The 114,130-nt window shown below is 65.6% G+C and carries 101 protein-coding genes (2 of these 101 only partly in view); 52 read left to right on the forward strand and 49 right to left on the reverse strand.

All coding sequences use genetic code 11. The annotated features are described in order from the left end of the window. Positions 1–528 carry the 3' portion of a flavin reductase family protein gene (locus SFA35_RS14465; protein WP_320571227.1) on the forward strand. 9 nt of this gene lie to the left of the window's left edge, so 528 of the gene's 537 nt are visible here — the last part of the coding sequence; its start codon lies off the left edge, out of view; its stop codon occupies positions 526–528. A 56-nt stretch (positions 529–584) separates the two neighbouring features. Here the strand turns inward: SFA35_RS14465 and SFA35_RS14470 are convergent, their stop codons facing one another. From SFA35_RS14470 to SFA35_RS14480, 3 genes are all read right to left on the reverse strand, one after another. Next, the gene (locus SFA35_RS14470; protein ID WP_320571228.1) at positions 585–1,784 is read right to left on the reverse strand and encodes a sel1 repeat family protein; all 1,200 of its coding nucleotides are present in this window, start codon (positions 1,782–1,784) and stop codon (positions 585–587) included. A 670-nt stretch (positions 1,785–2,454) separates the two neighbouring features. Next, positions 2,455–3,741, reverse strand: coding sequence for a sel1 repeat family protein (locus tag SFA35_RS14475; protein WP_320571229.1), 1,287 nt, complete (start codon positions 3,739–3,741; stop codon positions 2,455–2,457). Further along, positions 3,741–5,492, reverse strand: a complete 1,752-nt coding sequence (locus tag SFA35_RS14480) for a phospholipase (protein ID WP_320571230.1) — start codon at positions 5,490–5,492, stop codon at positions 3,741–3,743. The genes SFA35_RS14475 and SFA35_RS14480 overlap by 1 nt, the downstream gene beginning before the upstream one ends. Positions 5,493–5,989: 497 nt before the next feature. On the opposite strand from SFA35_RS14480, the gene SFA35_RS14485 reads away from it, so the two are divergent. Together SFA35_RS14485 and SFA35_RS14490 are read left to right on the forward strand one after the other, a co-directional pair. Beyond that, a complete protein-coding gene (locus SFA35_RS14485; RefSeq protein ID WP_320571231.1) occupies positions 5,990–7,180 on the forward strand; it encodes an MFS transporter in 1,191 nt (396 codons plus the stop codon). A gap of 87 nt (positions 7,181–7,267) precedes the next feature. Further along, the gene (locus SFA35_RS14490; protein WP_320571232.1) at positions 7,268–8,047 is read left to right on the forward strand and encodes a substrate-binding periplasmic protein; all 780 of its coding nucleotides are present in this window, start codon (positions 7,268–7,270) and stop codon (positions 8,045–8,047) included. Between the two features lie 12 nt (positions 8,048–8,059). Here SFA35_RS14490 and SFA35_RS14495 read toward each other — a convergent pair whose 3' ends face one another. From SFA35_RS14495 to SFA35_RS14505, 3 genes are all read right to left on the reverse strand, one after another. After that, positions 8,060–9,094: a glycoside hydrolase family 5 protein gene (locus tag SFA35_RS14495; RefSeq protein ID WP_320571233.1), complete on the reverse strand. Its 1,035-nt coding sequence runs from the start codon at positions 9,092–9,094 to the stop codon at positions 8,060–8,062. Between the two features lie 80 nt (positions 9,095–9,174). After that, the gene (locus SFA35_RS14500; RefSeq protein WP_320571234.1) at positions 9,175–9,468 is read right to left on the reverse strand and encodes a hypothetical protein; all 294 of its coding nucleotides are present in this window, start codon (positions 9,466–9,468) and stop codon (positions 9,175–9,177) included. 113 nt (positions 9,469–9,581) lie between these two features. Continuing rightward, positions 9,582–10,304, reverse strand: coding sequence for a dienelactone hydrolase family protein (locus tag SFA35_RS14505; RefSeq protein WP_320571235.1), 723 nt, complete (start codon positions 10,302–10,304; stop codon positions 9,582–9,584). A gap of 187 nt (positions 10,305–10,491) precedes the next feature. Between SFA35_RS14505 and SFA35_RS14510 the strand changes: the two genes are divergently transcribed. From SFA35_RS14510 to SFA35_RS14530, 5 genes are all read left to right on the forward strand, one after another. Continuing rightward, the gene (locus tag SFA35_RS14510; RefSeq protein WP_320571236.1) at positions 10,492–11,223 is read left to right on the forward strand and encodes a GntR family transcriptional regulator; all 732 of its coding nucleotides are present in this window, start codon (positions 10,492–10,494) and stop codon (positions 11,221–11,223) included. Positions 11,224–11,286: 63 nt separating this feature from the next. Beyond that, positions 11,287–12,384, forward strand: coding sequence for an N-acetylglucosamine-6-phosphate deacetylase (gene nagA, locus SFA35_RS14515; RefSeq protein WP_320571237.1), 1,098 nt, complete (start codon positions 11,287–11,289; stop codon positions 12,382–12,384). 13 nt (positions 12,385–12,397) lie between these two features. Then, the gene (locus tag SFA35_RS14520) at positions 12,398–13,408 is read left to right on the forward strand and encodes an SIS domain-containing protein (RefSeq protein WP_320579043.1); all 1,011 of its coding nucleotides are present in this window, start codon (positions 12,398–12,400) and stop codon (positions 13,406–13,408) included. A 57-nt stretch (positions 13,409–13,465) separates the two neighbouring features. Then, on the forward strand, positions 13,466–15,997 hold the full coding sequence (gene ptsP, locus SFA35_RS14525; protein WP_320571238.1) for a phosphoenolpyruvate--protein phosphotransferase: 2,532 nt from the start codon (positions 13,466–13,468) through the stop codon (positions 15,995–15,997). Between the two features lie 68 nt (positions 15,998–16,065). Then, positions 16,066–17,694 (forward strand): PTS transporter subunit EIIC, encoded by a 1,629-nt coding sequence (locus SFA35_RS14530; protein WP_414058547.1) that lies wholly within the window; start codon positions 16,066–16,068, stop codon positions 17,692–17,694. Here the strand turns inward: SFA35_RS14530 and SFA35_RS14535 are convergent. After that, positions 17,691–18,629: an AraC family transcriptional regulator gene (locus tag SFA35_RS14535; protein WP_320571240.1), complete on the reverse strand. Its 939-nt coding sequence runs from the start codon at positions 18,627–18,629 to the stop codon at positions 17,691–17,693. The two genes, SFA35_RS14530 and SFA35_RS14535, sit on opposite strands and share 4 nt — an antisense overlap. A 13-nt stretch (positions 18,630–18,642) precedes the next feature. After that, a complete protein-coding gene (locus tag SFA35_RS14540; RefSeq protein WP_320571241.1) occupies positions 18,643–19,482 on the reverse strand; it encodes an oxidoreductase in 840 nt (279 codons plus the stop codon). Between the two features lie 267 nt (positions 19,483–19,749). On the opposite strand from SFA35_RS14540, the gene SFA35_RS14545 reads away from it, so the two are divergent. From SFA35_RS14545 to SFA35_RS14575, 7 genes are all read left to right on the forward strand, one after another. Next, positions 19,750–21,063 (forward strand): FAD-binding oxidoreductase, encoded by a 1,314-nt coding sequence (locus tag SFA35_RS14545; protein WP_320571242.1) that lies wholly within the window; start codon positions 19,750–19,752, stop codon positions 21,061–21,063. After that, a complete protein-coding gene (locus SFA35_RS14550; RefSeq protein ID WP_320571243.1) occupies positions 21,060–21,968 on the forward strand; it encodes an ABC transporter permease in 909 nt (302 codons plus the stop codon). The genes SFA35_RS14545 and SFA35_RS14550 overlap by 4 nt, the downstream gene beginning before the upstream one ends. After that, the gene (locus tag SFA35_RS14555; RefSeq protein ID WP_320571244.1) at positions 21,965–22,786 is read left to right on the forward strand and encodes an ABC transporter permease; all 822 of its coding nucleotides are present in this window, start codon (positions 21,965–21,967) and stop codon (positions 22,784–22,786) included. The genes SFA35_RS14550 and SFA35_RS14555 overlap by 4 nt, the downstream gene beginning before the upstream one ends. Positions 22,787–22,879: 93 nt before the next feature. Continuing rightward, complete coding sequence (locus tag SFA35_RS14560; RefSeq protein WP_320571245.1) at positions 22,880–23,956, forward strand: ABC transporter substrate-binding protein; 1,077 nt, start codon at positions 22,880–22,882, stop codon at positions 23,954–23,956. Positions 23,957–23,979: 23 nt separating this feature from the next. Further along, on the forward strand, positions 23,980–25,077 hold the full coding sequence (locus SFA35_RS14565) for an ABC transporter ATP-binding protein (RefSeq protein WP_320571246.1): 1,098 nt from the start codon (positions 23,980–23,982) through the stop codon (positions 25,075–25,077). 14 nt (positions 25,078–25,091) lie between these two features. Then, entirely contained in the window at positions 25,092–26,615 is a 1,524-nt protein-coding gene (locus SFA35_RS14570; RefSeq protein WP_320571247.1) for an aldehyde dehydrogenase family protein, read from the forward strand. 52 nt (positions 26,616–26,667) lie between these two features. Continuing rightward, on the forward strand, positions 26,668–27,465 hold the full coding sequence (locus SFA35_RS14575) for an IclR family transcriptional regulator (protein WP_320571248.1): 798 nt from the start codon (positions 26,668–26,670) through the stop codon (positions 27,463–27,465). A gap of 410 nt (positions 27,466–27,875) precedes the next feature. On the opposite strand, the gene SFA35_RS14580 is transcribed toward SFA35_RS14575, so the two are convergent. Further along, positions 27,876–28,520, reverse strand: a complete 645-nt coding sequence (locus SFA35_RS14580) for a glutathione S-transferase (RefSeq protein WP_320571249.1) — start codon at positions 28,518–28,520, stop codon at positions 27,876–27,878. 92 nt (positions 28,521–28,612) lie between these two features. Between SFA35_RS14580 and SFA35_RS14585 the strand changes: the two genes are divergently transcribed. Together SFA35_RS14585 and SFA35_RS14590 are read left to right on the forward strand one after the other, a co-directional pair. Further along, positions 28,613–29,176, forward strand: coding sequence for a TetR/AcrR family transcriptional regulator (locus tag SFA35_RS14585; RefSeq protein ID WP_320579045.1), 564 nt, complete (start codon positions 28,613–28,615; stop codon positions 29,174–29,176). A gap of 1,791 nt (positions 29,177–30,967) precedes the next feature. Beyond that, positions 30,968–31,519, forward strand: coding sequence for a TetR/AcrR family transcriptional regulator (locus SFA35_RS14590; RefSeq protein ID WP_320571250.1), 552 nt, complete (start codon positions 30,968–30,970; stop codon positions 31,517–31,519). Between the two features lie 25 nt (positions 31,520–31,544). On the opposite strand, the gene SFA35_RS14595 is transcribed toward SFA35_RS14590, so the two are convergent. The 5 genes from SFA35_RS14595 to SFA35_RS14615 all read right to left on the reverse strand — a co-directional run bounded on the left by SFA35_RS14595 (position 31,545) and on the right by SFA35_RS14615 (position 38,397). Continuing rightward, positions 31,545–33,020: an efflux transporter outer membrane subunit gene (locus SFA35_RS14595; protein WP_320571251.1), complete on the reverse strand. Its 1,476-nt coding sequence runs from the start codon at positions 33,018–33,020 to the stop codon at positions 31,545–31,547. Between the two features lie 7 nt (positions 33,021–33,027). Next, positions 33,028–36,162 (reverse strand): multidrug efflux RND transporter permease subunit, encoded by a 3,135-nt coding sequence (locus SFA35_RS14600; RefSeq protein WP_320571252.1) that lies wholly within the window; start codon positions 36,160–36,162, stop codon positions 33,028–33,030. Between the two features lie 4 nt (positions 36,163–36,166). Continuing rightward, complete coding sequence (locus SFA35_RS14605) at positions 36,167–37,324, reverse strand: efflux RND transporter periplasmic adaptor subunit (protein WP_320571253.1); 1,158 nt, start codon at positions 37,322–37,324, stop codon at positions 36,167–36,169. Between the two features lie 112 nt (positions 37,325–37,436). Next, entirely contained in the window at positions 37,437–37,721 is a 285-nt protein-coding gene (locus tag SFA35_RS14610; RefSeq protein ID WP_320571254.1) for a LysR family transcriptional regulator, read from the reverse strand. A 127-nt stretch (positions 37,722–37,848) separates the two neighbouring features. Continuing rightward, the gene (locus SFA35_RS14615) at positions 37,849–38,397 is read right to left on the reverse strand and encodes a glutathione peroxidase (protein ID WP_320571255.1); all 549 of its coding nucleotides are present in this window, start codon (positions 38,395–38,397) and stop codon (positions 37,849–37,851) included. A 186-nt stretch (positions 38,398–38,583) separates the two neighbouring features. Between SFA35_RS14615 and SFA35_RS14620 the strand changes: the two genes are divergently transcribed. After that, positions 38,584–38,946, forward strand: coding sequence for a hypothetical protein (locus tag SFA35_RS14620; RefSeq protein WP_320571256.1), 363 nt, complete (start codon positions 38,584–38,586; stop codon positions 38,944–38,946). 81 nt (positions 38,947–39,027) lie between these two features. Here SFA35_RS14620 and SFA35_RS14625 read toward each other — a convergent pair whose 3' ends face one another. The 6 genes from SFA35_RS14625 to SFA35_RS14650 form a co-directional block, all read right to left on the reverse strand. Next, positions 39,028–40,269: a D-amino acid dehydrogenase gene (locus tag SFA35_RS14625; RefSeq protein WP_320571257.1), complete on the reverse strand. Its 1,242-nt coding sequence runs from the start codon at positions 40,267–40,269 to the stop codon at positions 39,028–39,030. Beyond that, positions 40,269–41,702: an amidase gene (locus SFA35_RS14630; protein WP_320571258.1), complete on the reverse strand. Its 1,434-nt coding sequence runs from the start codon at positions 41,700–41,702 to the stop codon at positions 40,269–40,271. Before SFA35_RS14630 ends, SFA35_RS14625 begins: the two co-directional genes overlap by 1 nt. A gap of 4 nt (positions 41,703–41,706) precedes the next feature. Beyond that, positions 41,707–42,390 (reverse strand): amino acid ABC transporter permease, encoded by a 684-nt coding sequence (locus SFA35_RS14635; protein WP_320571259.1) that lies wholly within the window; start codon positions 42,388–42,390, stop codon positions 41,707–41,709. Continuing rightward, on the reverse strand, positions 42,387–43,043 hold the full coding sequence (locus SFA35_RS14640) for an amino acid ABC transporter permease (RefSeq protein ID WP_320571260.1): 657 nt from the start codon (positions 43,041–43,043) through the stop codon (positions 42,387–42,389). Before SFA35_RS14640 ends, SFA35_RS14635 begins: the two co-directional genes overlap by 4 nt. Continuing rightward, a complete protein-coding gene (locus SFA35_RS14645; RefSeq protein ID WP_320571261.1) occupies positions 43,040–43,822 on the reverse strand; it encodes an amino acid ABC transporter ATP-binding protein in 783 nt (260 codons plus the stop codon). Before SFA35_RS14645 ends, SFA35_RS14640 begins: the two co-directional genes overlap by 4 nt. Positions 43,823–43,892: 70 nt before the next feature. Further along, positions 43,893–44,762: an ABC transporter substrate-binding protein gene (locus SFA35_RS14650; protein WP_320571262.1), complete on the reverse strand. Its 870-nt coding sequence runs from the start codon at positions 44,760–44,762 to the stop codon at positions 43,893–43,895. A gap of 110 nt (positions 44,763–44,872) precedes the next feature. On the opposite strand from SFA35_RS14650, the gene SFA35_RS14655 reads away from it, so the two are divergent. Beyond that, on the forward strand, positions 44,873–45,925 hold the full coding sequence (locus tag SFA35_RS14655; protein ID WP_320571263.1) for a GlxA family transcriptional regulator: 1,053 nt from the start codon (positions 44,873–44,875) through the stop codon (positions 45,923–45,925). 50 nt (positions 45,926–45,975) lie between these two features. Here the strand turns inward: SFA35_RS14655 and SFA35_RS14660 are convergent, their stop codons facing one another. Genes SFA35_RS14660 through SFA35_RS14675 form a run of 4 tightly spaced genes read right to left on the reverse strand, consistent with a single transcriptional unit; the run spans position 45,976 to position 50,975 of the window. Further along, the gene (locus SFA35_RS14660; protein WP_320571264.1) at positions 45,976–48,351 is read right to left on the reverse strand and encodes a hypothetical protein; all 2,376 of its coding nucleotides are present in this window, start codon (positions 48,349–48,351) and stop codon (positions 45,976–45,978) included. A gap of 46 nt (positions 48,352–48,397) precedes the next feature. Next, on the reverse strand, positions 48,398–49,147 hold the full coding sequence (locus tag SFA35_RS14665) for an ABC transporter permease (RefSeq protein WP_320571265.1): 750 nt from the start codon (positions 49,145–49,147) through the stop codon (positions 48,398–48,400). 8 nt (positions 49,148–49,155) lie between these two features. Continuing rightward, on the reverse strand, positions 49,156–50,148 hold the full coding sequence (locus tag SFA35_RS14670) for an ABC transporter substrate-binding protein (RefSeq protein WP_320571266.1): 993 nt from the start codon (positions 50,146–50,148) through the stop codon (positions 49,156–49,158). A 20-nt stretch (positions 50,149–50,168) separates the two neighbouring features. Continuing rightward, complete coding sequence (locus SFA35_RS14675; protein ID WP_320571267.1) at positions 50,169–50,975, reverse strand: ABC transporter ATP-binding protein; 807 nt, start codon at positions 50,973–50,975, stop codon at positions 50,169–50,171. 114 nt (positions 50,976–51,089) lie between these two features. On the opposite strand from SFA35_RS14675, the gene SFA35_RS14680 reads away from it, so the two are divergent. Together SFA35_RS14680 and SFA35_RS14685 are read left to right on the forward strand one after the other, a co-directional pair. Next, positions 51,090–51,824, forward strand: a complete 735-nt coding sequence (locus SFA35_RS14680; protein WP_320579047.1) for a GntR family transcriptional regulator — start codon at positions 51,090–51,092, stop codon at positions 51,822–51,824. A 144-nt stretch (positions 51,825–51,968) separates the two neighbouring features. Next, positions 51,969–52,193, forward strand: coding sequence for a hypothetical protein (locus tag SFA35_RS14685; RefSeq protein WP_320571268.1), 225 nt, complete (start codon positions 51,969–51,971; stop codon positions 52,191–52,193). A 472-nt stretch (positions 52,194–52,665) separates the two neighbouring features. Here SFA35_RS14685 and SFA35_RS14690 read toward each other — a convergent pair whose 3' ends face one another. The 3 genes from SFA35_RS14690 to SFA35_RS14700 all read right to left on the reverse strand — a co-directional run bounded on the left by SFA35_RS14690 (position 52,666) and on the right by SFA35_RS14700 (position 54,686). Beyond that, entirely contained in the window at positions 52,666–53,067 is a 402-nt protein-coding gene (locus SFA35_RS14690) for a biopolymer transporter ExbD (protein ID WP_320571269.1), read from the reverse strand. 1 nt (position 53,068) lies between these two features. Continuing rightward, complete coding sequence (locus SFA35_RS14695) at positions 53,069–53,791, reverse strand: MotA/TolQ/ExbB proton channel family protein (RefSeq protein WP_320571270.1); 723 nt, start codon at positions 53,789–53,791, stop codon at positions 53,069–53,071. A gap of 85 nt (positions 53,792–53,876) precedes the next feature. Next, entirely contained in the window at positions 53,877–54,686 is an 810-nt protein-coding gene (locus SFA35_RS14700) for an energy transducer TonB (protein WP_320571271.1), read from the reverse strand. Between the two features lie 390 nt (positions 54,687–55,076). On the opposite strand from SFA35_RS14700, the gene SFA35_RS14705 reads away from it, so the two are divergent. After that, positions 55,077–55,547 carry a tail fiber domain-containing protein gene (locus SFA35_RS14705; RefSeq protein ID WP_320571272.1) on the forward strand — a complete coding sequence of 157 codons (471 nt, stop codon included), beginning with the start codon at positions 55,077–55,079 and terminating at the stop codon, positions 55,545–55,547. A 39-nt stretch (positions 55,548–55,586) separates the two neighbouring features. On the opposite strand, the gene SFA35_RS14710 is transcribed toward SFA35_RS14705, so the two are convergent. Further along, positions 55,587–56,636, reverse strand: coding sequence for a dienelactone hydrolase (locus SFA35_RS14710; RefSeq protein WP_320571273.1), 1,050 nt, complete (start codon positions 56,634–56,636; stop codon positions 55,587–55,589). A 179-nt stretch (positions 56,637–56,815) separates the two neighbouring features. Beyond that, entirely contained in the window at positions 56,816–57,427 is a 612-nt protein-coding gene (locus tag SFA35_RS14715) for an FMN-dependent NADH-azoreductase (protein ID WP_320571274.1), read from the reverse strand. Positions 57,428–57,588: 161 nt separating this feature from the next. On the opposite strand from SFA35_RS14715, the gene SFA35_RS14720 reads away from it, so the two are divergent. Both SFA35_RS14720 and SFA35_RS14725 read left to right on the forward strand, forming a co-directional pair. Continuing rightward, entirely contained in the window at positions 57,589–58,497 is a 909-nt protein-coding gene (locus tag SFA35_RS14720; RefSeq protein ID WP_320571275.1) for a LysR substrate-binding domain-containing protein, read from the forward strand. Positions 58,498–58,505: 8 nt separating this feature from the next. Further along, positions 58,506–58,853, forward strand: a complete 348-nt coding sequence (locus tag SFA35_RS14725; protein WP_320579049.1) for an MmcQ/YjbR family DNA-binding protein — start codon at positions 58,506–58,508, stop codon at positions 58,851–58,853. A 13-nt stretch (positions 58,854–58,866) separates the two neighbouring features. Here the strand turns inward: SFA35_RS14725 and SFA35_RS14730 are convergent, their stop codons facing one another. Continuing rightward, positions 58,867–59,697 (reverse strand): undecaprenyl-diphosphate phosphatase, encoded by an 831-nt coding sequence (locus tag SFA35_RS14730; RefSeq protein WP_320571276.1) that lies wholly within the window; start codon positions 59,695–59,697, stop codon positions 58,867–58,869. Positions 59,698–60,128: 431 nt separating this feature from the next. Here SFA35_RS14730 and SFA35_RS14735 point away from each other — a divergent pair, with 431 nt between their 5' ends. Beyond that, the gene (locus SFA35_RS14735) at positions 60,129–60,395 is read left to right on the forward strand and encodes a hypothetical protein (RefSeq protein ID WP_320571277.1); all 267 of its coding nucleotides are present in this window, start codon (positions 60,129–60,131) and stop codon (positions 60,393–60,395) included. A 35-nt stretch (positions 60,396–60,430) separates the two neighbouring features. On the opposite strand, the gene SFA35_RS14740 is transcribed toward SFA35_RS14735, so the two are convergent. From SFA35_RS14740 to cobW, 4 genes are read right to left on the reverse strand one after another with little or no spacing between them, the layout of a single operon-like run. After that, positions 60,431–61,219 (reverse strand): vWA domain-containing protein, encoded by a 789-nt coding sequence (locus SFA35_RS14740; protein WP_320571278.1) that lies wholly within the window; start codon positions 61,217–61,219, stop codon positions 60,431–60,433. Continuing rightward, a complete protein-coding gene (locus tag SFA35_RS14745; protein WP_320571279.1) occupies positions 61,144–62,151 on the reverse strand; it encodes an ATP-binding protein in 1,008 nt (335 codons plus the stop codon). Before SFA35_RS14745 ends, SFA35_RS14740 begins: the two co-directional genes overlap by 76 nt. Before the next feature lies 1 nt (position 62,152). Next, positions 62,153–65,902 carry a cobaltochelatase subunit CobN gene (cobN, locus tag SFA35_RS14750; protein WP_320571280.1) on the reverse strand — a complete coding sequence of 1,250 codons (3,750 nt, stop codon included), beginning with the start codon at positions 65,900–65,902 and terminating at the stop codon, positions 62,153–62,155. A gap of 3 nt (positions 65,903–65,905) precedes the next feature. Further along, entirely contained in the window at positions 65,906–66,970 is a 1,065-nt protein-coding gene (gene cobW, locus SFA35_RS14755) for a cobalamin biosynthesis protein CobW (RefSeq protein WP_320571281.1), read from the reverse strand. 144 nt (positions 66,971–67,114) lie between these two features. Here cobW and SFA35_RS14760 point away from each other — a divergent pair, with 144 nt between their 5' ends. Together SFA35_RS14760 and cobM are read left to right on the forward strand one after the other, a co-directional pair. After that, positions 67,115–67,525, forward strand: coding sequence for a cobalamin biosynthesis protein (locus tag SFA35_RS14760; protein ID WP_320571282.1), 411 nt, complete (start codon positions 67,115–67,117; stop codon positions 67,523–67,525). A gap of 13 nt (positions 67,526–67,538) precedes the next feature. After that, positions 67,539–68,285 carry a precorrin-4 C(11)-methyltransferase gene (gene cobM / locus SFA35_RS14765; protein WP_320571283.1) on the forward strand — a complete coding sequence of 249 codons (747 nt, stop codon included), beginning with the start codon at positions 67,539–67,541 and terminating at the stop codon, positions 68,283–68,285. A 75-nt stretch (positions 68,286–68,360) separates the two neighbouring features. On the opposite strand, the gene nfuA is transcribed toward cobM, so the two are convergent. Continuing rightward, complete coding sequence (nfuA, locus tag SFA35_RS14770) at positions 68,361–68,945, reverse strand: Fe-S biogenesis protein NfuA (protein ID WP_320571284.1); 585 nt, start codon at positions 68,943–68,945, stop codon at positions 68,361–68,363. 57 nt (positions 68,946–69,002) lie between these two features. Next, positions 69,003–70,058 carry an acyltransferase gene (locus SFA35_RS14775; protein WP_320571285.1) on the reverse strand — a complete coding sequence of 352 codons (1,056 nt, stop codon included), beginning with the start codon at positions 70,056–70,058 and terminating at the stop codon, positions 69,003–69,005. Between the two features lie 232 nt (positions 70,059–70,290). Here SFA35_RS14775 and metH point away from each other — a divergent pair, with 232 nt between their 5' ends. From metH to SFA35_RS14790, 3 genes are all read left to right on the forward strand, one after another. Beyond that, positions 70,291–73,983: a methionine synthase gene (gene metH / locus SFA35_RS14780; protein WP_320571286.1), complete on the forward strand. Its 3,693-nt coding sequence runs from the start codon at positions 70,291–70,293 to the stop codon at positions 73,981–73,983. Between the two features lie 505 nt (positions 73,984–74,488). Beyond that, a complete protein-coding gene (locus SFA35_RS14785; RefSeq protein ID WP_320571287.1) occupies positions 74,489–76,141 on the forward strand; it encodes a nitrite/sulfite reductase in 1,653 nt (550 codons plus the stop codon). Further along, on the forward strand, positions 76,125–76,619 hold the full coding sequence (locus SFA35_RS14790) for a DUF934 domain-containing protein (RefSeq protein ID WP_320571288.1): 495 nt from the start codon (positions 76,125–76,127) through the stop codon (positions 76,617–76,619). Before SFA35_RS14785 ends, SFA35_RS14790 begins: the two co-directional genes overlap by 17 nt. A gap of 70 nt (positions 76,620–76,689) precedes the next feature. On the opposite strand, the gene SFA35_RS14795 is transcribed toward SFA35_RS14790, so the two are convergent. Continuing rightward, on the reverse strand, positions 76,690–81,186 hold the full coding sequence (locus SFA35_RS14795) for a dermonecrotic toxin domain-containing protein (RefSeq protein ID WP_320571289.1): 4,497 nt from the start codon (positions 81,184–81,186) through the stop codon (positions 76,690–76,692). An 89-nt stretch (positions 81,187–81,275) separates the two neighbouring features. Beyond that, positions 81,276–82,298, reverse strand: coding sequence for a protease SohB (gene sohB / locus SFA35_RS14800; RefSeq protein WP_320571290.1), 1,023 nt, complete (start codon positions 82,296–82,298; stop codon positions 81,276–81,278). 244 nt (positions 82,299–82,542) lie between these two features. On the opposite strand from sohB, the gene SFA35_RS14805 reads away from it, so the two are divergent. The 9 genes from SFA35_RS14805 to SFA35_RS14845 all read left to right on the forward strand — a co-directional run bounded on the left by SFA35_RS14805 (position 82,543) and on the right by SFA35_RS14845 (position 91,019). Next, complete coding sequence (locus SFA35_RS14805; protein WP_320571291.1) at positions 82,543–83,241, forward strand: histidine phosphatase family protein; 699 nt, start codon at positions 82,543–82,545, stop codon at positions 83,239–83,241. Positions 83,242–83,292: 51 nt separating this feature from the next. Then, positions 83,293–83,610, forward strand: a complete 318-nt coding sequence (locus SFA35_RS14810; RefSeq protein WP_320571292.1) for an SCP2 sterol-binding domain-containing protein — start codon at positions 83,293–83,295, stop codon at positions 83,608–83,610. A 174-nt stretch (positions 83,611–83,784) separates the two neighbouring features. Then, complete coding sequence (gene efeU, locus SFA35_RS14815) at positions 83,785–84,627, forward strand: iron uptake transporter permease EfeU (protein ID WP_320571293.1); 843 nt, start codon at positions 83,785–83,787, stop codon at positions 84,625–84,627. A gap of 7 nt (positions 84,628–84,634) precedes the next feature. Beyond that, positions 84,635–85,831 carry an iron uptake system protein EfeO gene (gene efeO / locus SFA35_RS14820; protein ID WP_320571294.1) on the forward strand — a complete coding sequence of 399 codons (1,197 nt, stop codon included), beginning with the start codon at positions 84,635–84,637 and terminating at the stop codon, positions 85,829–85,831. A gap of 19 nt (positions 85,832–85,850) precedes the next feature. Further along, on the forward strand, positions 85,851–87,161 hold the full coding sequence (gene efeB / locus SFA35_RS14825) for an iron uptake transporter deferrochelatase/peroxidase subunit (protein ID WP_320571295.1): 1,311 nt from the start codon (positions 85,851–85,853) through the stop codon (positions 87,159–87,161). A gap of 26 nt (positions 87,162–87,187) precedes the next feature. After that, positions 87,188–88,015 (forward strand): iron uptake system protein EfeO, encoded by an 828-nt coding sequence (gene efeO / locus SFA35_RS14830; RefSeq protein WP_320571296.1) that lies wholly within the window; start codon positions 87,188–87,190, stop codon positions 88,013–88,015. A gap of 221 nt (positions 88,016–88,236) precedes the next feature. Next, positions 88,237–89,304 (forward strand): phosphotransferase family protein, encoded by a 1,068-nt coding sequence (locus SFA35_RS14835; protein ID WP_320571297.1) that lies wholly within the window; start codon positions 88,237–88,239, stop codon positions 89,302–89,304. 23 nt (positions 89,305–89,327) lie between these two features. Beyond that, the gene (locus SFA35_RS14840) at positions 89,328–90,095 is read left to right on the forward strand and encodes an SDR family oxidoreductase (protein WP_320571298.1); all 768 of its coding nucleotides are present in this window, start codon (positions 89,328–89,330) and stop codon (positions 90,093–90,095) included. Between the two features lie 144 nt (positions 90,096–90,239). Then, a complete protein-coding gene (locus tag SFA35_RS14845; protein ID WP_320571299.1) occupies positions 90,240–91,019 on the forward strand; it encodes a TSUP family transporter in 780 nt (259 codons plus the stop codon). On the opposite strand, the gene nudC is transcribed toward SFA35_RS14845, so the two are convergent. From nudC to SFA35_RS14860, 3 genes are all read right to left on the reverse strand, one after another. Further along, positions 90,969–91,817 (reverse strand): NAD(+) diphosphatase, encoded by an 849-nt coding sequence (gene nudC, locus SFA35_RS14850; protein WP_320571300.1) that lies wholly within the window; start codon positions 91,815–91,817, stop codon positions 90,969–90,971. The two genes, SFA35_RS14845 and nudC, sit on opposite strands and share 51 nt — an antisense overlap. Positions 91,818–91,834: 17 nt before the next feature. Then, the gene (locus SFA35_RS14855) at positions 91,835–92,647 is read right to left on the reverse strand and encodes a crotonase/enoyl-CoA hydratase family protein (RefSeq protein ID WP_320571301.1); all 813 of its coding nucleotides are present in this window, start codon (positions 92,645–92,647) and stop codon (positions 91,835–91,837) included. A gap of 106 nt (positions 92,648–92,753) precedes the next feature. After that, positions 92,754–93,686, reverse strand: coding sequence for a LysR family transcriptional regulator (locus SFA35_RS14860; protein WP_320571302.1), 933 nt, complete (start codon positions 93,684–93,686; stop codon positions 92,754–92,756). 106 nt (positions 93,687–93,792) lie between these two features. On the opposite strand from SFA35_RS14860, the gene araD1 reads away from it, so the two are divergent. The 9 genes from araD1 (at position 93,793) to SFA35_RS14905 (ending at position 103,581) form a co-directional block, all read left to right on the forward strand. Beyond that, complete coding sequence (gene araD1 / locus SFA35_RS14865) at positions 93,793–94,788, forward strand: AraD1 family protein (protein ID WP_320571303.1); 996 nt, start codon at positions 93,793–93,795, stop codon at positions 94,786–94,788. 92 nt (positions 94,789–94,880) lie between these two features. Then, positions 94,881–96,170: an MFS transporter gene (locus tag SFA35_RS14870; protein ID WP_320579051.1), complete on the forward strand. Its 1,290-nt coding sequence runs from the start codon at positions 94,881–94,883 to the stop codon at positions 96,168–96,170. A 36-nt stretch (positions 96,171–96,206) separates the two neighbouring features. Next, positions 96,207–97,763: an altronate dehydratase family protein gene (locus SFA35_RS14875; RefSeq protein ID WP_320579053.1), complete on the forward strand. Its 1,557-nt coding sequence runs from the start codon at positions 96,207–96,209 to the stop codon at positions 97,761–97,763. Positions 97,764–98,028: 265 nt separating this feature from the next. Further along, positions 98,029–99,462, forward strand: coding sequence for a DHA2 family efflux MFS transporter permease subunit (locus SFA35_RS14880; protein WP_320571304.1), 1,434 nt, complete (start codon positions 98,029–98,031; stop codon positions 99,460–99,462). 251 nt (positions 99,463–99,713) lie between these two features. Next, positions 99,714–100,019 (forward strand): DUF3649 domain-containing protein, encoded by a 306-nt coding sequence (locus tag SFA35_RS14885; RefSeq protein WP_320571305.1) that lies wholly within the window; start codon positions 99,714–99,716, stop codon positions 100,017–100,019. After that, complete coding sequence (locus SFA35_RS14890) at positions 100,016–101,545, forward strand: PepSY-associated TM helix domain-containing protein (RefSeq protein ID WP_320571306.1); 1,530 nt, start codon at positions 100,016–100,018, stop codon at positions 101,543–101,545. The genes SFA35_RS14885 and SFA35_RS14890 overlap by 4 nt, the downstream gene beginning before the upstream one ends. Further along, a complete protein-coding gene (locus SFA35_RS14895; RefSeq protein WP_320571307.1) occupies positions 101,542–101,880 on the forward strand; it encodes a DUF3325 domain-containing protein in 339 nt (112 codons plus the stop codon). The genes SFA35_RS14890 and SFA35_RS14895 overlap by 4 nt, the downstream gene beginning before the upstream one ends. A 214-nt stretch (positions 101,881–102,094) precedes the next feature. After that, positions 102,095–102,727 carry a glycoside hydrolase family 19 protein gene (locus SFA35_RS14900; RefSeq protein ID WP_320571308.1) on the forward strand — a complete coding sequence of 211 codons (633 nt, stop codon included), beginning with the start codon at positions 102,095–102,097 and terminating at the stop codon, positions 102,725–102,727. A 107-nt stretch (positions 102,728–102,834) separates the two neighbouring features. Continuing rightward, positions 102,835–103,581 (forward strand): class II aldolase/adducin family protein, encoded by a 747-nt coding sequence (locus SFA35_RS14905; RefSeq protein WP_320571309.1) that lies wholly within the window; start codon positions 102,835–102,837, stop codon positions 103,579–103,581. 24 nt (positions 103,582–103,605) lie between these two features. Here SFA35_RS14905 and SFA35_RS14910 read toward each other — a convergent pair whose 3' ends face one another. Further along, positions 103,606–104,535, reverse strand: coding sequence for an AEC family transporter (locus SFA35_RS14910; RefSeq protein ID WP_320571310.1), 930 nt, complete (start codon positions 104,533–104,535; stop codon positions 103,606–103,608). Positions 104,536–104,710: 175 nt separating this feature from the next. Between SFA35_RS14910 and SFA35_RS14915 the strand changes: the two genes are divergently transcribed. Continuing rightward, a complete protein-coding gene (locus tag SFA35_RS14915) occupies positions 104,711–105,658 on the forward strand; it encodes a 2-hydroxyacid dehydrogenase (RefSeq protein ID WP_320571311.1) in 948 nt (315 codons plus the stop codon). Here SFA35_RS14915 and SFA35_RS14920 read toward each other — a convergent pair. The 6 genes from SFA35_RS14920 to SFA35_RS14945 all read right to left on the reverse strand — a co-directional run bounded on the left by SFA35_RS14920 (position 105,649) and on the right by SFA35_RS14945 (position 110,724). Then, complete coding sequence (locus tag SFA35_RS14920; RefSeq protein WP_320571312.1) at positions 105,649–106,368, reverse strand: FadR/GntR family transcriptional regulator; 720 nt, start codon at positions 106,366–106,368, stop codon at positions 105,649–105,651. The two genes, SFA35_RS14915 and SFA35_RS14920, sit on opposite strands and share 10 nt — an antisense overlap. Before the next feature lie 66 nt (positions 106,369–106,434). Further along, the gene (locus tag SFA35_RS14925) at positions 106,435–106,893 is read right to left on the reverse strand and encodes a RidA family protein (RefSeq protein ID WP_320571313.1); all 459 of its coding nucleotides are present in this window, start codon (positions 106,891–106,893) and stop codon (positions 106,435–106,437) included. Positions 106,894–106,909: 16 nt separating this feature from the next. Next, a complete protein-coding gene (locus SFA35_RS14930) occupies positions 106,910–107,695 on the reverse strand; it encodes an SDR family NAD(P)-dependent oxidoreductase (RefSeq protein WP_320571314.1) in 786 nt (261 codons plus the stop codon). Between the two features lie 61 nt (positions 107,696–107,756). Further along, positions 107,757–108,716, reverse strand: coding sequence for an ABC transporter substrate-binding protein (locus SFA35_RS14935; protein WP_320571315.1), 960 nt, complete (start codon positions 108,714–108,716; stop codon positions 107,757–107,759). A gap of 83 nt (positions 108,717–108,799) precedes the next feature. Further along, the gene (locus tag SFA35_RS14940; RefSeq protein ID WP_320571316.1) at positions 108,800–109,831 is read right to left on the reverse strand and encodes an ABC transporter permease; all 1,032 of its coding nucleotides are present in this window, start codon (positions 109,829–109,831) and stop codon (positions 108,800–108,802) included. Between the two features lie 77 nt (positions 109,832–109,908). Next, positions 109,909–110,724: an ATP-binding cassette domain-containing protein gene (locus SFA35_RS14945; RefSeq protein ID WP_320571317.1), complete on the reverse strand. Its 816-nt coding sequence runs from the start codon at positions 110,722–110,724 to the stop codon at positions 109,909–109,911. Positions 110,725–110,898: 174 nt separating this feature from the next. Between SFA35_RS14945 and SFA35_RS14950 the strand changes: the two genes are divergently transcribed. Both SFA35_RS14950 and SFA35_RS14955 read left to right on the forward strand, forming a co-directional pair. Beyond that, on the forward strand, positions 110,899–111,972 hold the full coding sequence (locus tag SFA35_RS14950; protein ID WP_320571318.1) for a LacI family DNA-binding transcriptional regulator: 1,074 nt from the start codon (positions 110,899–110,901) through the stop codon (positions 111,970–111,972). Positions 111,973–112,013: 41 nt separating this feature from the next. Further along, complete coding sequence (locus SFA35_RS14955; RefSeq protein ID WP_320571319.1) at positions 112,014–112,865, forward strand: amidohydrolase family protein; 852 nt, start codon at positions 112,014–112,016, stop codon at positions 112,863–112,865. On the opposite strand, the gene SFA35_RS14960 is transcribed toward SFA35_RS14955, so the two are convergent. Next, positions 112,853–113,323: an NADAR family protein gene (locus SFA35_RS14960; protein WP_320571320.1), complete on the reverse strand. Its 471-nt coding sequence runs from the start codon at positions 113,321–113,323 to the stop codon at positions 112,853–112,855. The two genes, SFA35_RS14955 and SFA35_RS14960, sit on opposite strands and share 13 nt — an antisense overlap. Positions 113,324–113,427: 104 nt before the next feature. Here SFA35_RS14960 and SFA35_RS14965 point away from each other — a divergent pair, with 104 nt between their 5' ends. Next, positions 113,428–114,130 carry the 5' portion of a threonine/serine dehydratase gene (locus tag SFA35_RS14965; RefSeq protein ID WP_320571321.1) on the forward strand. The gene runs 233 nt beyond the window's last position, so only the first 703 of its 936 coding nucleotides appear in the window; it begins with the start codon at positions 113,428–113,430; the stop codon falls past the right edge of the window.

A 114,130-nucleotide genomic window follows, 5' to 3' on the forward strand; every position in this document is an offset into this window, starting at 1 on the left:
CCTGACGTCAACGCCCCACCCACCCCGGTATTGGCCGACGCCTACCGCGACGGCATGCGCCTGCTGCCCGCCGGGGTCTGCCTGATCACCAGCCAGCATGCCGGCGAATGGGGCGGCATGATCGCCACCGCCGTGACCTCGGTCAGCGCCGAGCCACCGACCCTGCTGGTGTGCGTCAACCGCAGCGCCTCGCTGTTCGCCATGATCCAGGCCAGCGGCAGCTTCTGCGTCAACGTGCTGGCCACTGCGGCGCTGCCGCTGGTGGAGCAATTCAGCAGCTCGGCACGCCGCGCCGAACGCTTCCAGACCGGCACCTGGAGCACCCTGCCCAGCGGCGCACCGGCCTGCGGCGAAGCCCTGGTGGCCTTCGACTGCCGGGTGGCCAAGGTGGTCGACTGGCACAGCCACGGGATCTTTCTCGGTGAGGTGGGTGCGGTGTTGCAGCCAGCGGGTTCAACCGAGGGGGCGCCTTTGCTGTATATGGATCGGCGCTTTCATCATTTGCGGGAGTTGCTGGTGGTGGAGTGAGAGGGGCTTGGTGTTTTCTGGGAAAGGGCCGCGTATGGAAGTGGGCCCGATATCACTCAAGCCAGCAGCCCCCAATGCACCCGCTCCTCAGTAACCGTATGCTTATCGGAAAACGGCCAGGAGCGAACAAAGTAGCGCTCGGCGAAATGGGTGGGCATGATCTCGCCCTCTTTGACGTGGCGGATGACCTCGGAGTGAAGCATCCCGCGCGCTTCATGGGGCAGCCACATGGCTTTCCAGTACCCGGTCTGCGGGCAGACCTGTCCGCTGAAGCAACCTTTGACTGGAAACTTCGATTGGTCGAAGCCGGCAGCGCCGGGCATGGGTCTGCCGGTGGCGGGTTCGAGCATCTTCTCGTCGGCGAGCCGTTTGATCAGCTCTTCGCTGGGTTTCTCGGGTGGGATGTTGGCGAGGCGTTCTTCCAGCCATTGGAGTTTGCCGTCCCATTCAGGCAGGGGCGCTGGAGGGAGGGGGACGATTTCGTTGATTTCCGGGACTTTCGGATGGGCGTAGGAATAGCGCGCGAGAATGCGCCAGATAATGTTATAGCGGCGAGCACGCTCCTTGTCCTCTTTCTGGCCTAAATAGTTGAATCGATCTGTCTCAAGCGGACCACTAAAAGCACTTTCCAGATAGCCCGCCGACGTCTCATCCCCCCCTGCAACGCCAAGCTGAAATGCTGACAACGCGCCTGCATATTGTTTATCGAGTTTCATACCTATGCCTAGCCTTGCAGCCGCTCCTCCGTGACCCTGCTCGGCAGCACATCGATACATCGCATTAGCAACTATCGGCGCGATATCGACCGGCTCTAGTTTATTAGCAATGTACGATTGTCCTTGGGGGCTACCTTCATCCGCTGACTTGCGGAAATACCGTAAAGCCATCTCCGGATCTCGTACAAGTCCAGCCCCTCCTTGCTGTAAAAATACACCTATAAAGTAATAGCCAGTCGCAACTCCACTCGCGATCAACTCTTGGGAAAGCCGCAAGTGGTCGCTCCCCTTGAGTGTAAAAAAGCCGCGCATCGCCCCCGCTTGCAAGTTCATATTGGCTTTATGATGACCCTGCTCAGCGGCAATACGATATAGCCGCTCCACCTCTATATCCACCGACTTCACCTGCTTTAGCGCATTACCGTTTTGCAGCCATCGGGCGTATTTAAAAAGAATATCGACTTCCATGCTGGATTCAGGAATGACTTCGTAAACACAAGTGAATGCGAGATTATCTTTAAGGCTAGCGACGCGATCCATGACAAAATCCCCTTTACTATGACCAACATTATCACCATCGCACGCAACGACGGCAAAGCACACCACAGCTATTAGTGTCCTTATCAATCCCATGTCGCCACGTTGGCGTTTTCGTAAGAAAACTCGATCAAAGATGCACACGGCGCCTTCTTGCCCCTCATAAGCGTTTAATTTTCTCCAATGATTCGTTCCCACGCTCTGAATTTCTCTTCAACCTCATCCCCCGCCCCCTCCCCCCCCGCATGCAGCTTCCACAACCTGCGCCGCAACTCCGCCGTCACACTCACCCACTCATGCGCAATATTCAGCTAACTGTCTACTTGCATACTTCGGGTATTGATATTCACAGAGCCGTTAAACCTCGATCAGATCGATATCAGAGAAAAGACAGCTGCCTCTAATCAGCTCACATTTTTGAGCCAGCGACAATCACCGCTAGATCAGCTCGTCACCCCGTCAATATCGGCTACCTGGTTAGCATTAGTTTTCTGGCCACTGTCACAAGCAGCGATGAAGAGGCAAGCTGAAGCCACAGCGCCACGGGTGAATTTAAAACTCTGATCGCGTATCAGCACAAAGGCGTCGCTGTACTTGATACTTTTACTTTTATTATCGAGCACTCCCTCATGCCTGAATTTAAAGTTTGCTAATGAACGTCTCAGAATACTCGTCACCCCAACAACCCCCAATGCACCCGTTCTTCAGTAATCGTATGCTTATCGGAAAATGGCCAGGAGCGAACAAAGTAGCGCTCGGCGAAATGGGTGGGCATGATCTCGCCCTCTTTGACGTGGCGGATGACCTCGGAGTGAAGCATCCCGCGCGCTTCATGGGGCAGCCACATGGCTTTCCAGTACCCGGTCTGCGGGCAGACCTGTCCGCTGAAGCAACCTTTGACTGGAAACTTCGACTGGTCGAAGCCGGCAGCGCCGGGCATGGGTCTGCCGGTGGCGGGTTCGAGCTTCTTCTCGTCGGCGAGCCGTTTGATCAGTGCTTCGCTGGGTTTCTCCGGTGGGATGTTGGCGAGGCGTTCTTCCAGCCATTGGAGTTTGCCGTCCCATTCAGGCAGGGGCGCTGGAGGGAGCGGGACGATTTCGTTGATTTCGGGGACTTTAGGGTTCGCATAAGAGTACCTAGCGAGAATGCGCCAGATTTTCGTATACCGCTCAACCCGCTCTAGATCTTCTTTCTGGCCTAAATATTTGAGATCGTTGGTTTCGAGCGGCCCGCTGAATCCATTTTTAAGCAACCAGGCAGACAGCTCAGTGCCGGCGGCAACGCCCATCTGAAACGCAACCACTGCGTCGGCGTATTGTTTATGAATTGATAGCTTTATACCTAATGAGGTGGCAGCGTCGCCATGCCCCTGTTCCGCAGCACAACGATACATGTCATTGGCGATCAATGGGGCCATATTAACGGGGTCTAATTTATCCGCTATGTAATCCTGTCCCCGCGCACTGCCTTCGTCAGCGGACTTTCGAAAATAACGCAATGCCATCTCGGGATCACGTGCCAATCCGGCTGATCCTTGCTGCAAGAACATGCCGACGAAGTAATATCCAGTGGCGACACCCGCAGCGATCAGTTCCTGGGACAAGCGCAAGTGATCGCGTCCATGCAGTATGAAGTAGCCACGCATAGCGCCCGACTGCAGGTTCATATTGGCCTTGTAATGACGATGCTCGGCCGCAATGCGATACAATCGTTCGATCTCTGCATCGATCTTTTTATCCTGCTTTAGCAAGTTGTTTTTCTGTAGCCAGCGGGCATATTTGAACAGAAGATCAACCTCCGCATCAGGCTCAGGAATTTTTTCATGAGCACAAGTGAAAGCAAGGTTGATTTTCATTTCTGAAAGGCGATCCATAGTAAACTCTTTTTTATTATTCAGCGCATGGGTATTGCTGTCACATGCTGTGACAGCGAGGACAATCAGAAGGACGGATTTTTTCATCAATCCCAAGTCCAAACGGTTGCGTTATCATAGTGAAATTCCACCAATGACTCCGATGGAGCACTCCGCTCCTTCATAAGCTTATTATTCCTCTTCATAATCTCCTCCCAAGCTATGAACGTCTCTTCAATATCATCCCCCGCCCCCTCCTCCCCCGCATGCAGCTTCCACAATCTGCGCCGCAACTCCGTCGTCACACTTACCCACTCATGCGCAATATTCAGCTCACTGTCGACCTGCATACTTCGGGTGTTGATATTCGCGGAGCCGTGCGTCGTGAACACGTCATTGACGATCATCAACTTGGAATGGATATACACGGGCATCCATGGCTGCCCGGCAGGTGAATCCTTGGCTACCAGGGAACACACATGCACTTTCAGCCCGGGAACATCCTCCATCTCGATATGGCTGTTTTGTATTTCCTTGGTTTTCTTCGCCAGTTCTTCCGCGGACAACTGCTGTTTCCCAAGCTGCTCGATGCGCCGCAACTTGGTGAGTTCGGGGATGGTATCCGCCCGGCCCAGTGCTTCGAGCATCCGCTGAGTGTTTACGGTGCCTTTGCCAATGCCGTCATCAGTGGCGTTGGTGACCACGAACAAGTGCAGGGCGCCGTGCAGGCCCGGGTCCCGACCGGCCCGGGTCTGGTCCGCCGCGGCTTTCTTGATGGCCTCGGCAAGCGGAGGCCAGCGAAAGTACTGGTTTTCGATATAGATGAACTGGGTGGCATTGTTCACCGCTTGCAGGTACGCCTGCTCGATATCCCGGGCGCCCTCCTGTACCTGAGTGCGCAGCAACTGAGCCATCTGCAGCTTACCTGGAGCACACTTCAGTTGGCTGGCCAGGGCTTCCACCGGACGCTTCTGCAACAGGTCTTCGCCGGTTTCCTTTTTCCAGGCCTGGGCGAAGTTGTGGTGCAGATGCTCCAGTATCGGCCCGGTGATCTTGCTCGAGATATCCTGGCGCGGCGTAAAGCCGCGCGCCCCGCCGTTGGGTTCAGGCCAGTCATATGTACTGCGATTGAGCGCCGAGTGCGCATCGGTATCCCAGTACTCGTCGAGCATGTTGTGACCCATTACAAAGCCAACGGCGCGCTCGGGATCTTCATAATCGACCAGCACGCTTTTCTGATGGTGGGTGGCGGTGGACATCAATGTATTGAGCATGGCAGCGCTGATTTCGGTGTCATGTGCTTCACGCCCGACCTCCCAGCCGATCTTCAGTCGCTCCAGCGCGTTGAAACCACGACTGACGAACAACGGCGTATTGCCCCCAAGGCGGTAAGCGGCTTTGTCATCCTTTACGGCATGGTTGAAGAACCATAGGCGATCATATTCATGTTGCTGGCGGGTGCTGTTTTGCAGCGCTCGACCGAACAGGTTGGGGAATTTGCCCGGTAGATTGGCTTCTCCCGCGAAGCCCGCCGTGTTCAGGAACATCTCCCAGCCCAGCACCCGCACCCGAACGCCCGCGGCGGCTTTGCTGCGTAACAACTCGCCTATGCTCGGCGCCCGATAGTCGCGAATGAAGAACATCGACGGCTGGAATCCCCAGCAGATGATGTCCACACTCTTGGTGGCTGCGGCGATGGCCAGATGCACGGCCCTGAAGGTTTCCTCACCGTTGACCAGGGCCTGGTAAGTACATAGGGCGGGGTTGTATTCAGTGCGCTGGATGTACCAGGGTGCCGTGCAATACGCCACGTTGGTTTCGCTGAGGACGGCGGGTACGACGATGTCTTCTTGTCTCATGACTCCACTCCTTGCAGGTCTTTTCGCCTTGCGGTGCGGTGATGTACCGCACGCAGTGGTTGGCGGGTTCAGCTGTCTGAGCGGCTGGCATGTAAGCCTGGCGCTGGTGGGTTATATAGGGACGTGCGCAAGCCGACCCCGCCAGGCCAGTCCATACGCTAGTGAGTGTTTGCGGTAGCGCTTAGCCCGTGGCCAGGCGCGCTACAGGAGGTGTGGCGCGGTGGGATCGCAGCCGCAAGCAGGCGGGAATACTCATGTGAAGCTCCTTGTCGATTTTCTTGTAAGTCGCCCCATTCAATAGGCGATCGTCTTAAAGCCGGGGTGAAGCGAGGGGATGGAGTGTACGCTCGGCTGGCGCCAAAAATGTGTCGGGAGTTGTAACAGAGGGGGGTAATTTTTCTGATTTACATACACATTCATACCTTGCGGATCAGCGCCGCCCGCATCGAACACCCAGCCCTGCCGCCGGTCGAAGCTCCTGACCTCAAGGAGCGCCCATGACCCAAGCACCGAGCCACGCCCGCCGCGACACCTTGCTGATTGCCCTGGCCTTTCTGGTGGTGATGATCGGCACCACTCTGCCCACTCCTCTTTATTCGCTCTACGAGCAGCGCCTGGATTTCGGGCCGACCTGGCTGACGTTGATTTTTTCCATCTATGCCGGCGGGGTGATCGCCGCGCTGGTGATTGCCGGGGGTTGGTCCGACCAGCTCGGGAGGCGACCGATGATGTTCGCCGCCATCGCCATGTCGGCGATCAGCGCGGTGCTGTTTCTGAGTTGGCAATCGATTCCGGGGCTGTTCGCCGGGCGGCTGTTTTCAGGTTTCTCGGCGGGCATCATGACCGGCACTGGCACGGTGGCGGTGATCGAGCTGGCACCCAGGACCTGGCGCGGCGCCGCAACACTGCTGGCCACCGGCGCCAACATGCTCGGCCTGGGCCTAGGGCCGCTGTTGGCGGGGCTAGGCTCACAATACCTGCCGTGGCCGTTGCAGTTGCCCTATGCCGCACACCTGTTGCTGCTCGCCGTGGCAGCGCTGTGCGTCAGCATTGCCCGCGAGAGCGCTCAGCGCCCGCCGGCGCCCAGGCTGCGCGTGCAACGGCCCGGGATCCCTGTTCAGGTGCGCCCCGTGTTCGTGCCGGCCTGCATCGCCGGGCTGGCCGGTTTCAGCGTCGCCGGCTTGTTCACCTCGATGGTGCCGTCGATCATGGGCCAGCTCATGGCGCAGCACGCCGGCGCTGCCATCGGCGCGGTGATCTGCACATTCTTCATTGCCTCCACTGCCGGCCAGGCCTTGATGAAATGGCTGCCGCCGCAGCAGCACATGAACCTTGGCTGCGCCGCGCTGATGCTCGGTATGCTCGCCTTTGGCGCCAGCATCGCCAGCCAGCAAGTGACCTTGCTACTGGTCGGTGCAGTGGTTTCCGGGCTCGGCCAGGGCGTCGCCTTTCGAGCCGGCATGGCTGCGGTCAGCGCCGCGACGCCGACCGAGCAAAAGGCAGCCGTGACCTCGGCGCTGTTCATCGTGTTTTACATATCCATGTCGGTACCGGTGATCGCCGTCGGCGTCAGCGTGCCCGGTTTCGGCCTGAGCCACGTCGGCGAATTCTTCGCCGGCCTGGTCGCCCTGGTGGCGCTCGCGGCGCTGCTGAGCATGCGCCGGGTGCAGGCACGCAGGGCCGGTTGACCGGGCGGGCGCAGACAAAGCCGGGGGTTTGCTCCTATGCTGCACAGGTCTGCATCCGCACAGACAAAAACTTTCTGGAAGCTGCCAATGGGATGTCGGACCAACCAGTCACCTGTCAATACCAGAGGCTGGCGCCTGCCCGGCGCCGCTGCACTACTGCTCGTCCTGCTCACCGGGCACGCAGCTTCAGCGCCGCGGCTGCTGGAGCTGTACCTGCCCGAAGCGCCGCCGTTGACCATGCAAGGCCCGATGGGTGTGACCGGCATCGTCGGCGAGGTCACGGTCAAGGCCGCGCAACTGGCCGGCGTCGACCTCAAGCCAAAGAGCCTGCCCTGGGCGCGAGCCCAGCGCATCGTGCAAAAAGGCCAGGACCTGCTGATCATCCCGTTGTCGCGCACCCCCGACCGCGAAGACGCCTACACCTGGATTGCCCCGGTGATCAGCATGGATCGGGCCTTCTTCAGCCTCGACAAGCGCGTCGAGAGCTTCCAGCAAGCGCGCAGTACCTACGCCCGCATCGCCGTCGGCATGGGCAGCGCCCAGGAGCGCAAGCTGCGTGACGAAGGCTTCAGCGACGAGCAGATCCACCCGCTGAAAATCGGCGAGAACCCGGCGCAGCTGTTGCTGCTCGGCCGCGTCGACGCCTGGTTCAATGGCGTGCCCGAGAGCCAGTACATCTGGCGCCAGGTCTCGGCACAGCCGTTGCTGATGAGCCCGGCGCTGATGCGCTCGGACCTCTACCTGGCGTGTTCGAAAGACTGCCAGCCCGAGCTGGTCGAGCGCCTGCGCGCCGCCGTGCAGCAGCTGCGCAAAGACGGCACGCTGCAGCGCATCGTCGAGGCGTACCAGCTGCCAGCTGGGCAATAGGGCCGGCTTGAATCAAGGACACTGATTGGGCTTGTCGACCCACTTCGACAGCACCGCCCACTGCGGACGCGGCTTACCGTCGATGGGTTCGATGGCTACCGGGTCCTTGTCCCACCAGGGCCCGGCCGCCCAATAGGCCAGCGGCACGCACTGCTCGTGCAGGTAGGCCAGCAGGTTGTCCATGGCCATCAACCAGCGCGGGTCGTTGTCCGGCACGCCGAACTCACCGATCTGCCCATGCTTGTGGTTGGCCTTGAGCCATTCGATGAAAGGCTTGACGCGATTGACCCCCAGCATCGGATCGAAGTTGCCGCTGATAGGTTTCTTGTAGGCACCGCTGCTGCCTTCATCCAGATAGAGATGCGCGGAATACACCAGGTTGTCGGCCGGGTCTTTCAGGTCCAGCAGGTCGGCGTTGATGGTTGGAAACATCGCCGTGTTGGAAAACGAACGACCCTCAACGTAGATCGGCTTGCTTTTGTCGAAGCTGCGCACCCCGTCGATGCCCGCCTGGGCGTTGTCCCGCCAGTGCTGGTCGGCGTCGCCGTACGGTTCGTTCATCAGGTCATAGCCGTGGGTCGCCGGGTTGTGGCTCCAGCGCTTGGCCACCCGCTTCATCAAGTCTTCATAGGCTGAAGTCGGCACTTCATCGGTGCCGATGATTTTGCCGTAGTAACGACCGTAGTTGTGGATGTCGATGATCACACCCATGTTGCGCTCGGCCGCCTGGTCGAGGAATTCATCGATGCGCTCGGCGTAGGCGTCGGCGAAATCGCCCATCAGGGTCGGCTGCAGCCGCTCCCAGAGAATCGAGAAGCGGATCACGCGGATGCCGCCCTGCTGCCATTTATCCAGATAGAGCGCGTTGGGAAACACATAGTGCTTGCCCTCGATGCCCGGCAGGGCGCTGCCGCCCCAGCCGGCGGCGGCGACGTTGAGGTGCACCAGTGGCGCCCCGCCGCCGTCGCTCGGCGGTTGCGCGGCGTGGGCCAGCGACAGCGTCAAGCCCAGGGTGGCGGCGCTGAGTGCTCGTACAAGGTTGTTCATCAATGGCTGTTCCTGAGGGAGTCAGTGGCAGCCATGAGACGGCCAAGGGGCCTTGCGGTTCCCCGACGGCCGCTGGCGGTCTACAACTTGAACTGTGCGACCTGAGCGTCCAGGTCCCTGGCCAGTTGCGCGATGGTGGCGGCGCTGCGCGAAGCGGCGCTGATACCCTGGCTGCTGCTCTGGGCCATCTGCGCGCTGCTGTCGATGCGCAGGTCGAGCCGCCCGGCGGCGATCTGCCGGGCCGCTTCGACCGCCAGGTCCAGGCGTTGGCGAATGGACGAGGACAGCGTGACGCCAATCAGTACGCAGATGATCAGAATGATGATGCCGAAACCGGCGCCCAGTTTTTGCGCAATGCCAAGCCTTGCCAACATCAGGTCGTCCTCCTTATGCCGCGCCAAAGGCACGGCAACCCAGGTTGAACGGTGAGTCTAGTTGGCCTGGCGGCAAAGGCCGCCGCCCTCGGACCGCAGGCAGGTACAGGGCCTCAGCCCCACAAAGTGCGGCCGAAAAAGGTCAGCGCGCGGTCCCAGGCCAACTGGGCCCAGACCGCGTCGTACTGGGTGCCGGCGATCCGCCCCGGGCCGACGGCGGTTTCGTTGGTGAAGGCATGGTGCGCCAGGTAGCGGTGGGATTCGAGGCGCACGCCCCCGGCGCTGAATTTCTCCTCCAGCTGGTCGACCGTGGCGATGGGAAAGAACTCGTCCTGGATCGCCCAGTGGGCCTGCACCGGTGCCTTGATGGCCGCCGGGTCCAGGTATTCCAGCGGCGGCATGCCGTAGAACACTACCCCGGCAGCGACTTCGGGGATGAAATTGAGCGCCAGCAAGGTCAGCGCGCCGCCCATGCAAAAGCCGGTGACGCCGACGTGGCGGGCGTGTTGCTTGAGGTAGAGCACGGCGCCGCGAATGTCCTGGTTGGCCGCATCGGCGAAGTCCAGGCCGCTCATCAGGTGGTGCGCCTCTTCTTCTTCCACGGTGGTGGCGCCGCGAAACAGGTCCGGCACCAGCACGAGGTAACCGGCGCTGGCCAGGCGGTCGGCAACCCCGAGAATCTGCGGGTTGAGCCCCCACCACTCCTGAATCACCACGATCGCTGGAGCCCCCTCGGGCCTGGCGGGCGTGGCCAGGTAGCCGTTGACCGACTTGCCGTCGGGGCGCTGGTAGGTGACGGTGCTGCCGGCGGGGGTATGGGGCTGGGCTTGGGTCATGGTGGATTCCTGATGGAGGGTTGGGCGTGATGACAGGCTAGCAGGCGCCCGGGTGTGCGTCCGAGGATTTGCGGGTGGCGGCCCTGACGCGCTTTGATACAGCCACTCGCTTGACGTGGTATTCAAGTGGTATTACTTTCAATCCGCATAACCAAACCAATAAAGCACCACTTGGACGGCCACCCCGATGAATTCGCTCATCAATCTGCGCCCCGACGAAACCCAGGCCACGCCGCTGTACCTGCAGCTGGCGCGCAATCTGGAGGCGGCCATCCACGCCGGCCAGTGGAAGGCCGACCAGGCGCTGCCCTCCGAGCGCAGCCTGAGCGAAGACCTCAAGGTGTCGCGGGTCACCGCCCGCAAGGCGCTCGAGGTGCTCGAGCAGCAAGGCCTGATCCGCCGCCACCAGGGCTCCGGCACCTTCATCACGCCACGTCTGGAGCAGCCACTGTCGCGCCTGTCCAGCTTCAGCGAGATGCTCCGGTCCAAGGGCTTCACCTCCGGCTCGCAGTGGCTGCGCCGGGAAATTGCCCTGCCCAGCCACGAAGAGTTGATCCGCCTGAGCCTGTCGCCCACCGAACAGGTCGCCCGGCTCGAACGCCTGCGCATGGCCGACGGCATTGTCATGGCGGTGGAGTTCAGCACCCTGCCCGCCGCCCTGCTGCCCGACCCCCAGGCCATTGGCGACTCGCTCTACGCCCACCTCGACGCCATCGGCCGGCCTGTGGTGCGGGCGCTGCAACATATTCGCGCGATCAATGCCAGCGCCGAGATGGCCGCTCTGGTGGGCATTGCAGCGGGCACCGCAATGCTGCGCATGACCCGTATCGGCTACCTGGCCGACAAGACCGCCATTGAACTGACCGACACCTACTGCCGCGACGACTACTACGACTTCGTCGCCGAACTGCGCCGCTGAAGGCGCCTGTCCACGATCCGCACCGCCCTGCGCCAGGCCGCCGGGCACCACCAGGGAGTCCGCATGTCCGATTTCAATATCTTCACGCCCCAAGGCTGGGTCCGCGGCCAGCTGCAGCACCACGCCGGTCGCGTGCTCAGCGTGCCCGAGACACCCTGCAACCCGGCTGACAACGACCTGCCCTATCTGCTGCCGGGCTTCATCGACCTGCACGTGCACGGCGGTGGCGGCAGCGACATCATGCAAGGCGCCGCCAGTTTCGCCACTATCGCCCGCACCCACCTGCGCTTCGGCACCACGGCGCTGCTGGCGACCACCATGACCGCCCCACCGGCGCAGATCCGCGAGGTGCTGGGCGCGCTCGGCGACTACTGCCAGCAGCGCCCCGCTGCCACGGCGCGGGTGCTGGGCGTGCACCTGGAAGGCCCCTACATCAACCCGGGCAAGCTCGGCGCGCAGCCCAACCATGCGCGCACGGCGCTGCTCGAGGAGCTCGACCAACTGCTGGCTCTGGCCCCGATCAAGGTGATCACCCTGGCCCCGGAAGTCGCCGGCCATGTCGAGCTGATCGAGCATCTGGTGCAACGCGGGGTCGGCGTGCAGATCGGCCACACCCTGGGCAGCTATGAAGACGGCGTGCAGGCCCTGGCCGCCGGCGCCACCAGCTTCACCCACCTGTACAACGCCATGAGCCCGCTGCACCACCGCGAGCCAGGCATCGTCGGCGCGGCGCTGGCCCACGCGCGCTATGCCGAGGTGATCCCGGACCTGCTGCACGTGCACCCCGGGGCAATTCGCGTGGCGCTGCGGGCGATCCCCTGCCTCTATTGCGTGACCGATTCGACCGCCGCCACCGGCATGCCGGACGGCCAATACAAGCTGGGCAGCCACACGGTGACCAAGTGCCTGGGCGGCGTGCGCCTGGCCGACGGCACCCTGGCCGGCAGCACCCTGACCATGGACCAGGCGCTGCGCAACCTGGTGCAGATCGGCCTGCCACTGGCCGAGGCGTCCCAGCGCCTGTCGCAATTCCCTGCCGACTACCTGGGGATCACCGAGCGTGGCCGCCTGCAACCCGGTAGCTGGGCGGATGCCGTCTACCTTGATCGCGACCTGAACGTCACCGCGGTGATGGTCGAAGGAGAATACCTTGAACCCTGAAACGCCCTCGAAAATGCTCGAAGAAGCCTTGGCGTCGGGGCTGCGCGTCGCCGACCAGCTCAGTCAGCTGGAGCCGCGCCTGGTGCGACTCGCCGAGCAGCTGCGCGAGCTTGACCCCGGCGTGCTGCTGACGGTGGCGCGTGGCAGCTCCGACCATGCTGCCAGTTATTTCGCCTACCTGGCCACGCAGATGACCGGCGTACCGGTGGCGTCCCTGCCGATGTCGGTGGTCACCCTGCACGCTTCGCCGCTCAAGGTTCGCGGCCAGGCGGCCGTGGCGTTTTCCCAGTCCGGACAGAGCCCGGACCTGGTCGAGACCCTGCAGCGGCTGGGCGAGCACGGTGCGTTGAATATCGCCCTGGTCAACGCCGAGGGTTCGCCCCTGGAGCGCGCCTGTCAGGTGGTGCTGCCGTTGTGCGCCGGGCCGGAACTCAGCGTGGCGGCGACCAAGAGCTTCATCTGCACCCTGAGTGCCAGCGCCAGGCTGCTCGCCCACTGGCAGTGCGACTCGGCACTGCTGGCCGCGGGCGAGCGTCTGCCCGACGACCTGCAACGGGCCGCGCAACAGGACTGGTCGCCCGCCGTGCAGGCCCTGCAAGGCAGCGAACGGTTGCTGGTGATCGGCCGCGGTCTGGGGTTTGCGGTGGCCCAGGAGGCGGCCTTGAAGTTCAAGGAGACCTCGGCCCTGCAGGCCGAGGCGTTCAGCGGCGCCGAAGTGCGCCATGGCCCCATGGCCCTGGTCGAGCAGGACTATCCCCTGCTGATCTTCGCCCTGCGCGGCGCCGAACAGGCCGGGCTGCTGGCGCTGGCCGCCGACATGCGCGAGCGCGGCGCCAAGGTGCTGCTGGCCGCGCCGGACGACATCGCCGAGCGTGACCTGACCCTGGTGCGCGCCGGCCACCCCAGCCTCGACCCGCTGCTGGCGATCCAGTCGTTCTACGTCATGGCCGCGAGCCTGGCCCGGGCCAGGGGGCTGGACCCCGATCAACCGCGGCACCTGAGCAAGGTGACGCGCACCCGCTGAATCACTCTTTCGCGGCTACCGGCGCCTCGGCCGGCGCGCGCCTACCAGGACGAAGTCATGCTCAACGAACCTATAACAAGCGTCATGACGGTCACCCGTACCATCACCCTCGATGCGCCTTTCAGCGGCCCCGTGCTGCCCATGAGCGAAGTCCCCGACCCGGTCTTCGCCAGTGGCGCCATGGGCGACGGCATTGCCATCGACCCCCTGAACGACGTGCTGCATGCTCCCTTCGCCGGCCAGGTGCTGAGCCTGGCGCGCACCGCCCACGCCATCACCCTGCGCGCCGACAACGGCAGCGAATGGTTGCTGCACGTCGGTATCGACAGCGTCGAGCTGGCGGGCGAAGGCTTCCAGGCGCTGGTGAGCGCCGGCCAGCGGGTCAGCTCGGGGCAACCGTTGCTGCGCATCGACCTGGACAAGGTCGCCCAACGCAGCCGCAGCCTGGTCAGCGCCTTCGTCCTGCTCAACGGCGAGCAGTACCAGCTGACGCCGGTGGCCGGGCTGTGCTCGGCGATGGTCGGCGATGCATTGCTGCAGGTACACCCCCGGGCCGCGTCCGAGGTTGTCGCAGACGCAGCCCCCGGACCCTCCCGCGAGGCTCGTGGCAGCGTGCGCGTGGCCCACCGGGGCGGCCTGCACGCGCGGCCGGCGGCGCGGGTGCGCGAGACCGCCAAGGCGTTTGCCAGCCGCAGCCAGGTGCATTTCGCCGGCGCCAGCGCGGCGGCCGAGAGCGTCACCGGACTGATGGGCCTGGGGGTCGGCCAGGAGGATGAAGTCGAAGTCAGCTGTTTGGGCCCCGACAGCGAGGCGGCTTTGCAGGCCTTGCTCGCCGCCCTGTCGACCCCCGCCCTTGATGAAGCGCCGACACGGCCAGCCCCGGTTAGCCACCGCGGCGCCAGTGACAGCGCAAACGGCGTGCTGGGCGGAGTGATGGCCGCGCCAGGCGTGGTCAGCGGCCCACTGTGCCGGCTCGATAGCTGGGAGTTGCCCAGCGACCCGGGCAACCATGTCACTGGCGAGCAGCACCTGCGCCTGGGCCAGGCGCTGGCCGGGGTGCACGACGCCCTCACCGCCGCGCTCGACCCACGCCAGGCCGAACAGAGCGCCATCCTCGGCGCGCATCTGGCCATGCTCGAAGACCCGGCCCTGCTGGATGCCGCCTACGCCGACATCCAGCAGGGCAGCAGCGCCGCGCATGCCTGGAGCCGCGCCGTGCTGGCGCAATGCACGGTGCTGGAGGCGCTCGACAACCCGCTGCTCGGCGAGCGCGCCAGTGACCTGCGCGACCTGCGCCAGCGGGTCCTGCAGCACCTGCTCGGCGACAGCCGCGCCCTGCACATCGCCCCCGGGGCCATCGTCGTTGCCGCCGAGCTGACGCCCTCGCAGCTGATCGAGCTGGCCGCGCGCGGCGTGGCCGGGGTCGCCATGGCCCAGGGCGGCGCTACCTCCCATGTCGCCATTCTGGCGCGCAGCAAGGGCCTGCCGTGCCTGGTGGCGATGGGCTCGGCGCTGCTCGAGGACAACGCTGCCGACACCGTGGTGCTGGATGCCGACGCCGGCCAGCTGGAGCTACGGCCCGGCCGACAACGCCTGGCCGAAGTCCACGCGCGCATGCAGCACCAGGCTGCGCAGCGCCGGCGCGACGACCAGCAGGGAAACCTGCCGGCCGTCACCCGTGACCGCCAGCACATCGAGGTCAGCGCCAACGTCGCCGGCGCCGAGGACACCCGCCAGGCCCAGGCGCATGGCGCCGACGGCGTCGGCCTGCTGCGCACCGAGCTGCTGTTCGTCGACCGCCGCACGGCGCCGAGCGAAGCCGAGCAGACCCAGGCCTGCCAGGCAGTACTGGATGCCATGGCCGACAAGCCGGTGGTGATCCGCACCCTCGACATCGGCGGCGACAAGCAACTCGAGTACCTGCCCCTGGCCGCCGAAGCCAACCCGGTGCTGGGCCTGCGCGGCATCCGCCTGGGCCAGCAGCGCCCGGAGCTGCTCGACCAGCAACTGCGCGCCCTGCTGCAGGTCAAGCCGTTGGCGCGCTGCCGCATCCTGTTGCCGATGGTCAGCGAAGTGGCCGAGCTGCTCGCCGTGCGCCTGCGCATCGACCAGTTGGCGCACGCGCTGGGCGTCGATGAGCGCCCGCAGCTGGGGGTGATGATCGAAGTGCCGGCGGCGGCCTTGCTGGCCGGGCAGCTGGCCGAGCATGCCGACTTTCTGTCGATCGGCACCAACGACCTGGCGCAGTACACCCTGGCCATGGACCGCGACCACGCCGGCCTGGCCGGCCGCGTCGACGCCCTGCACCCGGCGGTGCTGCGCCTGATCGCCATGACCTGCCAGGGCGCCGCGCTGCACGGCCGCAGCGTGGCCGTGTGCGGCGCTCTGGCCTCCGACCCGCTGGCCACCGCGGCACTGATCGGCCTGGGGGTCAATGAACTGTCGGTGAGCCCGGGGCAAGTCGGCCAGATCAAGGCCGCCGTGCGCCAACTGGATGCCGGGCAGTGCCGGGCACTGGCACGCCGGCTGCTCGAGCTGGGCAGCGCCGACGCCACGCGGGCCGCCTGCAGGGCGTTTCAACCCCAATGACAACAGCAAGGAGAAGCGCCGTGTACCAACACTTCATAGAGGGTTTGCAAAGGCTGGGGCGGGCGTTGATGCTGCCGGTGGCCATCCTGCCGATCGCCGGCCTGCTGTTGCGCCTGGGCGACACCGACCTGCTGAACATCGCCGTCATCCACGCCGCCGGCGGGGCTATCTTCAGCAACCTGCCGCTGATCTTCGCCATCGGCATCGCCGTCGGCTTTGCTCGCGACAACAACGGCACGGCGGGGCTGGCCGGGGCGATTGGCTACCTGGTGTTGACCTCGACCTTGAGCGTGCTCGACGCGCACATCAACATGGGCATGCTCGCCGGCATCATCGCCGGGCTGCTGGGTGGCGCGCTGTACAACCGTTTCAAGGACATCAGCCTGCCGCCCTACCTGGCCTTCTTTGGCGGGCGACGCTTCGTGGCCATCGTCACCGGGCTGTCAGCGCTGTTGCTCGGTCTGCTGTTCGGCCTGATCTGGCCGCCCATCCAGAACGGCATCAACGAACTTGGCCAACTGCTGCTGGAAAGCGGCAGCGTCGGCGCATTCTTCTTCGGCGTGCTCAACCGAGTGCTGATCATCACCGGCCTGCATCATATCCTCAACAACCTGGTGTGGTTCGTCTTCGGCACCTTCACCGACCCGAACACCGGGCAGGTGGTGACCGGCGACCTGGCGCGTTACTTCGCCGGCGACCCGCAGGCCGGCCAGTTCATGACCGGCATGTTCCCGATGATGGTCTTCGGCCTGCCGGCGGCCTGCCTGGCCATGTACCGCAACGCCCTGCCCGACCAGCGCAAGCTGATCGGCGGCGCCTTGCTGTCAATGGCGTTGACCTCGGCGCTGACCGGCGTCACCGAGCCCGTCGAGTTCGCCTTCATGTTTCTCGCGCCGCTGCTATACGCGGTGCACGCGCTACTCACCGGGCTGTCGATGGCCGTGGCCAACCTGCTCGACATCCATTTGGGCTTCACCTTCTCCGGTGGCGCGATCGACATGATCCTGGGCTGGGGCAAGTCGACCCATGGCTGGCGAATTCTGCCGCTGGGCCTGGCCTACGCGCTGATCTACTACGTCGCCTTCGACCAATGCATCAAGCGCTTCAACCTCAAGACCCCAGGCCGCGAGCGCGCCGTCAGCAGCGCAGTGGCAGTCGCCCAGAGTGACCGTGCCGCCGCCTACATCAAGGCGCTCGGCGGCGCGCAAAATCTGCTCGGCATCGATGCCTGCACCACCCGCCTGCGCTTGCAGCTGGCCGACCGCAGCGAGGTGGATGACAGCGCGCTGAAGGCCCTGGGCGCCATGGCCGTGGTGCGCCCCGGCAATGCCGGCAGCCTGCAGGTGGTGGTCGGAGCGATGGCCGACAGCCTGGCCGACGAGCTGCGTGATGCCTTGCCTGATGCCGCCCGCACAGTGAGCGCGCCACCGGTAGACGCCCCGGCGCCGGTCGCCAGCGACCAGGCGCAGCTGTGGCTGGAGGCGCTGGGCAAGGGCAACCTGGCCAGCGTCCAATGCGTTGCGCTGACCCGCCTGCGGCTGCACCTGAACAACGATCAGCCGTTGCCCGCCCACGCTCTGGAGCGCCTGGGCAGCCAGGGCATCAGCGCCATGGGCAACGGCGTCTGGCATGTCGTGGTGGGCCCGCAGGCCCAGGCGCTGAGCGATGGCCTGGGTGCCCTGCTCACCCGTCGCTAATGGGAGGAGACGTATACCGAATCGGGCAGAGGCGCCGGCAGGGCGTAGGCGCTCTTCATCCATTGCACCTCGGCCAGCGGGGTGCGGCCGAAGAAGCGCTTGAACTCGCGGCTGAACTGCGACGCACTTTCGTAGCCGACATTGAAGGCGGCCGAGGCGGCTGTCATGTCGTTGCGCAGCATCAGCAGACGCGCCTGGTGCAGCCGCGTGGACTTGAGGTACTGCATCGGCGAGGAGTCGGTGACGATGCGAAAGTGCAGGTGGAAATTGGGCACGCTCATGCTCGCCTCCTGCGCCAGCGCCTCGACGTCGAGGTGCTCGTGGTAGTGGCTGTGAATCTTGCGGATGGCGCGGCTGACCTTGCCGAAATGCCCCTGGCGGGCGAGCGCCGCGCGTAGCGACCCACCCTGTTCGCCGGCGATGATGCGGTAATAGATTTCGCGCACCAGCGCCGGGCCCAGTATCTGCGCCTCGACAGGATGGCTCAGGGCTTCGAGCAGGCGCAGCGTCGAGTCCTTCAACGCATCGTCCATGGGCGATGCATACATGCCGCGCGGCGCGGCCTGGGTCGGCCCGAAACGCTCTTCGATCTCCAGCAGCAGGTCGCCGGCCAGCTTGAAGTCCAGGCGCATGTAGATCGCCAGCATCGGCTGCGCCTCGCTGGCGTCGGTCTCCATGGTGAAAGGCACCGGCACCGACACCACCAGGCAATGCTGAGCGTCGTAGACGTACACCTCATCGCCCAGGTAACCGCGCTTGGTGCCTTGCACGAGAATGACGATGCCGGGGTCGTACAGCACCGGCGTGCGCGTCAGCGGCCGGTTGCTGCGCAGCAGGCGGATGTCCGGCAAGGGGCTCAGGTTATAGCCCTCCAGCGGCGCCAGGCGCGCGAGCAACTGCACCATGCGCCCGGTGCGCAGCTCTGTATCGCTCATCAGTGCCTCCTTTTCAGCCATCGGTGGAGCGGGTCAGGCTTTCCCAGCGGTCGATATCGGCCAGGGTCTGGGTGAGCTTGTCGCGCACCAGTTGCAAGGCGTCGCTGCCCAGCAGCAGATGCGCCGGCGGCGCGGGATGGTCGATCAACTGCAGCATGGCCAGCGCGGCCTTGTGCGGGTCGCCCAGCTGCTTGCCGCTCTTTTCCTCGCGCGCCCGGCGCACCGGGTCGAAGCTTTCGTCGTAGTCGGCGATGCTGCGCGGCGTGCGCTGCATGGAACGCCCGGCCCAGTCGGTGCGAAACGAACCCGGGGCCACCGCAGTGACCGCGATGCCGAACGGCTTGAGCTCCTTGCTCAGGGTATCGGAAAAGCCCTCGAGGGCGAACTTGCTCGCGCAATAGTAGGCGATGCCCGGCATGGTGATGCTGCCGCCCATGGAGGTGATGTTGATCACATGGCCCTGTCGGCGCTGGCGAAACCCGGGCACGAAAGCCTTGGTCACCGCCACGGCGCCGAACAGGTTGACGTCGAACTGGCGGCGCATGTCCGCCAGCGGCGACTCCTCGAAAATGCCTTCATGACCATAGCCGGCGTTGTTCACCAGCACATCCACCGGCCCGTGGGCGGCGAGCGTGGCGCTGACTACCGCGTCGATGCGCTCGAAATCGGTCACATCCAGCACCACAGCGTGGGCGCGGCCAGGGGCCTGGGCCTCGAAGTCGGCGCTGGCCGACGGGTTGCGCACGGTGCCGATGACCTTGTGGCCTGCGGCCAGGGCTGCGCTCGCCAAGGCCTGGCCGAAGCCGCTGGTGATGCCGGTGATGAACAGAGTCTTGCGCTGGATCTGGGTCATGGAGCCTTCCTCGTGATGGGCGTGGGTCCAGAGTACTCACAGCGGCCTAGGTGCCCTATGCCGAGAGCTCTATGAGGATTGCCTGTTCCTATCAAGGACTACCACAGACCGGCCTGCGACCTGCATGAGGACGGCCCATACGCAGGTTGCCTAAGCTCGGCGAAATACGACACCACCATCCCAGCCGCGACAGACCCCATTGCGCGAAAGCGGCTGCACAACTACAAATATAGATACGGTTATATCGTTTATCGATACAGGTGATTCGTGACCATCAGCCCTCCACGCTTCGAATGCCTCTGGCGCGAAGGCTTCGAGCCCGCGCCCACCGAGCCACCCCGGCTGCCCACGCGCGCCCGCTGTGTGATCATCGGCGCCGGCTACACCGGTCTGAATACCGCGCTGGAACTGGCGCGCAGCGCCAGTGGAGAAGGCATCGTGGTGATCGACAGCCTGCGCATCGGCGACGGCGCCTCCGGGCGCAACGGCGGGCAGGTGATCCCGGGGTTGAAACTGGACCCCGATCAACTGCTCGCCCGCCTGGGTGTGGAGGCTGGCGCTGCGCTGATCGAAGCGGTCGGCAGCGCTGCCGACTACACCTTCGCCCTGATCAACCGGCTGGGCATCGACTGCCAGGCGCGGCAGAGCGGCTGGCTGCAGGCGGCGCACACCGAGGGCACCTTGCGCGTGCTCGGCCAGCGCGCGCGGCAGTGGCAGCACCAGGGGGCCGACGTGCGCATGCTCGACCGCCAGCAGACCCAGGCGCTGCTCGGCACCTCGATCTACCACGGCGCCCTGCTGGACACCCGCGCCGGGCAGTTGCAGCCCTTTCAGTACGCCCTGGGGCTGGCGGCGGCCGCGCGCGTCGCTGGCGTGACCCTGGCCGAACGCACGGCGGCGCTGAGCCTGCGCGCCGATGCCGGCGGCTGGCTGCTGAGCACGTCGCGCGGCGACATCCACGCCGAGCAGGTGGTGATCGCCACCAATGCCTATTCGCCCGCCCTGCTGCCCGGCCTGCCGCAAACCTACGTGACCCTGTGGAGCCTGCAGGCCGCCACGGCCCCGCTGCCCGACAGCCTCGCCCCGCAGGTGCTGCCGGGCGACATCGCGGTGTCCGATACGTTTCGCGTGCTGCGCTATTTTCGTCGCAGCCACGACGGGCGTTTCCTGCTCGGCACTCGCGGGGCGTTCCGCGATGAACTCGGCGCCGGCGATGCGCGGCGGGTGCGCGAGGAAATGCTCAGCCTGTACCCGCAGCTGGCCAGCGTACAGCTGAGCCATTGCTGGTGCGGGCGGGTGGCGGTGCCGGCCTCGACCATCCCGTTTCTCAGCCAACCGGCGCCTGGCATCACCGTCGCCCTGGGCTACTACGGCCGCGGCGTGGCCATGGCCACGCGCATGGGGGCGTTCGTTGCCGACCTGGTCAACGGCCTGCCTGCCGCGCAAAGCGCCTACCCGGTGCTGCCCTGGAAGCCCTACCCGGCCGCGCCCCTGCACCGTACCGCCGCGCGGGTGACGGCCAATGTCATGCGCCTGCGCGACCTGCTGGAACGGCGCCTGCGCGCAGGAGCCCCGTCATGAGTCTGCTGCGCGTCGAAAACACCCACCCAGGGGCTGCAGTGGCCCCGTCCGGGCGCCGCGCGAGCAGGCGCTTCGACCTGTTTCTCAACCTGCCTGGCGGGCTGATCACCAGCACGCTGATCCTGTTCACCCTGGGCCTGCTGGTGTACCTCAGCTTGCGGGTCAACGATGGCCAGATCATCGGCAGCGCCTTTACCCTGGACAACCTGCACCGCGCCCTGGCCGACTCCCTGACCCGCACGGTGCTGCTGCGCTCGATTCTGCTGTCGGCGGTGGTGACCGTCGTCACTGTGGTGCTCGCCTATCCGGTGGCCTGGTACCTGGCTTTCCACGCCGGCAAGCGGCGCAACCTGCTGCTGTTTCTGATCAGCCTGCCGTTCTGGACCAGCTATCTGCTGCGGGTGTTCGCCTGGAAAATCGTGCTGGCCTACAACGGCGTGCTCAATTCCAGCCTGATGGCCAGCGGTATCACCGACACCCCGTTGACCGGCCTGCTCAATACACCCACGGCGGTGGTGGTGGTGTTGGCCCATGCCTACGCGGCGTTCGCCGTGCTGCCCATCTACATCTGCCTCAACGGCCTGGCGCGCAACCTGCTCGAAGCCGCCGCCGACCTTGGCGCGCGGCCCCGGCAGAGCTTTGCCCGGGTGGTGCTGCCGCTGTCGATGCCCGGTGTGCTGTCGGCGGCGCTGGTGGTGTTCGTGCCGACCGTGGGCGACTACGTGACCCCGGCGCTGGTGGGCGGACCCGCCAGCTCCATGATCGGCACGTTGATCCAGGCGCAGTTCGGCAAGGCCAACGACTGGACCGCCGGCGCCGCGCTGGCCGTAATCAGCATGCTGGCGATTGCCTTGGTGGTGTTGCTGACGAGGGCGCTGGTGCAGCGCTGGGTGCAACCGCGATGAATATGACTGTCGACACTGCACCTGTACGCCGCGGTCGCTGGCTGGGCCTGTACGTGCTGCTGTACCTGGCTTTCCTGTACCTGCCGACTTTGCTGATCCCGCTGTTTTCGTTCAACGACTCGATCGCCCCGGTGTTCCCGCTCAAGGGCTTCACGTTGCAGTGGTACGCCGGCCTGTTCGACAACCCGCGCCTGGGCGAGGCGACCCGCAACAGCCTGGTGGTGGCGTGTGCAGCCGCCGCCATCAGCACCCTGGTCGGCAGCCTGATCGCCTACGCCGACCTGCGCCGCAGCGGTCCGTTGAGCAACGCCATCTCGCTGCTGGCGCGTCTGCCGATCCTGCTGCCTGGGGTGGTGCTGGGCATTGCCCTGCTGATCGGCGTCAACCTGATCGGCCCTGGCCCCTCGCTGGGCGCCATCGTCGTAGGCCATGTGTGCTTCTGCCTGCCGACCGCGGTGGTGGTGATGCGCAGCCGCTTCGCCGCCTTCCCGCGCAGCCTCGAAGAGGCGGCCATGGATTTGGGCGCCGACGAGTGGACCACGCTGCGACGCATCGCCCTGCCCCTGGCCCTGCCGGGGCTGCTGTCGAGTTTCATGCTGGCGTTCATCACCTCGTTCGACGAGTTCATCGTGGCCTTTTTCCTGGTCGGCACCGAACCGACCCTGCCCATCTACATCTGGAGCCAGCTGCGTTTTCCCAAACAACTGCCCACGGTCATGGCCCTGGGCAGCCTGATTCTGCTGGTCTCGGTGCTGCTGGCCGGCGCGGCCGAGATCCTGCGCCGGCGCGGGACTGCGCCGCCTGGCAAAACTAACTGATCGCCCCTGGCCGTTGCCGGAACACCGCTTCACCTTCGCCGTTTCACCTGTTTTTCAACCGACAAACCATTTGCCGAATCATCTGGAGGTCATATGAAAATACGCACAATCGCAGCACGCTCGTGGATCGTGGGCCTGGCGGCGTTCGCCCTCAACGGCGCGGTGCTGCAAGGGGCGCTGGCCGACGACGGCGGCAACCTGAGCTATTTCACCTGGTCGGGCTACGAGCTGCCCGAATTTCATGCAGCGTTCGAGGCGGCCCATCCCAAGAAGGTCGACATCACCGTCTTCGGCGACGATGACGACGCCTTGTCCAAGGCCCGTGCGGGCTTTCACCCGGACCTCGCCCACCCCTGCTACGACAAGCTGGAGCGCTGGAAGCAGGCCGGTCTTATCCAACCTCTGGACAAGTCGCGGCTGAAGAACTTCGACCAGATATTCCCGGTGCTGCAGCAGCTGCCAGGCATCGTCGACGCCGACGGCAAAGTGTGGATGGTGCCGTGGGACTGGGGCAACACCTCGATCCTGTACCGCACCGACCTGGTGAAGAACCCCGAAGCCAGCTGGAAGATGCTGTTCGACAAGCAATACGCCGGGCGCATCGCAACCATCGACGCGGTGCACGACACGCCGCTGGTGGCGGCCCTGCTGGCCGGGGTCGACCCGTTCAGCAAGATGACCCCCGAGCAGCTGGACAAGGTCGGTGCGGTGTTGCGCCAGCAGCGCCCGCTGGTGACCACCTACACCACCGACATGACCTCCATGGAGCAATCGCTGGCCAGTGGTGAACTGGTGGCGGCCATGGCCTGGAATGCCTCGGCCACGGCGCTGAAGAAACAGAACGTGCCGGTGGCCTTCATGAAGCCCAAGGAAGGCATGCTGACCTGGGTCTGCGGCATGGTCATGCTCAAGGACGCCAAGCATGTCGACCTCGCCTACGACTTCATCAACGCGCGGCTGGCCGCGGATTCCGGCGAGAAACTGATCACCGAATACGGCTATGGCAGTGCCAGCCAGGCGGCGTTCGCTCGCGTGCCACCGGCCAAGCTCGAAGAGCTGCAGCTGCCGGGCGACCCGCAAACCATGCTCAAGGACACCGTGCTGACGCGGCCGATTCCGAGCAACGACGAACTGGCCAAGCTGTTCGAACGGGTCAAGGCCGGCGGTTGAACCGCCGCACAGGAGATGGATGCATGAGCTATCCCTATGTGGTCAGCCTCAAGGGTGTCAGCAAGCGCTACAGCGAAAAGGTGCTGAGCGTCGACGCCATCGACATGGACATCGCCCCGGGCGAGTTCATCAGCCTGCTCGGCCCTTCGGGATGCGGCAAGACCACCACGCTGCGGATGATCGCCGGCTTCGAGCAGCCGAGCGCCGGGCGCGTGTTGATCGACGGCCAGGACCTCACCGCCACGCCGCCTTATGGCCGCCCGGTGAACACGGTGTTCCAGGACTACGCGCTGTTTCCGCACCTCAATGTCAGCGACAACGTCGGTTTCGGCCTGAGCCTGAGCCGGGTGCCGGCGGCCGAGGCGCGCAAACGCATCGCCGCCATGCTCGAACTGGTGGGCCTGGCCGACAAGGCCCGGGCGCGCATCCATGAGCTGTCCGGCGGCCAGCAGCAACGGATCGCCATGGCCCGCGCGCTGGTCTGCCAGCCGCGCGTGCTGCTGCTCGACGAACCCTTGTCGGCCCTCGACGCGCACCTGCGCCAGCATATGCAGGTCGAGCTCAAGCGCTTGCAATCGAGCCTGGGCACCACCTTCGTGATGGTCACCCACGACCAGACCGAGGCGCTGTCGATTTCCGACCGCATCGCGGTGATGCACAAAGGGCGCATCGAACAGATCGCCAGCCCTGATGCCCTGTACGACTCACCGGAGTCGGCCTTCGTCGCCGGCTTCATCGGCGCCAGCAACCTGCTGCAAGGCCAGGTGCTGGACAGCAGCGCCGATCAGGCCACGGTGGGTATCGGCGCGCTGCAACTGCTGGCACGAACCCGCGAGCCGCTGGCCCGCGGCAGCCGCGTGACGGTGTCGCTGCGCCCCGAAGACTTGCGCCTGCAACCTTCGGCGGCCGGGGCCCCGGCCCACAGCACCGGGCGCATCCTGCAGCGCCTGTTCCATGGCCGCGCCCTGCGCCTGCAGATCAGCCTGCCGGGTATCGACAGCCTGACCCTGGACGTTTCCCGCGAGTCGGCCGCCGGCCAGGCGTTGTACCCGGGCGATGCCATCGCCCTGCATATCCAGCCCGGCGCCGCCTGCGCGTTCGCCGCCCCTGAACCTCTCTGACGGAGTCGCCTCCCATGTCCCACCTTGACCCAAGCCTGGCCCAGCTGGGGGCCACCGATTGGCAACAGCGCGCCGAGCGCCTGCACTACCGTGTCGACAACCTGATCGACGGGCAACGCTGCCCGGCCGTTTCCGGGGCCACTTTCGAGGTGCTCAACCCGGCGACCGGGCGCGCCCACACCCAGGCCCCGCGCAGCAGCGCCGACGACGTCGACCTGGCGGTAAAAGCCGCGCGGCGCGCCTTTCGCAGCGGCAGTTGGTCGCGCCTGGCACCGCGCGAGCGCATGGCCGTGCTCTACCGGTTTGCCGACCTCATCGAGGCGCACACCGAGCAGCTGGCCTTGCTCGACACCCTGGACGTCGGCAAGCCGATCAGCGACATGCTCAACGTCGACGTGCCCGGCGCAGTGCTGTCCTTCCGTTTTTTCGCCGAGACCATCGACAAACTCGAAGGCGCGGTGACCAGCACCACGCCCGAGGCGCTGCACTACATCCTGCGCCAGCCGCTCGGCGTGGTCGGGCTGATCGTGCCGTGGAACTACCCGCTACTGATGGCCGCCTGGAAGCTCGCGCCGGCTCTGGCCATGGGCAACGCGGTGGTGCTCAAGCCGGCCGAGCAGTCGCCGAGCAGCGCCGTGCTGCTGGCCGAACTGTTCGTCCAGGCCGGCGGGCCGCCGGGAATTTTCAACGTGGTCCAGGGGCTGGGCGCCGAGGCCGGTGCGGCGCTGGCCCTGCACATGGACGTCGACAAGATCGGTTTCACCGGCTCGGTGGAAATCGGCAAGTTGATGCTGGTGTATGCCGGGCAGTCGAACATGAAGCGGGTCACCACCGAGTGCGGCGGCAAGAGCCCGCAGATCATTCTCGAGGACGTCGCCGACTTCGACCGGGCGGTGACCTACGCCATCAACGGCATCTACGCCAACCAGGGCGAGGTGTGCAACGCCGGCTCGCGCATTCTCGTCCAGGAGTCGATCTACGAACGTTTCGTCGAGCGCTTCGCCGAGCTGGCGCCGAGCCTGTATGTACCTGGCAACCCGCTGGACCCGGCCACGCGCATGGGCTCGCTGGTGTCGTTCGAACAGCAGCAGCGGGTGCTCGGCTATGTCGAGCAGGCCCGCAGCGAAGGCGGTCGGCTGGTGTTCGGCGGCGATGTGCCGGCCGCACTGGCGCAGGGTGCCTACGTCAATCCGGCGCTATATGCCGACATCACGCCGAGCATGACCCTGGCCCGCGAAGAAGTGTTCGGCCCGGTGGCGGCCGCCATCAAGGTCAGGGACCTCGACCAGGCGCTGGCGATTGCCAACGATTCGATCTACGGGCTGGCCGCTTCGGTGTGGACCCGCGACATCGACCGCGCACTGACCTTTGCCCGCGACGTCGAAGCCGGTATCGTCTGGGTCAACTGCTTCGACCACGGCGACATGACCCAGCCCTGGGGCGGCTTCAAGCAATCGGGCAACGGCCGCGATCGCTGCCTCGAAGCCCTGACCCAGTACTCGCAGACCAAATCGGTGTGGGTGCACCTGGGCGGCTAGGCCTGCCCATGTGCATCGACCTCGACATTACCCTCACACGCTCAGAGACCCCATGACTTCACCTGACAAATCCCCGTTGTTCGCCAGCACCCTGGCGCGAGGCCTGGAAGTCATCAGCGCCTTCCGCGCCGGGCGCCCGAGCATGAACCTGCCGGAGCTGGCGGCCGCCACCCACATGACCAAGAGCGCCGCCCAGCGCTTCGCCTACACCCTGGAAACCCTCGGCTACCTGCGCAAGGACCCGCAGAGCAAGCGCTACCAGTTGACCCCGCGCGCGCTGTCGCTGGGCCTGGGCTTCCTGCAGACCGACAGCCTGATCGACCGCGCCACGCCCTACCTGCATCAACTCAACCGCGAGTGCCACGAGAGCTGCAATCTCTCCGAGCCCGACGCCAACGACATGATTTTCGTCGCCCGCTTTCCCAGCCACAACCAGGTGATGATCCCGATGCCGCTGGGCTTGAGCCTGCCGATGTATTGCACCGCTTCGGGGCGCGCCTGGCTGTCGCGGATCGCCCCGGACGCGGCGCGGCAGAAGCTTGAGCACATGCCGCGCCCGGCGCACACCCAGAGCACCCTGACCGAACTGGCGCCGTTGCTGGAGGCGGTGGCCCAGGCCGCCAAGGATGGCTACGCGATCACCGAGGGCGAGTATTTTCCCGGCGACATCAGCCTGGCGGCGCCGATCGTCGATGCGGCCGGTATCCCCCTGGGCGCCATCAACATCTCGGTGCCCGCCAGCCGCTGGCGCCTGGACGATGCCCGCACGCAACTGGCGCCACAACTGATCGAAACGGCGCGGGCGATTTCGGCGGCGGGTTTGAGCCAGCGCGCTGGCGGGTTTCGGTGAACGGCGGGTGATGGCGTTGGGCGCCTTGGTGTCTGGCGGTCTATCGTCGCACAGCAAAGGCGGTCATAAGTGATGCCATTGGACGCATTTAAATCGAAACAAGCGTATGAGCGCGCGAGGCCCTCGATAGGCCGCGCGGGCGGCCGGTGGTGGCCATATTGGACATTTCGCCAGGCGCCAGAAAGATCAAACCGGCCTTGCGGCCTCTCGGGGGCTTTGCCCCCTCCCACATCGAAAACGCGCATCCCACAATGTGGGAGGGTCGCAGACCCCGAGAGGCCGCAAGGCCGGTCTTGAGATTCAATCACGGTCACCACAGGCCGCGCAGGCGGCCGGTGGTGGCCATATTGGACATCTCGCCAGGCGCCAGAAAGATCAAGCCGGCCTTGCGGCCTCTTGGGGGCTTAGGCTCAACTCACCCGCTTCACGCTCGGCCGTTGCGCGACCTTCGTCTGCCACGCCAGCAGCGCCGTGCACTCCTGAGGAATCGCTACGCTGGCGAACCCGGCAAACAACAGCCCGGCGAACACCGTGATATCGGCCATGGAAAATTGCTCACCGGCAACATAGGGCTGCTCGCGCAAGACTCGGTCGAAGTAATGCATGCCCGCCACCGCCTTGTCCCGCTGGCGATTGCCCCACTCCACCCGCCCTGCCCACTCCGGGCTTTTGTACGGTTGCAAGCCGGCGCCAAGGCCTGGAGTACTGTGGTGAAAGTAGATCCCTACGGGGTCAGCCAGCTCCGATTCGGCGCGCTTGTGCATCATGTGGACGATGGCTTTTTCCTTGGGCGTACGTCCGGTCAGCTGCGGTTCCCCGTATTGGTTATCGAGGTATTCGGTGATGGCTGTGCACTCGCTGATATAGGTGCCGTCGTCCAGTTGCAACACGGGCACCGTGCCCAGCGGGTTGATGGCCAGAAAGGCCGGTTGCTTGTGCTCGGCGCCAGGCAGGTCGACCCTGATGAATTCGACCTGCTCGAACAGGCCCTTTTCGGCCAAGGCAATGCGCACGCGCAGTGGATTGGGGAAACCGGGGGTATCAAAGACCTTCATGGGTGAGCTCCGTAGCTATCTATCTAGTGGTAGATATACAATGCGCAGCGAACTCTTCCTTGTCAACGTCTATCTATCGATAGGCAGGTGAAATACAAATGGATACCCGAGAAACGATCATGGCGGTGGCCCGCAAAACCGTGCAGACCCGCGGCTACAGCGGCCTAAGCTTCCGTGAGCTGGCAAAGGAAGTCGGCATCAAGAGCGCCAGCATCCACTACCATTTCCCGACCAAGGGCGACCTGGGTGCGGCGCTCGCTCGGCGCTACACCGAGGATGGCGTGGCCTACCTGCAAAGCCTGCAGGCTGAAAGCGACGACCCCGCCCACTGGCTGGAGGGCTACGCCCAGATCTTTCGTCGCGCCCTGCTCGACGATAACCGCATGTGCCTGTGCGGGATCATGGCCGCCGAATACGACGACCTGCCGGTCGAAGTGCGCAATGAAGTCCAAGGCTTCAGCGACGTCAATGTGCGTTGGCTGGCCGCTGCGTTGGCGGTTGCTCGCCCACAGCTCGATGAGGCGCAGCGCCAACTCCAGGCACAGGCTATCTACGCGGCCATCGAGGGCGCGCAGTTGATTGCCCGAGGGCGCGGCGACATTGGCGTGTTCGACCAGACCATCGAGGCCTATCGTTCGGCGGGCTTGCTGCCTTAGCCGAACGGCGTGCAAAGCATCGGCTGGCGAGGGCATCAACTCGGTGGCGGTTGGTTCATCTGACGGCATCGCGGCTCATGGCCAATCGAACCTGGTGTTCGGTGTTGCTTCGCTCGCCAGCTTCGCCGGCTCCTACGCCACCGGTGGGGCGTTCCGGGTTGGCGTAGGAGATTCTATGGTTGCAAACAACGGTTCACCGCTCTTGATGTTCGACGACAGCCCGCCATGCACCCAGGCGGTCATAGGTAATGCCACTGGAACGGCACGTTCGAAGCAAATGTAGGAGCCGGCGTAGCTGGCGATAGGCCGCGCGGGCGGCCGGTGGTGGTCGTGATTGAATTTCAGGACAGACGTGGGAGGGGCAAAGCCCCGAGAGGCCGCCAGGCCGGTTTGATCTTCCTGGCGCCCGCCGAAATGTCCAATATGGCCACCACCGGCCGCCCGCGCGGCCTATCGCGGGCTTCGCGCGCTCCCACGTTTGTTTCGATTTTTATGCATTCAATGGCATCGCCTATGAGCGCTTTGGATCTTCGACGATAGACCGCCAAACACCAAGGCGGTCATAGGTGATGCATCTGGATGCATACGCCCGAAACAAATGTGGGAGCGCGCGAAGCCCGCGATAGGCCGCGCGGGCGGCCGGTAGTGGCCATGATTGAATCTCAGGACAGACGTGGGAGGGGCAAAGCCCCGAGAGGCCGCCAGGCCGGTTTGATCTTCCTGGCGCCCGCCGAAATGTCCAATATGGCCACCACCGGCCGCCCGCGCGGCCTATCGCGGGCTTCGCGCGCTCCCACGTTTGTTTCGATTTTTATGCATTCAATGGCATCGCCTATGAGCGCTTTGGATCTTCGACGATAGACCGCCAAACACCAAGGCGGTCATAGGTGATGCATCTGGATGCATACGCCCAAAACAAATGTGGGAGCGCGCGAAGCCCGCGATAGGCCGCGCGGGCGGCCGGTAGTGGCCATGATTGAATCTCAGGACAGACGTGGGAGGGGCAAAGCCCCGAGAGGCCGCCAGGCCGGTTTGATCTTCCTGGCGCCCGCCGAAATGTCCAATATGGCCACCACCGGCCGCCCGCGCGGCCTATCGCGGGCTTCGCGCGCTCCCACGTTTGTTTCGATTTTTATGCATTCAATGGCATCGCCTATGAGCGCTTTGGATCTTCGACGATAGACCGCCAAACACCAAGGCGGTCATAGGTGATGCATCTGCATGCATACGCCCGAAACAAATGTGGGAGCGCGCGAAGCCCGCGATAGGCCGCGCGGGCGGCCGGTAGTGGCCATGATTGAATCTCAGGACAGACGTGGGAGGGGCAAAGCCCCGAGAGGCCGCCAGGCCGGTTTGATCTTCCTGGCGCCCGCCGAAATGTCCAATATGGCCACCACCGGCCGCCCGCGCGGCCTATCGCGGGCTTCGCGCGCTCCCACGTTTGTTTCGATTTTTATGCATTCAATGGCATCACCGCGACCGCTCTTGATGTTCGACGACAGACCGCCATGCACCAAGGCGGTCCTGTAGGAACCGACAAAGCTGGCGAGGACGGCGACGCATTTCCCCTGTCAAGCCATAATCAAACCGGCCTGCGGCCTCTCGGGGGCTTCCGGAGCGCCGGACCGGCCCCCTCCCACGTCATCTGCGGTCGCCAAGGTTGGCAAAGCCGGCGAAGCTGGCGAGGGCAGCACCGCATCATTGAGCACCGTTCGACGTGCGCGACTGCTTTAGATTATGCCTATAATATTCATAGATGATTCTTGCCCACCTACGGCACAGGGAACAACTATGAAAGTCAACAAAGAGCAAGCGCTGCGCAACCGACAGAGCGTCATCGATGCCGCCGCGCGCCTGTACCGCCAGCATGGTGTGGCTGGCATCGGCCTGGCCGATCTGTGCCGTTCGGTCGGCTTGACCCATGGCAGCTTCTACTCGCAGTTTCCCGGCGGCAAAGAGGAGCTCACGGCGCTGGCCATCGAGCAGATGTTTCGCTGCACCACTGACCGCTGGCTGACGGCGCCGGACCTGGCCACCGTGATGCGTGGCTATATCGATGCCGAGCATTGCACCACCGCTGACCCCTGCCCGATACCGACCTTGGCGGCCGACGCATCGCGGCTCGGCGGCGAGATCGAAGCGGCGTTCAATCGCGGCATTCAGCGGATGCTCGGCATGCTGGCGCAACTGAGCACTGCCGACACGGCGGCAGGCCGCCAGGAGCAAGCCGCGCAAGCGCTGGCGATGGCTGCCGGCGCAGTGTTGATCGGCCGCGCGGGTGGCGACGCCGGCAGCGCCTTCATGCAACGGGTCAAGGCTGCCTGGCCCGAACCCGCGCAGTGAAGTCACGGCCCGGCGCAGGCCTGGGTCATAACCGCGCCGCGCTGCCCCCCGCATCCCAACCGCCGCCGATGGACCTGAACAGGCTCACCGCAGCTTGCGCCGTTTCAGCCTGGGTAGTGCTCAGGGCATCGCGGGCGAACAGCAGCTCGCGGTTGGCGTTGAGCACGTCGGTCAGCGGGATGGCGCCGGACTTGTAGGCCACTTCCGACAGGTCGCGGGCCCGCGACAACGACTGCACCTCGCCTGCCAGCTCGTCGCGTCGGGCCTGGGTCTGGGCCAGCGTCACCAGCGCATTCTCGACATCCTCGGCAGCCTTGAGCACTGCCTGGCGATACTGCGCCAGGGCCTCGGCATTGGCCCCCTTGGCCTGTTTGACCTCGGCATCGATCTTGCCGAAGTCGAACAGGCGCCAGCGCACCAGCCCGGCAATCGACGGCTGGAACGAGTCGCTGGTAAAGGTGTGCCGGCCGGTCACGCTGTCAAAGCCCAGCGCGCCGGACAACGACACCTTCGGGTAATAGTCGGCCAGCGCCTCGCCGATGCGGGCGTCGGCGGCTTGCAATTCACGCTCGGCGGCGATGATGTCCGGGCGCCGGCGCAAGACCTCGGTCGGCGTGATGCTGTCCTGCAGTGCCGGCACCGCCGGGATCAGCTGCGCGGTCCAGAGCGTAGCCGCCGAGGTGCCCGGTTGCTGGCCAACCAGCACATCGAGCCGGTTGAGCTGGGCCGCCAGGCCGATGCGCAGCGACGGTACGGTCGAGCGCGCCTGTTTGAGCAAGCCTTCGGCCTGGGCCACCTCGCGCTCGTCGACGTCGCCGAAGCGGCGACGCAGTTGCACCAGGTCGAGCAGGTGCTGGTCGGTGTCGATCTGATCGTTCGCGACCGCCAGGCGTGCCTGGTAGCCACGCACCTGGACGTAGGCGTCGACCACCTCGGCGACCACGCTGATGCGCGTGCCCAGGTGTTGCGCTTGCGCCGCCTGCTCTTCGGCACCGGCCGCCTCGCGACCGCGGCGCAGGCCGCCGGCCAGGTCCAGCTCCCAGCTGGCCACGGCGCCGGCGGTGAACTCTTTCTGGTTGCGCTGATAACCGGGCTGATTGCGCGCCAGCGCGCCGAACGGGCTTTGCAGGCTCTGCCGCTCGCGGGTCGCCGAGCCGTCGAAGTCCACGGTCGGGTACAACTGCGCGCCGGCGGCCTGGGCCACCGCGCGCGCCTGCTCGACCCGCGCCAGCGAGGCCGCGAGGTCGAGGTTCTGCTGCAAGGCCTGCTCGACCAGACGGCTCAACAGCGGGTCGTCGAAGCGCCGCCACCAGACCGCCAGGTCGGGCCCGGCCAGCGCAGTGCCGGGCGCCGCGTCGAGGTTGTGAAATGGCGCCAGCTGGGTGGTGGGCGGCTGGTAGTCCGGGCCGACGCTGCAGCCGGCCAGAAGCAGCGCCAAGGCCAGGCTGCTCAGCGCCGCGCGGGGGCGCAGGGCAGCCCGGTTGGTTGCAATCAGGTGCATCGCCATCTCAGCGCCTCCCATGAAAATACTTGCGAATGAAGATATAGAACGCCGGGGTGAACAGCAGGCCGAAGCCCGTCACCCCGAGCATGCCGAAGAACACCGCGGTGCCCAGCGACTGGCGCATCTCGGCACCGGCGCCGGTGGCCACGGTCAGGGGTGCGACGCCCAGTACGAAGGCCAGCGAGGTCATCAGGATCGGCCGCAGGCGGGTCCGCGCGGCGTGCACGGCGGCGTCCACCGCCGACACCCCTTCGTCCTGTTTCTGCTTGGCGAACTCGACGATGAGGATGGCGTTTTTCGCCGCCAGGCCGATGAGCACGATGAAGCCGATCTGCGCCAGGATGTCCACCGCCATGCCGCGCACCAGCAGGCCGCTGACCGCCGCGAGGATGCACATCGGCACGATCAGGATGATCGCCAGCGGCAGGCGCCAGCTCTCGTACTGCGCCACCAGCACGAGGAACACGAACAGCGCTGCGGCACCGAACACCAGCAGCGTTGGCGTACCCTTTTCCTGTTGCTGGTAGGCCAGTTCCGTCCACTCGAAGCCGATGCCTTGCTGCAGCACCTGCTGCGCCAGCGCCTCCATCTTCAGCAGCGCCGTGCCAGTGGCCACGCCAGGAGCGGCGGCGCCCTGCACTTCAGCCGAAGGATAAAGGTTGTAGCGTGGCACCCGGTACGGGATGGTGGTGCGCTGGATGTCGGCGACCGAACCGACCGGCACCATCAAGCCGGCGTCGTTGCGCACCTTGAGCCGGGTGATGTCCGCAGGCTCGCCGCGAAAGCGCGCGTCGGCCTGGGCAATGACCTGATAGGTGCGCCCCAGGTAGTTGAAGTCGTTGATGTACTGCGAGCCCAGGTACACCTGCAAGGTGGAGAAAATATCGGTCGGACGCAGTCCGACCTTCTCTGCCTTGACCCGGTCGATGTCGGCGAAGATCGACGGCGAGCCGGCGTTGAACAGGGTGAACATGCCGACGAACTGCGGATCCTGGCGTGCTGCCGCGACCAGCTTGTTGGCTGCCTCGGCGAGGGCCTTGGAGCCCAGCCCGGCGCGGTCCTCGAGCATCAGCTTGAAGCCCCCGGAGCTGCCCAGGCCTTGCACCGGAGGTGGTGCGATGCTCAATACGTAGGCATCCTTGATCACCGACAGGCGCTTGCGCAGGTCGGCCAGCACCGACTGCGCGGTGAGCCCCGGCATGTCGTGGCTGTACAGCGACGGCAGGCCGGTGAACACCGTGCCGGCGTTGGAGGCCACGGTCGAGGTGGTGGCGTCCAGGCCCACGAACGGCGCGATGTGCTCGATGCCAGGCGTCGCCAGGGCAATCTCGATGACCTGCTTGACGACCTTCTCGGTGCGATCGAGCGAGGCGCCCGGCGGCAACTGCACGATGGTGATCAGGTAGCCCTGGTCCTGCTCGGGAATGAACGCGGTGGGCGCTCGATGAAATTGCCAGCCGGTCAGGCCGATCAGCCCGACATACACCAGCATCACCAGCGCCAGCCCCTGGGCCAGGCGCCGGGTGAGATGGCCATAGCCATGCGAGAGCCTGTCGAAGCCGCGGTTGAAGCGGCCGAAGGAGGCGTCCAGCAGGCGCCGCGACCAGCCCCCGCGCCCGGCCTGGTGTGGCACGTGGGGCTTGAACAGCACGGCGCACAGCGCTGGACTCAAGGTCAGCGAGACCACGCAGGAAATGACCGTCGAGGCGGCGATGGTGATTGCGAACTGTTTGAAGAACAGCCCGGATATGCCGCTGAGAAACGCCGCTGGCACGAACACGGCGCACAGCGTCAGGGCGATCGACAACAGGGCGCCGCCGACTTCGTCCATGGTGAAGTGCGCCGCCTCTGCCGGGCTCATGCCGTTATGGATGTTGCGCTCGATGTTCTCCACCACGACGATCGCATCGTCCACCACGATACCCACCGCCAGCACCAGGCCGAACAGCGACAGGTTGTTGATGGAGATCCCGCACAGGTAGAGCACGCTGAACGCGCCAAGCAACGAGATGGGAATCGCCACCACCGGAATGATCGTCGCCCGCCAGTTCTGCAGGAACAGGAACACCACCAGGACGACCAGGACGATGGCCTCGACGATGGTGGTGATCACCTCGTGCACCGACTTGCCGATGAAGATGGTCGGGTCGTAGATGATCTTGTAGGCGACGCCGGCTGGGAATTGACTCTTGAGTTGCTCCATGCCGGCGAGCACGTCGTGCTCAACCGCCAGCGAGTTGGCCCCCGGCTGGGCATAGATCAACAGCACGGCGGCGTCCTGGCGGTCCATGAAGGCCGTGGAGCCGTAGTCCGCCGCGCCGACCTCGACGTGGCCGACGTCGCCCAGGCGGGTGACATGGCCTTGGCCATCGGACTTGAGCACGATCTGCTCGAACTCCCGGGGCGAGCTCAAGCGGCCCAACGCCTCGATGTTGATCTGGTAGCCCGCCGCACTGGCCGCTGGCGGCTGGTTGAGCACGCCGGCCGACACCTGCAGGTTCTGCTGGCGCAGCACCTGCAGCACCTCACTGGCGCTGAGGTCGCGGGCGGCGACCTTGTCCGGGTCCAGCCAGATGCGCATGGCGTACTCGCGCCCGCCCTGGAACTGCACGTCGCCGACGCCATTAATGCGCGCCAGCACATCCTTGATGTGCAGGGTGGCGTAGTTGGACAGGTACAGGGTGTCCTTGCTGCTGTCATCCGAATACAGGTGCACCGCGAGGAGAATGCTCGGCGTCGACTTGCGCACTTGCACGCCGAGCCGCTGGACATCGTCGGGCAGGCGCGGCAGCGCATTCTGCACGCGATTCTGGGTGAGGTTCTGGGCGACGTTGAGATCGGTGCCGATGCGGAACGTCACGGTGATGGTCAGCTTGCCGTCGCCGGTGGACTGGCTGCTCATGTAGAGCATGTCCTCGACGCCGTTGATCTGCTGCTCCAACGGCGTGGCCACGGTCTTGGCAATGGTGTCCGCCGAGGCCCCCGGGTAGCTGGTGACCACCTGCACCGTCGGCGGAACGATTTCCGGGTACTGCGCCACCGGAATGACGAACAGCGCGCCGAGGCCGATCAAGGTCAGAAAGCAGCTGACTACCACGGCAAAGCGTGGGCGGTCGATGAAGAAATGAGCGATGCGCATGGCGTTATTCCTTCGCCAGGTCGCGGTCGAGGCTGATCTGCCCCGGCTGGGGATTGACCTTGGAGCCCGGCGCGGCGAACGGCAGCCCGCCGATGACCACGCGATCATCGGCCGCCAGGCCCGAGGTGATCACCCGCAGCCCCTGGCGCAGGTCGCCAATCTGCACTTGCCGGGGCTTGACCACGTCGTCGGCGCCGACCGTCAGGACGATGAAGCGCGACTGATCGGGGAGCACCGCAGCATCCGGCACCAGCAACTTCGGCGCCGCCGGCGCCACGATCACCCGCACCCGGCCGAACTCGCCCGGGGTGAGCGCGCCATCGGCGTTGGCCACGGTGGCCCGTGCATGCAAGGTGCCGCTAGCGCGATCGAGCGCGTTGTCGATGAACTCCAGGCGCCCCTGGGCGCTGTAGTCTTCGCCGCCACCTGGGGCGATCTGCACCGCTTCGGCGCGCTCCACGCCGCCCTGGCGCTTGTAGCTCTGGTATTGCCGGTAGTCGCTTTCGCTCATGTCGAAATCGAGGTAGACCGGGTCCTGGGAAACGATGGTGGCCAGCAGTGTGGTGGGCGCCTGGGCGGCGCGGCTGCCGGAAACCAGGTTGCCCACCGAAACCTGGTGGTTGCCGATCAGGCCGGTGATGGGCGCGTAGATGCGGCAGTGATCAAGGTCGAATTGCGCATCGTGAATCAACGCCTTGGCGGCCGCGACCTCAGCTTGCGCGCCGAGCATGTCGGCCTTGCGCTGCTCCATGTTCTGTACCGAACCGGCATTGTTGCTGGCCAGGTCTGCGGCGCGTTTGGCTTCGCTTTTGGCATAGGCCAGGCGCGCCTCGGCCTGCTGCAGTTGCGCGGTGCCCTGGTCGAGGCGGATCTGGTACGGCTCCGGGTCGATGCTGAACAGCAGCGCGCCCTTTTTCACCCGTTGGCCGTCGGTGAAGTGGATCTCGGTCAGCGTGCCGCCGACCTGGGCGCGCAGCTCGACCCGGTCCACCGCCGAGAACTGCCCAAGAAACCCCAGCCGAGTGTCCAGTTGCTGCTGCAACGGTGCACTCACGGAGACTTCGGGCAACGGCGCCGCACCCTCGGCCATGGCCTGCGGCACCAGCGCCGGCAGACACAGCAGCCCCACCCCGGCAAACCAGCTTCTGTTGATTTCGCTCACGATATTCCCCTGAATATTCCAGCAACAAGAACCCGTTGGCCAGTACGGCCAGCCCCTATCAAATGTTGGTCATAATACTTCTACGCGAAGCGCGTCCCGGACGCGACTGCGCTCAGGCCGGGTAGGAGGCCGCCAACTCCTGCAATGCCGGCATGATCGACCGCGCCAACTGCCGCGCCCGAGGCGTCGGGCGCATCTGCGGCTTGACCCAGACGAACAGCGGATCGTCGAAGGTCTGGCGCAGCTTGCGCAAGGCATTGCTCACCGCCGGCTGACTCACCGCCAGGCGCGCCGCGCTGGAAGTGACGTTGCGCTCCTGCATCAGCACCGCGAATACCACCAGCAGGTTGACGTTGACCTGGTAAAGGTCATGCAGCGGGTCTCGGGCGGTAGGCATGGACCTGAACCTAGATAATATTATGGTCGTAATATTTAAGGAAGTGATGATACCTGTCAAGCATAAAAAAACCGACCTTGGCGCCGTTCGGGGCAGCAAGGCCGGTCAGACGTTCAACCTTAGCGGATCAGGCTGCCTGCAACGCCTGCTCGATCGCCGCCGTCAGGCGCGGGTCATCCGCCGCCACATCCGGGGCGAAGCGGCCGATGACCTGGCCGTCGCGGCCTATCAGGAACTTCTCGAAGTTCCACAGCACTTCGCTGGGGTCCTTGCTCTCGACGCCGTAGCCCTTGAGGCGTTCGCGGAACGGCCCGTCACCGGTGGCGGCAGGCTGGGCACCGGTCAGCTCGGTGTACAGCGGGTGCTTGTCGGCGCCCGCTACGGAGATTTTCGCGAACAGTGGGAAATGCACGTCGTACTGGGTCGAGCAGAACGACTGGATCTCGGCATCGCTGCCCGGCTCCTGTTCCTTGAAGTTGTTGGCCGGAAAGCCGAGCACTTCCAGGCCCTCGGCATGCTTGCTCTGGTAGAGCTTTTCGAGGCCTTCGTATTGCGGGGTCAGGCCACACTTGGAGGCCACATTGACCACCAGCAGGACCTTGCCCTTGAACTGGCCGAGCGTGGCCGAGGTGCCGTCGATCTGCTTGAGGGGGATGTCGTACAAAGAGTCGCTCATGTCTGTCTCCAGCAAAGTGATTGAGGGGTGCCGCGCCCTACCTTATCGCCTGCGCGCGGCAATTGCCTGCCGGATTTCACTCGGCTGCGATTTACCCAATCTTTACCGAACCTAGACAGCGCTTTACACGGCAAAGGCGTTTCATAGGTCCATGGCGAACCCAAACATCTCGCCTGAGGAGACACCATGATTTCCAAGATGACCCAAGCCTTGATCCTGTCCGGTTGCCTGGTCGCTGCAGGCGCAGCATCGGCCGACCAGCGCGACGTGATAGTGCCCGTCATCGCCGGGGCAGCCGTGGGTGCCGTGCTCGCCACTGTCATCAGCGATTCGGGCCACGACCACCACTACCGCCCGCAATACCAGCCACGCTATGCACCGCAGTACCAGCAAGTGGCCTATGTGCCGGTCGGCCCTGCCTACGGCTACCGCCACTACGCCCCACCACCTCCACCGCGGTTCTACGGTGGCCATGGCGGGTATGACCGGGGCTATGATCGTGGGTATGACCGCGGTTATGAGCATGGGCGCGGGGACGGTCGCTGGTAAGGGGGTGGCCGGCTCTGGACTCAGTCAGGGCCGCCACCGGCCGCGCGGGCGGCCGGTGGTGGCCATATTGGACCTCCCGTCTTATCCCCCTCCCCCCTTCCCCCCACCCGCAAAATCACCCTCCAGCAACCCCAGCAAACGCCGCGCGCTGCCGAACGCCAAGGTCAGCCCCAAGGCGCCGTGGCCGCCGTTGAAGTACAGATTGCGCGCGCCGAGTGCAGCCAGTATCGGCCTTCCGGTCGGCGTCGCCGGGCGCCAGCCTGTCCAGGGCTGGCAGTCGTGCAGGTCCCGGCCGGGACCGAACAAGGCCTCGGTCGACGCCTGCAGTTGGCGGATCCGCGCCTGCGGTATCGAGCTGTCCAGGGCCGCCAGTTCAACCATGCCGGCTACACGCAAGCGCTCCCCGATGCGCGCGAAGACCGTCTTGCGCCGCAGGTCGGTAATGCTCACGGTCGGCGCTGCGGGTCCTTCGCTGACCGGCACGGTGATGCTGTAGCCCTTGAGTGGATAGACCGGCAGACGCACCCCCAGTGGCGCCAACAGCGCGGTGCTGTGGGCACCCGCAGCAACGACCAGCGCATCGCAGGGCAGCGGCTCGCCACCGGTTACGCGGACCCTGCGCACTCGCTCGCCGCCTACGTCGAAGCCCTCCACCGCCTGGTGGTAGCGAAACTGCACGCCGCGCTGAGCCAGCAGGCTGGCCAGTTGCGTGCACAGTTTGAGGCCATCCACCGCGCATTCGCCGGGGGTGTGGATGGCTGCATGAAACTGCTTGCGATAGCCGCTCAGCGCCGGCTCGACGGCCAGCGTCTCGGCCACGCCGAGCACCTGCTGGCGCGAGCCGGCGCTGGCCTGCAACTGCAGTTGCGCCTCGCCAGCCTGCAGACTGCCGGCGTCTGGGTACAGCACCAGCTTGCCGGTGCGACTGAAGTCACAAGCGAGCGGATGTTGCGCGAGAAAAATTTCGAGGGCCGCGCGGCTTTCCTCGGCCAGGGTCAGCAGCTCCAGCGTGGTCTGGCGCGACACCGAGCGGCGGCAGGCGGCCAGAAAAGCTATGCACCAGCGCCACTGTTGCAGGCTCCATTGCGGCTTGAATTTGAGCGGGCCCTGGCGGTCCAGCAGCATCTTCGGCAAAGCGCCCAACAGGCCGGGATCGGCCAGCGGCTGCACGTAGCTGTAGCTCAACTGCGCGCCATTGCCGCCGACCGCGCCCCGCCCCGGGCCGCCGGCCTGGTCGACCACCGTGACCTGGTAGCCAGCCTCGTGCAGATACCAGGCACTGCTCAGGCCGACGATGCCTGCGCCGATGACGATGACCTGCATCAAGCCACCTCCGGACGCGGCAGATCCCAGCCCCGGGGGGTGCGCTGGTGCCAGTCGCTGGCCTGCTGCCAGGCCTGGCCAATGCGCAGGATCAGCGGTTCGGCAAAGGCTCGGCCGACGATTTGCACCGACACCGGCATGCCCTGCCCGTCGAAGCCTGCGGGCAAGGCCACCGAGCACAGGTCGAGCAGGTTGGCGAAACGCCCGAGCAGTGCCAGCGGCGTGCCGTACTCGTCGACCTCGGCCAGCGGCACACTGCCCACCGCGTTGGTCGGGAACACGCAAGCGTCGACGTTGAGCATGGCCTGGGCCATGGCCGCCCGGGCACTGCGCCGCTGGCGATGCAGATCGATGTAGTCGCGCGCATCGATGGCCCGGCCCGCCAGCACCCGGCGGCGAACATGCGGGTCGAACTGCAGGTCGTCGCGCTCGAACAGGCTGCCCAGGCTGGCGTAGCCCTCGGCGCTCATCAGCCCACCGGCCACGCGCATGCAGTGCTCCAGCGGCACCGGCAAAGGCTGCTCGACCAGTTGCAGACCCAGCGCCTCGAGGCCTTGCAGGGTGCGGTCATAGACCGCCAGAACGTCGTCGGCGATGTTCACCCGCTCGGTTTGCGGCAGCACCCACAGGCGCAGGCCGGCCACCGGCAGGCGCAGCCCGGCGGCGGCGCTGAATTGTGGCGCGCGCGCCGAGGCCGGGTCCAGCGGGTCGGCACCGAGCATCGCGTCGAGCATCCACGCGGCGTCCTCGACGGTGTGGGTCAACGGCCCGACGGTGTCCAGGGTCGGGCACAGCTCGATCAAGCCATGCCGGCTGATCAGCCCGCGCGTGGTCTTGAGCCCCACCAGCCCGCACAATCCGGCCGGGATGCGCACCGAGCCACCGGTGTCGGTGCCGAGCGCGGCGCTGGCCAGGCCGCAGGCGACGGCTACCGCCGAACCGCTGCTGGAGCCGCCGGGCGCACGATGCACCTCGCGATCCCAGGGGTTCCAGGGCGTGCCCATGACGGCGTTGGTGCCCCAGCCGCCGAAGGCGAATTCCACCGTGTGGGTCTTGCCCATGATTATCGCGCCGGCGCGTTGCAAGCGCCCGACGGCGGTGGCGGTGATCTGCGACCGGCGCGCGGGCAGCGCTCGCGAGCCGCCGGTGATGCGCTGCTGCTCGATCTCGAAAAGGTCCTTGATGGCCACGGGAATGCCGTGCAGCGGGCCCAGGTCGATGCCTGCCCGACGCTGCCGATCGGCCGCCTGCGCCGCCGCCAGGGCGCGCTCGTGGTAGGCCTCGACATAGGCGTTGAGCTGCGCATTGAAGCGCTCGATACGCGCCAGCTGCGCCGTCACCAGGCTTTCGCTGGTCAAGTCGCCGGCGCGCAGGGCCTGCTGCAGGCTGGCAATGCTGTGGGACGCCTGGGAGTCCAGTGAACGCATGGTCATGGGGTCAACCTCGAAGACTTCTGCGGCCGCGGGACAGGCGTTGCTCGAGCAACCGCGACAGCAAGGACAATGGAAAGGCGATGGCGAAATAGAACAGCCCCACCAGCAAGAAAATATGCATCGGCAAAAAGCTTTCCGAGGCGATGGCGCGCGCCGCCAGCATCAACTCGTTGGTGGCGATCAGCGCGCACAGCGAGCTGTCCTTGAGGATTGCCACGTAGGCGTTCAGCAGCGGTGGCAACAGCGCCCGCACCGCCTGCGGCAGGACCACCCAACGCAGCGTCTGCCACGGCGTCAGGCCGCTGGCCAGAGCCGCTTCACGCTGACCACGGTGAATGGCGTCGAGCCCGCCACGGAGGATCTCGGCGATATAGGCGCTGCCCTGCAGGCCCAGGCCCAGCGCTCCGGCGACAGCCCCGGAGAGAGTCAGGCCTGCGCTCGGCAAGGCGAAATACAGGGTCAGCAGCAGCGCCAGCAGCGGCACCGCACGCATCGCCTGGACGAAGCCCTGGGCCAGGCGACGCAGCGTGGCGAAAGGGCTCTTGAGCGCCCACACCAGCAACGCGCCAAGCACCAGCGCCAGGGCGAACGCGCTCAGGGAAACCTCGGCGGTGACCACGGCGCCCTGCAGCAACCGGGTGGTCCAGTCCGACCAATATTGCGGATATTGCTCGAAGAAATTGATCATCGACCCACTCCCAGACGTTTTTCCAGGCGCATGAAGCCCAACCCCACCGGCATGATCATCAGCGCGTAGAGCACCATCACCGCCAGGTAGATCAACGAGGTCTGGAAGGTCGAAGTGACCAGGTTGCGCGCCAGGAACATGATTTCCGGCACGGCGATGGCCGAGGCGATCGAGGTGTCCTTGATCAACTGCGTGACGTAATTGGCATAGGCCGGCAACGCGCAGCGCCAGGCCTGTGGCAGGAGGATGCAGGCGAGAATCTGGGTGCGGGTCAGGCCAACGGCCAGGCCCGCTTCGAACTGGCCGATGGGCAGGCCCTGCAAGGCGCCGCGAAAAATGTCGGCGAGCACCGCAGCGCCGACCAGGCTCAGGCCGATGATCGCCGCCAGCCATGCCGGCAGGTTGATACCGACATAGGACAGGCCGAAATAGATCAGGAACAAGTGAGCCAGCGCCGGCACATTGCGCATCCACTCGATGAAGCAGGCGATGGCTGCCAGTGGCCAACGGGCCTTGCTGAAGGTCAGCACGATGGCCAGCGCCACTGCGCCGATGCTGGCCAGGAGCAAGCTGCAGGCAGCGATCTGCAATGCGGTCAGCGCCCCTTTGAGCAGCACTGGCAACAGGCCAAGGAAAGCTTGCAGGCCACTCATGAGGCCTGCTCCCCGGCCATGCGCCCAAGAAAGCTGCGGGTGCGCTCGTGGCTGGGCTGATCGATCACCTGGGCCGAGGGCCCCTGCTCGACGATCAGCCCGCCGTCCATGAAGATCACCCGGTCGGCCACGTCGCGGGCGAAGCGCACCTCGTGGGTGACCATGATCATGCTGCGGCCCTCCTCGGCCAGTTCGCGGATCACCCCGAGCACCTCGCCGACCAGTTCCGGGTCCAGCGCCGAGGTGGGTTCGTCGAAGAGGATGACCTTGGGCTGCTGGGCCAACGCCCGGGCAATCGCCACGCGCTGTTGCTGGCCGCCGGAAAGTTGCTCGGGCCAGGCGTCGGCCTTGTGCCGCAGGTGGACCTTGTCGAGCATCGCCTCGGCGAGTTCATGCGCCTGCCTGCGCGGCATGCCGCGCGCCTTGATCGAGCCCAGGGCGACGTTGTCGCGCACGTTCAGGTGCGGCCACAGGTTGAAACTCTGGAACACCATGGCGATTTCCAGCCGCTGCGGCGCCAGTTCGCGATCGCTCATCAAGCGCGCCATGGCGCCACTGCGCACCTGGCCGATCAGCTCGTCGGCAAGCCAGACCTCGCCATCGCTGGGCTTTTCCAGGTAGTTGATGCAGCGCAGGCAGGTCGACTTGCCCGAGCCGCTGGGGCCGATCAGCGACAGCGTCTCGCCCGCTTCGAGTTGCAGGCTGATGCCCTTGAGCACCGACAGTTGGCCATAGTTCTTGTACAGGTCGTTTACGCGCAACAGGGCGGGCTGATTCATTGGCATCCCCTTGGAGAACATCGAATCGACGAGCCGAGGCAGCCTGGCAGCCTGCCCCGGCCGGGCTGGCTTACTGGCAGCCGGGCAATGCCCAGCCTGCCGGACGGTCGACGTCCAGCCGCGGGTCGGAACCCTGCGGCTTGAACCAGACGTCCTGGGTCAGGCCGTAGCGCGCGCCGATGTCACGCATCTGGCAGGTCTTCCACATGGCGTCGATCTGCTGGTTGACCGCAGCCAGCAGCTGCGGATTGTCCTTGTTGAAGCCGAACACCACCTGGCCCAGCCCGGTCAGCAAGGGGAAGTCGGGGTCGTTGTCGGTGAAGGCGCTGAAATGCAGGTGCCATTGCGGGTTGCGCGACAGGGCGTACTGCATCACCGGCGGATCACCGATCACCGCGTCGATCCGCCCGGCAATCAAGTCGCGCACGGCCGCATCCGAAGTGTCGTAAAGCGACACCTGCAAGCCATCGATCCTGCGCATCTCGGGAATGAAGGAAAAACCGGTGATGGTGCCGACCTTCTTGCCCTGCAGGTCCTTCAGGCTGTGCCAGTCGGTCTTGTCGGTCTGGGTAATGCCGTTCTTGAAATAGTGGATGGGGTCGCTGAGGTTCATGATCTTCGCGCGCTGCGCGGTCCAGCCCATGGTGCCGGCCATCACGTCCACGCGCCGGGCTTGCACCGAGGCGATGGTGCCGGACCACTCCATCAGCGCCGGTTTGACCTTGAGGCCCAGCTTGTCGGCGATCTGTTGCAGGATTTCACCGTCATAGCCGACCATCTTGCTATCTTGATAGCCGGTGCCGGGCATGTCGCCGCTGAAGGCGATGGTGAAGCTGCCGGGCTCGACGGTATCCACCGCGAACGCCGGTGCCGCGCCGAGCAAAGTCGCGAGCAAGACCGCGCACAGGTTGGCCCGGCGTTGGTTTCTGGTAATTTTCATGCGTTGCTCCTCGAACGATTTCTGGTCAACCGCGTGGTGTTTGGCAGGCCTTCATCCTAGGCCCGGGCCAGCACTGAACCGTTGGATGCTTTGCACGAATGATTGAAGATTTGCGACATTCTCGAGACGCCATCGGCGACCTTGTCAGCCAGCTCGACGGCGGCCAGGCACGCCGTCCCCCACCCCGGCGCAGCGCCAGCGAGCTGTCGGTGGGCATCGTGCTGTGGCCACGCTTTCCCCTGCTGTCGCTGTCCGGGCTGACTGATGCGTTGCGCCATGCCGCCGACACCGGCGACCAGAGCAGGCCGATCCGTTGCCAATGGAAGGTGCTCGGCACGCCGGGCCAGCGGGTGATTTCCAGCGGTGGCCTGGACGTGCCGATCGACAGCGAGCTGGCCGACCCGCAGCGCTTCGATTATGTGGTGGTGATCGGCGGGCTGTTGAGCTCGCTGGACGAGGTGCCGAAGAGTTATCCGGCGTTTCTGCAGCAAGCGGCCGCCGCCGGTGTGCCGCTGATCGGGCTGTGCACCGGCAGCTTCGTGCTGGCGCGGCACGGCCTCATGGCGGGCCGTACCGCCTGCGTGCATGCCTATCATGCCAACGACTGGCGACGCTTGTTCCCCAGCCTGCGCTTCGTCAGTCACAACGACTTCGTCATCGACCAGGACCGCATCACCTGCGCCGGCGGGGTATCGGTGATCGAACTGGCGATCCATCTGATCGAACTGCACTGTGGCCCGGACCGCGCCGGCAAGGTGGTGCACCAGATGACCGTGGCGAAAAGCGGCGGGCACAGCCTGATGGACCGGCGCAAGGCGCTGGGCTACGCCAGCTCGTCCAACCGGCGCCTGCATGAAGCGATCATGCTGATGGAGGCGCACATCGCCGAGCCTCTGGAGATCGACGAGATCGCCCGCCGCCTGGGTACCAGCAAACGCCAGCTGGAGCGCCTGTTCGTCTGCGAAATCAGCACCAGCCCGGCGCGCTTCTACCGCCAGGTGCGCCTGCGCTTCGGCCGCTGGCTGCTGGTCAGCTCGGACCGCCAGGTGGGAGAAATCGCCTATGAATGCGGCTTCGCCGATGCAGCGCACTTCATTCGCTCGTTCCAGAGCCAGTTCGGCATGTCGCCGGGCAAGCTGAGAGCGGCGCTGAGCTCGGGTTGAAACGCCCAACCAGCATGCCGGCCTGGCGAGGCCAGGCCGGCTCGATCAGCTCATTGCTCGAGCGAAACGAACAACGCCGAGGTCCACACCCGCGACTGGTCGCGCTGGCGCGCGCAGATGAACAACGGATGCTCGCGCTCGGCGCCCAGGTTCAGGTCGGCCAAGGCGATGCGCCCGGCAACCGCACGCGGTAACGGCGCCTCAGTCATGCGCTCGACCGCCACCTGCAATTCGGCGCCTGGCAGCGGCTGGACCAGCGCGCCCTGGGCCAGGAGATCTTCGCCGCTCAGTTGCAGGTCGGCCTGCGGCGCATGCACGAACGGCTGCGGCTGGCTTGGGTCGCCGACCTTGACGTAATTGTCGATGCGACTGCGCACCTGCAGACGCGCACCGGCCAACTGCGACAGCTCGATCTCGATACTGTCGGTATCGCCGTTGGTGTCGGTGCGAAACGCCAGGGTCGTGGCATCCTTGCGCCACAGGGTCTGCTCGGGATGGTCCAGACCCAGCCCGCGAAAGCCTTTGATCACGGCACCGGTGACCTGGATTTCGCCGGTCCAGTAAGCGCCACGGTAGCGGTCCTTGATCCGCGCACCGCCCAAGCGCACGCGGATGCGCTGGCTGGAATACCCGGCCTCTTCGTGCAGGTTGCGCGACCACAGCAACTGCTCGCCATCGTACAGGTCGATCTGCTCCCAGCCACTGTCGCCCAGCAGGCGGTAGTCCAGCTGACCGTCGGCACGGGCACTGACCACTTCACCCATCAATTGCTCGCCATGGCGCAGGCTGGCAAAGGTACGCTCGCCGGTGGTGGCGAAGGTGCGTCGAGCGCGCAAGGCCTGGCCGACGCTGGCGCGGTCGAAGGCGCTGGCCAGTACCCCGGTCAAGCCGCCGCGCGAGCCGAACACGGCCGTCGCCGGAACACCACCGCCGCAGCGGCCCTGGTGCTCGTCACTGTTGGCTGCGGCACCTACCCGGTAACCGCGCTGCAGGGCCTCGGCGTACACCCAATGGAACTGTCCCCACGCCGAGCCGACTTCCACCAAGCGTTCCAGTTCCGGGTGATGCCAGTCCAGGTTGCAGCGCCGGCCGCCGACGTGCGGCATCATCAGGTGCCCTTCCGGGTCCTTGGCATACGCCGCATACAGTTCATCCACCGGCCAGGCGCCGGGCTTGATGGTGCCGGCGGTAAACTCGTTCCACTCGAACGAGCGCACCAGCCGCCCTTGATTGTCGAAAGGGAACTCTGGCTTGCGGTCGTGCAGGAACACTACGTTGCGATCGCCGCCGGCGCAGGAATTGCCACACCACTCGGTGCCGGGGTAGCAGACGAAGCGCCCAGGCTCGTTGAGCTCGGCAATCAGGGCGACGGCCTGATCCCAGCGCTGCTCGGTGATGTTGAAATCATTGGCGGTGTAGCCGAGCACATCGAGCCCGGCGACGTCGCGGCCGTAGCTGAGGTTGTAGAGGGTGTCGTTGGTGCCTACCGTGTCGTCGGAATGCACGTGCAGGTCGGCATACAGGGGCCGCAGCCCGGCGCCCGGTTCGTCGAGGGTCACGTAGGCCGTGGCGGCCAGCACCCCGGGCTGCGCCACCTCGGCCTGCAGTTGCCACTCGCCGACGCCGTCCAGCACCAGCGCACTCATGCGCACGACCGCCCAGCCCTGCTCGGCGAGGGTAAACGGCAACGTACGCGCCTGCCCCTGCGGCCCTTGCAGGGTCAAGACGCCGGCCAGCGGCAACTGCCGACACGTGTTGCCCCAGGCGTCATCGGCGCGCACCAGCACGTCGAAGGCTTCGCCAGCGCTGAGCAGGCGCGGCGCGATCACCTGCAGACTGCTCGGCGCACCCGGCACGATATCGAGCAGCAGGTCGCCCGGCACCTCGGCAAATTTCGAGCTGCCCAGCGGGTCGATGAACAGGCGCAGGCGGAAATCCTTCTCGACGAAGCTCTGCACCCGCGTGCCGGCGCCGCCCTGACGGCGATCGCCAAGACGGATGATGATGCGGTCGCCCGGGTTCAGATAGCCGTCCACGATGTCGATAATCAGCGCCTTCTGGAACGGCCGTTCGTGGCCCTTCTGGTCGAAACGCACTTTGAGATACTGCACCGTTGCCTGGCTCTGCCCCGGCACCAGCGGGCCGGCCTGGTATTCGGCGCTGACGTAGTTGGCACCAGCCGGATTGGCCGTCTGGAACAGCGCCCAGTCGGAATAGAACTTGAAGGCCAGCTTGAGCCAGGCACCGTCGGCCAGGCCGCTGGCGCCGACCTCATAGACCAGGGTGATCTCATCCCACTGCCCGGCCACCAGGGTGTGCCGGTCGGCACTGAAACTGCCGAGGAACGGCCTCTGCTTGTTGCGCTCATAGAGGCCCTGCGGGGCGATGTAATGCCCGGCATCGCGCGGGTCGAAAGTCGTACTCAAGGGGCACCTCGGTGGGGTTGCGGGTGATCAAGCGAGAAAGGAAAAATCAATGCGCGCGCCAGGCCTGGTAATGCCGCTCGATGCGGCGAAACACCAGGCTCTCCATGAGCCAGGCAAGCAGGCCGATCATCACGATGCCGAGCAGCACCTGGCTGGCGTTGCCGATCTGGCCGCCCATGGACACCATCCAGCCGATGCCCTGGGAGGCGCCGATCATTTCCGCGGCCACCAGCGCTCGCCAGCCTTGGCTGAAGCCGATGCGCAGCGCAGCGGTGAGAAACGGCAGCGACGCCGGCAGATACACGTAAGCCAGCAGTTGCCAGCGGTTGGCGCCCAAGGTCCGTGCGGCGCGTACCTCACCGCCGCGGATACCCTGCACGCCTTCTTGCAGGGTCACGGCCATGGGGAATACCGCAGCGATGAAGATCACCAGCACAATGGAAACGAAACCCAGGCCGAAGATGATCAGGATCAACGGCGCCCAGGCGATCGGCGGAATCGCCATGAACAGGCTGTTGAGCGGCGCAATGAAGTCGCGAAACCGCCGCGACAGGCCGCCGCTGGCGCCAAGCAACACGGCCACCAGCACCGCCGCACAGAAACCGGCGAGTTCCTCCAGCAGGCTCGCGCGCACCTGTTTGAGCAGCGAGCCGTCGGCAAGCCAGCGCATGGCCTCGGCGCCGACCACCCAGGGTTGTGGCAACACATAGCTGGGGAAACGACTGGCCAGGGCGATCCATACCAGCAGCAGGAACGGCAGCGAGGCCCAGCCCCAATTGGGTTTGGCAAGATTCATCAACCGGCTCACCGCGAGGCTTTCTCCAGGTAGGACGTGTCGACCAACTCGGCCGGGGTCATGCTGGCTTGCATGAAGCCCAGGCTGTGCGAGTCGTTCATCAGGCGCTGGATGAACTGGATGTCGTTCGGGCCCAGCTCAGCCGACCAGCCCAGCCGGGTACGCGCCTGGGCAACGATCTGCTCGCCGCTGACGCTCTGGCCATTGGGCCCTAGAACCGGGTCCAGATGGAACGCGTCGGCAATGATGCGATTAGCCTCGGCTGGGTGCTGGTTGAGAAAATCAATCGCCTTGCGGTGCGCGCGCAGCAGCTTGACCACATCGTCCGGGCGCTCCTGCAGGGTTTTCGGCAACGCGATCACCACGTACCACGGGTACTTCGGCGCTGCCTGGTTGACGTCCAGCAGTACCTTGGCCGAACCACGCGCCAGTGCCTGGCTGATGAAGGGTTCCCAAGTGAACGCCGCGTCGACGATACCGCGCTCCAGCGCCGCGTTCATGTTGCCAGGCGGCATGTCGACGATGTCCAGGTCGTGCTCGGGGTCCAGCCCGGCCTGATCGCGTAGCACCAGGCCGCGCAACAGCACGTCCATGCCACTGCCTTTTTTCACCCCGGCCAGCTTCTTGCCCTTGAGCTGCTGCAGCTGGGTAATGGGGCTGTCCTGCCCGACGAGGACGGCGGCCTGGCCGTAGTTGACCTTGGCCAGAATGGTGCTCTTCAGCCCGCGCGAGTACCACTGGTACACCGGTGGCGTGCCAACGTAGGCCACGTCCAGCTCGCCAGCGGCCAGCGCCTGCTGAATCACCGGGCCGTCGCCAAGCGCCTTGAGGTCGACATCCAGGCCTTCCTCGCGATAGAAGCCTTGCTTGTCGGCGATCAGCGCCGGCGCATTGGCCATGGCAAATACATAGCCAATGCGCAGCGGGCGGTCGGCGGCCATGGCGGTGCTGGCAAACGCCAGCGCGCTGAGGGAAACGGCCAGCAGTGTGCGTCGAATCATGGAGTCATCTCGTGCAAGGTTCAGGCAGGTTCAAGGGAAAGCGACTGCGCCATGACCGTGGAGATGCGCTCCATCAGTTCGTTGCGATAGTCGAGAAATTGCGCCAGGCGCCGGGTAATGAGGTTGCTGCGCGGGCGTGGCAGGTCGATCGTCAATTCACTGTGAATACCGCCCGGTGCGATGTTGAGCACCACCACGCGGTCAGCGAGAAACACCGCCTCGTCGATGTCGTGGGTAATGAACAGCACGGTCTGGCCGAGCTCGGCCCAGATGCGCAGGGTCTCCTCGTTCATATGGTTGCGGCTGATCGCATCGAGTGCAGCGAACGGCTCGTCCATCAGCAGCACGGTGGGCTGCAAAGCCAGCGTGCGTGCCAGCGAGACCCGTTGCTGCATGCCGCCGGACAGCTGATGCACCAGACGGGAGGCAGCGTGCTCCAGGCCGACCATGCGCAAATACGCGCGCGCCCGATGCTGCTGCTCGGCATCGCTGCCGCGGCCGGCCATGCGCAGGCCGAAGCGCACGTTGTCCAGCGCGCTGAGCCAGGGGAACAGCTGCGGTGCCTGGAACACATAGCCCAACTCCGGCAGTTCGGGACGCACTGCCTGGCCATTGATCAATACCTGGCCGCTGTGCGCTGTCTGAAAGCCTGCCAGCAGGTTGAGCAAGGTGGTCTTGCCGCAGCCGGAAGGACCGAGCACGGCGACGAACTCGCCGGGCCGCGCGTGCAGGCTGAAGTCGTCGAACACGCGATGGCCATTGCCGTAGGCAAAACCGATGGAGTCTACGCTGAGCGCGGCGCGGGCAATGGAGGGGTTCACAGGCATGGCAAAGGCGTTCAGGTCGTTTACAATGAGATTGCCTGACATAATACGTATTAATACAAGCTGGCCCTAGACTGATTGTTCATATGGTTAGAATCCAGCGCATCGGGAAGTGGAATTCACGTGTCGATCCAACGCGAAAGCAGCACCTCGCTCTATGAACAGATCGCTCGGCAATTGCTCGAGGAGATTCAGCGCGGCGAGTTCGAACCCAGCGGCAAGTTGCCGTCCGAAGCCCAGCTGGGCGAGCGCTTCGGCGTCAGCCGGGTCACCGTGCGCCTGGCGGTGGGCAAGCTCAGCGCAGACGGCGTGGTCGAGCGCAAGCAGGGCAAAGGGACCTATGCAGCGCCGCGGCAGGTGCGTCATGGCCTGGACGCGCTGCGCAGTTTTCATGAGGCTTTGCTGCTGCAAGGGCTGCAGCCGAGCATGCGAGTGATCGAACATCGCCTGCAGGCGGTGCCCGAAGCATTGGCCGGTCTGTTCGCCGGGGCCCGGCAGTGTCTGTGTGTCGAGCGGTTGCACTATGTCGAGCAAGAGCCGATCGCGCTGGGTCGCAGCTACCTGCCGGCGCAGATGGCCGAGGTCGACTGGGGACAGGCCCAGGACGAGCCGATCTACTCGCTGCTGGCACGGGTAACCGGGGTGCCGGTGCGGCGCGCCGACCTGGCAATTCGCGCGCAACAGGCCGATGCCGCGCTAGCCCGGGCCCTGGGCATCAAGCGCGGTGCGGCGTTGCTGGTGATGGAGCGCACCTCGTGGACCGGTGACGAGCACTTCTGCGATCGCACCACGTTCTACATCCGCCCGGAGCGCTATGCGTTTGTATTGAGCGGAATGTTTACCACGCCTTGATCGAATCGCTTCGATCATCGCTCACGTCTCCCAGAACACCAGCGCGCCGGGGGCGCTACGGACAGATGCCGCTGTACGCCGAGCTTGCTCAGGCCCGTTGTTGACGGCAGACTTCGCGGCTTTGCCGACGGATAAGAGTTACCCATGACTGACGAAACTGCAGAAGCGATCAAGGCCCGCAAGCTGACCCAGCTCGAAGCGGTGCTCGAAGCCATGAGCAGCGAAACCCGCGAGCTGTCGCGCGCGTTCTACCACGGCTGGATTCTCTCGGCGGCCATGGAATTGTGGGATCGCGGCGTGTTCACCCAGGAGGAGCGCCTGGCCATCGAGGCGCGGGTCACCTTGATTGCCCAGGGGCCCGAGGAGTAACCGCTACCACCGAGGTGATGCCCTCGCCAGCTTTGTCGGCTCCTACAGGATCGCCTTGGCGCATGGCGGTGTGTCGTCGAACAGCGAAGGCGGTCGCGGTGATGCCACTGAATGCATATAAATCGAAACAGATGTAGGAGCGTGCGAAGCCCGCGATAGGCCGCGCGGGCGGCCGCTGGTGGCCATATTGGACATTTCGCCGGGCGCCCGAAGATCAAACCGGCCTGGCGGCCTCTCGGGGCTTTGCCCCTCCCACGGGCCTGTCATGAAAATCAATCACGGCCACTACCGGCCGCCCGCGCGGCCTATCGCGGGCTTCCGGAGCGCCGGACCGGCGCGCTCCCACGTTTGTTTCGGGCGTATGCATCCAGATGCATCACCTATGACCGCCTTGGTGCCTGGCGGTCTATCGTCGGAGATCAAGAGCGGTCAACCGTTGTTTGCAACCATAGAATCTCCCACGCCGGTTCGCCTACTTGGCGGTGATCACCGCCAACTTGGTGATACCGGCTTTCTCAATGGTGGCCATGGCCTTGGCCACCTGGCCGTAATTCACCCCATCGTCGGCCTGCAGTTGCACGCGCAATTCGGGGTCCTTGCTCCTCGCCCCGTCGAGGCGGCCACTGAGCTGCTCCAGATCGATCTTGTCCTTGTCGAAGAAGAACTGGCCCTTGTCGTCGATGCTGACCACCACCGGGTCCTTCTGCTCGACCGGCGCCACGGCGTCGGTCCTGGGCAGGTTGATCGGGATCGAGTTGGTCAGCAGCGGTGCGGTGACGATGAACACCACCAGCAGCACGAGCATCACGTCCACCAGCGGCGTGACGTTGATCTCGCTCAATACTTCATCGCTGTCCTGGGTCGAGAACGCCATGTCAGGAAGCCTCTTTCACGTTGCGAGGGGTGCCAGGCTGGGCACTTTTGTGCGCGGCCGGGTGGGTCAGCACGCGGAACTGACTCTTCTGCGCCAGGCTGTAGAAGTCATGGGCGAAGTCGTCGAGGTCGGCCGCGGTGAGCTTCAGCCGGCGCAGGAAGTAGTTGTAGACCAGCACCGCTGGCACAGCGACAGCGATCCCCACGCCGGTGGCGACCAGAGACGCACCAATGGGCCCGGCCACGGTTTCGAGGCTGGCGGAGCCGGCCGCGCTGATGCCTTTGAGCGCCGACATGATGCCCCAGACCGTCCCGAACAGGCCGATGAAGGGTGAAGTGCTGCCGATACTGGCGAGCACCGCCAGCCCGCTTTCCAGCGAGCGGCGTTCACGCACGATCTGCTGTCGCAGGGCGCGCTCCAGGCGGTCCTGATGATTGATGGCCTGGCTCAGGTCGCTGGCCGAACCTTCGTGGACCTGGATCGCGGCGTAGCCGGCGGCAGCGACACGGGCGGCGGCACCCGGGTTGGACTGGGTCAGCGGAGCGGCGGAATCGAGGCTGGAGGCAGCCCAGAACTGCTTGTGGAATTTGCGATCCTGCACCTTCAAGCGGGTGAACTGGCCAGCCTTGAGCAGGAACAGGCCCCAGGTGGCAACGGAGAACAGGATGAGCAGCCAGATGACGGTGGATTCAATCGAGGCAAAGGGCGAAGCGATGAGGTTCATGGCGTGGTCTCGCAAATAAGGTCGGGTGGTGACGGTGCTCCTTTGGTGGTGGTCGCCCGTGGTGAATCGGCACTGCGCATAACGGTTATTTGAGCTTGAAATCGATCGGCACGCTGACCCAGCCGGCCTGCGGCACATCACCCTGCTTGGCCGGGACGAAGCTCCAGCGCTTGACCGCGGCAACGGCGGCGTCGTCCAGCTGGCTGCGACCGCTGCTGGTCTGGATCTGGATCTCGCCGGGTTGGCCGCTGGGCAGCACGTGCACGCGCAGCAGCACGGTGCCTTCCCAACCACGGCGCATGGCCAGGTCCGGGTATTGAGGCGCCGGGTTTTTCAGGTAACCGGCACTGGCCGAGGGCGGCGTCACCGGCGCGGGCGCAGGCGGCGCCGGTGGTGCAGGTGCAGCCACCGGTGCCGGCGCAGGCGGGGTGGGCGCCGGTTGTTCGACGGCCTTGGCCACTGGTTTGGGTAACGGTTTAGGCACCGGCTTGGGCTTGACGATCTTCTTTGGCGCCGGCTTGGCCGCCAGTTCGTCTACCACCGGGGGCGGGGGTGGTGGCGGCTCGACCACCGGCGGTGCCGGAGCCGGCGGCGGGGGTTGCACAACGGGCGGCGCCGGTTGGGAGAATTCGATGGTCATCGGCGGAACCTGCGGGGGTACCACGGGCAGCACCGGGGTCGGGTTCTGGCTGACCCAGTAGATCACCGCACCGTGCAACACCAACGCCAATGCCCCCAGCAACACCCCTTCGCGGCGGCTGAGCAGCGGGCCGGGCGGCCGCTGCAGGCGCAAGGTGCCCAGGGGCTGGCGCAGCGCCTGGCCGAGGTCGACTAGCTCGCCGTCAGGTCGCCACAGCACCTGGGCGGCACTGGCGGCGGTCTGGACATTGCCCATTGATTACACTCCTGGATGTTTGTAGATCCTGCCTGGTGGCGGCAATCATCCCGGGAGTGGGTCATAACGCAAAAGAATATTTACTTCTGGCGTTATAACCGCCCCACCTATGCGCGATGGCTCTACACAGACATCCCGACCGCTCTGGCCCAGGCTCTGCTGGCACGTCTGCATTTAGATTGCGCATGCAGGCGGGGGCGAATTGGGATGCCCTGATGCCTCAGCCTGTTCAGGCAACAGCGGGCAAGCCTGGAAACATCCAGTCATCCTTCCTTCAAAACGTTTCAGACTCTCCCGCTAAAGCTGCGCTGGCCACTGAGGTTAGCTTGCCAGGGTTCGCCATCGGTTTGGCGGACGCCGCCAGTCAGGCGACCTCACAAGGAAATCTGGATGAACGTTCTTCCCTTCATCAGCGGTGCTATCGGCACCGCTTCCATCGTCTTCGCCGCCGCAGCCTTCGCCGAGGCGCCAGTGCCACTTGCCCCATTGGCCAACAACGGCGGGCCAGGTTTCTGCCCGCCGAATGCACCGAACTGCCCGGGCTTTGGCGACATTGGTGCCGAATGCTGTCCGTTCAGCGACGAGAGTCTGAAAACCAACGTGGTGCCGTTGAAATCAGCGACCGAACAGCTGCTGAAAATTCATGGCGTGACCTTCGAGTGGAAAGATGGCGCGCGCAAGGACATCGGCGTGGTGGCGCAGGACGTGGCCAAAGTCTATCCGCAGCTGACGCGTACCCAGGATGGGTTGATGCAGGTCGACTACAACAAGCTGGTCGCCCCGCTGATCGAGTCGGTGCGCGAGCTCAATGCGCGCATTGAAGCACTGGAAGCAGCCAAGCCGTCGGTCAACGCCAAGTAGTCCAGCGACAATGCCGATACCCGCCCTTCCCCGCCAATCCTACTGATTGGCGGTCTGCATGCCGGCGTGGCCATCGATGACCAGGGTATGGTCGAAGAAACGCCCGGCGTCGGTGATCAGACTACGGTGCACCGCTGCCCGGTCGACTTCACCCGGGTCATTGCACAGTCCCGGCACGGCCAGCTTCTGCGCGTCGGTGCACGGCGCCATGAAGACGAAATGGCCTCCGCCGGCGATCAGGCGCAGTTCCGGATGATTGGGCAGTTTGCGCGCCAGGGCGCCAGCGTTCTTGTCGAGCAGCAGCAACTGGTCGCGGTCACCGCTGTAGATCAGCGTCGGCACGTGGACTTCGCTCAGGGTATGTCGGCCGAACATCAAGCTCAGCGGGGCCATCAGCAGCAAGGCGTGCACGCGGGGGTCGGCTGCGGCAGTAAGGTCCTCGCGGTCGGCCACCAGTTCGCCCTGGGTCTTGCAGGCGTCCATGTCCTGGGGTTGCTCGGCGCAATAGCGGCGCAGGCGCTGCAGGTCAGGCTGCGCGCCAGAGAGGATCAGCGCGGTCTCGCCACCGGCCGAATAGCCGATCACGCCCACCTGCTTGGCGTCCACGAACGGTGACAGGGTCGAATCGCCGAGGGCGGCGGTGATGGCGGCGGAAATCTGCATCGGCCGGCCATACAGATTGCTCAAGGCGCCCAGGCGGCTGTGGTCCTTGTAGTTGTCGCCAGGGTGAAACACGGCGACCACGACAAAACCCTTGCGGGTCAGGGAGGTGATCAGGTCATGCAGGGCCAGGGGGGTGCCAGCGTTGCCGTGCGAGAGCATCAGCATGGGGTAGCGACCGATGGCGATGCGCGCATCTTCGGTGGCCTCGATGCTGTAGCCTTCCAGGCTGCTGACGTGTTCACGGGCGTTCGACGGGTAGAAAGCCAAAGCACGCATGGGCTGGCCATCCAGTGGGTCGTTGAAGGTCAGCTCGTGGTAGCCAACGCTCCAGTTTGGGTGCGGCGCGGCCTCGATCTGCACCGAAAACAAGCCCAGGAAGAGAAGCAGTGCGCTGCTGACGATCAGGTAAGTGCATGAACGCGTCATGGGGGTGCCCACCTTGGCAAAGATCAAGAAGACCTGCACTTTGGATAGCGGGGGTAACCGCACAGTTCCGACTATCTGAGCAGCATAGTCCGGGTCTGCCAAAGTGCCTGCGTGCCTGGAACTAGCACAAGGTGGGCCAACTCGCTCGCTGGCGAGGCCAGCGAGCGATGATGCGGCTATCAGGCGACGCTGAAGAGCTGCTCGTCGATCACTTGCTGGGCGTCTTCGAGGGCTTTGGCGCGGACTTCCGGGCCATAGGCCAGGCCCTGGGCGCGGACAAATTCCAGGTCGGTCACGCCGATGAAGCCGAACAGCAGCTTGAGGTAATCTTCATGACCGACGTTCGTCGGCTGGCCGGCGTGCAGACCACCGGCAGTGGAAACCACGATGACCTTCTTGCCGGCGCACAGGCCTTCGGGGCCGTTTTCGGTGTAGCGGAAGGTCACGCCAGCCACGCAGATACGGTCAATCCAGGCCTTGAGCTGGGTGGAAATGGCGAAGTTGTACATCGGTGCGCCGATCACGACGGCGTCAGCGGCAAGAAATTCAGCCATGACCGCCGAGTTGCGCTGCACTTCGGCCTGCTGCTCGGCGGTGCGCGACTCTTCGGCAGTACCGGCTGCAGCCAGGGTGGCGGCGCTGAAATGGGCCAGTGCATCGGCGGCCAGGTCACGGTAGGTGACCTGGATGCCGGGCTCGGCAACCTGCCAGGCCTTGACCACCGCAGCACTGAGCTGACGTGAAGCGGAATGATCGCCGAGGATGCTGGAATCGAGGTGCAAGAGTTTCATGGTGAGCTCCTTGAGAAGTCGCGCTGATGGCGAACTGGAATGAGCGTCATCCTATAGACACAGGGAATGGATGATAAGTGGGGCTATTCGCGATAGATTGTCTCGCTGAAGTGACCAATCCAACCCCGAACCGCAACGCCCTCCTCGCACAAGAGCACCTCATGCAAGACCTCAACGACCTCTACTATTTTGCCAAGGTCGTCGAAGCCCAAGGCTTCGCCGCCGCCGGCCGCCTGCTGGGCGTACCCAAGTCGCGCCTGTCGCGGCGCATCGCCGAGCTGGAAGAACGCCTCGGCGCGCGGCTGCTGCAGCGCACTACGCGCCGATTGCAGCTGACCAGCGTTGGCGAGCGCTACCTGCAGCACTGCCAGGCCATGCTGCTGGAAGCCGAGATGGCCGACGAGGTGGTGGCCAGCCTCGCTACCGAACCGCGCGGGCGGCTGCGGGTCTCCTGCCCGGTCGGCATGGCCCACGAATTTCTGCCCGACGTCATCAGCAGCTTTCTCGCTGCCTATCCGCTGGTGCAGCTGGACATGGTGCTGCTCAACCGCCGCGTCGACCTGATCGGCGAGGGCATCGACGTGGCCCTGCGCGTGCGCGAACCGGGCGATGAAGACCCCAACCTGGTGACCCGGCGCCTGCGCGAGGCGCAGACTATCCTGGTCGCCACCCCAGGGTTCACTCGGGCCCAGCGTATCGAAACCCCGGAAGACCTCTGCCACCTGCCGGTGCTGGGCGCATTGGAGGCCGACCGCCTGGTGCACCTGCGCATGCTCGATGGCCAGGGCAACCGCCGCGACCTGGCACTTGAAGCACGGCTGGGCATCGAGGATTTCGTCGTGCGCAAGGCGGCAGCGCTCGCGGGCCTGGGTTTCACGGTATTGCCCCGGCTGCATTGCGAACACGAGCTGGCCAGCGGTGAGCTGGTTCGCCTGTTGCCCGACTGGTCGCTGCCCGGTGGCTGGGTACAGGCGGTGTACCCGCATCGGCGCGGCGTGCTGCCTGCGGTGCGGGCATGGATCGATCACCTGGTGGCGTCGTTCGAGCATTGCGGGGAGCGTTTGATATGAAAGGCAGGATGACCGAAGAACAGATAGCGCGGTTCTGCCTGGCCTTGCCGGGTGCGCGCGAGGACTACAAATGGGGCGGCGTGCGAGTGTTCTCGGTGGCCGGGAACAAGATGTTCGCGGTGTTCGGCATGACTGCCGACAGTCTGGCTTTCAAGGTCGACCAGGCGCTGTTTCTCGGCTACGTAGATCGGCCTGGCGTGCGCCCCGCGCCATATCTGGCGCGAGCGCATTGGGTCAGTGTGACGGCGCCCTATGCGCTGGGCGACGTGGAGCTGCGCGATCTGCTCAAGCGCTCGCACCAACTGGTGGTGCGGCGCCTGCCGAAGAAACTGCAACCCGGGCTGTTGCTCGACTGAGGCGAGACGGCGCTCAGCCCTGCACCTGGCTCCAGTCCACCCAGCCGAATTTCCAGGTGGCCAGGATGATCAGGCCGAACACGATGCGGTACCAGGCGAACACCGCATAGCTGTGGTTGGCGATGAACTTGAGCAGGCTGCGCACGGCGATCATGGCGAACACGAACGCGGTGACGAAGCCGATGGCGATCACCGGCACGTCAGCCATCTTGAACGCGTCCTTGTACTTGTACGCCGAGTACACCGCCGCGCCGACCATGGTCGGCATGGCCAGGAAGAACGAGAACTCGGTGGCCGCCTTGCGCGACAGGCCGAAGATCAGCCCGCCGATGATGGTCGAACCGGAGCGCGAGGTGCCGGGGATCATGGCCAGGCACTGGGCGCAGCCGATCTTCAAGGCGTCGTGCCAGCGCATGTCGTCGACGTGCTCGACGCGCACCGTGTGCTGGCGCTTCTCGGCCCAGAGCATGACGAAACCGCCCAGAACCAGGGCCACGGCCACGGTGATCGGGTTGAACAGGTATTCGTGGATCTTGTCGGCAAAGATCACCCCGAGGACCACCGCCGGCAGGAACGCGATCAGCAGGTTGACGGTGAAGCGCTGGGCGTTGCGCTGGGTCGGCAGGCCGGTGACGATTTCGAGGATCTTGACCCGGAATTCCCAGACCACCGCCAGAATGGCGCCGAGCTGGATGATGATGTTGAAGGCCGCTGCCCGCTCACCGCCGAAGTTGATCAGGTCGGCGACGATGATCTGGTGACCGGTGCTGGAAATCGGCAGGAACTCCGTGAGCCCCTCGACGATACCGAGAATGAGTGCCTGAAAGGCGGTCCATAGATCCATTATTCCCCCGTGAAGGCCGACGCAGCCGCCGTCCTTGATCAAAAGTGTTTCAGGTCAGGCAAGAACTCGCGCCGCTCGCAAGAAGATCGGCGCAAGGCCGTCAAAAACGCATGAAGCATTGTGAAAAATTCTTGTACATGGGTGGAGCCAGCAAAATGCTACCAGATAATCCACCCATGGATGCCGGCCGTTCTTGTCAAATGAATTCAAGCGCGCGAACGTGAAGCCTACTCGGCGCAGGTTACAATCCTGCGGTCTGACCGCGAAACATCACGAATGTGCCGGATATCATTGAGTTTTTTGCACCGTGCAAAAAAATTTGCTTGGCCGTGTGACTTGGTAGTGCCCTGGGTGCATCACTACAAGTAACGCTACGCATGGCACTCCGGCCGGCGAGCATCCTTGTTTGGGCAGACAGAGAGACCTCACCCATGAACGCCCCGCTTCGAGTCAATGACGCCGTACTGATCGCCGGCCGCGCCTTTGCCCCTTTCCAATGCGTCGCCTGGGCTCCCCAGGACGGTAATGGCGAGCTGAGCCTGACCGTGGTCGACCGTACCAGCACACGCATCGACCGCCAGCAGGTTCCGCGCAGCACCTACTCCGACCCGCAGCGCCTGAAGAGCTTCATCGAGCAGCTGCGCGCCTCGATCGGCCAGCAGGGGTATCAGTTGCGGCCCTGGGCGATGCCCTCCTGAAAGAGCGCCATGCCCTCCTGAAACAGCGCCATGCCCTACTGAAGCGCCATGCCTTCCTGAAACACCGCCGTGCCGGCCTGACCCGGCGCGGCTGGCAACTCGCCGACCGGCACGTACTCGGCGCCTAACTGCAGCGCCAGCTGTCGGGCCCGCCCCAGACGGATAGGTCCCTTCTCGATGTCGATGAGCAGGGTCGGGCAACCCAGCGGGTGCAAGGACTGCAGTTCCTTGAGTCGGCCATCGGTCAGCACCAGGCAGCGCTGCGCTTCGGCGGGCAACTGGCGCCGCCGACGCCGCAGCCAGCCGCGCGCCTGCTCGAGCGCCGCGAGCAAGGGTGTGCCGCCCCCCGCGCCCAACTCGCGCAGCCATTGCTGCAGACCTTTTGATGCCTTCAGCCCATGGCACTGCCAGCCCGGCCGCTCGCCGCTGGCGGTGAGCAATGCCAGGCGCGCCCGTTGCCGGTAGGCCTGATCGAACAATTGCGCAAGCACGCCCTTGGCCTCGGCCAGGGCGCCGTGGCGACGGGTCGAAGCGGAAGCGTCGACAATCACCAGCCAGAGCTCCTGGGGCGCGGCGCGGCGCTGCTGCCAGCGCAGGTCGGTGCGTGCCTGCGGACGGCCACCGAACAAGGTCGCCAACCAGTCGATACGGCCCTGCCCGGCGGCCGCGCTGCGGCCCTGGTTGCCCCCGGTCAACTCGCCGCTGCGCGGCCTGGCATCCGCCCCCGGGGCGGCGGGCGGGCGGATGCTCAGGGCTTTTTTGGCCAGCTCGGCACTTCGCGACGGGGCCCCTGGGCCACTGTCTGCGGCGGCAGTGCGCCCCACTCGCCCTGCCCGCCTTGCAGTCCCTCGGACCTGTCCTGCGGCGCCGGTGGCGCGGCCGGCGCAGAGGCCGGCGGGGGCTCAGGCGCGTGGCGCCGCCGGTGACGCAAGGCAAATTCGGCGACCGCTTCGATATCCTCGGATTCGATCCGCGCGCCACCGCGCCAGGCGGCGTGGGCGCGCGCTGCACGCAGCCAGACCAGGTCGGCGCGCAGGCCGTCGACACCGGCGGCGTGGCAGCGCTCGGTAATCGCCTGCACGCTGCGGTCGTCCAGCTCGATCGCGGCCAGGCGCGTGCGCGCCGCCACGCACTGCTCGCGCAGGGCCTGTTGCGCTGCCTGCCATTGCGCGGCGAAGGCCTGTGGGTCGCTGTCGAAGGCCAGCCGGCGGCGGATGATCTGGCCGCGCTCGGCCGGCACCGGCTGCCCGTCGAGGGCGACGTTGAGGCCGAAGCGATCGAGCAGCTGCGGGCGCAGTTCGCCCTCCTCCGGGTTCATGGTGCCGACCAGCACGAAGCGCGCGGCATGGCTGTGGGACAGGCCGTCGCGCTCGACCCGGTTGACCCCGCTGGCCGCGACGTCCAGCAGCAGGTCGACCAGATGGTCGGGCAGCAGGTTGACTTCATCGACGTAGAGTACCCCGCCGTCGGCCCTGGCGAGCACTCCGGGGGAGAACTGCGCACGCCCCTGGCCAAGCGCGGCGTCGAGGTCCAGGCTGCCGGTCAGGCGCTCTTCGCTGGCGCCCAGCGGCAGGGTGACGAACTGGCCACCCGGCATCAAGTCAGCCAGGCCGCGCGCCAGGGTACTCTTGGCCATGCCACGCGGGCCTTCGATCAGCACGCCGCCGATCTTCGGGTCCACTGCGGTCAGGCACAGCGCCAGCTTGAGCGCGTCGCCGCCGACCACGGCCGCCAGGGGGAAGTGCACTTGGGTCATGTCAGCTCTCTTCTTCACAGTCCAGCAGCACGTCTTCGACGGCCTGGCGGTAGTCCCCGGGCTCGGCCCACAGGCCACGCTGCTGGGCCTCGAGCAGGCGTTCGGCGATGTCGCGCAGGGCATGGGGGTTGTGCTGCTGGATGAATTCGCGGGTGTCGGCGTCCAGCAGGTAGGCCTCGGCGAGCAAGGCGTATTGATGGTCGTCGATCAGGTGCGTGGTGGCGTCGAAGGCGAACAGGTTGTCGACCGTGGCCGCCAGCTCGAACGCGCCCTTGTAGCCATGGCGCTTGACCCCGGCAATCCACTTGGGGTTGCCGGCGCGGGCGCGCACCACGCGGTTGAGCTCTTCCTTGAGGGTACGGATGCGCGGCACGTCGGGCTGGCTATGGTCGCCGTGGTAGCTGGCGGCCGGGCCGCCGGCGAGGGTTTCCACGGCGGCGAGCATGCCGCCCTGGAACTGGTAATAGTCGTTGGAATCGAGCAGGTCATGCTCGCGATTGTCCTGGTTATGCACCACCGCCTGCACCTGGCCAAGGCGCCGGGCGAAGTCGGCGCGGGCCGGCGTGCCTTCATCGCTGGCGCCATAGGCATAGCCGCCCCAGTTCAGATAGACCTCGGCCAGGTCTTCGCGGGTCTGCCACAGGCGGCCGTCGATGGCGCCCTGTACACCCGCGCCATAGGCGCCGGGCTTGGCGCCGAAGATCCGCCAGCCCGCCTGGCGAGCGGCGGCGTCGGCGGCCACGCCACTGGCCAGCAGCTGGGCGCGCTCCTCGCGCACCCGGGCGGCCAGCGGGTTGAGATCGTCGGGCTCGTCCAGCGCGGCCACGGCCTGCACCGCTGCATCGAAGAGCCGCAGCAGGTTGCCGAACGCGTCGCGGAAAAAGCCGGAGATGCGCAAGGTCACGTCCACACGCGGGCGGTCCAGCAGGCTGACGGGCAATATCTCGAAGTCGTCGACGCGCTGGCTGCCGGTGGCCCACACCGGGCGCACACCCATCAGCGCCATGGCCTGGGCGATGTCGTCGCCACCGGTGCGCATGGTCGCCGTGCCCCACACCGAGAGGCCGAGCTGGCGCAGGTGGTCGCCATGGTCTTGCAGGTGCCGCTCCAGGATCAGGTTGGCCGAGGCAAAGCCGATGCGCCAGGCGGTGGTGGTGGGCAGATTGCGCACGTCCACCGAAAAGAAGTTGCGCCCGGTGGGCAGCACGTCGAGTCGGCCACGGCTGGGCGCTCCACTGGGGCCGGCCGGCACGAAGCGCCCGCCGAGCGCGGCGAGCAGGCCGGCCATCTCGGCAGGGCCGCAGGCGTCCAGGCGCGGTGCCACGGTGTCGCGCAGGGCGTGCAGCACCGCCTCGACTTCCTCGCCGTGCACGGCTGCGTCATGGCCTTGCAGGGCCGACTCGATCAACCGTGCGGCGTACAGCTCAAGGCGCTCGCGGCTGTCGCCCAGGGTCCGCCAGGGCTGCTCGCTGACCTGGCCCAAGGCCTCGGGCTGCGGCCCGGCATAGGGCTCGCCGAGCACGCAGTCGAGCGGGTCGAAGCCCAGGTCGAAGGCCTTGGCCAGCACCCGCAGCAGGCTCTGCCCGGCGCCGCGACCGTCACCCCGCGGAATGCGCAGCAAGGCCAGCAGCGTGTCGATGCGCAGGCGCCCGCCCGGCGATTCACCGAAGATGTGCAGGCCGTCGCGGATCTGCGACTCCTTGAGATCGCACAGGTAGGTGTCCAGGCGCGGCAACCACACGGCGGCGTCGGCCTGGCTGTCGAGTTGCAGTTCCTGGTCGATGCGGGTTTCGCGCACCAGCTTGAGGATGTCGCCCTGCAGTTCCCGTGCGCGGCGCGGGTCGAGCAACTGCGCGTCGTAGTACTCGTCGGCGAGCAGCTCGAGGTCGCGCAGCGGCCCGTAGGTTTCGGCGCGGGTCAGCGGCGGCATCAAATGGTCGATGATCACCGCCTGGGTGCGCCGCTTGGCCTGGGCGCCCTCACCGGGATCGTTGACGATGAACGGGTAGATGTTCGGCAGCGGGCCAAGCAGCGCGTCCGGCCAGCACTGTTCGCTGAGGCCGACGCCCTTGCCGGGCAGCCACTCGAGGTTGCCGTGCTTGCCGACGTGGATCAGCGCGTCGGCGCCGTAGACATGCCGCAGCCAGAAATAGAACGCCAGGTAGCCGTGGGGCGGGACCAGGTCGGGGTCGTGGTAGACCGCGCTGGGGTCCAGCTGGTAGCCCCGGGCCGGCTGGATGCCGACGAAGGTCAGGCCCAGGCGCAGCCCGGCGATCATCATGCGCCCGCCCCGGCACATCGGATCGCTGGACGGCTCGCCCCAGCGCTCGCGCACCGCCTGTTGGTTGACCAGAGGCAGGCGGCCGAAGGCGGCCAGGTAGTCGTCCATGGCCATGCTCTGCGCACAGGGGCGCTGGTCGAGGCTGTCCAGGTCATTGCTGACCCCGCCCAGCAGTGCGCCGATCAGCGCGGTGCCGCTGGCCGGCAGGTCGGCCACCGGGTAGCCACGGGCCTGCAAGGCGGCAAGAATGTTCAGGGCGGCGGCCGGGGTGTCCAGGCCGACACCGTTGCCGATGCGTCCGTCGCGGGTCGGGTAGTTGGCGAGAATCAGCGCCACGCGCTTGTCGGCATTGCCCAGGCGCGCCAGTTCGGCCCAGCGCCGCGCCAGTTCGGCGACGAAATCCATGCGCTCGACGTGGGGCCGGTAACACACCACATCCGATTGGCTGCGCTCGCTGCGCCAGGCCAGGTCCTTGAAACTGATGGCGCGGCTGATGATGCGCCCGTCCAGCTCCGGCAGAGCGATGTGCATGGCCAGGTCGCGTGAGCCCAGGCCTTGTTCGCTGGCTTCCCAGCCGGCCCTGTTGTCCTGGGCGCAGATGGCCTGGATCACCGGGATGTCGCGGCGAAACGGCCGCAGGTGCGGCGTCTCCGGGCTGGACTGGGCGAATCCGGTGGTATTGACGATCACCGCCGCCTCGACCTCGTCCAGCCACTGCTCGACCTGGCTCAGGCAGCCCGCCTCCTTGAGGCTGGCCACCGCCACCGGCAGTGGGTTGAGCCCCGCCGCCTGCAGGCGCTGGCAGAACACATCGATGAAGGCCGTGTTGGCCGCCTGCAGGTGCGAGCGGTAGATCAGCACGGCGGCCACCGGAGCGCCGGGCAGCCAGTCCTGCTGCCAGTCGGCGAGCGTCGCCGTGGCCCGGTGCGGGTGATAGAGGACCGTGCGCGGCAGCGTCTGCGGCTCGGCCCAGGGGTAGTCGGCGCCCAGCCAGGTGCTGGCCAGGCAGTGCAGCAGGGACTGCGCGTTGGCCTTGCCACCCTGGCGCAGGAAATGCCAGACGCGCTCGGCCTGCTCGGCAGGCACCGTGCCCAGCGCGCCGAGCTCGGGGTCGGGGCGGTCGTCGCCGGGCACCATGATCAGTTGCACGCCACCCTCGGCGAGCTTGAGCAGTTGTTCGACGCCGTAGCGCCAGTAGCCGAGACCGCCGTGCAGCGACAGCACGATGAGCTTGGCATGGCGCAGTACCTGGTCGACGTACAGGTCCACCGAAGCGTGGTTCTGCACCTGCATGGGGTTGGCCAGGCGCAGGCTGGGAAAGCCTGGCGGCAGCTGCTGGGCCGTTTCCGCCAGCAGGGCCAGGTGCGAATCACCGCTGCAGAGAATCACCAGCTCGGCCGGGGTCTGGCCCAGGTCGGCGATGCTGTCGTCGGGCACGAAGCCGCCCGGCTGGGTCCGCAGCAGGTGCACGGATCAGGCCGTCAGCGCGGTGCGCAGCTGGGTTTCCAGCAGGCTGGCGTCGAGCTCCTGGCCGATCAGCACCAGGCGCGTAGTGCGCGCTTCGCCGCTGGCCCAGGCGCGATCGAAATGCTGGTCGAAACGCGTGCCCACGCCCTGGATCAACAGGCGCATCGGCTTGCCGGGGATGGCCGCAAAGCCTTTGACCCGCAGGATGCCGTGCTTGACCACCAGGGCGTTGAGGGCGCTGAGCAGCAGCGCCTGGGGCGCCTGGGGCAGTTCGATGGAAATGGAGTCGAAGGCGTCGTGGTCGTGATCGTCGTGGTCGTCGCCTTCGTGGTGATCGTGGTGGGTGCGGCGGCCGTCGATATGCTCCTCGGACTCGGCGCCCAGGCCGATCAGCACGTCCAGCGGCAGGCGCCCGTTGCTCGCTTCGATCACCTTGACCGCCGGCGGCAATTCCTCGCTGACCTCGGCGCGCACCGCAGCCAGGGCGTCGGCGTCGATCAGGTCGGCCTTGTTGAGGATCACCAGGTCGGCGCTGGCCAACTGGTCGGCGAACAGCTCGTGCAGGGGCGACTCGTGGTCCAGGTTGGGGTCGAGCTTGCGCTGGGCGTCGACCTGCTCGGGGAAGGCGGCGAAGGTGCCCGCAGCCACCGCCGGGCTGTCGACTACGGTGATCACCGCGTCGACGGTGCAGGCGCTGCGGATTTCCGGCCACTGGAAAGCCTGCACCAGCGGTTTGGGCAGCGCCAGCCCGCTGGTTTCGATAAGGATGTGGTCAAGCTCGCCACGCCGTGCGACCAGCTCGCGCATCACCGGAAAGAACTCTTCCTGCACGGTACAGCACAGGCAACCGTTGGCCAGTTCGTAGACGCGGCCGTTGGCTTCCTCTTCCGTGCAGCCGATGCTGCACTGCTTGAGAATGTCGCCGTCGATGCCCAGTTCGCCGAACTCGTTGACGATCACTGCGATGCGCCGGCCCTGGGCATTGTCGAGCATGTGCCGCAGCAAGGTGGTCTTGCCCGAGCCCAGAAAGCCGGTAACGATGGTGACGGGAAGTTTGGCCAGGGTTTTCATTCGCGGGGCATCTCGACGGATTGGCAGGGCATGCAAGGCTACGCAGAGGCCGGGGACAGGTCAAATCGATCTGATTGACGCCGCTGCCCCACCATGGTCTGCTGCGCGCTTCGTTTGCCTGTGACCGCCACCGTGACCCCGTCGATGCCCTGCCCTCCTGCCCCACGCCTGTTCCTCGGCCTGGGTTGCCGCCGCGGCTGCGCTGCCGAGCACGTGGCCGCGCTGCTTGATCAGGTCCTCGTCGCCCACGGGCTGCAGCGTGAGCAGATCGCAGGGCTTGCCAGCATCGACCTCAAGGCCGGCGAACCCGGCCTGCTGGCGTTGGCCGGCCAACTGGGCCTGGCGCTGCAGCTGTACCCCGCCGCCCGGTTGCTGGCTTGCAGCGCGCGCCTGAGTCAACGCAGCGCGAGGGTGTTTGCCGCAAGCGGCTGCTACGGGGTGGCCGAAAGCGCCGCACTGACCCTGGCCGATGCATTGGGCCCGCCGCCGTCGCGGCTGCTGGTGACGCGCCAGACCAGCGCGATGGCCAGCCTGGCCATTGCCATTACTCGTTGACTTCAGGTGTGCCATGACTGTCTATTTTATCGGTGCCGGACCCGGCGATCCGGAACTCATCACCGTCAAAGGCCAGCGCCTGATTCATAGCTGCCCGGTGATCATCTATGCCGGCTCGCTGGTGCCGACGGCCGTGCTCACGGGCCACAGCGCCGAGCGGGTGGTCAACAGCGCCGAGCTGCACCTGCAACAGATCGTCGAGGCCATGCGCGAAGCCGACGCGAAGGGCCAGGACGTGGCCCGGGTACATTCCGGCGACCCCAGCCTGTACGGCGCCATCGGCGAGCAGATCCGCTGCCTGCGCGAGCTCGGCATTGCCTATGAAGTGGTGCCGGGCGTCACCGCCACAGCCGCCTGCGCCGCCCTGCTGGGCGCCGAGCTGACCTTGCCGGACATTTCCCAGACGCTGATCCTCACTCGCTATGCCGACAAGTCGCCCATGCCCAAGGGCGAGGCCCTGGCCGACCTGGCGCGGCATGGCTCGACCATGGCCATTCATCTGGGGGTGCAGCACCTGCCGCAGATCGTCGCCGAACTGTTGCCGCATTACGGCGCAGACTGCCCGATCGCGGTGGTGCATCGGGCGACCTGGCCGGATCAGGACTGGGCGCTGGGGACCCTGGCGAACATCGCCGAGCAGGTTGCCGCCAAGGGCTTCAGGCGCACCGCATTGATCCTGGTGGGGCGGGTGCTGGGCAATGATGTGTTCGCCGAGTCAGCGCTGTACCGTGCCGGGCACGCGCATTTGTACCGGCCGTAGAAAAAGCTCGGGGGCTCTGCCCCCTCCCACAGGTCTGTGCGGGAGGGGCCAGAGCCCCCGAACGCCTGGCGCGGCTTAGTAGTACGCGTTTTCTTTCTGCGTGTGGTCGGTCACGTCGCGTACACCGGTCAATTCAGGAATACGTTCGAGCAGCGTGCGCTCGATGCCTTCCTTCAAGGTGACATCCGCCTGGCCGCAGCCCTGGCAGCCACCACCGAATTGCAGCACGGCCACGCCGTCTTCCACCACTTCGATCAAGGTCACCTGGCCGCCGTGGCTGGCCAGGCCCGGGTTGATCTCGGTCTGCAGGTAGTAGTTGATGCGCTCGTTGATCGGGCTGTCGGCATTGACCATCGGCACTTTGGCGTTCGGCGCCTTGATGGTCAACTGCCCGCCCATGCGGTCGGTGGCGTAGTCGACGACGGCGTCGTCGAGAAAGGGCTCGCTGACGGCGTCGATCCAGGCGGTGAAACTGGCCAGCCCCAGCGCGGTGTCTTCAGGCTTCTCTTCGCCGGGCTTGCAGTAGGCGATGCAGGTCTCGGCGTATTGCGTGCCGGGCTGGGTAATGAAGACGCGGATGCCGATACCGGGCGTGTTCTGCTTGCTCAGCAGGTCAGCCAGGTAATCGTGGGCGGCGTCGGTAATCGTTATGGCGCTCATATAAGTTCCTCACAGACTTGACGCCATGTTACGCCAAAGTCTGTGCCGGATAAAGTCCTAGTAATTTTGTCGGGTACTTTGCAATCGTCCATTTGCCACGGCCTGGCCAGTACCACCCAGCAGGCGCCGATCCGCCCAATCCTTCATGCGCCGGTACAGGCGCTTTTCGATCCATACATAACTGCCCCAGGATATCGCCGCGATCGTCGGCACGCACACCGCGAACACGGCATAAGGGTTGAGCTGCCAGTGTTGACCGATCAACCAGCCGGTATACAGCACCAGGACATGCACCAGGTACACCGAATAGGAACAGTCGCCCAGCGTCTTGAGAATCCGGCTGCCCTTGAAGTAAGGCTCCAGGCTGACGCACGCCAGCACGATGAAGGCGCTCGGGATGCCCCAGTTGAGCAGCCGGTCGCTGGCGGTGAGGTGATAGATCCCTACGGCCGAGGCAATGATTGTCGCGATCGGCAACCAGAACGCCTGGGCGATCCAGCCTCGGCGGTAGAGCATACCGATGCCGATACCCAGCAGGAATTCGAACATGATGTTGTTCTGATAGAAGCGACTGACCACGCCATAGCGACCCAACACTTCGTTGATGGCGAACAGCGCGGCGGCCAGCACCAACGGGCGATGACGCTGGGGCAAGGTGAATACCAGTGAGAACAGCAGGTAGAAGAGCATCTCGTAATTGAGGGTCCAGCCGACGTTGAGAGTTGGGTACAGCCCATAGCCACCCGGGTTTTCCGAAGGGATGAACAGCAACGACAGGATGAAGTGCGGCAAGGCCACTGCCGAGTGCGGCATCCAGGGCCCCAGGCAGACCAGCATCAGGCCCATCAGCAGGCTATAGAGCCAGTAGGCCGGGACGATACGAATGACTCGATTGAGCAGGAACTGCCCCCCGGGAATTTCTTTGTCGAGGGTGGAAAGGTAGATCACCAGGCCGCTGATCACGAAGAAGATATCGACTCCCACGGCCCCCCTGTCGGTAAAGAACTGGCCGATCGGGCCGGTGGGGTGGAAATCGAAAAAAATCTGCATGAAGTGGTGGCAGACCACCATCCAGGCAGCCAGCGCCCTGAGGGCTTGAAGCGAGATCAGCATGTAGTAATCGCCTGTCCTGTAGCCGTTCCTGGCGCCCCATTTCAGGGCACCTTCGATATAGGGACTACGGAATCGACAATTAATTTTGAGGAAATCGACGGCTGGTAACCCGCAAACAGACCTCGCCAACTTGAATCCTGCTCATGTTCAACCGCAGGCGGTTTAAATCCTTGCAGCTTTGCTATCATTTCGCGGTTTCGCGACTCGTTTTCATCAGCCCCAGGTAGCCCTCATGTCTGACCGCAGCGCTCGTCTTCACGCCTTCAAACAAGCCCTCAAGGAACGCATCCTGATCCTCGACGGCGGCATGGGCACGATGATCCAGAGCTACAAGCTGGAGGAACAGGACTACCGCGGCGAGCGCTTCGCCGACTGGCCAAGCGACGTCAAGGGCAACAATGACCTGCTGCTGCTGAGCCGCCCGGACGTCATCGCCGCCATCGAAAAGGCCTACCTCGATGCCGGCGCCGACATTCTCGAAACCAATACCTTCAACGCCACCCAGGTGTCCCAGGCCGACTACGGCATGGAGTCGCTGGTGTACGAGTTGAACGTCCAAGGCGCCCGCGTCGCCCGTCAGGTGGCCGACGCCAAGACCCTGGAAACCCCGGACAAGCCGCGTTTCGTCGCCGGCGTGCTCGGCCCGACTTCGCGCACCTGCTCGCTGTCGCCGGACGTCAACAACCCCGGCTATCGCAACGTCACCTTCGACGAGTTGGTGGAGAACTACGCCGAGGCCACCAAGGGCCTGATCGAGGGCGGCGCCGACCTGATCCTGATCGAGACCATCTTTGACACCCTGAACGCCAAGGCTGCGATCTTCGCCGTGCAAGGGGTGTTCGAGGAGCTGGGCATCGAGCTGCCGATCATGATCTCCGGGACCATCACCGACGCTTCCGGGCGCACCCTCTCCGGCCAGACCACCGAAGCGTTCTGGAACTCGGTGGCGCACGCCAAGCCGATCTCCGTGGGCCTGAACTGCGCCCTCGGCGCCCGCGAGCTGCGGCCTTATCTGGAAGAACTGGCGAACAAGGCCGGCACCCACGTATCCGCCCACCCCAACGCCGGCCTGCCCAACGCCTTCGGCGAATACGACGAACTGCCGGCGCAGACTGCCGAGGTCATCGAGGAATTCGCCCAGAGCGGCTTTCTGAATATCGTCGGCGGCTGCTGCGGCACCACCCCGGCGCACATCGAGGCGATTGCCAAGGCCGTCGCCGGCTATGCTCCGCGCGCCATTCCCGAGATACCCAAGGCCTGCCGCCTGTCGGGCCTGGAGCCGTTCACCATCGACCGCAGCTCGCTGTTCGTCAACGTAGGTGAGCGCACCAACATCACAGGTTCAGCCAAATTCGCCCGGCTGATCCGCGAGGAGAACTACACCGAGGCGCTGGAAGTGGCCTTGCAACAGGTCGAAGCCGGCGCCCAGGTGATCGACATCAACATGGACGAGGGCATGCTCGATTCGAAGAAGGCCATGGTCACCTTCCTCAATCTGATCGCCGGCGAACCGGACATCTCCCGGGTGCCGATCATGATCGACTCCTCAAAGTGGGAAGTGATCGAGGCCGGCCTCAAGTGCATCCAGGGCAAGGGCATCGTCAACTCGATCAGCATGAAGGAAGGCGTCGAGCAGTTCATTCACCACGCCAGGCTGTGCAAGCGCTACGGCGCTGCCGTGGTGGTGATGGCGTTCGACGAAGCCGGCCAGGCCGACACCGAGGCGCGCAAGAAGGAAATCTGCAAGCGCTCCTACGACATTCTCGTCGATGAAGTGGGCTTCCCGCCGGAAGACATCATCTTCGACCCGAACATCTTCGCCGTGGCCACCGGCATCGAGGAGCACAACAATTACGCGGTCGACTTCATCAACGCCTGTGCCTACATCCGCGACCACCTGCCCTACGCCTTGAGCAGCGGCGGCGTGTCCAATGTGTCGTTCTCGTTTCGCGGCAACAACCCGGTGCGCGAGGCGATCCACTCGGTGTTTCTGCTGTACGCCATCCGCAACGGCCTGACCATGGGCATCGTCAACGCCGGCCAGCTGGAGATCTACGACCAGATCCCCGCCGAGCTGCGCGACCGCGTCGAGGACGTGGTGCTCAACCGCACGCCGGAGGGCACCGACGCGCTGCTGGCCATCGCCGACAAGTACAAGGGCGACGGCAGCGTCAAGGAAGCCGAGACCGAGGAATGGCGCGGCTGGCCGGTCAACCAGCGCCTGGAGCATGCCCTGGTCAAGGGCATCACCACGCACATCGTCGAAGACACCGAAGAATCGCGGCAGTCGTTCAAGCGCCCGATCGAAGTCATCGAAGGCCCGCTGATGTCGGGCATGAACATCGTCGGCGACCTGTTTGGCTCGGGCAAGATGTTCCTGCCCCAGGTGGTCAAGTCGGCGCGGGTGATGAAGCAGGCCGTGGCGCACCTGATTCCGTTCATTGAACTGGAAAAAGGCGACAAGCCGGAGGCCAAGGGCAAGATCCTCATGGCCACGGTCAAGGGCGACGTGCACGACATCGGCAAGAACATCGTCGGCGTGGTGCTCGGTTGCAACGGCTATGACATCGTCGACCTCGGCGTCATGGTCCCGGCCGAAAAGATTCTCCAGGTGGCGCGCGAGCAGAAGTGCGACATCATCGGCCTGTCCGGTTTGATCACGCCGTCACTGGACGAGATGGTCCACGTCGCCCGGGAAATGCAGCGCCAGGACTTCCACCTGCCACTGATGATCGGCGGCGCGACCACCTCCAAGGCCCACACTGCGGTGAAGATCGAACCGCGGTACAGCAATGACGCAGTCATCTACGTCACCGACGCCTCGCGTGCGGTGGGCGTGGCCACCCAGTTGCTGTCCAGGGAACTGAAGGCCGGCTTCGTCGAGCGCACTCGCCTGGAATATATCGAAGTGCGCGAACGCACCGCCAACCGCAGCGCCCGTACCGAGCGCCTGGGCTACGAGCAGGCGATCGCCGCCAAGGCCAATTTCGACTGGGCCGGCTACACGCCGGTCAAGCCCAGCTTCACCGGCGCGCGGGTGCTGGACGATATCGACCTCAACGTGCTGGCCGAGTACATCGACTGGACGCCGTTCTTCATCTCCTGGGACCTGGCCGGCAAGTTCCCGCGCATCCTCACCGACGAGGTGGTCGGCGAAGCGGCCACCGCGCTGTATGCCGATGCCCGTCAGATGCTGCGCAAGCTGATCGACGAAAAGCTCATCAGCGCCCGCGCCGTGTTCGGCTTCTGGCCGGCCAACCAGGTCGATCACGACGACATCCAGTTGTTCGACGACGCCGGCCAGCCACTCAAGCGCCTGCATCACCTGCGCCAGCAAACCTTGAAGACCGACGGCAAGCCCAACTTTTCCCTGGCCGACTTCGTCGCGCCGGCAGGCAGCGGGATTACCGATTACGTCGGCGGCTTCATTACCACCGCCGGCATCGGCGCCGAAGAAGTGGCCAAGGCCTACCAGGACAAGGGCGACGACTACAACTCGATCATGGTCAAGGCCCTGGCAGACCGCCTCGCCGAGGCCTGCGCCGAGTGGCTGCACCAGCAGGTGCGCAAGCAGCACTGGGGCTACGACAAGGACGAGCAGCTGGACAACGACGCGCTGATCAAGGAGCAGTACAAGGGCGTGCGCCCTGCCCCGGGCTACCCGGCCTGCCCGGACCACACCGAGAAAGGCGTGCTGTTCGAGCTGCTCGACCAGGATGGCCAGAGTGGCGTGACCTTGACCGAGCACTACGCGATGTTCCCGGCGGCCGCGGTCAGCGGCTGGTATTTCGCCCATCCGCAGGCGCAATATTTCGCCGTGGGCAAGATCGACCGCGATCAGGTGCAGAGCTATTCGCGGCGCAAGGGCCAGGAGGTGGCCGTGACCGAGCGCTGGCTGGCGCCGAATCTGGGGTACGACAATTAATCCACGACTCCCGGATGTGGATGCGTGGGAGGGGGCAGAGCCCCCGAGCTCTTGATCTTCATTTGCACAGATTTGCACAGATTTGCACAGATCAAAACATCGGGGGCTTTGCCCCCTCCCACACAGGCAGCAACCACCCAAACCTCAATGATGGCTGACCCAGAACAAGGCTGCCCCCACGACCACCACGATCATGAACAGGATGGCCCAGGCATCGGTGTGACTGGCAGGTTTGCGGCTTTTCAAAGGATGGCTCATCGGCTGTCTCTCTTGTTTTTATGGGCTTTCATAGCGTTTGGTACGCCCGTACCAGTTAAGCCCAGGCGTACCCTTTATACAAACCAGGTGATCGCCATCCGTCCTTATCGATTTCAGCTATGAGCTTATCGTTAAAGTTCACTTTTACGAATATTAGCCAGGCTGTATATTTTCTCGGCTCCGTCGGGAGTGCGCGGCCGTGCGCGCTGATGCGATCTATAACAGCCTGAGAACACACAGGATAATCATGTACGTTTACGACGAGTACGATCAACGGATCATCGAGGACCGCGTCAAGCAGTTCCGCGATCAGACCCGCCGGTATCTGGCAGGCGAGTTGAGCGAAGAGGAATTCCGCCCCCTGCGCCTGCAGAACGGCCTGTACATCCAGCGCTTCGCGCCCATGCTGCGCGTTGCCGTGCCCTATGGCCAGCTGACTTCGCGGCAGACGCGGATGATGGCCAAGATCGCCCGTGACTACGACAAGGGTTATGCCCACATCAGCACCCGGCAGAACGTGCAGTTCAACTGGCCGGCCGTGGAAGACATCCCCGATATTCTCGCCGAGCTGGCCACCGTGCAGATGCACGCCATCCAGACCAGTGGCAACTGCCTGCGCAACGTCACCACCGACCAGTTCGCCGGGGTCGCCGCCGACGAGCTGATCGACCCGCGCCCCTGGTGCGAAATCGTCCGCCAGTGGACCACCTTCCACCCGGAATTCGCCTACCTGCCGCGCAAGTTCAAGATCGCCGTGAACGGCGCCAGCCGCGACCGTGCGGCCATCGAAGTGCACGACATCGGCCTTGAGCCGGTGCACAACGCCGCCGGCGAGCTGGGTTTCCGTGTATTGGTCGGTGGCGGCCTGGGCCGCACCCCCGTGGTCGGCGCCTTCATCAACGAGTTCCTGCCGTGGCAGGACCTGTTGAGCTACCTGGACGCCATTCTGCGGGTCTATAACCGCTATGGCCGTCGTGACAACAAGTACAAGGCGCGCATCAAGATCCTGGTCAAGGCGCTGACCCCTGAAGTATTCGCCGCCAAGGTCGACGCCGAGATGGAGCACCTGCGCGGTGGCAGCACCACCTTGACCGAGGCGGAGCTTGAGCGCGTGGCCCGGCACTTCGTCGACCCGGCCTACAAGGCTCTGACCAACATCGACTTCAGCGCCCTGGAAGCCGAGCATCCTGGTTTTGCCCGCTGGCGCTCGCGCAACACCCTGGCGCACAAGCAGCCGGGTTACGTCGCAGTGACCCTGTCGCTCAAGCCCACCGGCGTGGCCCCGGGCGACCTGACCGACAAGCAGCTGGACGCCGTGGCGGACCTGGCCGAACGCTACAGCTTCGGCCAGCTGCGCACCTCCCACGAGCAGAACATCATTCTTGCCGACGTCGAACAGAGCCAGTTGCACGCGCTGTGGCTGGAACTGCGCGAAGGCGGCTTCGCCACGCCGAACATCGGCCTGCTGACCGACATCATCTGCTGCCCGGGTGGCGACTTCTGCTCGCTGGCCAACGCCAAGTCGATACCGATCGCCGAGTCGATCCAGCGCCGCTTCGACGACCTCGACTACCTGTTCGACATCGGCGAGCTGGACCTGAACATCTCCGGCTGCATGAACGCCTGCGGCCACCACCACGTCGGCCACATCGGCATCCTTGGCGTGGACAAGAAAGGCGAAGAGTTCTATCAGGTCTCCCTGGGTGGCAGCGCCAGCCGCGACGCCAGCCTGGGCAAGATCCTCGGCCCGTCCTTCGCCCAGGAGGCCATGCCCGATGTGATCTCCAAACTCATCGACGTGTACGTGGAAAAACGCACCGAAGACGAGCGCTTCATCGACACCTACCAGCGAATCGGCATTGATCCTTTCAAGGAGCGCGTCTATGCAGCGAATCATTAAGAACAACGCCGTCGTCGACGAGACCTGGCACCTGCTGCCCAAGGACGCGACCCTCGACGGCATCAGCAACTGCGACGACCTGATCGTGCCCCTGGCGCTGTGGCGTGAGCACGGTCACGCGCTCAAGGCCCGCGACGGCGGCCTCGGCGTGTGGCTGGACGCGGACGAAGAAGCCGAAGAGATTGGCGAGAGCGTCGCCGACTTTCAGGTGATTGCCCTGAATTTTCCGGCCTTCACGGATGGTCGCAACTATTCCAACGCGCGTCTGCTGCGCGATCGCTACGGCTTCAAAGGCGAACTGCGGGCCATTGGCGACGTACTGCGCGACCAGCTGTTCTATCTGCACCGCTGCGGTTTCGATGCCTTCGCCTTGCGCGCTGACAAGGACCCCTATGAAGCCCTGGAAAGCCTGAAGGACTTCTCGGTGACCTACCAGGCCGCCACGGATCAGCCGCTGCCGCTGTTCCGCCGGCGCTGAGCCGACCGGCCTGGCGTCGAGGCCGACGGCCCCATCGCGAGCAGGCTTTGCTCGCGATGGGGCCGCTGGGTCAGCCCACCAGTTGCGCTGTCAACCGCGCATACGCCGCCATCTCGGCCGTTGCCTGACCCGCCAGCAACACCTGTCGCAACGTATCGTCCTCCAGCGCACTGAGTGCCACCCGTTGACTGACCCCGCCGACTGCCCAGACCCGATCGGGATACAGCTCGGCCAGACGAGCCAGTACCTCTGGCGCTACGGTGGGCAGTGACGTCCCCTCGCGGCTCAACTCATACAGATACTGCTGCCCTTGCAACCAGGGCTGCCGCGCCAGGCTCAACGCCTCTGGCGAGCGCCGTGCAAGCAGGTCGCGCCACCATGCCTGGTCCACCAGCCAATCGCGCAGACGCTGATCGCCCATGCGCTCCTCGACATAGGCCTGCACTCGGTCCAACTGTTCGGCCGAGGTGACCTGCGGGTAAAGCATGCGCTCGCCCTGGGGCGGCAGTTGCAGACGAACCTGCAGGTCGAGGCGAAAGCGCAGGCGCACCTCGGCTTCGTCGGTTGCCAAGGGCTGCGCCGCCAGCAGCGGTTCGTCCAGTGTGCTCAAAAGTGCGTCCGCGGTCGTCGAACCCGCATTGCGGGCCGCACTCCAGGCATAACGCCCCCGCACCACCTGCATGGCTGCCTCATCCACCAGCTCGGCGCGCAACATACCGCGCGCCAGGTCCAGCAACGGCTGCAAAGGTGCTGCGGCACTGGCGGACTGGGCGCTCGCACGAAACACCAGCAATAGCGCTTCGCAGCGGTTCATCAGCAACTGCAGGCCGTCGCCACAGGTCGTCATCGCCTCCTCGCCCAGATCGAAAAACGCCGCGCGCAAATGCGTCAAGCCTTGCACGTCCGCGGCCGCCGCAGGCTCGGTGATGGCCTGCACCAGTCGCTGGGCGCGCTCGCGGCCTGCCACCGGGTCGCGCTGGAACGAGGCCATGTCTTCGGCGCGGTCCAGCGCCCCGAGGAAATGGCGCGCCTGCGGCTCGCTGCGCAGCGCCTGCACACTGTCACGCAGGGCTGGCGAGGCGCCCCCCAGCCAGCTCGGCGCCGACGAGCCGGGCAACCCATGCAGGCCGAGGTTGGCTTGCCGAGAATTGATCCGCAGCGCGCTGTCCAGACGCTGCGCACTGGCCGCATCGAGCTGCTCCGGGGAGAGGCTCAGCGAGCGCAGCGGCCGGCGGAAGAAGGCCAGCGACGCCAATTCCGGGAGCTGCACGATAGGATTATATTGCAGCCATACCGAGCGCAACGGGCCACCCGGCAGCGCCATCAACTCGGTCAGCCCCGGCGGCCACTGGCTCAAGCCACAGTCGCGCAGGTCGAGCAACTGCAGCGCGTGCAACTGACTGACATCGGGCGCGAGGCCCAACGGATTCAAATGCAGGTCGAGCAACTCCAGCGCCTGCATGCTGGAGATGAGCTCGAGGATCTGCGGCGTCAGCACCAGACGATTATTGCCCAGCCACAGTCGCTCCAGATGGGGCAATGCCCGCAGCGCCTGCCAATGTTCCAGGGTGAAATCCGCGTTGACGTTGCTCAGCCCTATTTCGCGCAGCTGAGTCATGCCCGACAGGCTTTGCAGTGCGGGCAAGGGCGGTGGCTCCGGATGGTCGCCCATGATCAGGAACTCCAGGCGGGTCAACTGGCGCAGTGGTTCGAACATCTGCGCAGTGGCCAGCAACGGATTTTCGTCAACGCTCAGGCCCGTCAGTTCAGTGAGCTGCGCCACGGCGGGAGGAATGCGGGTCAGCGCATTGCCCTGCAGCTCCAGCACACTGACCTGGGCAAAGCCTCTGAGAAATCCCGAGGGGTCGCCATGCAGGCCCATGTCGGCGAGCGCCAGCGTCTGGATATGGGAGAAGTCGGCGTTCAGATGCGGCAAGCTGCCGACCTGCCGGCCCGACAGGTCCAGGTCCCAGGTCGGGGCCTGGTCGGGATGATTGATCACGCTGGTTTCACGCCGCCAGGCGGCGCGGATGTCCTGGGCGACCCATTGGCGGTCGAGAGCGGCGACCGGGCGCTGCACGCCTTGACTGTCAATCCACTCAGAGCCGCGGGCGACCCATTGCTGCAATTGCTCGGTGAGTGCCTGGTATTCCAGCTCGCGCAACTGGATGGCGTGCTGCGGGTCGGCGCCAAGCTCATCGAGCAACTGATTGAAGTGGGCGTCGCTGACGTGCGGGTACAGCACCCGCAAGCGTTCGGCAACCGTGCTCGGCGCTGCGGCGGCCGGCTCAGGCAGCGGCGCACCGCGTCCGCTCAGCGGGTAGCCGAGCAGGCCGTTGGCGCTGCGCGCTGGCGGTCGCAGCCAAGGTAGCCAGCGCTGTTGCCCGAGCACGGCGGCGGCCTGTTCAGGGTGGCTTGTCGCGTACTCATGAATGGCGATGCGCAACGCATCAGGCTCGCTGCCTGCAGGCTCAGGCAGATGGCCGCGCAGCCCCTGTATCAGCAGCGCACTGTCGGCACGCGCCGTGGCGGGCAACCAGAGGCCATCGATGGCCTGCTGCAAGCGCCAGTCACGCAGCGCATGGTGGGCTTGCTCGGCCTGGCGCAGCGGTACTCGCCCGGCGAGAAGGAGCCTGCGCTCGGACGCTGTTGCACCCTCGACGATCTCCTCGGCAAGGCTGGCCGGCAACCCGCCGAAATCGCGCCGCAGCGTTTTCCCGGCCTGGCTTTCGCTGACCGGCGGCGCCAGGCGCGCGGCGGCGAAGCTGATGCTGCCCGATGACTCATCCACCCGCCGCTGCGCCTGGGCATCTGCCAGCGCTTCGCGCAGCAGCGCCGGCAGGGGCCGTTGCTGGCGGTGCAGATCGCGCAGGCCGGCATCGGAGAGCTGCGCGCTGCGCTGCAAACGTTGCAACGTCAGGTCATCCAGGCCGTCCACCAGCGTGCCCAGTCGGCGCATCGATGCCTGCGCACTCCAGCGTGCGACCGCCTGATGATGCGCGGCCCAACGGGATCGGCTGACCAGTTGCGTCTGGCCCGGAGCACTGCGCAGCGGCCGCAGGCTTTCGAGTATGGGCGCTGGCCGGATCACCCACGCAGCCCCGGCGGCCACGGCGACGCTGGCGATGGTCTGTGCGATGTCCTTGAAATGCGCCAGTGCTTCCACGTGTTGACTGTGCTGCCACTCATCGACACCCACTACCAGGTCGCCGAGCAGTTGCGTGGCCAGCGCTCCCAGCAATACCACACCGAGCCCTGGCACGAAGAAACCCGCAAGGTTGGCGGCATTCATGCCCACCGACTGCCATAGCACCAGGCGCGCCTCACGGGCCTGGCGATCTTCATCTTCGTTGGGCACTACCAGCCCGCGCGCGTCGGCCAGCACTGCGCCGACCTGGCGCCGGGTCCACCAGGGCAGCAGTGGACCGGACTGCGGGTAGGCGCGCAGCTTGAGGTCAGCCTGGGGATCGTTGGCGCGCAGCTCGTCGCCGGGGTTCAGCGCCCAGAACGGCAGTGGGGTCAAGGTGTTGCGCAGCCGTAGGGCAAAGTCGGCGCGCTCGGCGAGCGCCACCAGCCCCATGAAGTACGCCAGGAACGCGGGTTGGCGCAGCCGCTCGCGCAGGTGATCGGCGCAGGCCTGCAGGGAGTCGTACTCGCGCACGGGATGCTGCGGGTCGCCAGGCAGGTACAGCACGCAGGCGTCCTGGCCGCTCAGATTGGCCTGGATCAGCACGGCTCGCTGCAGCGCTATGCCGGGCTGGCTCAAGGAGCCCAGCAAGCGCAGCTCACAGGCCTGCACGGGGTGGCCCAGCCATTGGTCGCTGCCGCCAGTCATTTGCAGCGATCCCAGCAACGCGGCATAAGCCGGCTCGCTGAGCCACTGGCGCAGGCGCGCACTCTCGGCGTGCAGACGCATGTCGTGCGCCGCATTGGTCAGCAGGATGGCATTGGCCTCGGGGGTGCCAAGGAGACCCTGCAGGTGGCGCTGATAGCGCGCGCCGAGGTCAAGCTCACGGCAGATCGAGGCGAATTCATGGGGTGCGATGGCGATCAACCGAGCGGGGTCGTACCAGGGGCCCTGGCCGTATTCATCGAAGGGTTTGAAGGCACCCGCCTCCAGCACGGCAGAACCCTGCTCGAACGCGCCCTGGGTGGTTTCGCCGAGTTCGAAATTGGCCATGGCGGCGTCGACCAGCGTCTGCACGGCGATGGTCACCTTGGTTCGGGCGGTTTGCGCCTCGCCGACGTAGCGCAGCGGCACATTGCCCGTCAGCTCCCTGTGACGCTGCAACCGCCACAGTTGCGCGCTGCCGACGTCGACCTGGCGGTTGAAGCGGCTGCGCAGTGCCCGGGTCAGCAGCGGCTCGACAAAGGCCACAGGCTCCAGGACCTGGCGCATCAGCGAGTCCGCGGCACTGCTGGAGGCGAGGCTGGCCTCCAGCGCGGCGTGCCACGCCAGGCGGCGGTCCGCAGTGGCGCTGCCCAGCCAGGCCGGCACCTGGGCAGCGAGGAGGTCGAAATAAAGCGGCTGAGCGCTACCAGGAGAAGTGCTGGAGGGGGTGTTCATCGGACAGCTCCACTGCAGAAATGACGTTGCAGTGGAGCAGTCGCGCAGCGGTAGGTGGCGCTACAAGCTTATGGCTGACGGCTTACGTTTTACCAGAAACGCTGCTGGCTGAGCTTGCTCCAGGCGCGCACGGCAAGGTCCTCCACCGAGGCGCTGGCAGCCATGCCAACCCGCTCCTGCAGGCTTTTGCGCTCGGCGTAGTGCAGGTGATAGAGCTCGGCGCTCTTGGCCCGTTCGGCGAGGTACTCGTCGCTGGTCTTCAACTCGTCGACCAGCTGCTTGTCGATGGCAGCCACGCCGAGCCACACTTCGCCAGTTGCCACGTCGTCGATCGCCAGTTGCGGCCGATAGTGGGCCACGAAGCTCTTGAACAGGCGGTGGGTGATGTCGAGGTCCTGCTGGAACTTCTCGCGGCCCTTCTCGGTGTTCTCGCCGAACACGGTCAGGGTGCGCTTGTATTCACCGGCGGTCAGCACTTCGAAATCGATGTCGTGCTTCTTCAGCAGGTTGTGCACGTTGGGCAACTGCGCGACCACGCCGATCGAGCCGAGAATGGCGAAAGGGGCGCTGATGATCTTCTCGCCGATGCAGGCCATCATGTAGCCGCCGCTGGCGGCCACCTTGTCGATGCAGATGGTCAGCGGCACGCCGGCCTGACGGATGCGCGCCAGCTGCGAGGAGGCCAATCCATAGCTGTGGACCATGCCGCCGCCGCTTTCCAGGCGCAGCACCACTTCATCCTTGGGCGTGGCCAGGGTCAGCAGCGCGGTGATCTCCTGGCGCAGGCTCTCGGTGGCCGACGCCTTGATGTCGCCATTGAAGTCGAGCACGAACACGCGCCCCTTGTTTTCGGGGCTTTTCTTGAGTTTCTTCTCGCTCTTGCCCTGCTGCTTGCGCAGCACCTTGAGCTGATCCTTGTCGAGCAGCGCGGCTTCCAGGCGCTCGCGCAGGCCCTTGTAGAAGTCGTTGAGCTTGACCACCTGCAACTGCCCAGCCGTCTTGCGCCGGCCCTTGCTGCGCAGCGAAGCGATAACCACCAGCACCACCACAATGGCCACCACCAGGGTGACGGTACGCGCCAGAAAACCTGCGTAGTCGGCAAGAAAATCCACGGTGACTCCTTAAAGTTGCCAGATATGCTCTTGGCCAGCCGGAACATTTGCCCAGGGCCGAATCGATCAAGCATACCGACAGCACGGCGCGCCTGCCAGCCGTGTGTGTTGCCGCCCTTGACCGACGGCGGCGAGGGCTCTTAAACAAGCCTTTCAAACGCATGTATGAATTTCGATTGACAGGCTGCCGACGGCGCCCCTACCCTGCGCAAACTTTCTTTCAAAGTGCCAGGATCGTGCGGACGTGGGCAGCATCTATCTGATCAGACATGGCCAGGCCTCATTCGGCGCCGCAGATTACGACGTGCTGTCGAGTGTCGGCGTGCGTCAGGCCCAGGTGGTCGGCGCCCACCTGGCCGCCCTGGGGGTGCGTTTCGATCGCTGCCTGGCCGGCACCCTGCGCCGGCAGCAGGACACCGCGCGGCTGGCGCTGGCCGAGTTGGGCGAAGCCCCGGCGCTGGAGACCGATCCGGCGTTCGATGAGTTCGACGCCGAAGGTCTGGTGCGAGGCCTGCTGCCACTGCTGTTGGTCAACGAACCCCAGGCCCTCGAGGTCATGCGCAATGCCGCGCTCAACCGCAACGAGTTCCAGCGCCTGTTCGCCCTGCTGGTCGAGCACTGGCTGGACGGCAGCCGTGACCCGGCCGGCCTGGAAGGCTGGGCCGGCTTTCTCGGCCGGGTCGAGGCCGGGCTGCAGCGGGTTCTCGACAACGCCGCCAAGGGCGACAATGTAGCCATCTTCACCTCCGGCGGCGTCATCACCGCCCTGCTCCACCTCATCACCGGTATGCCTGCCAGCCGCGCCTTCGAGGCCAACTGGCAGATCGTCAACACTTCGCTCAGCGTGCTCAAGTTCCGCGGCCGCGAAGTCAGCCTGGCCAGCTTCAACAGCGACACCCACCTGCAATTGACCCGAGCGCCGGAACTGCTCACCTGGCGATGAGCGCCGGCGCGACTTTTTTCAACCCGCAACAACCTGCACAAGGATCGACCCATGAGCTCCGTAGCCGATGCCGTACAAAAGATGCAAGCCAAGTTCAACCCAGCTGCCGCTGCCGGCCTGGACCTGGTGTTCGGTTTCAACATCACCGACGAAGACAAGCACTACTCGTTGGCCGTCAAGGACAGCCAGTGCGATCTGAAGCAAGGTGAGAACCCGGATGCCAACGTTACCCTGATCATGGACAGCGAAACCCTCAAAAACATCGTCAGCGGTGAAACCGACGGCATGCAGGCTTTCATGGGCGGCAAGTTGCGCCTGGAAGGCGACATGATGCTGGCGATGAAGCTGAGCGACCTGTTCCCGGTCTGATCGTTGCAGTGAGAGGGGGCACCTCTTCAGGGCCTTGCCCCCTCCCACTCCAGACACCCGCTTTCGCTGTAAATGATTCCCAGCCCCATTCCATGAAATTAAAGGGAATCTATTCAATAATGAGTATCATTATGTTAAAACATAGCACCTTATAGATTCTCACTGTGGTGCTCTGTGCTCGTTCCATTCTTGATCATGCTGCGCGAAGGGATTGAAGCCGCGCTCATCGTTGGCATCATTGCCAGTTACCTCAAGCAGACCGGCCGTGGCCAGTGGATGCCCGCCGTCTGGGTCGGGGTATTTCTCGCCGGCGCGCTCGCCCTGCTGGTCGGTGGCGGCCTGGAACTGGTCAGCGCCGAATTCCCGCAAAAGCAGCAGGAACTCTTCGAAGGCCTGGTCGGCCTGTTCGCCGTAGTCATCCTCACCTCCATGGTGTTCTGGATGCGCAAGGTCGCTCGGTCGGTCAAACAATCTCTGCAGGCCTCACTGGAGCAAGCACTGGGCAACTCGCGCAACCAGGTCTGGGCATTGATCGCCATGGTCTTCTTCGCCGTGGCCCGCGAAGGCCTGGAAACGGTGTTCTTCCTGCTCGCGGTGTTCCAGCAGAGCGAAGGCGCCAGCGGCCCCCTCGGTGCGCTGTTGGGTCTGCTCGTGGCCGTCGCGGTGGGCGTGGCGCTCTACAAAGGCAGCCTGCGCATGAACCTGAACCTGTTCTTCCGCTGGACCGGGCTGTTCATTCTCGTGGTCGCCGCCGGCGTGCTCGCCAACTCGGTCATGGCCCTGCATGAGGCCGGCCTGTGGAATCACCTGCAGGATGTGGTCTTCGACATCAGTGCAACGCTGCCGATGGACGGCCCGACCGGGTCGGTGCTGGCCGGCATGTTCGGCTATCAGGACGCCCCGACGGTCAGCGTATTGAGCGCCTACGTGCTCTACCTGGTGATTACCCTGGCCCTGTTCTTCATGCCCGCCACCGCCCACGCGGCGGGCAAAACCACTTCCGTTTCCCATTCGTAAGGCTCACATGTCCAACCCCACTCCTGGCATGCCGCCCCGCGCCATGCGTTTCGCCGTGATCGGTTCGGCGGTCGTGCTGATCGCGGCCGGCGGCCTGTTCTACTACGCCTCCAAGACGGCTTCGGCCAAGCGCCAGGCCAATGCCGGTGACGAGATCGTCGTCAATATCCACCCCAAGAGCTGCGAGCCCAACGCCCTCACCGTGCCCGCCGGGCGCGCAGCGTTTCGCATCGTGAACAAATCCGAGCGCGCCGTGGAATGGGAGATCCTCGACGGTGTGCTGGTGGTCGAGGAGCGCGAAAACATCGCCCCGGGCCTCAGCCAGGTGATCAACGCCAACCTGCAGCCGGGCGACTACGCCATTACCTGCGGGCTGCTCAGCAACCCGCGCGGCACCCTGCACGTGACCCCGACCGCCGCATCCGACGCGGCCGCCAAGGCCCGGCCATCGATGGTTGCGTTCATCGGTCCGCTGTCGGAATTTCGCGTGTACCTGAGCAGCCAGAGCAATGGCTTGATCCACGCCGTCGACGACCTGGCGCAGGCCATCGCCGCCGGTGACATCAACCAGGCGCGCGCCCTCTACCTGCCCGCCCGCAGCGCCTACGGGCGCCTGGCCCCGGCGGCCCAGCGCCTGGCCGAACTGGACAACGGCATCAACGCCCGCGCCGACTACTTCGAGAAACGCGAGCAGGACGCCCAATTCGGCGGCTTCCACCGCATCGAATTCGGCCTGTTCCAGCGCAACAGCCTTGAGGGCCTGACCCCGGTCGCGCAGAAACTGCAGGCCGACGTCGCCACCCTCAAGACCGACCTGCTGGCCCAGACCCTGCCGCCCGAGCAGCTGGTCGGTATCGTCGCCCGCAACATCCACAGCCTGGCCGACGTGCGCACCAATGGCGAGGAAGAGCGCTACAGCCACATCGACCTGAACGGCTTCGCCGCCAACCTTGAGGTGACCCGCAAGGTGGTCGACCTGCTGCGCCCGGTGCTGGCCAAGTCGGCCGCCGACCTGCTGCCCAAGGTCGACGCCGCCACCGCTGCGCTGGACGGCCAGTTGAATGCCCTCAAGGGCAGCGATGGCCAGTACACCTCCTACGACAAGGTCGGCCCCGATCAGCGCAAGCAGATCGCCGACAAGGCCAAGGCTCTGGCCGACGTACTCGATGGAATCGATCCCGCCCTCGGCCTTTCCGGCCTGTAATTGCAGAACGAACCGACAGATGAGCGATAACCAGAAACCTACCTGCCCCGTCGACCCGCAGCGCCGCCGCGTGCTGATGGGCCTCGGCGCCGCCGGCGTCGCGCTGGCGGGCAGCGGGCTGAGCTGCCCGGCCATGGCCGGGTCGGCCCCGGCCCAGGTGACCGAAGCCCCGAAGAGCGAAAAGACCCACGACGCCCACGAGTACCAGGGCACGCACCAGTCGGGCATCGTCACGCCGCGCCCGGCCGCCGGCATGATGGTCGCCTTCGACGTGCTGGCCAGCGACCGCGAAGACCTGGAGCGGCTGTTCCGTACCCTCGACGAGCGCATCAGGTTCCTCATGGCCGGCGGCACCGTGCCCCAGGTCGACCCCAAGCTGCCCCCCACCGACTCGGGCATCCTCGGCCCGGTGGTTGCACCGGACAACCTGACCATCACTGTCTCGGTGGGTCATTCGCTGTTCGACGAGCGCTTCGGCCTGGCCCAGGCCAAGCCCAAGCGGCTGAGCCGCATGGTCGGCTTTCCCAACGATGCCCTGGAAGAAGCCCAGTGCCACGGCGACCTGACCCTGCAGTTCTGCTCCAACACCCCGGACACCAACATCCACGCCCTGCGCGACATCGTCAAGAACATGCCTGACCTGCTGTTCGTGCGCTGGAAACAGGAAGGCAGCGTGCCGCCGCAGGCGCCGCTGCAGCCGGGCGAACCGGCGCAGAGCGCGCGCAATTTCCTCGGCTTTCGCGATGGCTCGGCCAACCCCGACTCCAACGATGCCAAGGCCATGGACGCGCTGGTGTGGGTGCAACCCGGCAGCGACGAGCCGGCCTGGGCCGCCCACGGCAGCTACCAGGCGGTGCGCATCATCCGCAACTTCGTCGAACGCTGGGACCGCACGCCCCTGCAGGAGCAGGAGAGCATCTTCGGCCGCCACAAGGCCACCGGCGCGCCCATGGGCGGCCAGGTCGAAACCGAGGTGCCGGACTACAGCAAGGACCCGGAAGGCAAGCTGACCAAGCTCGATGCGCACATCCGCCTGGCCAACCCGCGCACCCCCGAATCGCAGGCCAATCTGATCCTGCGCCGGCCGTTCAACTACTCCAACGGCGTGAACAAGAACGGCCAGCTGGACATGGGCCTGTTGTTCATCTGCTACCAGGCCGACCTGGAAAAAGGCTTCATCACCGTGCAGACGCGCCTCAATGGCGAACCCCTGGAGGAATACCTCAAGCCTTGCGGTGGCGGCTATTTCTTCACTCTGCCCGGCGTTGTCGGCGATCAGGATTTCATCGGTCGCTCATTGCTCGATGCCACTAGAAAAACAACCGCATAACCACTTGACCAATCGGGGAACCGCTCATGAAAAAGACGCCTCTCGCTTTGCTGCTGTCCGCCACGCTGCTGGGTTCGCCACTGGCCGCCTTCGCCGCTGCCGCGCCTTCGCTGGACCTGGTGCAGCCGATCTCGGACTACAAGATCTATGTCACCGAAAAGGTTGACACCCTGGCCACCGAGACCCAGAAGTTCACCGACGCCATCAAGAAGGGCGACCTGGCCACCGCCAAGAAGCTGTACGCCCCGACTCGCGTGCACTACGAGTCGATCGAGCCGATCGCCGAACTGTTCAGCGACCTGGATGCGTCCATCGACTCCCGTGTCGACGATCACGAGAAAGGTGTCACCGCTGAAGACTTCACCGGCTTCCACCGCATCGAATACACCCTGTACTCGGAAAACACCACCAAGGGCCTCGACGCCCTGGCCGACGGCCTGCTCAAGGACGTCAAGGACCTGCAGACCCGCATTGCCGGCCTGACCTTCCCGCCTGAGAAAGTGGTCGGTGGCGCTGCCGCCCTGATGGAAGAAGTGGCCGCGACCAAGGTCTCCGGTGAAGAGGACCGTTACAGCCACACCGACCTGTACGACTTCCAGGGCAACGTCGACGGCGCCCAGAAAATCGTGCAGCTGTTCCGCCCGCAACTGGAAAAACAGGACAAGGCGTTCGTTGCCAAGGTCGACAAGAACTTCGCCACCGTGGACAAGATCCTGGCCAAGTACAAGACCAAGGACGGCGGCTACGAGACCTATGACAAGGTCAAGGACGCTGACCGCAAGGCCCTGATCGGCCCGGTCAACACCCTGGCTGAAGACCTGTCGACCCTGCGCGGCAAGCTGGGCCTGAACTGACAGATCACTCTGCCAGCCATACGGCCTCTCGGGGGCCTGGCGCCCTTCCACGCTGACTGCAAAGCGACGTGGGAGGGGGCCAGGCCCCCGAGCTTTTTGCGAGCCAGGCATCCGCCCCGGGCATACCCCACCAACACCCTCGCCTATAACGCCCCGCTGCCCCTTGTGACCCTCCGATCCGCGGTTTAGATTGATGCGCAGAACAAATACAAGGGCTCAGCATGCCACTCACCGACTCCTCCACGGGCATCCGTGCCGGCGAAGAACTCGACATCGACAGGGTCGACCCTTATCTCAAGCGGCACATCCCCGGCCTGACCGGCACCGCGCGGGTCAGCCAGTTTCCCGGTGGCGCTTCCAACCTCACCTACTTGCTGCAATACCCCGAACGCGAGCTGGTGCTGCGGCGCCCGCCATTCGGCCACAAGGCCCGCTCCGCCCACGACATGGGCCGCGAATTTCGCATCCTCAACCGGCTCAACAGCGGCTTCCCGTACTGCCCCAAGGCCTACGTGCATTGCACCGACGAAGCCGTGCTCGGCGCCGAGTTCTATGTGATGGAGCGCGTCGAGGGCATCATCCTGCGCGCCGAGTTGCCGCCCGAGCTGGGCCTGGACGCCGCGCAGACCCAGGTGCTGTGCAAAAGCTTCATCGACAAGCTGGTGGACCTGCACCAGGTCGATTACGTCGCCTGCGGCCTCGGCGACCTGGGCCGGCCCGAGGGTTATGTGCAGCGCCAGATCAGCGGCTGGAGCGAGCGCTACAGCAAGGCGCTGACCCCCGATGCACCGCAGTGGCAGGCCGTGCGCCAGTGGCTGGAAGACAAGATGCCCGCCGACAGCCAACGTTCGGCCATCGTCCATAACGACTACCGTTTCGACAATGTCATCCTCGACCCGCACAACCCGATGAACATCATCGGCGTGCTCGACTGGGAGCTGACCACCCTCGGCGACCCGCTGATGGACCTGGGCAACACCTTGGCCTATTGGGTCGAGGCCGGCGACCCGGCGCCCGTGCAACTGACCCGCCGCCAGCCCAGCCATGCCCCCGGCATGCTCACTCGCCGCCAATTCGCCGACTACTACGCCGAGCGCTCCGGGCTGGCGGTGGACAACTACGACTTCTACTACACCTACGGGCTGTTCCGCCTGGCCGGGATCGTCCAGCAGATCTACTACCGCTTCTTCCACGGCCAGACCCAGGACAAACGCTTCGCCCAGTTCATCCACATGAACCGGCTGCTGGAGCAGATGAGCCTGGCTGTGATCAGGCAATCCAGCCTCTGACCCCTTTTCCCAACGGAGCTTCCATGAGCAAGACCGCACTGTTCGACCTCGACGGCAAGATCGCCTTCGTCTCCGGCGCCAGCCGCGGCATCGGTGCCGCCATCGCCAGCCTGCTGGCACAGCAGGGGGCCCACGTGATCGTCTCCAGCCGCAAGCTCGAAGGCTGCCAGCAGGTGGCCGATGCCATCGTCGCCGCCGGTGGCAAGGCCACTGCAGTGGCCTGCCACATCGGCGAGATGGAGCAGATTCAGGCGGTATTCCAGGGCATCCGCGAGCAGTTCGGCCGGCTCGACATCCTGGTCAACAACGCCGCCACCAACCCGCAGTTCTGCAACGTGCTGGACACCGACCTGGGCGCCTTCCAGAAGACCGTGGACGTCAACATTCGCGGGTATTTCTTCATGTCGGTGGAGGCCGGCAAGCTGATGCGCGAGAACGGGGGTGGCAGCATCATCAACGTGGCCTCGATCAACGGCGTGTCACCCGGAGCCTTCCAGGGCATCTACTCGGTGACCAAGGCGGCGGTGATCAACATGACCAAGGTATTCGCCAAGGAATGCGCGGCCTTCGGCATCCGCTGCAACGCCCTGCTGCCAGGGCTCACCGACACCAAATTCGCCTCGGCGCTGGTCGGCAACGAGGCCATCCTCAAGAGCGCCCTGGCGCAGATCCCGCTCAAGCGCGTGGCCCAGCCGGACGAAATGGCCGGCGCCGTGCTGTACCTGGCCAGCGCCGCGTCGAGCTACACCACCGGGGTGGCGTTGAATGTGGATGGCGGGTTTCTGTCCTGACCTGGACCGCTTGTGCGCCCCGTAGACGGGGCTTGCCCGGGAACGCTCACACGCCTGTTCCCAGGCCGCCCCTCGCGCAAAGCCAAGCCGATTCTCACTAATTGCATGTACAATCCCCGCTTTTGGCCCCTGGCCCCTGCCCCTATGCCCTTCGAGCTCAGCACCGACCCCACCACCCTGGGCCTGCTCGCCCTGGTCGCCTTTATCGCCGGTTTCATCGACGCCATCGCCGGTGGCGGCGGGTTGCTGACCACCCCGGCGCTGCTCACCGCCGGCCTGCCGCCGCACCTGGTACTGGGCACCAACAAGCTCAGTTCGACCTTCGGTGCGGCCACCGCCAGCTTCACCTATTACCGGCGCCGGCTGTTCCACCCCAGGCAATGGCAGCACGCGATCTGGGGCACCCTGGTCGGCGCCTTCGCCGGCGCGGGGGTGGCTCACTACCTGCCCGCCGAGTGGTTGAACCGGATGCTGCCGCTGGTCGTCTTCGCCTGCGGCCTGTACCTGCTGTTCGGCGGCACGCCCAAGGCGCCGCTCGATAGCGAGCAGCCGATCCGCAAGAAATGGCAAGGCACCCAAGGTTTCAGCCTGGGCTTCTATGACGGCGTCGCCGGGCCTGGCACGGGGGCGTTCTGGACCGTCAGCAGCCTGCTGCTCTACCCCATTGACCTGGTCAAGGCCAGCGGCGTGGCGCGCAGCATGAACTTCGTCAGCAACGCCGCCGCGCTGTCGGTGTTCATCTGTTCCGGCCAGGTCGACTGGCTGATCGGCTTGAGCATGGGCCTGTCGGTGATGGTCGGGGCGTTCTTCGGTGCCCGCACCGCCATTGGCGGTGGGGCGAAGTTCATCCGCCCGGTGTTCATCACCGTGGTGCTAGGCCTGACCGTGCGTCTGGCCTGGCAGCACTGGTTCGGGCAGGCCTAGGCGGCGCGCCACGTACAGGTCGATCAGGTAGCGCGCGATCGAGCGCCCGGCCGGCAGCGGCGGCAGGTTGTGCACGCTGAACCACTGCGCGTCCTCGATCTCGTCGGGTTGCGGCACGATATCGCCGCCGGCGTATTCGGCGTGAAAGCCGAGCATCATCGAGTGGGGAAACGGCCAGCACTGGCTGGCGATGTACTGGATATTGCGCACCTCCAGGCTGACCTCCTCGCGCACCTCGCGAATCAGGCACTGCTCGGCCGACTCACCTGGCTCGGCGAAGCCGGCCAGGGTGCTGTAGACGCCGCTGACGAAGCGCGGCGAACGCGCCAGGAGAATCTCGTCGCCGCGGGTCAGCAGCACAATCATGCTCGGCGAAATGCGCGGGTAGGCGCGCAGGTCGCAGTGCTCGCAATACATCGCCCGCTCGCCCTTGACCTGCACCGCCGGGCGCCCGCAGCTACCACAGAAGCGGTGCTCGCGGGCCCAGGTGGCAATCTGCGCGGCATAGCCGAGCAGGCTGAAGACGTCGAAATCGCCCTGCAGCATGAACTGGCGCAGGCCTTGCCACTGACAGCCGTCGACCTCGACCGGCTCGTGCAGCTCGAGTACGTACACAGGTTCGCCATCGAAGTGACCGATGCCGTGCTCGGCCAGTACCGGCAGGTTCTGGCGCTGCGCCCACTCACGGGCGAACAGCACGCCCTGCTCGTCCTGCAGGAAGCCCTGGCGGCTGCGCACCACCGCCCAGCCACCGGGCTGGGCGGGGTCCAGTACTGCTGTGCTCCAGCGTGAAGACATGTCGAAATTCCTTCTGGTCAATCGTCGAAGCGGGCGGTCTGCTTGCTCATGCCGGCCGCCACCGCGACGCGCAAATCAGTGGATTGCAGCATGGCCGCGTTCCAGGTGGCAACATATTCCAGACCGTCGTCGACGCGGTGGTCGCGCATATAGCCGAGCATGCGCTTGGTGCCGGCCACGGCGATCGGCGATTTGCCGGCGATCTGCGCGGCGATGGCCATGACGCCTTCGAGCAGTTCGCCGTGGCTCGGCCAGACCCGGTTGACCAGGCCGATGGCCTGGGCTTCGGCGGCGTCGACGCTGCGCCCGGTATAGGCCAGCTCGCGCAGGATACCGTCGCCGATGATACGCGGCAGGCGCTGCAGGGTGCCGACGTCGGCAGCCATGCCCATGTCCACTTCCTTGATCGAGAACTGCGCGTCAGCCGCCGCATAGCGCATGTCGCAGGCGGCGATCAGATCGATGGCGCCGCCAATGCAATAGCCCTGGATCGCCGCCAGCACCGGCTTGCGGCAGTGGTCCACGGCGTTGAACGAGGCCTGCATCGAGAGGATCTTGCGCCGCAGCAGGCGCGCATTGCGGCCCACGTCCTGGCCCAGTTCGCTGGCCACCGAGGCCAGCAGCATCAGGTCGATGCCAGCGGAAAAATGCTGGCCGGCGCCGCTGAGTACCACCACGCGCACGGCATCGTCTTCGTCCAGGGCGTGGAAGATCTCGATGATCTCCGCCCAGAACGGCGCGTTCATGGCGTTGAGTTTTTCCGGACGGTTGATCTGCACGTGGGCGATGGCATCGCAGATGGTCAGGGTGAAGGCTTGGTACTGGGCCACTGTCGGCTCCTGGGTTGTTGTTATATGGGGCAATCGTTGTTATGTGGGGCAACGGTTGTTATCCGGTGGCAACTATAGCTCGCCTGGGTAGCGACCTGCCCGTCTGTCAAAACGGCAGACTCTCGCGACGCAACTCCTCAATGAGCAGGCTGGCCGGCGCGGTCAGGCCAACCCCGCGCCGCACCACGGCGCTGTAGGGCTCCGACCGCGAGCGCAGTTGCAGCGCCAGGCGGCTGAGCAGCCCATGGGCCAAGGCATAGCGCGCCACCTCGGCGGGCATCAGGGCGACCAGTTGCCGGTCCTGTTCGAGCAGCATCAAGGTGGCGAAGGTCGAGGAAGTCTCGATCGGGTAGCGCGGAAACTCCAGCCCGGCCTCGCGAAACTCACGCTCCAGGGTCAGGCGCATCGGCATGTTGGTCGGGTAGACCACCCAGGAACAATCGGCCAGGTCCGCCAGGCCGAGGCTGGCCGCCTCGGCCAGGGGATGCTGCGGATGGGCCATGACCACCAGCTCCTCATGGTGCAGGCTCAGGCAATCGTAGTCGTCGGGGCGCCGGCTGACACTGCTGCGGCAGATGGCCAGGTCCAGCCGACCCTGATCCACCAGCGGCAGCAGCCGCGCGCTGGTGTCCTCGATGATCTCGATCGACAACTGTGGCTGGATCTCGCGCAAACGGCCCACGGCGCGCAGCAGCAGCGGCACGCCGCCCATGATCGAGCCAATCGACAAACGCCCGCCCTCGCCTTGCAGGATGCCGAGCATCTCTTCGCGCAGGTGCGCCAGGTCAGTGTGGATCAAGCGCGCGTAGCGGATCACGCAGCGCCCCAGGTCATTGGGCTGCAGGCCCTTGTGGTTGCGCTCGAACAGGCTCACGCCCAGGGTCGACTCGATTTCGTTGAGCGCCTTGGTCGCGCCGGGCTGGGAGATCGACACATGCTCGGCGGCCTTGTGCAGCGAGCCGTGTTCGTCCAGGGCGATGAGCAGCCGCAACTGGCGCAGGCGCAAGCGGGAGGACAGCGAAGCGAGCGATGGGATCATAGGGGATGACCAATAGTTATCACTGCATCAGAAGCTGTCATTAGGCAGGCCCGGGCAGGGTTCGTAAAGTGGCAGCCATCCAAAAATAATCGAGAGAGCCTGCAGCATGCGCCTGATCCAGTTCGAAACCTCCAGCGGCGAGCGCCAGGTCGGCGTCGTCGAAGGCAACAGCGTGCAACGGGTACGCGGCGTCACCAGCACTCGCGAGCTGGCCCTCTCGGCGTTGCGCAATGCGCGCGGGCTGGCCGAGCAGGTCATCGCCCTGGGCACCGATGCAGGGCCTGGCTACCCTGAACTGCTCGCCAGCGGCCGGGTGTTGCCGCCCCTCGACCACCCGGACCCGGCGCACTGCCTGGTGAGCGGCACCGGCCTGACCCACCTGGGCAGCGCCGCGACCCGCGACAAAATGCACCAGCACAAGGCCGACGACGCCAACGCCCTGACCGACACGGCGAAGATGTTCCAGTGGGGCATCGACGGCGGCAAGCCGGCCCCCGGCCAGGTCGGTGCGCAGCCGGAATGGTTCTACAAGGGTGACGGCGGCATCGTCGTGCGCCCGGGCGCGGCCTTTGCGCTTCCGGATTTCGCCGAGGACGCCGGCGAGGAGCCGGAGCTGGCCGGCCTCTATGTCATCGACGACCACGGCCAGCCGTGCCGCATCGGTTTTGCCCTGGGCAACGAGTTTTCCGACCACGTCATGGAGCGGCGCAGCTACCTGTACCTGGCCCACTCCAAGCTGCGTGCCTGTTCCTACGGCCCGGAGTTGCGGGTCGGCCAATTGCCTGGCGACCTGCAGGGTGTCAGTCGCATCCGTCGTGGCGACCAGGTGCTGTGGGAAAAAGCCTTCGCCTCGGGTGAGGAGAACATGTGCCACAGCCTGGCCAACCTCGAATACCACCACTTCAAGTACGCCCAGTTCCTGCGCCCGGGTGACGTGCACGTGCATTTCTTCGGCACCGCGACGCTGTCCTTCGCCGACGGCATCAAGGCGCAGCCCGGCGACCGCTTTGAAATCAGCCTGGCCGAGTTCGGCGCGCCGCTGATCAACGGCCTCGAGCAGCGACCCACCCAGGTCGCGATCGGCACCGTGAAAAGCCTGTAGGGAACACACCGGGCGAGCGCGCGCACCCGCCCGGGCCGTCATGCCATAACAACCATAATAAAGAGACGCTCATGAAAGCACCCCACGTCGAGATGACCCACTCGCACGCCTTGCCGGTCGCAGGTGCCGTGCGGGCCACCCAGGTACGCTGGCGTATCTTCCTGTTGCTGCTGTTGCTCGCCGCGATCAACTACATAGACCGCGCGTCGCTGTCGGTGGCGATGCCGATGATTTCCGCCGAGTTCCAGATGACCCCGGCGCTGGAGGGCCTGATGCTCAGCGCCTTCTTCTGGTCCTACGCCTTGATGCAGATTCCCGCCGGCTTGCTGCTGGACCGCTACAACGCGCGCAACATCGTCGGCGTGGCGGCCGTGGCCTGGGGCGGTTTCCAGGCGCTCGGGGCGGTGGCCACCGGCTGGGCCGGGCTGCTGGTGACCCGCATCGGCCTGGGCGTGGCGGAATCGCCGATCATGCCCTCCGGCGCCAAGCTCAACGGCAACTGGCTGACCGCCAACGAGCGCGGCCGCGGTGCCACCCTGGTCGACGGCGGCGCGCCGCTGGGCACCGCCCTGGGCGCGATCATCACCACCGCGCTGATCGCCTGGTTCGGCTCCTGGCGCATGGCCTTCGTCATCGCCGGGGTCGGCACCATGATCGTCGGCGCGCTGGCCTGGTGGTACATCCGCAACCACCCGGCCGAGCACCCCAAGGTCAATCAGGCCGAACTGGACCACATCAAGGCCGGCAACGTCATTGCCCAGGCCGCCGGCGGGCCACGGCCCAGGATGCGCGAGCTGATTGCCAGCCGCTCGGTGCTGGCGATGTTCGCCGGCTACGCCTGCTACAACGCGGTGTTCTACGGCCTGATGACCTGGATGCCGAGCTACCTGCACCAGGCCCATGGCTTCGATCTGAAAAGCATGGGCGGGGCGACCTTCCTGATCTTCATGTGCGGCTTCGTCGGCGAACTGGTCGGCGGCGCCATCGCCGACAGATGGAAGGCCGCTGGCGGCGCGCCGAACAAGGTGATGCGCAGCATGTTCAGCGGCTCGGCGCTGATGGCCGCGCTGTGCATCCTGGCCACCGCCTACGCAACCGACGCCACCCTGGTGGTCTGCCTGCTCTGCGTGGCGCTGTTCTTCATTCGCTGGTGCGGCATGTACTGGTGCCTGCCCGCCATTCTTGGCGGCAAGGAGCGCTCGGGGGTGCTGGGTGGTGCGATGAATTTCTGGGGCAACATGTCCGGAGTGCTGGTGCCGATCCTCATCGGCCTGATCGTGCAGTTCACCGGCTCGTACTTCCTGGCGCTGATCTTCTTCGTGGCCATGGCGGTGGGGCTGATGCTGTTTTCCAGTCTTATCGACTATAGAGAAAGAACCTGAGAGCCGAGAAAGCACATAAGAGAGAGAGACTGCGTGATGGAATTGATTATGAAAACCGGCGCCCAGGCGAACATCGCCGCCGCCGTGATCCGCCTGAACGTCCTCGATGACGTGTTGATCGCGCGCCAGCCACTGACCGCAGGGCTGTTCATCGAGGCCGAGAACCTCAGCGTGCGCCAGCCGATCCCGGCCGGGCACAAGGTTGCCACCCGCGCCATCGCCCAGGGCCAGCCGTTGCGCCGCTACGGGCAGATCATCGGCTTCGCCTCGCAGCCGATTGCCGCCGGCGAGCACGTGCATGTGCACAATGTCGAGATGGGCGACTTTTCCCGCGACTACGCCTTCGGCGTCGACGTCCGTGACTGGCCGCAGACGGAGGCAAGCTTCCAGGGCATCGTGCGCGCAGACGGCCGCGTGGCCACGCGCAACTACATCGGCATCCTCACTTCGGTGAATTGCTCGGCTACGGTCGCGAGGGCGATCGCCGACTATTTTCGCCGCGACATCCACCCCGAGGCCCTGGCGCCCTACCCCAACGTCGACGGTGTGGTGGCGCTGACCCACGGCGTCGGCTGCGCCGTCGACCCGGGCGGCGAAGCCCTGGCCATGCTCCGGCGCACCCTTGGCGGCTATGCCATCCACGCCAATTTCCACTCGGTGCTGATGATCGGCCTGGGCTGCGAAACCAACCAGATCGATGACCTGCTCAAGGCGCAGAACCTGGCCAGCAGCGACCAGCTGCGCACCTTCACCATCCAGGGCACCGGCGGCACCTCGAAGACCATCGCCAGCGGCATAGCCCAGGTCAAGTCGCTGCTGGCCAAGGCCAATGCCGTTGAGCGCGAGACGGTCAGCGCCCGGCACCTGGTCGTCGGCCTGCAATGCGGCGGCTCGGACGGCTACTCCGGCATCACTGCCAACCCGGCGCTGGGCAATGCGGTGGACCGCCTGGTGTCCGCTGGGGGCACCGCAATTCTTTCCGAGACCCCGGAAATCTATGGCGCCGAACACCTGCTGACCCGCCGCGCCGTCAGTCGCGCGGTGGGCGAGAAGCTGATCGCGCGCATCCACTGGTGGGAGGACTATTGCCGCCGGATGAACGCCGAGCTGAACAACAACCCCTCGGCCGGCAACAAGGCCGGCGGCCTGACCACCATTCTCGAGAAAAGCCTGGGCGCGGTCGCCAAGGCCGGCTCCACCAATCTGGTGGACGTTTACGAGTACGCCGAGCGTGTGCAGGCCCACGGCCTGGTGTTCATGGACACCCCCGGCTACGACCCCATCTCCGCCACCGGCCAGGTCGCCGGCGGCGCCAACCTGATCGCCTTCACCACCGGACGCGGCTCGGCCTATGGCTGCGCCCCTTCGCCGGCGATCAAGCTGGCGACCAACCAGCGCCTGTTCGAGCATCAGGAAGAGGACATGGACGTCAATTGCGGCGGCATCGCCGACGGCTCCACCAGCATCGAAGAACGCGGCGCCTACATCTTCGCCATGATGCTGCGCATCGCTTCGGGGGAGCGCAGCAAGAGCGAGCAGCATGGCTACGGGCAGAACGAGTTTGTGCCGTGGCAGATCGGCGCGATCACCTGAGCTGATCAAAAACCGACCACCCTGGGCAATCCCACGCCCGCCGTGGCCTGCAGCCGCCTGTGCGCAGGTTATCCACAGCCGGATGCACAGTTGTTGTGGGCAATTAGTCCTGGCGAAAAAGTGTGTCGAGACAGCAGGTTATGCGCGGCTGCAGGATCCGCCCAGGCAGCCTGCGCCCCTCGATGGCCTGACTCTCGGCACCCTTCACCCACCGCCGCGGCAAAACCGCATAGAATGCCGCCACGCAGTCAACGGATCAGGTGGAATGGGATTATTTGCAGACTTGCCCGGCGATGAAGGCTTGCCAGGCCCCGAACGACGTCTTGCGATGATCGCGGTGATGACTGCCACGGCCATGGCGGTCCTCGATGGCACCATCGTCAACGTGGCCCTGCCCTCGATCGCCCGCGCCTTGCAGCAAACGGCGGCAGCGACCATCTGGGTCGCCAATGGCTATCTGCTGGCTGCGGCGATGACGCTGGTAGCGTTCGCCGCCCTGGCCTCGCGCGTCGGTTTCCGGGCGTTGTACGCCGGCGGCCTGGCAGTGTTCACCCTGGCCTCGCTGGGCTGTGCGCTGTCCAGTTCGCTGGCCATGCTGACCGCTATGCGCGTGCTGCAAGGCATTGGCGCTGCGGCCATGCTGAGCATTGGCCCGGCGGTCTATCGTGTGGTGTTTCCGACCCGTCTGCTGGGCCGCATCCTCGGCCTGAACGCCTTGCTGGTGGCCGTCGCCACAGCCGTTGGCCCGACGTTGGGGGGCACGCTGCTGTCGGCGCTGAGCTGGGAATGGCTGTTCGCGATCAACGTACCGCTGGGTCTGCTGTCGCTGGTGCTGGCGCTCAAGGCCATCCCGCACCAGCGCGCGGCCAGCGGCGGCCCGTTCGACTTTGCCGGCGCCCTGCTGTCGGCGCTGGCCATGGGCGCGTTCATCCTGGCCACCGACGCTTGCGCGCACCTGTCGACAGCGGCCGGTCGGCTGAGCACCGCCTGCTACGGGCTGCTCGCCGTGGCGGCGGCGCTGGCGTTCATCTGGCGACAACGACGCGCCCGGCAGCCGCTGCTGCCACTGGAGCTGTTCGCGTCCTCACGATTTTCCCTCGCTGCGCTGACCTCGCTGGCGTCCTTCGTGGGCCAGGGCATCGCCATCATCTGCCTGCCGTTCCTGTTTCAGAATGCCTATGGCTACAGCGTGTTCGCCGCTGCGTTGCTGTTTACCGCGTGGCCGATCGGCATTGTGCTGGCGGCACCGCAAGCCGGCAAACTGGCCGACCGCTATCCCCCCGCCGTACTGTCGACCGCCGGGCTCGCGGTGCTGACCTTGGGCCTGGTGCTGTTGGCGCTGTTGCCGGACCACCCCCAGGCCTGGGACATCTGCTGGCGCGAATTCGTTTGCGGGGTCGGGTTCGGCCTGTTCCAGAGCCCCAACAACCGTGAAATGCTCGCCCACGTGTCACGCGAGCTGAGCGGCAATGCCTCCGGTGTGCTAGCGGTGGTACGCACTTTCGGCCAATGCTTCGGCGCGGCGCTGGTGGGTATCACATTGTCGCTCTATGCCAGTGGCGAGGCGGCGCTGAGCGCCGCCGAGGACGCCCAGGCCATGCGCCTGACGCTCTGGGTGGCGGCGGCCGCCAGCGGCCTGGCGATAGCCCTGAGCCTCAGCCGTATCCGCGCCGGCGCGTCGCGCACCCGTTCAGCTTGAGCCGGGTGGAATGCCGTTCTTGTTGAAGTCTTTCAGGCGTTCACGCTCCTGCTCGGTGGAGTGTGCCGGCGTCTGCTCCTGACTGGGTGGGGTTTTTTTGTCTTCGGTCATGGTCAAGCTCCTCGATGGCTATGATCGTTGGAGCTCGGCGGACCTCGCACGTTCCCGCTGGCGATTGTCAGCTCTTGCACAATCTGCAAGAATTGAGAACTATTTGCATTGGTACCGCTGCGTCGGATTCTGAAGGCCCCATGGCACAACCCGCAAAAACTCCCCCGTCGCCGCGCTACCGCCTGGCCGTTGCCTCGCGCGTGCTGGCCGCTGCCCTGGGCGGCTACACCCTGACCTCGCTGCTGGTGGCCTGCGTGGCCAAGGCGCTGCAGCTGCCCCGGGTCGAATCGATGCTCAGTGCCACCCTGCCAGCGTTCCTGATCCTCACCGCCGCCGTGCTCTGGGTGTTCGCCGCACGCAGCGCCTGGCGCGCCTGGCTGGGGCTGCTCGGGCCGTGCCTGGTGCTGGCCACGGCCTACGCCTGGCTGTGCGGGACAGCCCGATGAAAGAAGGTTTCCGCCAGGCCATGGCCTGGCTGCACACCTGGGCCGGGCTGGTGGTGGGCTGGTTGCTGCTGGCAATCTTCATTACCGGCACCGCCACCTATTACCGTCAGGAAATCACCACCTGGATGCACCCCGAGATCCACACGGCGAGCGCCATCAGCCAGACCCAGGCTCTGGACGGCGCCCTGCATTGGCTGCAGGAGCATGCCCCGCAGGCCCAGGCCTGGCAGATCAGCCTGCCCAGTGCGCGCCTACCGGTGACCCAGGTGTACTGGGACAGCAGCGAGCCGCCGGCCTACCATAACGGCCTGCTCGACCCGGCCAGCGGCCAGGCCCTCGACGCGCGGCAAAGCCAGGGCGGCGAGTTCTTCTATCTGTTTCACTATCAGCTCAACCTGCCGCCGCTGATCGGCCGCTGGATCGTTGGCGTCGCGGCGATGATCATGTTCATCGCACAGGTCACCGGCATCATCATCCACAAACGCATCTTCAAGGATTTCTTCACCCTGCGCTTCGGCAAGGGCCAGCGCTCCTGGCTGGACGCGCACAACAGCCTCAGTGTGCTGGCCCTGCCTTTTCATCTGCTGATCACCTACACCGGGCTGGTGACCCTGATGTACCTGTACATCCCCTGGGGGGCGAACGCGGTCTACGGCGACGACACCGCCGCCTTGTACAGCGACGTGATCGATTACCATGCGCCGCCGCCACGGGCCGACAGCCCAGCCCCGTTGAGCGCTGCCGCCAGCATCGTGGAGCAGGCTCGCCGGCAGTGGGGCGAAGGCCATGTCGACAACCTGATCATCACCTCTCCCGGCGCCGCCAACAGCCGGATCGAGGTGGTACGCGACACCCTCGACCAGATATCCTTTCGCGCCGAACGCCTGCAACTGGACGGCCGCGACGCCAGCCTGCTTGGGGTGTCCCCGCCCCCCGGGCCAGCCAAGAGGGTGTACGGCGTGCTCTATGGCTTGCACATGGCGCATTTTGCCGACCCGCTGCTGCGCGCGCTGCTGTTCATCTGCGGCCTGAGCGGCGCCGCCATGGTCGCCACCGGCGTTCAGCTGTGGGTGATCAAGCGCCGCAGCAACGGTGCAGGCTGGCTGCACCGGCGCATCGAGGGGCTGAACGTGGCGGCCATCTGCGGTTTGCCCCTGGCCATCGCCGGCTACTTCTGGGCCAATCGCTTGCTGCCTGGCGCCCTCGCCGGCCGCGAAGCCGGCGAGGTGCAGGCGTTTTTCGGCGTCTGGCTGCTGGCATTGCTGCATGCGCAGTGGCGCCTGCCCCAACGGGTCTGGCAGGAGCAGGCCGGGGCCTGCGCCCTGGCCTTCGCCGGCCTGCCGCTGCTCGATGGCCTGACCCGACCGCAAGCGAGCGCCAGCACCCTGCTTAATGGATTCAACCTGGCCATGCTGGCGGTCGGGGCGGTGTTCGCGCTGGGGCTGTGGTATCTGCACAGGCGCGCCCAAAAACCTGTGGCGGCGCCGCTGCGCCGCCGCGCAGCAACCCCGGGGAACACGCAATGACCGCGCTGCCAGGCTGGATCGGGCTGCTCTACCCGGCGCTGGTCGCGCTGTGCCTGTCCATGGACCGCCACTGGCGCCAGGTCTTCCCCGGGCGCAAGGCACCACGTCACGCCACGCTGCTGCGTGGGCCGGGATTTGCCGGCCTGCTCGCCTCCCTGGTGTTATGCCTGAGCCACGCCAACGGCGCCCGTGCCTGGGTCGACTGGTGCTGTACCTTCGCCGTACTCGCCGGCACGCTGAGCCTGACCCTGGCGCTGGCGCCCCGCTGGGTGCCGGCCAGCGCGGCAGCGGGCCTGGCGTTGGGCCTTGCCAGCGGTCTGCTGACTCTGGCCTGAAGCAGAGGCCCGGCGCAGCGCGGCTCGCGCGGTGCGCGTCAAGCCGGCCTGGCGGCCTGCCGGGCTCTGCATCCCCTCCAACCCATGGCTGCCGGCGGCAAATACCTTGCGCCAGGATGAAATGCGCCAACATAGTTCCAGCCCAACGCACCGTGGTCGACTGGGCGGGCTCCTTATACTCTGTGCTCAGCCTTGACGCACCGAGGACGGCACCATGGTCGGTACAGCGGTCAGCACAACGGTCAGTGCAGCGCAGCTACAGCTGATCTTCCCCCACGCCGGCAGCGCCGCCGGGCGCTTTGTCGAGCCGTTGAACAGCGCCATGGCGCAATACGCGATCAACAACCACTTGCGCATCGCCGCCTTTCTCGCCCAGGTCGGGCATGAATCGGCGCAGTTGACCTGCGTGCAGGAAAACCTCAACTACAGCGCCGCCGGCCTGCAGACCACCTGGCCGACCCGCTTCGACAAGGCGCTGGCGCAGCAGCTGGCCCGCCAGCCGGAGAAGATCGCCAACCTGGTGTACGCCGCGCGCATGGGCAACGGCCCGCCGGAGTCCGGCGACGGCTGGAAATACCGCGGCCGCGGGCTGATCCAGATCACCGGCAGAAACAACTACAAGGCCACCGGCATCGGCCTGGGCCTGGACCTGCTGCTGGAACCGCAACTGCTGGAGTTTCCCGAGGGGGCGGCGTTGTCGGCGGGGCTGTTCTGGCAGCAGCATGGGCTCAACGAGCTGGCCGATGAGCGGCACTTCGACGCCATCACGCGGCGGATCAACGGCGGCCTCAACGGCCAGGCCGAGCGCCTGGCGTTCTACTCGCGGGCGCTGCAAGTCCTCGCCTGAGCGTTTGCAGGGGCAGCGCAGCCACGGCGCCATGGCGCTTGCCAGACCCGCGCGCGGCTCCGCACAATGGCCGCCAACCTACCTGCATCCGCCCTGCGAGCCCGCCGATGAACCTTCACGACATTCCCGCCGCCGAATGGCAGGCGCGCTGCGACCTTGCGGCGCTGTATCGCCTGCTGGCGCACTTTCGCATGACCGACCTGATCGACACGCACATTTCCCTGCGCCTGGACGACGGCAGCTTTTTGATCAACCGCTACGGCGTGCTGTTCGAACACATGAAGGCCACCGACCTGGTGCGCATCGACGGCGAAGGACAGGTCGTCGACCGGTTTTTCCCGCAGCATCGGGTCAACCGCGCCGGCTTCGTGATCCACTCGGCCATCCACGCCGCCCGCGCCGACCTGCACTGCGTGATTCACACCCACACCGCCGCCGGCATCGCTGTGGCGGCGCAGGCCAAGGGCCTGTTGCCGATCAGCCAGCACGCGCTGAAGTTCTACAACCGCCTGGGCTATCACCGTTACCAGGGCATTGCCCTGGACACCGCCGAACGCGATCAGCTGGTCCGCGATCTCGGGCCGCACAGTGCGATGATCCTCTGCAACCATGGCTTGCTGGCGGCCGGCGGCAGCGTGGCCGAGGCCTTCCAGACCATTTTCATTCTGGAGCGCGCCTGCCAGGCGCAGGTTCAGGCCTTGGCCGGCGGCAGCGAGCTGCTGATACCGGACCCGGCTGTCTGCGAGTTCACCGCCCGGCAATTCGAGGACGACGATGGCGATGGCTTGATCCAGTTGGGTTGGGATGCGGCGTTGACGTTGATTGCCGGGCAGCGGGACGCGTATTGCGCGTGAACGCAGCGCCACAGGCCCGGATGCTCAGACCCCCAGCCAATAGAGACAGACGCCCAGCGTCACCAGCGAGCACAGCGTCGACAGCAGAATGCTGCGCGACACCACGCCCGCTTCGCGCTGGTAGTACTCGGCCAGCATGAATGGCCCGGTGCCGGTCGGCAGCGCGCTGAGCAGCAGCGCCGCCTGTGCCCAGAGGGTCGGCAGGTGCAGCACCTTGAACGCCAGCCAGCCCGTGAGCAGCGGCTGGCCGACCAGCTTGATCACCACCAGCGGCCAGGCCCCGGTCTTGCGGCCCTGTTGTTCCTGGGCCAGGAACAGCCCCAGCGAGATCAGCGCGCAGGGCGTGGTCGCCGCCGCCAGCATGTCGAGAAAATGCAGCACCGGCGTGGCCAGCCCCAGCCCGGTCATGGCCCACAGCGCGCCGAGGATCGGTGACACCACCAACGGATTCTTCGCCAACGCGCGCAGCACGGTCAGCACCGCACGCAGCGGATCCTTCTCCACTTGCAGGCCGATCTCGATGCACACCACCGCCACCGCGAACAGCACGCAGACCACGATCAACGACGAGATCAGCGCCGGCTCCAGCCCGGCCTGGCCGAACACCAGCAGGCACAGCGGAATGCCGATGTAGCCGGTGTTGGCGTAGGCAGCGCTGAGGCCGTCGAGGCTGGCCTCGACCAGGGTCTGGCGCTGCATCAGGCGCCAGGCCAGGGTGGCGAAGAACACCAGCAGGCAACCGGCGCCGAAGGCCAGCACGAAGCCCGGCTGCCAGATCTGCCCCCAGGTGGCCGTGGCGGTGACCTTGAACAGCAAGGCCGGCAGGCACAGCCAGACCACCATGCGGTTGATTTCCGAGGCGGCCTTTTCGCCCAGTCGGTGGGTCTTGCGGCAGAGATAGCCCACCAGAATCAGGGCAAAAATGGGCAGGACCACTGCCAGCACGGTATGCATGAAGCCGCTCGCTCGTTCGGACAAAAGCGTCTAGCTTAGGGTTGTGCGCGACAGGCTGTCCACGATGCCAGCATGAAAGATGGCGCCTGGGCTGGGAATGAGAGAGTGACCGGTCTATGATCGGCCCAGATGTTGTACGACAACCGACGATAACAGACAAGAAAAGGAGTTGATGATGTCCGACAGCCGCGTAGACGTATTGGTATGGGGGCCCATGCACGCCTCGCTGACGCAGAATCTGGCCCGCGACTTCAACGTGCACAACCTCTGGGAGCTCGACGCGCTGGACAGCTGGCTGGACGAACATGGCGCCAAGGTCCGCGGCGTCGTCACCAGCGGTGTGTACGGTACGCGCATCGATGTGCTCGAGCGCCTGCCCAACCTGCAAGTGGTCAGCAGCTTTGGGGTCGGCTACGACGCCCTCGACATCGACTACCTGGCCGAGCGCAAGATCCCGGTCAGCAACACCCCGGACGTGCTCAACAACGCCGTGGCGGAAACTGCGTTGGCGCTGATGCTCAGCGTTTCGCGCAAGATCCCCCAGGCTGACCGTTTCGTGCGCGACGGCGCCTGGCTCAAGGGCAAGTTCCCCTTGGGCAACGACCTGGCCGGCAAGACCTGCGGCATCGTCGGTCTGGGCAAGATCGGCAAGACCATCGCCACTCGCGCCGCCGCCTTCGACATGAAAATCGCCTACTACCGCCGCGGCGAAGCCTACGCCGATGTCGCCTACCGCCATTACGGCGACCTGCGGGCGCTGGCCCGCGACGCCGATCACCTGGTGATCATCGTACCCGGCGGCGCCGACACCGAGCACCTGATCGACCGCGACGTACTCAAGGCGCTCGGGCCCAAGGGCCTCTTGATCAACGTGGCGCGGGGCTCGGTGGTCGACGAGCAAGCGTTGATCGCCGCGCTGCAGGCCGGCGAGATCGCTGGCGCCGGGCTCGACGTGTTCGAAGACGAACCCCGGGTTCCAGCCGAACTGATCGCCATGGACAACGTGGTGCTGACTCCGCACCTGGGCAGCGGCACCTACGAGACGCGCCAGGCCATGGCCGACCTGGTGTTCGCCAACCTGGCCGGATTCTTCAAGGACGGCACGCTGGTCACTCAGGTCTGAGTTTCGCCGGCGAAACGCTCCAGGCTGTTGCACAGGTGCAGCAGCATGGCGGCTCGGGCGGCATCGGCATCCTGGCGCCGCAGGGCCGCGTAGATCGCCTCATGTTCGGCAATCGCCGCCTGGGCCAGCCGGGTCAGGTCAGTGGTGCCCTGCTCGTCCGGATGGATGCGGGTGCGCGGGATCATCGAGCTGCCCAAGTGGTAGATCACTTCGGTGAAGCAGGCGTTGCCGGTGGCCTCGGCGATCAGCCGATGAAAGCGAATGTCGGCAGCCACCGTCGCCTCCGGCTGGCCCTGGGCGCGTTGGTAATCATCCAGCGCCTGGCGCATGGCGGCCAACTGCGCCTCACTGCGCCGCCGCGCGGCCAGCGCCGCCGCCTGGGTCTCCAGGCCCATGCGCAGCTCCAGCACGCCGCGAATGCTCAGGGCCGTATCGCTCTTGAGCCGAAACCCTTCGCGCTGGTGCTGCTCCAGGACGAAGGTACCGATGCCATGGCGCGTCTCCACCAGGCCAGCCGCCTGCAGCTTGGAGATCGCCTCGCGGACCACCGTACGACTGACCCCATGCTCGCGCACGATCATGGATTCGGAGGGCATTTTCTCGCCGGGCAAAATGCTGCCGGCGAGGATCCGCCGGGTCAGCTCGGCCACCAGGTCGTTGGCCAGGCCTGGGGCGCGTTTGCGCAACGGCGAGCGGGAGGTGTCGGGCATGATCGGTCCGCAGGGTGAAGGTGGCGCCATGTTACCACTGCGCTCGCCCGCACCCGCGTCTGGCGATCAGTCGAGAATGCGAAAGATCGCTTCGATTTCCACGGTCATGTTGCCTGGCAGCGATCCCATGCCCACCGCCGAGCGCGCGTGACGGCCGCGCTCGCCGAGCACCTCGACGAACAGGTCGGAACAGCCATTGATGACCTGCGGGTGCTGGCCGAACTCGGCGGCGGCGTTGACCATGCCGAGGATCTTCACCGCTTCCAGGCGGTCGAGGTCGCCGCCCAGCGACTGCGCCGCTGCCAGCAGCGACAAGCCGGCCAGGCGCGCGTGCTGGTAGGCGTCGCCAATGGCGACCTCGCTGCCAACCTTGCCCTGATGGTAACCACCACTGTCGTTGCGCGGGCCCTGCCCGGAGAGATACAGCAGGTCGCCGACGCGCTTGCCGACCAGGTAGTTGGCCACAGGAGCGGGGACATCGGGCAAGCTCAGGCCTAGTGCGGCCAGACGTTCGAGTGCGTTCAACAGTATTCTCCTAGGGTTACTGCCAGGCGGCAGGGTCGGCAAAATCCTTGCTCTCCGGCAGGATCTGCCCACCATCGACGACGAGGGTGGTGCCGGTAATATAGGACGCTTCGTCGCAGGCGAGAAACAGTGCAGCGTTGGCCACGTCTTCGGGCAGGCCGAGGCGCCCCAGCGGGATGGACTTTTCCATGTTGTCGATGAAAGCCGGACTGCGCCCGGCGCTCAGGCCTTCGGTGAGGATGTTGCCCGGTTCGATGCCGTTGACGGTGATGCCGAAGCGGGCGAATTCCAGTGCCGCCGAGCGAATCAGGCCGTTGATCCCGGCCTTGCTCGAGGCATAGGCCGCCACGCCCGGGTTGGCCACCCGGGGCCCGGTGATCGACGACGTGAAGACCATGCGCCCACCGCCCTGCTCGCGCATGGCCGGCAGGCACGCACGGGCCGCCAGGAAGGTGCCGGTCAGATTGACCGCCAGCACGTGCTGCCACTGCGCCAGGGTCATGTCCTCGAGCAGGTACGAGGGGTAGATCCCGGCGTTCTGCACCAGCACGTCGATACGCCCGAAACGGCTTTTGGCCAGGGCCGCCAGCGCCTGCATGTCGGCCTCCACAGCCACGTCCGATTGCAGGAACACGGCGCGCTCGGCGCCCAGCTCCGTCACCAGCCTCGCGCCACTCTCGCCGTCCACGTCGCTGAGCACCAGCAGTGCCCCCTGCTCGGCGAAGCGTCGGGCAATGGCTGCGCCAATGCCCTTGGCCGCGCCGATGATGACCGCCACTCGATTGTTCAGACGCCCGTTCATTTGCTTACTCCGTTGCCCGGCGCGCCCCATCGGTGCGCCGGGTGCTACGCCTGGAAGCCGCTTATTTGCAGCTGGTCTTGTAGAAATACTGGCTGATGGCCTGATCTTTCATGTTCGCTCGGGTGGCCACCACGAACGGCAGGAAGTTGTCATGCTTGACGCTGGCCTTGTCCACCTGGTGGCGGATCAACTGGGCGCTGAGCTTCACCGCCTCATAGCCCATGTTGTACGGCTGCTGGATGATCAGCGCGTCGTAGATGCCGTCCTTCAGGTCGCGGATCTGCTGGGGATCGGCGTCGAACGAGACCAGTTTGACCTTGCCGCGCAGGCCGGCCTCCATGATTGCCGCGGAGGCGCCGGTGGCCGCTGCCGAGTGCGTCACATAGACACCCTTGAGATCAGGGTTGGCCTGGATCGCCGCCGCCACCTGCTGGGCCGCCTTGGTCGAACTGGTTTCCGGATAGGCCACCGGCAGCAGCCGGGCGTTGGGATGGTCCTTCTTGAAGGTGTCGACGAAGCCCTTGACCCGCGCATCGATGTCCGGCAAGCCCGGGCGCATGCCCACGGCGAGAAAGGTGCCGCTGTCGCCCGCCACCTCGACCATGGCCTTGGCGGCCGCGATGCCGCCGAGCAGGTGGTCGGACTGCACGCTCTGGGTTTCCGCCGGCTCGTTGAGCGGCGCATCCACGGTGATCACGTGGGTGCCTTTGCTTTCCAGGTCCTTGACCTGGGAGATGAGCGCGCCGCCATCGGTGGGCGCCAGCACGATGCCTTGCGGATGCAGCTGCAACGCGGCATCGATGAAGGGTTGCTGCAAGGCGATGTCCCAATCGGGCGGGCCGTTCCAGCCAAGGGTCACGTTGAACTCGCGGGCCGCCGCCTGCGCGCCGCACTGCATCGAGGAATAGAACGGGATGCCCACCTGCCCCGGCAGGAACGCCACGGTGACCGGGTCTTCGGCGCGTGCCTGCAAGGCGACGGTAACCGAGAGGACAGTTGCCAGCGTGACAGCTAACTTCATTTTCATCGTCATCTACCTATAAGGGATTTACGTGTGGGGAATCGGGCTTGCCCGGCAACCGGGCGATGGCGGCCAGGGACCGCTCAGAAACCGGCCTGGCGATTGCGCTGGTCGATGTATACCGCAGCGATCACGATCAGCCCGACCAGGATCAGTTGGTAGAAGGAGTCCAGGCCCATGATCACCAGGCCGGTGCCGAGCACCACCGGAATCAGGGTGCCGACCAGGGTGCCCTGCACCGAGGCCGTGCCGCCGAACAGGCTGGTGCCGCCGATCACCGCCGCCGCCACGGCCTGCAGGTTGTCGGTCTGGTGGCCGCCGATGTTGGTGGTGGCAAAGCGCGAGATGTCGAGGAACGCCGCCACCCCGCAGAGCAATCCCATGAGCCCGAACAGCTTGAGCAGGTGCAGGTTGTTGTCGATACCGGCACGGCGCGCCGCATCGGCCGAAGACCCCAGCGCCAGGGTGTGAATGCCGAAGCGGGTCTTGGCGAGCATGAACCACAGCAGCATCACCAGTGCCAGCGACAGCACCACCGGCAGTGGCACCAGGTCGAACAAACGGTAGGTGGCAAAGTCGGTCTGCAGGTTGCGCGGGATGTCCGGCACGTTGGCGCCATGGGTCAGCACCAGCGCCAGGCCCAGGCCGATGGCGGTGGTCGCCAGGGTCACCAGAAACGAGCTCAGGCGCAGCCGGGTCACCAGCAGGCCATTGATCAGGCCAAACAGCGTGCCGCAGACCAGCGCCACGAGAACCCCGGCCGTCACGGCCAGCCCGAGATGCGGGTACTCGCCCATCGCCACCTCGTCTGCGGTACCGGCCAGTGCCGTGATGGTGCGCGCCGCCAGGACCGAGGCCAGCACCACGTTGGAACCTACCGACAGGTCGAACTCCTTGGCGCCCAGCAGAAAGGTCATGCCCACCGCCAGCAGCACCAGTTGCGAGGCATTGAGCGCGATGTTGAAGAAGTTGTTCAGGCTGAGGAAGGCATGGTTGGGCGAGATCAGCGAAAACAGGGTGACCAGGCCAAGCAGTATCAGCAGCATCCAGAAAGCGGTGGTCTCGCGCAGCCGCGAAAACCAGGTGGAACCGTCGTCATAAGCCAGTGTGTTCACGGTAAAGCCTCGTGCGCAGATCATTGAAGGCGGCAGTTCAAGGCACTACAAATCGACAGACCCGTCAGTGGGGTGATTCAGGCGTTCTTTGCGCCCAGCATCACATCCACCACGTCGCGCAGCGTGACCTGGGAGGGAATCAGGTTGGCCACCGCCACGCCCTGGCGCATCACCACGATGCGGTCGGCCAGCTCCAGCACCTGGGGCAGGTCGTGGGAAATCAGCAGCACCGCCAGATTGCGCCGAGCAGCGGCGCGGATGGCCTCGTAGACCATGTCGCGCTGGCGGGTGCCCAGTGCGGCGGTAGGCTCGTCCAGCAAAATCGCGTGGCGCGCCCACTTGATCGCCCGGGCAATGGCCACGCCCTGGCGCTGGCCACCGGAAAGGCTCTGGGTGGCGGCCCGATAGGATTTGAGCCGGGCGCCCAGTTCGGTGAGGATGCGCGTCGACTCGGCGAGCATCTGGCCGTGGTCGAGCATGCCCAGGTGCCCTCGCCAGCCAGGCGCCTTGAGCTCACGGCCCAGATACACGTTCTGCGCCACCGACAGGTCGGGTGCCAGGGCCAGGTCCTGGTACACCGTCTCGATTCCGAACGCCTGGGCATCCTGGGTCGAGCGCAGCAGCACTTCCCTGCCGTCGACGCAGAGTTGGCCACCGGTGGGCACGTGCTCGCCGCTGAGCACTTTCATGAAGGTGGATTTGCCGGCGCCGTTGTCGCCGACCACGGCGGTGATCTCACCGCGGTACAGCTCCATCGACACGCCCCGCAGCACTTCCAGCGAGCCGAAGTTCTTGGTGATACCGATGGCTTGCAAAGCCGGTTCGCGGCGCCCGGTCAAGGGCAGCTGCGGCGCCCCCTGGGGGCTGCTTGCGGTCAGTTGAGGTGAATGCATGTCGCGCCTCGGAAAATGTCGTAGACTTGCAACGCAATCGATTGACGTAATCGATTACGTTGTCCGTTACTTTTATAGTGGCGCAGTGCTCTCTACGTCAACACAATTGTCATCGATTTGCCCCGGTCTTTTTCCTGGCCGCTTCCCGAGACTGTCGTAAAGGATTGGAAACCTTTGAAAACAAACAAGAAACCCACCATGCAGGACGTCGCCCGGGAAGCCGGGGTGTCCACCGCCACCGTGTCCCGAGTACTGGCCGGGTTCAAGGGCGCCACCTCCGATGAAACCGCCAAGCGAGTGCGCGACGTCGCCGCCAGCCTTGGCTATGTGGTCAATTCGGTTGCCGCCAGCCTGCGCAAGGAGCGCTCCTCCTCCGTAGGCCTGATCCTCGCCGACGTCGCCAACCCGTTCTTCGGCAGCCTGGCCAGCGGCGTCGAGCAGACCCTGACCAGCCAAGGCTTCAGCGTGCTGCTGGCCAGCTCCGGCAACGACGCGGACGAGGAACAGCGCCTGCTGCGTCTGATGGCCGAAAAGCAGGTGGACGCCGTGATCATTGCCAGCTCTGCGGCCAGCGGTGCACACATCAACGAGGCCATCGCCCGCGGCATGCGCATCGTGCTGGTGGACTCCGAGCTCCCCGACGTCGACGCCGACACTGTGGTGGTCGACAACCAGGCTGCGGCCCGTTCGGCCATCGAGCATCTGCTGGACCTTGGCCATCGGCAGATCGCCATTGTCACCGGCCAGCTGCAAGCCTCGTTCGACCGCGAACGCCTTGCCGGCTACCAGCAGGCTCTGGCCGGGCGCGGCCTCAAGCCGTTGAAAAAACTCACCCTTGGCGGCGACTCCAGCTACGAGGGCGGCCGCACTGCGGTGGCCCAGCTGTTGCGCAAGCAACCGGGGGTCACGGCGATCTTCGCCAGCAACAACCTGATGAGCATGGGCGCCATCACCGCTGTGCTCGAAGCCGGGCTGCGCCTGCCCGAGGACATCTCGCTGGTGGGCTTCGACGACATGGAGTGGTACCCCATCTTCAAGCCAGCCATCAGCGCCGTCGCCCAGCCGGCCTATCAGCTGGGTCAGGTGGCCGCGCAGCGCCTGCTCGAACGCTTCGCCGCCGACAGCGTGCTGCCCTGTACCCGGGTGGTGCTGCCGACGCAATTGATCGTGCGGGCCAGTACTGCGGTGCCCAGCCCCTCGACCTCAGCCCTTCGAAGTCAGGCCCTGAAAACCACACTCGGCCGCTGACAGCCGGCCCTGCAACCCCCTTCCATTCCCGAGGTATTGCCATGCCGTCGTTTGCCCTGGTCGATGCACACGTCCACTACTACGATCCAGCGCAGCTGGACTATCCCTGGCTGGACAATGTCCCTGCCATCAAGGGTACCTATACGCCGGCGGACTTCGTGACGGCCAGCCGCGGCGTCGCCGTCGACAAGCAGGTGTTCGTCGAGGTGGATGTAGCGCCCGGCCAGGAGCTGGCCGAGGCGCGCTTTGTCGAAGGCCTGGCCAGGCTCGAGCCGCGCATCCAGGGTATCGTCGCTTCAGCGGCGATCGAGCGCGGCGACGCGGTCAATGCCGAGCTCGATCGACTGCAGGACATAGGCCTGCTGCGTGGCGTGCGGCGGCTGATCCAGTATCATCCGGCGGCCGACTACTGCCTGCAGCCGGCCTTCGTCGAGGGCGTGCAGCAGCTGGGTCGACGCGGCCTGAGTTTCGATATCTGCATCCGCCACGGGCAGCTGGCCAGCGCCACTGAGCTGGTGCGCCGCTGTCCGGATGTGCAGTTCGTGCTTGACCACATCGCCAAGCCGGCTATCGCCGCCGGCCTGCGCGAGCCCTGGTGGCAGCAGATGCACGACATTGCCGCGCTGCCCAATGTGGTGTGCAAAGTCACCGGGGTGGTCACCGAGGCCGACCCGCAGCGCTGGACCCTGGAGCAGATCCGGCCGTACATCGAGCACAGCATCGAGTGCTTCGGCTTCGACCGGGTACTGTTCGCCAGCGATTGGCCGGTGCTGAACCTGGCCAGCGCCTATCCGGCCTGGGTGGCAATCATGGATGAGCTGCTGGGAGGCTGCTCGGCCAGCGAACGTCAGCGTTTCTACCGCGACAACGCAATCGCCACCTATCGGCTCTGACGGCTGTTCTGCTCCCTGTACTCATGACGCAGAGCCATGAGTATCTTGCCCAGCAGATTGCTGCCCTGCCCCTGGTATTGGCCCCAGTAGCGCGCCACCTCGCTGTCGTCCGGTGACCACTCCACCAGCCGGGCGCTGCCGGTGGCCAGCAGCAGTTCGCGCAGGTCGGCGTGCTGGGCAAACTTGGCGCGCACGATGTCGGTCATGATCTCCAAGTGGTCGCGCTGCCAATGCTCGACGGTCTGCTCCGCGCTCAAGGCATCCCCCGCCACCGCCACCAGTTCCGGTGTCGGTGCCGCCATCAGCCAGGGTCGCAGTGGCGCACGGGCCTTGAGCACCTGGAAGGCGTGTTCGGCGGTAGCGTAGTGCACACCCAGGTAGTGCATCACGCGCGGGTGCAAGTTGCTCAGCGCACAGTAATCGCCCTGCCGGGGATCGTAGAATCTGATGTCGTTCATGGCCTGGCTCCCTCGACGCGCAAGCCGAATGGCTTGCTCCCGAGGGGCACTCTATGGTGAGATGAAAAAAACACGCAATCGATTACGTGACCTCAGGTGCCGCCGTGATTACCCTTGATGATATCCAGCTTGCCGCCCCACGCATTGCCCCGTTCATTCGCCACACGCCGATGCTGCAGGCCAGCAGCCTGCGCCACCCGGTCACCGCCGCCGACCTGTGGCTCAAGCTCGAATGCCTGCAACCCACCGGCTCTTTCAAGGTGCGCGGGGCCAGCAACCGTTTGCTGACCACCCCTGTCGAGGCGCTGCGCAACGGCATCGTCACCGCCTCGGGCGGCAACCACGGCCTGGCCACCGCCCGCGCCGCCAGCGTCGCCGGGGTCACGGCGAACATCTTCGTGCCGCGCAGCATTACCGAGGCGAAGCTGGCCAGGCTCGCCAGCTGGGGCGCCGAAGTTCAGGTGGTCGGCGAGGTCTGGGATCAAGCCAACGAGCAGGCGCTGCTGTTTGCCGCCGAACACCAGGCGGCCTACTTCCACCCGTTCGCCGACCCCGCCGTGGTGGCCGGGCAAGGCACCCTGGGCCTTGAGATCCTCGCCCAGCTGCCGGACGTCGAGGTGATTCTGGTGGCCATCGGCGGCGGCGGCCTGGTGGCCGGCATCGTCACCGCAATCAAGGCCCTCAAGCCCTCGGTGCGGATCATCGGCATCGAGCCGCAGGGTTCGCCGACCCTGCACGCCAGCCTGGCCGCGCAGCAGGTGGTGCGTCTGCCCAGCGTCACCACCCGAGTCGCGACCATGGCCTGTG

This window comes from Pseudomonas sp. HR96 (assembly GCF_034059295.1).
Lineage (GTDB): Bacteria > Pseudomonadota > Gammaproteobacteria > Pseudomonadales > Pseudomonadaceae > Aquipseudomonas.

What these genes read in the sequence shown, in the direction of transcription:
- SFA35_RS14710 (WP_320571273.1), bottom strand. Translation starts at nt 56,636, where the DNA reads ATGACGCGTTCATGCACTTACCTGATCGTCAGCAGCGCACTGCTTCTC.
- efeB (WP_320571295.1), top strand. Translation starts at nt 85,851, where the DNA reads ATGAGCGATAACCAGAAACCTACCTGCCCCGTCGACCCGCAGCGCCGC.
- metH (WP_320571286.1), top strand. Translation starts at nt 70,291, where the DNA reads ATGTCTGACCGCAGCGCTCGTCTTCACGCCTTCAAACAAGCCCTCAAG.
- SFA35_RS14915 (WP_320571311.1), top strand. Translation starts at nt 104,711, where the DNA reads ATGTCCGACAGCCGCGTAGACGTATTGGTATGGGGGCCCATGCACGCC.
- SFA35_RS14945 (WP_320571317.1), bottom strand. Translation starts at nt 110,724, where the DNA reads ATGCATTCACCTCAACTGACCGCAAGCAGCCCCCAGGGGGCGCCGCAG.
- SFA35_RS14790 (WP_320571288.1), top strand. Translation starts at nt 76,125, where the DNA reads ATGCAGCGAATCATTAAGAACAACGCCGTCGTCGACGAGACCTGGCAC.
- nfuA (WP_320571284.1), bottom strand. Translation starts at nt 68,945, where the DNA reads ATGAGCGCCATAACGATTACCGACGCCGCCCACGATTACCTGGCTGAC.
- efeO (WP_320571296.1), top strand. Translation starts at nt 87,188, where the DNA reads ATGAAAAAGACGCCTCTCGCTTTGCTGCTGTCCGCCACGCTGCTGGGT.
- SFA35_RS14720 (WP_320571275.1), top strand. Translation starts at nt 57,589, where the DNA reads ATGCAAGACCTCAACGACCTCTACTATTTTGCCAAGGTCGTCGAAGCC.
- SFA35_RS14875 (WP_320579053.1), top strand. Translation starts at nt 96,207, where the DNA reads ATGGAATTGATTATGAAAACCGGCGCCCAGGCGAACATCGCCGCCGCC.
- SFA35_RS14485 (WP_320571231.1), top strand. Translation starts at nt 5,990, where the DNA reads ATGACCCAAGCACCGAGCCACGCCCGCCGCGACACCTTGCTGATTGCC.
- SFA35_RS14890 (WP_320571306.1), top strand. Translation starts at nt 100,016, where the DNA reads ATGAAAGAAGGTTTCCGCCAGGCCATGGCCTGGCTGCACACCTGGGCC.
- efeO (WP_320571294.1), top strand. Translation starts at nt 84,635, where the DNA reads ATGTCCAACCCCACTCCTGGCATGCCGCCCCGCGCCATGCGTTTCGCC.
- SFA35_RS14560 (WP_320571245.1), top strand. Translation starts at nt 22,880, where the DNA reads ATGAAAATACGCACAATCGCAGCACGCTCGTGGATCGTGGGCCTGGCG.
- SFA35_RS14480 (WP_320571230.1), bottom strand. Translation starts at nt 5,492, where the DNA reads ATGAGACAAGAAGACATCGTCGTACCCGCCGTCCTCAGCGAAACCAAC.
- SFA35_RS14510 (WP_320571236.1), top strand. Translation starts at nt 10,492, where the DNA reads ATGAATTCGCTCATCAATCTGCGCCCCGACGAAACCCAGGCCACGCCG.
- SFA35_RS14785 (WP_320571287.1), top strand. Translation starts at nt 74,489, where the DNA reads ATGTACGTTTACGACGAGTACGATCAACGGATCATCGAGGACCGCGTC.
- cobW (WP_320571281.1), bottom strand. Translation starts at nt 66,970, where the DNA reads ATGAAAACCCTGGCCAAACTTCCCGTCACCATCGTTACCGGCTTTCTG.
- SFA35_RS14725 (WP_320579049.1), top strand. Translation starts at nt 58,506, where the DNA reads ATGACCGAAGAACAGATAGCGCGGTTCTGCCTGGCCTTGCCGGGTGCG.
- SFA35_RS14645 (WP_320571261.1), bottom strand. Translation starts at nt 43,822, where the DNA reads ATGAATCAGCCCGCCCTGTTGCGCGTAAACGACCTGTACAAGAACTAT.
- SFA35_RS14600 (WP_320571252.1), bottom strand. Translation starts at nt 36,162, where the DNA reads ATGCGCATCGCTCATTTCTTCATCGACCGCCCACGCTTTGCCGTGGTA.
- SFA35_RS14565 (WP_320571246.1), top strand. Translation starts at nt 23,980, where the DNA reads ATGAGCTATCCCTATGTGGTCAGCCTCAAGGGTGTCAGCAAGCGCTAC.
- SFA35_RS14555 (WP_320571244.1), top strand. Translation starts at nt 21,965, where the DNA reads ATGAATATGACTGTCGACACTGCACCTGTACGCCGCGGTCGCTGGCTG.
- SFA35_RS14520 (WP_320579043.1), top strand. Translation starts at nt 12,398, where the DNA reads ATGCTCGAAGAAGCCTTGGCGTCGGGGCTGCGCGTCGCCGACCAGCTC.
- SFA35_RS14860 (WP_320571302.1), bottom strand. Translation starts at nt 93,686, where the DNA reads ATGATCCCATCGCTCGCTTCGCTGTCCTCCCGCTTGCGCCTGCGCCAG.
- SFA35_RS14640 (WP_320571260.1), bottom strand. Translation starts at nt 43,043, where the DNA reads ATGAGTGGCCTGCAAGCTTTCCTTGGCCTGTTGCCAGTGCTGCTCAAA.
- SFA35_RS14900 (WP_320571308.1), top strand. Translation starts at nt 102,095, where the DNA reads ATGGTCGGTACAGCGGTCAGCACAACGGTCAGTGCAGCGCAGCTACAG.
- SFA35_RS14610 (WP_320571254.1), bottom strand. Translation starts at nt 37,721, where the DNA reads ATGCCTACCGCCCGAGACCCGCTGCATGACCTTTACCAGGTCAACGTC.
- SFA35_RS14470 (WP_320571228.1), bottom strand. Translation starts at nt 1,784, where the DNA reads ATGGATCGCGTCGCTAGCCTTAAAGATAATCTCGCATTCACTTGTGTT.
- SFA35_RS14905 (WP_320571309.1), top strand. Translation starts at nt 102,835, where the DNA reads ATGAACCTTCACGACATTCCCGCCGCCGAATGGCAGGCGCGCTGCGAC.
- SFA35_RS14550 (WP_320571243.1), top strand. Translation starts at nt 21,060, where the DNA reads ATGAGTCTGCTGCGCGTCGAAAACACCCACCCAGGGGCTGCAGTGGCC.
- SFA35_RS14635 (WP_320571259.1), bottom strand. Translation starts at nt 42,390, where the DNA reads ATGATCAATTTCTTCGAGCAATATCCGCAATATTGGTCGGACTGGACC.
- SFA35_RS14895 (WP_320571307.1), top strand. Translation starts at nt 101,542, where the DNA reads ATGACCGCGCTGCCAGGCTGGATCGGGCTGCTCTACCCGGCGCTGGTC.
- SFA35_RS14735 (WP_320571277.1), top strand. Translation starts at nt 60,129, where the DNA reads ATGAACGCCCCGCTTCGAGTCAATGACGCCGTACTGATCGCCGGCCGC.
- SFA35_RS14840 (WP_320571298.1), top strand. Translation starts at nt 89,328, where the DNA reads ATGAGCAAGACCGCACTGTTCGACCTCGACGGCAAGATCGCCTTCGTC.
- ptsP (WP_320571238.1), top strand. Translation starts at nt 13,466, where the DNA reads ATGCTCAACGAACCTATAACAAGCGTCATGACGGTCACCCGTACCATC.
- SFA35_RS14930 (WP_320571314.1), bottom strand. Translation starts at nt 107,695, where the DNA reads ATGAACGGGCGTCTGAACAATCGAGTGGCGGTCATCATCGGCGCGGCC.
- SFA35_RS14730 (WP_320571276.1), bottom strand. Translation starts at nt 59,697, where the DNA reads ATGGATCTATGGACCGCCTTTCAGGCACTCATTCTCGGTATCGTCGAG.
- SFA35_RS14955 (WP_320571319.1), top strand. Translation starts at nt 112,014, where the DNA reads ATGCCGTCGTTTGCCCTGGTCGATGCACACGTCCACTACTACGATCCA.
- SFA35_RS14835 (WP_320571297.1), top strand. Translation starts at nt 88,237, where the DNA reads ATGCCACTCACCGACTCCTCCACGGGCATCCGTGCCGGCGAAGAACTC.
- SFA35_RS14705 (WP_320571272.1), top strand. Translation starts at nt 55,077, where the DNA reads ATGAACGTTCTTCCCTTCATCAGCGGTGCTATCGGCACCGCTTCCATC.
- SFA35_RS14540 (WP_320571241.1), bottom strand. Translation starts at nt 19,482, where the DNA reads ATGACCCAGATCCAGCGCAAGACTCTGTTCATCACCGGCATCACCAGC.
- SFA35_RS14495 (WP_320571233.1), bottom strand. Translation starts at nt 9,094, where the DNA reads ATGAACAACCTTGTACGAGCACTCAGCGCCGCCACCCTGGGCTTGACG.
- SFA35_RS14505 (WP_320571235.1), bottom strand. Translation starts at nt 10,304, where the DNA reads ATGACCCAAGCCCAGCCCCATACCCCCGCCGGCAGCACCGTCACCTAC.
- SFA35_RS14775 (WP_320571285.1), bottom strand. Translation starts at nt 70,058, where the DNA reads ATGCTGATCTCGCTTCAAGCCCTCAGGGCGCTGGCTGCCTGGATGGTG.
- SFA35_RS14685 (WP_320571268.1), top strand. Translation starts at nt 51,969, where the DNA reads ATGACTGACGAAACTGCAGAAGCGATCAAGGCCCGCAAGCTGACCCAG.
- SFA35_RS14665 (WP_320571265.1), bottom strand. Translation starts at nt 49,147, where the DNA reads ATGAATCTTGCCAAACCCAATTGGGGCTGGGCCTCGCTGCCGTTCCTG.
- SFA35_RS14795 (WP_320571289.1), bottom strand. Translation starts at nt 81,186, where the DNA reads ATGAACACCCCCTCCAGCACTTCTCCTGGTAGCGCTCAGCCGCTTTAT.
- SFA35_RS14620 (WP_320571256.1), top strand. Translation starts at nt 38,584, where the DNA reads ATGATTTCCAAGATGACCCAAGCCTTGATCCTGTCCGGTTGCCTGGTC.
- SFA35_RS14595 (WP_320571251.1), bottom strand. Translation starts at nt 33,020, where the DNA reads ATGCACCTGATTGCAACCAACCGGGCTGCCCTGCGCCCCCGCGCGGCG.
- cobM (WP_320571283.1), top strand. Translation starts at nt 67,539, where the DNA reads ATGACTGTCTATTTTATCGGTGCCGGACCCGGCGATCCGGAACTCATC.
- SFA35_RS14530 (WP_414058547.1), top strand. Translation starts at nt 16,066, where the DNA reads ATGCTGCCGGTGGCCATCCTGCCGATCGCCGGCCTGCTGTTGCGCCTG.
- SFA35_RS14590 (WP_320571250.1), top strand. Translation starts at nt 30,968, where the DNA reads ATGAAAGTCAACAAAGAGCAAGCGCTGCGCAACCGACAGAGCGTCATC.
- SFA35_RS14760 (WP_320571282.1), top strand. Translation starts at nt 67,115, where the DNA reads ATGCCCTGCCCTCCTGCCCCACGCCTGTTCCTCGGCCTGGGTTGCCGC.
- SFA35_RS14870 (WP_320579051.1), top strand. Translation starts at nt 94,881, where the DNA reads ATGACCCACTCGCACGCCTTGCCGGTCGCAGGTGCCGTGCGGGCCACC.
- SFA35_RS14630 (WP_320571258.1), bottom strand. Translation starts at nt 41,702, where the DNA reads ATGACCATGCGTTCACTGGACTCCCAGGCGTCCCACAGCATTGCCAGC.
- SFA35_RS14700 (WP_320571271.1), bottom strand. Translation starts at nt 54,686, where the DNA reads ATGGGCAATGTCCAGACCGCCGCCAGTGCCGCCCAGGTGCTGTGGCGA.
- SFA35_RS14715 (WP_320571274.1), bottom strand. Translation starts at nt 57,427, where the DNA reads ATGAAACTCTTGCACCTCGATTCCAGCATCCTCGGCGATCATTCCGCT.
- SFA35_RS14475 (WP_320571229.1), bottom strand. Translation starts at nt 3,741, where the DNA reads ATGAAAAAATCCGTCCTTCTGATTGTCCTCGCTGTCACAGCATGTGAC.
- SFA35_RS14745 (WP_320571279.1), bottom strand. Translation starts at nt 62,151, where the DNA reads ATGACCCAAGTGCACTTCCCCCTGGCGGCCGTGGTCGGCGGCGACGCG.
- SFA35_RS14575 (WP_320571248.1), top strand. Translation starts at nt 26,668, where the DNA reads ATGACTTCACCTGACAAATCCCCGTTGTTCGCCAGCACCCTGGCGCGA.
- SFA35_RS14885 (WP_320571305.1), top strand. Translation starts at nt 99,714, where the DNA reads ATGGCACAACCCGCAAAAACTCCCCCGTCGCCGCGCTACCGCCTGGCC.
- araD1 (WP_320571303.1), top strand. Translation starts at nt 93,793, where the DNA reads ATGCGCCTGATCCAGTTCGAAACCTCCAGCGGCGAGCGCCAGGTCGGC.
- SFA35_RS14910 (WP_320571310.1), bottom strand. Translation starts at nt 104,535, where the DNA reads ATGCATACCGTGCTGGCAGTGGTCCTGCCCATTTTTGCCCTGATTCTG.
- SFA35_RS14500 (WP_320571234.1), bottom strand. Translation starts at nt 9,468, where the DNA reads ATGTTGGCAAGGCTTGGCATTGCGCAAAAACTGGGCGCCGGTTTCGGC.
- SFA35_RS14690 (WP_320571269.1), bottom strand. Translation starts at nt 53,067, where the DNA reads ATGGCGTTCTCGACCCAGGACAGCGATGAAGTATTGAGCGAGATCAAC.
- SFA35_RS14615 (WP_320571255.1), bottom strand. Translation starts at nt 38,397, where the DNA reads ATGAGCGACTCTTTGTACGACATCCCCCTCAAGCAGATCGACGGCACC.
- SFA35_RS14845 (WP_320571299.1), top strand. Translation starts at nt 90,240, where the DNA reads ATGCCCTTCGAGCTCAGCACCGACCCCACCACCCTGGGCCTGCTCGCC.
- SFA35_RS14920 (WP_320571312.1), bottom strand. Translation starts at nt 106,368, where the DNA reads ATGCCCGACACCTCCCGCTCGCCGTTGCGCAAACGCGCCCCAGGCCTG.
- SFA35_RS14810 (WP_320571292.1), top strand. Translation starts at nt 83,293, where the DNA reads ATGAGCTCCGTAGCCGATGCCGTACAAAAGATGCAAGCCAAGTTCAAC.
- SFA35_RS14625 (WP_320571257.1), bottom strand. Translation starts at nt 40,269, where the DNA reads ATGCAGGTCATCGTCATCGGCGCAGGCATCGTCGGCCTGAGCAGTGCC.
- SFA35_RS14695 (WP_320571270.1), bottom strand. Translation starts at nt 53,791, where the DNA reads ATGAACCTCATCGCTTCGCCCTTTGCCTCGATTGAATCCACCGTCATC.
- SFA35_RS14675 (WP_320571267.1), bottom strand. Translation starts at nt 50,975, where the DNA reads ATGCCTGTGAACCCCTCCATTGCCCGCGCCGCGCTCAGCGTAGACTCC.
- SFA35_RS14650 (WP_320571262.1), bottom strand. Translation starts at nt 44,762, where the DNA reads ATGAAAATTACCAGAAACCAACGCCGGGCCAACCTGTGCGCGGTCTTG.
- SFA35_RS14570 (WP_320571247.1), top strand. Translation starts at nt 25,092, where the DNA reads ATGTCCCACCTTGACCCAAGCCTGGCCCAGCTGGGGGCCACCGATTGG.
- nagA (WP_320571237.1), top strand. Translation starts at nt 11,287, where the DNA reads ATGTCCGATTTCAATATCTTCACGCCCCAAGGCTGGGTCCGCGGCCAG.
- SFA35_RS14935 (WP_320571315.1), bottom strand. Translation starts at nt 108,716, where the DNA reads ATGAAGTTAGCTGTCACGCTGGCAACTGTCCTCTCGGTTACCGTCGCC.
- nudC (WP_320571300.1), bottom strand. Translation starts at nt 91,817, where the DNA reads ATGTCTTCACGCTGGAGCACAGCAGTACTGGACCCCGCCCAGCCCGGT.
- SFA35_RS14670 (WP_320571266.1), bottom strand. Translation starts at nt 50,148, where the DNA reads ATGATTCGACGCACACTGCTGGCCGTTTCCCTCAGCGCGCTGGCGTTT.
- SFA35_RS14960 (WP_320571320.1), bottom strand. Translation starts at nt 113,323, where the DNA reads ATGAACGACATCAGATTCTACGATCCCCGGCAGGGCGATTACTGTGCG.
- SFA35_RS14490 (WP_320571232.1), top strand. Translation starts at nt 7,268, where the DNA reads ATGGGATGTCGGACCAACCAGTCACCTGTCAATACCAGAGGCTGGCGC.
- SFA35_RS14535 (WP_320571240.1), bottom strand. Translation starts at nt 18,629, where the DNA reads ATGAGCGATACAGAGCTGCGCACCGGGCGCATGGTGCAGTTGCTCGCG.
- SFA35_RS14880 (WP_320571304.1), top strand. Translation starts at nt 98,029, where the DNA reads ATGGGATTATTTGCAGACTTGCCCGGCGATGAAGGCTTGCCAGGCCCC.
- SFA35_RS14580 (WP_320571249.1), bottom strand. Translation starts at nt 28,520, where the DNA reads ATGAAGGTCTTTGATACCCCCGGTTTCCCCAATCCACTGCGCGTGCGC.